The 115,343-nt window shown below is 59.1% G+C and carries 99 protein-coding genes (2 of these 99 cut by a window edge); 58 read left to right on the forward strand and 41 right to left on the reverse strand.

Annotated elements, in window-relative coordinates:
* On the forward strand, window positions 1–2 hold a 2-nt sliver of the coding sequence (gene hutC / locus ACQZ6D_RS20750; RefSeq protein WP_076845313.1) for a histidine utilization repressor. It extends 742 nt beyond the left edge of the window; a 2-nt sliver of its 744-nt coding sequence is all that appears in the window; the start codon falls outside the window, past its left edge; only part of the stop codon is in view: it crosses the left edge, with 2 bases visible at window positions 1–2.
* A 79-nt stretch (window positions 3–81) separates the two neighbouring features.
* Window positions 82–1,572 (forward strand): HAL/PAL/TAL family ammonia-lyase, encoded by a 1,491-nt coding sequence (locus ACQZ6D_RS20755; protein WP_065705719.1) that lies wholly within the window; start codon window positions 82–84, stop codon window positions 1,570–1,572.
* Window positions 1,573–1,595: 23 nt separating this feature from the next.
* Here ACQZ6D_RS20755 and ACQZ6D_RS20760 read toward each other — a convergent pair whose 3' ends face one another.
* On the reverse strand, window positions 1,596–2,342 hold the full coding sequence (locus ACQZ6D_RS20760) for a phosphate/phosphite/phosphonate ABC transporter substrate-binding protein (RefSeq protein ID WP_065705721.1): 747 nt from the start codon (window positions 2,340–2,342) through the stop codon (window positions 1,596–1,598).
* A gap of 20 nt (window positions 2,343–2,362) precedes the next feature.
* The gene (locus ACQZ6D_RS20765) at window positions 2,363–3,406 is read right to left on the reverse strand and encodes a fatty acid desaturase (RefSeq protein ID WP_112673747.1); all 1,044 of its coding nucleotides are present in this window, start codon (window positions 3,404–3,406) and stop codon (window positions 2,363–2,365) included.
* Between the two features lie 135 nt (window positions 3,407–3,541).
* Between ACQZ6D_RS20765 and ACQZ6D_RS20770 the strand changes: the two genes are divergently transcribed.
* Window positions 3,542–4,378 (forward strand): helix-turn-helix domain-containing protein, encoded by an 837-nt coding sequence (locus ACQZ6D_RS20770; RefSeq protein ID WP_448730110.1) that lies wholly within the window; start codon window positions 3,542–3,544, stop codon window positions 4,376–4,378.
* Window positions 4,379–4,550: 172 nt separating this feature from the next.
* On the opposite strand, the gene ACQZ6D_RS20775 is transcribed toward ACQZ6D_RS20770, so the two are convergent.
* From ACQZ6D_RS20775 to ACQZ6D_RS20790, 4 genes are read right to left on the reverse strand one after another with little or no spacing between them, the layout of a single operon-like run.
* Entirely contained in the window at window positions 4,551–6,161 is a 1,611-nt protein-coding gene (locus ACQZ6D_RS20775; RefSeq protein WP_038494790.1) for an ABC transporter ATP-binding protein, read from the reverse strand.
* A gap of 1 nt (window position 6,162) precedes the next feature.
* Complete coding sequence (locus ACQZ6D_RS20780) at window positions 6,163–7,293, reverse strand: ABC transporter permease (protein ID WP_003518322.1); 1,131 nt, start codon at window positions 7,291–7,293, stop codon at window positions 6,163–6,165.
* Window positions 7,286–8,209, reverse strand: a complete 924-nt coding sequence (gene oppB, locus ACQZ6D_RS20785; RefSeq protein WP_003518321.1) for an oligopeptide ABC transporter permease OppB — start codon at window positions 8,207–8,209, stop codon at window positions 7,286–7,288. Before oppB ends, ACQZ6D_RS20780 begins: the two co-directional genes overlap by 8 nt.
* Before the next feature lie 53 nt (window positions 8,210–8,262).
* Window positions 8,263–9,858, reverse strand: a complete 1,596-nt coding sequence (locus ACQZ6D_RS20790; protein ID WP_003518320.1) for a peptide ABC transporter substrate-binding protein — start codon at window positions 9,856–9,858, stop codon at window positions 8,263–8,265.
* 516 nt (window positions 9,859–10,374) lie between these two features.
* Between ACQZ6D_RS20790 and ACQZ6D_RS20795 the strand changes: the two genes are divergently transcribed.
* From ACQZ6D_RS20795 to ACQZ6D_RS20815, 5 genes are all read left to right on the forward strand, one after another.
* Window positions 10,375–12,318 (forward strand): methyl-accepting chemotaxis protein, encoded by a 1,944-nt coding sequence (locus ACQZ6D_RS20795; RefSeq protein ID WP_112391853.1) that lies wholly within the window; start codon window positions 10,375–10,377, stop codon window positions 12,316–12,318.
* A 308-nt stretch (window positions 12,319–12,626) separates the two neighbouring features.
* On the forward strand, window positions 12,627–13,307 hold the full coding sequence (locus ACQZ6D_RS20800) for a DUF2161 domain-containing phosphodiesterase (RefSeq protein WP_113473712.1): 681 nt from the start codon (window positions 12,627–12,629) through the stop codon (window positions 13,305–13,307).
* Window positions 13,308–13,465: 158 nt separating this feature from the next.
* On the forward strand, window positions 13,466–15,418 hold the full coding sequence (locus ACQZ6D_RS20805; RefSeq protein WP_162803703.1) for an EAL domain-containing protein: 1,953 nt from the start codon (window positions 13,466–13,468) through the stop codon (window positions 15,416–15,418).
* Window positions 15,419–16,025: 607 nt separating this feature from the next.
* Complete coding sequence (locus tag ACQZ6D_RS20810) at window positions 16,026–16,319, forward strand: hypothetical protein (RefSeq protein WP_025595135.1); 294 nt, start codon at window positions 16,026–16,028, stop codon at window positions 16,317–16,319.
* Window positions 16,316–16,585 carry a DUF1488 family protein gene (locus tag ACQZ6D_RS20815; protein ID WP_003518274.1) on the forward strand — a complete coding sequence of 90 codons (270 nt, stop codon included), beginning with the start codon at window positions 16,316–16,318 and terminating at the stop codon, window positions 16,583–16,585. The genes ACQZ6D_RS20810 and ACQZ6D_RS20815 overlap by 4 nt, the downstream gene beginning before the upstream one ends.
* Before the next feature lie 111 nt (window positions 16,586–16,696).
* On the opposite strand, the gene ACQZ6D_RS20820 is transcribed toward ACQZ6D_RS20815, so the two are convergent.
* Window positions 16,697–16,984 carry a hypothetical protein gene (locus ACQZ6D_RS20820; RefSeq protein ID WP_113473713.1) on the reverse strand — a complete coding sequence of 96 codons (288 nt, stop codon included), beginning with the start codon at window positions 16,982–16,984 and terminating at the stop codon, window positions 16,697–16,699.
* A gap of 527 nt (window positions 16,985–17,511) precedes the next feature.
* Here ACQZ6D_RS20820 and ACQZ6D_RS20825 point away from each other — a divergent pair.
* The 6 genes from ACQZ6D_RS20825 to ACQZ6D_RS20850 are packed head-to-tail and all read left to right on the forward strand — an operon-like array spanning window position 17,512 to window position 23,201.
* The gene (locus ACQZ6D_RS20825; protein ID WP_013762211.1) at window positions 17,512–18,537 is read left to right on the forward strand and encodes a LacI family DNA-binding transcriptional regulator; all 1,026 of its coding nucleotides are present in this window, start codon (window positions 17,512–17,514) and stop codon (window positions 18,535–18,537) included.
* Between the two features lie 35 nt (window positions 18,538–18,572).
* A complete protein-coding gene (locus tag ACQZ6D_RS20830) occupies window positions 18,573–19,526 on the forward strand; it encodes an ABC transporter substrate-binding protein (protein WP_019566852.1) in 954 nt (317 codons plus the stop codon).
* Window positions 19,523–20,332 (forward strand): ATP-binding cassette domain-containing protein, encoded by an 810-nt coding sequence (locus ACQZ6D_RS20835; protein ID WP_013762213.1) that lies wholly within the window; start codon window positions 19,523–19,525, stop codon window positions 20,330–20,332. Before ACQZ6D_RS20830 ends, ACQZ6D_RS20835 begins: the two co-directional genes overlap by 4 nt.
* A complete protein-coding gene (locus ACQZ6D_RS20840; protein ID WP_003518264.1) occupies window positions 20,329–21,333 on the forward strand; it encodes an ABC transporter permease in 1,005 nt (334 codons plus the stop codon). The genes ACQZ6D_RS20835 and ACQZ6D_RS20840 overlap by 4 nt, the downstream gene beginning before the upstream one ends.
* Window positions 21,334–21,337: 4 nt before the next feature.
* Complete coding sequence (locus ACQZ6D_RS20845) at window positions 21,338–22,405, forward strand: phosphotriesterase family protein (protein ID WP_019566853.1); 1,068 nt, start codon at window positions 21,338–21,340, stop codon at window positions 22,403–22,405.
* Between the two features lie 25 nt (window positions 22,406–22,430).
* Complete coding sequence (locus ACQZ6D_RS20850; RefSeq protein WP_026331026.1) at window positions 22,431–23,201, forward strand: glutamine amidotransferase; 771 nt, start codon at window positions 22,431–22,433, stop codon at window positions 23,199–23,201.
* Window positions 23,202–23,232: 31 nt separating this feature from the next.
* On the opposite strand, the gene ACQZ6D_RS20855 is transcribed toward ACQZ6D_RS20850, so the two are convergent.
* Entirely contained in the window at window positions 23,233–24,129 is an 897-nt protein-coding gene (locus ACQZ6D_RS20855; RefSeq protein WP_113090331.1) for a ribokinase, read from the reverse strand.
* 24 nt (window positions 24,130–24,153) lie between these two features.
* Here ACQZ6D_RS20855 and ACQZ6D_RS20860 point away from each other — a divergent pair, with 24 nt between their 5' ends.
* The 9 genes from ACQZ6D_RS20860 (at window position 24,154) to nadE (ending at window position 36,348) form a co-directional block, all read left to right on the forward strand.
* The gene (locus tag ACQZ6D_RS20860) at window positions 24,154–24,996 is read left to right on the forward strand and encodes a BtpA/SgcQ family protein (protein ID WP_448730109.1); all 843 of its coding nucleotides are present in this window, start codon (window positions 24,154–24,156) and stop codon (window positions 24,994–24,996) included.
* Between the two features lie 19 nt (window positions 24,997–25,015).
* Complete coding sequence (locus ACQZ6D_RS20865) at window positions 25,016–26,272, forward strand: Zn-dependent hydrolase (protein ID WP_448730108.1); 1,257 nt, start codon at window positions 25,016–25,018, stop codon at window positions 26,270–26,272.
* Between the two features lie 262 nt (window positions 26,273–26,534).
* A complete protein-coding gene (locus ACQZ6D_RS20870; protein ID WP_003518253.1) occupies window positions 26,535–27,092 on the forward strand; it encodes a fasciclin domain-containing protein in 558 nt (185 codons plus the stop codon).
* Between the two features lie 338 nt (window positions 27,093–27,430).
* On the forward strand, window positions 27,431–30,220 hold the full coding sequence (locus ACQZ6D_RS20875; RefSeq protein WP_065663420.1) for a bifunctional aconitate hydratase 2/2-methylisocitrate dehydratase: 2,790 nt from the start codon (window positions 27,431–27,433) through the stop codon (window positions 30,218–30,220).
* Window positions 30,221–30,465: 245 nt separating this feature from the next.
* On the forward strand, window positions 30,466–31,590 hold the full coding sequence (locus ACQZ6D_RS20880) for a hypothetical protein (RefSeq protein ID WP_448731727.1): 1,125 nt from the start codon (window positions 30,466–30,468) through the stop codon (window positions 31,588–31,590).
* Window positions 31,590–33,542, forward strand: coding sequence for an asparagine synthase (glutamine-hydrolyzing) (gene asnB / locus ACQZ6D_RS20885; RefSeq protein ID WP_448730107.1), 1,953 nt, complete (start codon window positions 31,590–31,592; stop codon window positions 33,540–33,542). Before ACQZ6D_RS20880 ends, asnB begins: the two co-directional genes overlap by 1 nt.
* Window positions 33,539–33,802, forward strand: coding sequence for an acyl carrier protein (locus tag ACQZ6D_RS20890; RefSeq protein ID WP_003518245.1), 264 nt, complete (start codon window positions 33,539–33,541; stop codon window positions 33,800–33,802). Before asnB ends, ACQZ6D_RS20890 begins: the two co-directional genes overlap by 4 nt.
* An 18-nt stretch (window positions 33,803–33,820) precedes the next feature.
* The gene (locus ACQZ6D_RS20895) at window positions 33,821–35,353 is read left to right on the forward strand and encodes a class I adenylate-forming enzyme family protein (protein ID WP_448730106.1); all 1,533 of its coding nucleotides are present in this window, start codon (window positions 33,821–33,823) and stop codon (window positions 35,351–35,353) included.
* On the forward strand, window positions 35,350–36,348 hold the full coding sequence (gene nadE / locus ACQZ6D_RS20900) for an NAD(+) synthase (RefSeq protein WP_038494818.1): 999 nt from the start codon (window positions 35,350–35,352) through the stop codon (window positions 36,346–36,348). Before ACQZ6D_RS20895 ends, nadE begins: the two co-directional genes overlap by 4 nt.
* 164 nt (window positions 36,349–36,512) lie before the next feature.
* Here the strand turns inward: nadE and ACQZ6D_RS20905 are convergent, their stop codons facing one another.
* The 6 genes from ACQZ6D_RS20905 to ACQZ6D_RS20930 all read right to left on the reverse strand — a co-directional run bounded on the left by ACQZ6D_RS20905 (window position 36,513) and on the right by ACQZ6D_RS20930 (window position 42,833).
* Window positions 36,513–37,031 carry a hypothetical protein gene (locus ACQZ6D_RS20905; protein ID WP_448730105.1) on the reverse strand — a complete coding sequence of 173 codons (519 nt, stop codon included), beginning with the start codon at window positions 37,029–37,031 and terminating at the stop codon, window positions 36,513–36,515.
* Between the two features lie 204 nt (window positions 37,032–37,235).
* Window positions 37,236–37,556, reverse strand: coding sequence for a hypothetical protein (locus ACQZ6D_RS20910; protein WP_448730104.1), 321 nt, complete (start codon window positions 37,554–37,556; stop codon window positions 37,236–37,238).
* Between the two features lie 236 nt (window positions 37,557–37,792).
* Complete coding sequence (locus tag ACQZ6D_RS20915) at window positions 37,793–38,368, reverse strand: sarcosine oxidase subunit gamma (RefSeq protein ID WP_112155623.1); 576 nt, start codon at window positions 38,366–38,368, stop codon at window positions 37,793–37,795.
* A complete protein-coding gene (locus ACQZ6D_RS20920) occupies window positions 38,361–41,285 on the reverse strand; it encodes a sarcosine oxidase subunit alpha family protein (protein ID WP_448730103.1) in 2,925 nt (974 codons plus the stop codon). Before ACQZ6D_RS20920 ends, ACQZ6D_RS20915 begins: the two co-directional genes overlap by 8 nt.
* Complete coding sequence (locus tag ACQZ6D_RS20925) at window positions 41,282–41,572, reverse strand: sarcosine oxidase subunit delta (RefSeq protein WP_112155625.1); 291 nt, start codon at window positions 41,570–41,572, stop codon at window positions 41,282–41,284. Before ACQZ6D_RS20925 ends, ACQZ6D_RS20920 begins: the two co-directional genes overlap by 4 nt.
* Window positions 41,573–41,582: 10 nt before the next feature.
* Entirely contained in the window at window positions 41,583–42,833 is a 1,251-nt protein-coding gene (locus ACQZ6D_RS20930) for a sarcosine oxidase subunit beta family protein (RefSeq protein ID WP_003518227.1), read from the reverse strand.
* Window positions 42,834–42,973: 140 nt separating this feature from the next.
* Between ACQZ6D_RS20930 and ACQZ6D_RS20935 the strand changes: the two genes are divergently transcribed.
* A complete protein-coding gene (locus ACQZ6D_RS20935) occupies window positions 42,974–43,960 on the forward strand; it encodes a GlxA family transcriptional regulator (RefSeq protein ID WP_448730102.1) in 987 nt (328 codons plus the stop codon).
* Between the two features lie 55 nt (window positions 43,961–44,015).
* On the opposite strand, the gene ACQZ6D_RS20940 is transcribed toward ACQZ6D_RS20935, so the two are convergent.
* The 4 genes from ACQZ6D_RS20940 to ACQZ6D_RS20955 all read right to left on the reverse strand — a co-directional run bounded on the left by ACQZ6D_RS20940 (window position 44,016) and on the right by ACQZ6D_RS20955 (window position 48,770).
* Window positions 44,016–45,557, reverse strand: a complete 1,542-nt coding sequence (locus ACQZ6D_RS20940; RefSeq protein ID WP_448730101.1) for a sugar ABC transporter ATP-binding protein — start codon at window positions 45,555–45,557, stop codon at window positions 44,016–44,018.
* A 4-nt stretch (window positions 45,558–45,561) separates the two neighbouring features.
* Window positions 45,562–46,539 carry an ABC transporter permease gene (locus ACQZ6D_RS20945; protein ID WP_035200079.1) on the reverse strand — a complete coding sequence of 326 codons (978 nt, stop codon included), beginning with the start codon at window positions 46,537–46,539 and terminating at the stop codon, window positions 45,562–45,564.
* A 10-nt stretch (window positions 46,540–46,549) separates the two neighbouring features.
* The gene (locus tag ACQZ6D_RS20950) at window positions 46,550–47,590 is read right to left on the reverse strand and encodes an ABC transporter permease (protein WP_112292323.1); all 1,041 of its coding nucleotides are present in this window, start codon (window positions 47,588–47,590) and stop codon (window positions 46,550–46,552) included.
* A gap of 139 nt (window positions 47,591–47,729) precedes the next feature.
* Window positions 47,730–48,770, reverse strand: coding sequence for a sugar ABC transporter substrate-binding protein (locus tag ACQZ6D_RS20955; protein ID WP_448730100.1), 1,041 nt, complete (start codon window positions 48,768–48,770; stop codon window positions 47,730–47,732).
* Window positions 48,771–48,921: 151 nt separating this feature from the next.
* On the opposite strand from ACQZ6D_RS20955, the gene ACQZ6D_RS20960 reads away from it, so the two are divergent.
* From ACQZ6D_RS20960 to ACQZ6D_RS20985, 6 genes are read left to right on the forward strand one after another with little or no spacing between them, the layout of a single operon-like run.
* Complete coding sequence (locus tag ACQZ6D_RS20960) at window positions 48,922–49,671, forward strand: GntR family transcriptional regulator (protein ID WP_003518215.1); 750 nt, start codon at window positions 48,922–48,924, stop codon at window positions 49,669–49,671.
* A gap of 22 nt (window positions 49,672–49,693) precedes the next feature.
* Window positions 49,694–50,434, forward strand: coding sequence for an SDR family NAD(P)-dependent oxidoreductase (locus ACQZ6D_RS20965; RefSeq protein ID WP_174050943.1), 741 nt, complete (start codon window positions 49,694–49,696; stop codon window positions 50,432–50,434).
* A 19-nt stretch (window positions 50,435–50,453) separates the two neighbouring features.
* Entirely contained in the window at window positions 50,454–51,926 is a 1,473-nt protein-coding gene (locus ACQZ6D_RS20970) for a mannitol dehydrogenase family protein (RefSeq protein ID WP_448730099.1), read from the forward strand.
* 3 nt (window positions 51,927–51,929) lie between these two features.
* On the forward strand, window positions 51,930–53,123 hold the full coding sequence (uxuA, locus tag ACQZ6D_RS20975) for a mannonate dehydratase (RefSeq protein ID WP_003518211.1): 1,194 nt from the start codon (window positions 51,930–51,932) through the stop codon (window positions 53,121–53,123).
* Window positions 53,120–54,109 (forward strand): aldo/keto reductase, encoded by a 990-nt coding sequence (locus ACQZ6D_RS20980; RefSeq protein WP_065705758.1) that lies wholly within the window; start codon window positions 53,120–53,122, stop codon window positions 54,107–54,109. Before uxuA ends, ACQZ6D_RS20980 begins: the two co-directional genes overlap by 4 nt.
* Before the next feature lie 25 nt (window positions 54,110–54,134).
* Window positions 54,135–54,977, forward strand: coding sequence for an amidohydrolase family protein (locus ACQZ6D_RS20985; protein ID WP_448730098.1), 843 nt, complete (start codon window positions 54,135–54,137; stop codon window positions 54,975–54,977).
* An 84-nt stretch (window positions 54,978–55,061) separates the two neighbouring features.
* Here ACQZ6D_RS20985 and ACQZ6D_RS20990 read toward each other — a convergent pair whose 3' ends face one another.
* Window positions 55,062–56,288: an MFS transporter gene (locus ACQZ6D_RS20990; protein ID WP_448730097.1), complete on the reverse strand. Its 1,227-nt coding sequence runs from the start codon at window positions 56,286–56,288 to the stop codon at window positions 55,062–55,064.
* 121 nt (window positions 56,289–56,409) lie between these two features.
* Between ACQZ6D_RS20990 and ACQZ6D_RS20995 the strand changes: the two genes are divergently transcribed.
* The 9 genes from ACQZ6D_RS20995 (at window position 56,410) to ACQZ6D_RS21035 (ending at window position 66,332) form a co-directional block, all read left to right on the forward strand.
* A complete protein-coding gene (locus ACQZ6D_RS20995) occupies window positions 56,410–57,000 on the forward strand; it encodes a TetR/AcrR family transcriptional regulator (RefSeq protein ID WP_003518207.1) in 591 nt (196 codons plus the stop codon).
* A 295-nt stretch (window positions 57,001–57,295) separates the two neighbouring features.
* Entirely contained in the window at window positions 57,296–58,333 is a 1,038-nt protein-coding gene (locus ACQZ6D_RS21000) for an NAD(P)-dependent alcohol dehydrogenase (protein WP_448730096.1), read from the forward strand.
* A 378-nt stretch (window positions 58,334–58,711) separates the two neighbouring features.
* A complete protein-coding gene (locus tag ACQZ6D_RS21005) occupies window positions 58,712–59,596 on the forward strand; it encodes an AraC family transcriptional regulator (protein ID WP_003518205.1) in 885 nt (294 codons plus the stop codon).
* Window positions 59,597–59,692: 96 nt separating this feature from the next.
* On the forward strand, window positions 59,693–60,604 hold the full coding sequence (locus ACQZ6D_RS21010) for an ABC transporter substrate-binding protein (RefSeq protein WP_013762239.1): 912 nt from the start codon (window positions 59,693–59,695) through the stop codon (window positions 60,602–60,604).
* A 71-nt stretch (window positions 60,605–60,675) separates the two neighbouring features.
* Window positions 60,676–62,178 (forward strand): sugar ABC transporter ATP-binding protein, encoded by a 1,503-nt coding sequence (locus ACQZ6D_RS21015; protein WP_013762240.1) that lies wholly within the window; start codon window positions 60,676–60,678, stop codon window positions 62,176–62,178.
* Window positions 62,168–63,145: an ABC transporter permease gene (locus ACQZ6D_RS21020; protein WP_003518202.1), complete on the forward strand. Its 978-nt coding sequence runs from the start codon at window positions 62,168–62,170 to the stop codon at window positions 63,143–63,145. The genes ACQZ6D_RS21015 and ACQZ6D_RS21020 overlap by 11 nt, the downstream gene beginning before the upstream one ends.
* A 38-nt stretch (window positions 63,146–63,183) precedes the next feature.
* Complete coding sequence (locus ACQZ6D_RS21025) at window positions 63,184–63,915, forward strand: SDR family oxidoreductase (protein ID WP_013762241.1); 732 nt, start codon at window positions 63,184–63,186, stop codon at window positions 63,913–63,915.
* 25 nt (window positions 63,916–63,940) lie between these two features.
* The gene (locus tag ACQZ6D_RS21030; protein ID WP_448730095.1) at window positions 63,941–65,551 is read left to right on the forward strand and encodes an FGGY-family carbohydrate kinase; all 1,611 of its coding nucleotides are present in this window, start codon (window positions 63,941–63,943) and stop codon (window positions 65,549–65,551) included.
* 55 nt (window positions 65,552–65,606) lie between these two features.
* The gene (locus tag ACQZ6D_RS21035; protein WP_112292319.1) at window positions 65,607–66,332 is read left to right on the forward strand and encodes an SDR family oxidoreductase; all 726 of its coding nucleotides are present in this window, start codon (window positions 65,607–65,609) and stop codon (window positions 66,330–66,332) included.
* A gap of 65 nt (window positions 66,333–66,397) precedes the next feature.
* Here the strand turns inward: ACQZ6D_RS21035 and proP are convergent, their stop codons facing one another.
* Both proP and ACQZ6D_RS21045 read right to left on the reverse strand, forming a co-directional pair.
* A complete protein-coding gene (gene proP, locus ACQZ6D_RS21040; RefSeq protein WP_162696607.1) occupies window positions 66,398–67,918 on the reverse strand; it encodes a glycine betaine/L-proline transporter ProP in 1,521 nt (506 codons plus the stop codon).
* Between the two features lie 185 nt (window positions 67,919–68,103).
* Window positions 68,104–68,400 carry a PRC-barrel domain-containing protein gene (locus tag ACQZ6D_RS21045; protein WP_003518197.1) on the reverse strand — a complete coding sequence of 99 codons (297 nt, stop codon included), beginning with the start codon at window positions 68,398–68,400 and terminating at the stop codon, window positions 68,104–68,106.
* Window positions 68,401–68,615: 215 nt separating this feature from the next.
* Here ACQZ6D_RS21045 and ACQZ6D_RS21050 point away from each other — a divergent pair, with 215 nt between their 5' ends.
* The 4 genes from ACQZ6D_RS21050 (at window position 68,616) to ACQZ6D_RS21065 (ending at window position 73,534) form a co-directional block, all read left to right on the forward strand.
* Entirely contained in the window at window positions 68,616–69,455 is an 840-nt protein-coding gene (locus tag ACQZ6D_RS21050; RefSeq protein WP_038494857.1) for an inositol monophosphatase family protein, read from the forward strand.
* Window positions 69,456–69,508: 53 nt separating this feature from the next.
* On the forward strand, window positions 69,509–70,117 hold the full coding sequence (locus tag ACQZ6D_RS21055; protein WP_038494860.1) for a dual specificity protein phosphatase family protein: 609 nt from the start codon (window positions 69,509–69,511) through the stop codon (window positions 70,115–70,117).
* Window positions 70,111–71,793 carry a metallophosphoesterase family protein gene (locus tag ACQZ6D_RS21060; protein ID WP_448730094.1) on the forward strand — a complete coding sequence of 561 codons (1,683 nt, stop codon included), beginning with the start codon at window positions 70,111–70,113 and terminating at the stop codon, window positions 71,791–71,793. Before ACQZ6D_RS21055 ends, ACQZ6D_RS21060 begins: the two co-directional genes overlap by 7 nt.
* Window positions 71,794–71,890: 97 nt before the next feature.
* Window positions 71,891–73,534, forward strand: a complete 1,644-nt coding sequence (locus tag ACQZ6D_RS21065) for a Na/Pi cotransporter family protein (RefSeq protein WP_448730093.1) — start codon at window positions 71,891–71,893, stop codon at window positions 73,532–73,534.
* A 48-nt stretch (window positions 73,535–73,582) separates the two neighbouring features.
* Here the strand turns inward: ACQZ6D_RS21065 and ACQZ6D_RS21070 are convergent, their stop codons facing one another.
* Window positions 73,583–74,569: a LacI family DNA-binding transcriptional regulator gene (locus ACQZ6D_RS21070; RefSeq protein WP_003518188.1), complete on the reverse strand. Its 987-nt coding sequence runs from the start codon at window positions 74,567–74,569 to the stop codon at window positions 73,583–73,585.
* Window positions 74,570–75,087: 518 nt separating this feature from the next.
* Between ACQZ6D_RS21070 and ACQZ6D_RS21075 the strand changes: the two genes are divergently transcribed.
* The 7 genes from ACQZ6D_RS21075 (at window position 75,088) to ACQZ6D_RS21105 (ending at window position 83,226) form a co-directional block, all read left to right on the forward strand.
* Window positions 75,088–76,941: an ABC transporter permease gene (locus ACQZ6D_RS21075; RefSeq protein WP_003518186.1), complete on the forward strand. Its 1,854-nt coding sequence runs from the start codon at window positions 75,088–75,090 to the stop codon at window positions 76,939–76,941.
* The gene (locus ACQZ6D_RS21080; RefSeq protein WP_003518184.1) at window positions 76,941–78,074 is read left to right on the forward strand and encodes an ABC transporter ATP-binding protein; all 1,134 of its coding nucleotides are present in this window, start codon (window positions 76,941–76,943) and stop codon (window positions 78,072–78,074) included. The genes ACQZ6D_RS21075 and ACQZ6D_RS21080 overlap by 1 nt, the downstream gene beginning before the upstream one ends.
* A gap of 44 nt (window positions 78,075–78,118) precedes the next feature.
* Entirely contained in the window at window positions 78,119–79,246 is a 1,128-nt protein-coding gene (locus ACQZ6D_RS21085; RefSeq protein ID WP_113048212.1) for an ABC transporter substrate-binding protein, read from the forward strand.
* A gap of 64 nt (window positions 79,247–79,310) precedes the next feature.
* A complete protein-coding gene (locus ACQZ6D_RS21090; RefSeq protein WP_035200113.1) occupies window positions 79,311–80,411 on the forward strand; it encodes an ABC transporter substrate-binding protein in 1,101 nt (366 codons plus the stop codon).
* Window positions 80,412–80,484: 73 nt separating this feature from the next.
* A complete protein-coding gene (locus ACQZ6D_RS21095; protein WP_112296035.1) occupies window positions 80,485–81,573 on the forward strand; it encodes an ABC transporter substrate-binding protein in 1,089 nt (362 codons plus the stop codon).
* A 59-nt stretch (window positions 81,574–81,632) separates the two neighbouring features.
* Window positions 81,633–82,550 carry an inositol monophosphatase family protein gene (locus ACQZ6D_RS21100; protein ID WP_448730092.1) on the forward strand — a complete coding sequence of 306 codons (918 nt, stop codon included), beginning with the start codon at window positions 81,633–81,635 and terminating at the stop codon, window positions 82,548–82,550.
* Between the two features lie 49 nt (window positions 82,551–82,599).
* Entirely contained in the window at window positions 82,600–83,226 is a 627-nt protein-coding gene (locus tag ACQZ6D_RS21105) for a dual specificity protein phosphatase family protein (RefSeq protein ID WP_013762253.1), read from the forward strand.
* Window positions 83,227–83,339: 113 nt separating this feature from the next.
* Here the strand turns inward: ACQZ6D_RS21105 and ACQZ6D_RS21110 are convergent, their stop codons facing one another.
* The gene (locus ACQZ6D_RS21110) at window positions 83,340–84,899 is read right to left on the reverse strand and encodes a TerC family protein (RefSeq protein WP_019566897.1); all 1,560 of its coding nucleotides are present in this window, start codon (window positions 84,897–84,899) and stop codon (window positions 83,340–83,342) included.
* 301 nt (window positions 84,900–85,200) lie between these two features.
* A complete protein-coding gene (locus ACQZ6D_RS21115; RefSeq protein ID WP_003518169.1) occupies window positions 85,201–86,217 on the reverse strand; it encodes a DUF1402 family protein in 1,017 nt (338 codons plus the stop codon).
* 258 nt (window positions 86,218–86,475) lie between these two features.
* Between ACQZ6D_RS21115 and ACQZ6D_RS21120 the strand changes: the two genes are divergently transcribed.
* Window positions 86,476–87,141, forward strand: coding sequence for a transglutaminase-like cysteine peptidase (locus ACQZ6D_RS21120; protein WP_065663440.1), 666 nt, complete (start codon window positions 86,476–86,478; stop codon window positions 87,139–87,141).
* 70 nt (window positions 87,142–87,211) lie between these two features.
* On the opposite strand, the gene ACQZ6D_RS21125 is transcribed toward ACQZ6D_RS21120, so the two are convergent.
* The 6 genes from ACQZ6D_RS21125 to ACQZ6D_RS21150 form a co-directional block, all read right to left on the reverse strand.
* Window positions 87,212–88,297, reverse strand: a complete 1,086-nt coding sequence (locus ACQZ6D_RS21125) for an ABC transporter ATP-binding protein (RefSeq protein WP_025595105.1) — start codon at window positions 88,295–88,297, stop codon at window positions 87,212–87,214.
* Entirely contained in the window at window positions 88,294–89,121 is an 828-nt protein-coding gene (locus ACQZ6D_RS21130; protein ID WP_003518166.1) for a carbohydrate ABC transporter permease, read from the reverse strand. Before ACQZ6D_RS21130 ends, ACQZ6D_RS21125 begins: the two co-directional genes overlap by 4 nt.
* Entirely contained in the window at window positions 89,118–90,020 is a 903-nt protein-coding gene (locus tag ACQZ6D_RS21135) for a carbohydrate ABC transporter permease (protein WP_448730091.1), read from the reverse strand. The genes ACQZ6D_RS21130 and ACQZ6D_RS21135 overlap by 4 nt, the downstream gene beginning before the upstream one ends.
* 114 nt (window positions 90,021–90,134) lie before the next feature.
* Complete coding sequence (locus ACQZ6D_RS21140; protein ID WP_019566902.1) at window positions 90,135–91,367, reverse strand: ABC transporter substrate-binding protein; 1,233 nt, start codon at window positions 91,365–91,367, stop codon at window positions 90,135–90,137.
* Between the two features lie 68 nt (window positions 91,368–91,435).
* Entirely contained in the window at window positions 91,436–92,338 is a 903-nt protein-coding gene (locus ACQZ6D_RS21145; protein ID WP_013762259.1) for a sugar phosphate isomerase/epimerase family protein, read from the reverse strand.
* Between the two features lie 12 nt (window positions 92,339–92,350).
* Window positions 92,351–93,385, reverse strand: a complete 1,035-nt coding sequence (locus ACQZ6D_RS21150; RefSeq protein ID WP_026331033.1) for a Gfo/Idh/MocA family protein — start codon at window positions 93,383–93,385, stop codon at window positions 92,351–92,353.
* Between the two features lie 139 nt (window positions 93,386–93,524).
* Between ACQZ6D_RS21150 and ACQZ6D_RS21155 the strand changes: the two genes are divergently transcribed.
* Complete coding sequence (locus tag ACQZ6D_RS21155) at window positions 93,525–94,562, forward strand: LacI family DNA-binding transcriptional regulator (protein ID WP_019566904.1); 1,038 nt, start codon at window positions 93,525–93,527, stop codon at window positions 94,560–94,562.
* Between the two features lie 8 nt (window positions 94,563–94,570).
* Here the strand turns inward: ACQZ6D_RS21155 and ACQZ6D_RS21160 are convergent, their stop codons facing one another.
* A complete protein-coding gene (locus tag ACQZ6D_RS21160; protein ID WP_448730090.1) occupies window positions 94,571–95,449 on the reverse strand; it encodes a hypothetical protein in 879 nt (292 codons plus the stop codon).
* Window positions 95,450–95,580: 131 nt separating this feature from the next.
* Window positions 95,581–96,612, reverse strand: a complete 1,032-nt coding sequence (locus ACQZ6D_RS21165; protein ID WP_019566906.1) for a GlxA family transcriptional regulator — start codon at window positions 96,610–96,612, stop codon at window positions 95,581–95,583.
* Between the two features lie 100 nt (window positions 96,613–96,712).
* Between ACQZ6D_RS21165 and ACQZ6D_RS21170 the strand changes: the two genes are divergently transcribed.
* The 6 genes from ACQZ6D_RS21170 to purU all read left to right on the forward strand — a co-directional run bounded on the left by ACQZ6D_RS21170 (window position 96,713) and on the right by purU (window position 104,114).
* Window positions 96,713–97,966, forward strand: coding sequence for a sarcosine oxidase subunit beta family protein (locus tag ACQZ6D_RS21170; RefSeq protein ID WP_448730089.1), 1,254 nt, complete (start codon window positions 96,713–96,715; stop codon window positions 97,964–97,966).
* An 11-nt stretch (window positions 97,967–97,977) separates the two neighbouring features.
* Window positions 97,978–98,298 carry a sarcosine oxidase subunit delta gene (locus tag ACQZ6D_RS21175; RefSeq protein ID WP_019566908.1) on the forward strand — a complete coding sequence of 107 codons (321 nt, stop codon included), beginning with the start codon at window positions 97,978–97,980 and terminating at the stop codon, window positions 98,296–98,298.
* A complete protein-coding gene (locus ACQZ6D_RS21180; protein WP_448730088.1) occupies window positions 98,295–101,285 on the forward strand; it encodes a sarcosine oxidase subunit alpha in 2,991 nt (996 codons plus the stop codon). Before ACQZ6D_RS21175 ends, ACQZ6D_RS21180 begins: the two co-directional genes overlap by 4 nt.
* A 13-nt stretch (window positions 101,286–101,298) precedes the next feature.
* Window positions 101,299–101,853, forward strand: a complete 555-nt coding sequence (gene soxG / locus ACQZ6D_RS21185) for a sarcosine oxidase subunit gamma family protein (protein ID WP_162633798.1) — start codon at window positions 101,299–101,301, stop codon at window positions 101,851–101,853.
* A gap of 17 nt (window positions 101,854–101,870) precedes the next feature.
* The gene (glyA, locus tag ACQZ6D_RS21190; protein WP_019566911.1) at window positions 101,871–103,139 is read left to right on the forward strand and encodes a serine hydroxymethyltransferase; all 1,269 of its coding nucleotides are present in this window, start codon (window positions 101,871–101,873) and stop codon (window positions 103,137–103,139) included.
* Between the two features lie 90 nt (window positions 103,140–103,229).
* On the forward strand, window positions 103,230–104,114 hold the full coding sequence (gene purU / locus ACQZ6D_RS21195) for a formyltetrahydrofolate deformylase (protein WP_065705836.1): 885 nt from the start codon (window positions 103,230–103,232) through the stop codon (window positions 104,112–104,114).
* 24 nt (window positions 104,115–104,138) lie between these two features.
* On the opposite strand, the gene ACQZ6D_RS21200 is transcribed toward purU, so the two are convergent.
* From ACQZ6D_RS21200 to ACQZ6D_RS21240, 9 genes are all read right to left on the reverse strand, one after another.
* The gene (locus ACQZ6D_RS21200) at window positions 104,139–106,232 is read right to left on the reverse strand and encodes a mechanosensitive ion channel domain-containing protein (protein ID WP_448730087.1); all 2,094 of its coding nucleotides are present in this window, start codon (window positions 106,230–106,232) and stop codon (window positions 104,139–104,141) included.
* Entirely contained in the window at window positions 106,229–106,846 is a 618-nt protein-coding gene (locus ACQZ6D_RS21205; protein ID WP_038494918.1) for a ParB-like protein, read from the reverse strand. The genes ACQZ6D_RS21200 and ACQZ6D_RS21205 overlap by 4 nt, the downstream gene beginning before the upstream one ends.
* Window positions 106,830–108,461: a SulP family inorganic anion transporter gene (locus ACQZ6D_RS21210; RefSeq protein ID WP_448730086.1), complete on the reverse strand. Its 1,632-nt coding sequence runs from the start codon at window positions 108,459–108,461 to the stop codon at window positions 106,830–106,832. The genes ACQZ6D_RS21205 and ACQZ6D_RS21210 overlap by 17 nt, the downstream gene beginning before the upstream one ends.
* Before the next feature lie 219 nt (window positions 108,462–108,680).
* The gene (locus tag ACQZ6D_RS21215) at window positions 108,681–109,076 is read right to left on the reverse strand and encodes a (R)-mandelonitrile lyase (protein WP_003518141.1); all 396 of its coding nucleotides are present in this window, start codon (window positions 109,074–109,076) and stop codon (window positions 108,681–108,683) included.
* 163 nt (window positions 109,077–109,239) lie between these two features.
* Window positions 109,240–111,153 carry a PhoX family protein gene (locus tag ACQZ6D_RS21220; RefSeq protein WP_121557414.1) on the reverse strand — a complete coding sequence of 638 codons (1,914 nt, stop codon included), beginning with the start codon at window positions 111,151–111,153 and terminating at the stop codon, window positions 109,240–109,242.
* A 129-nt stretch (window positions 111,154–111,282) separates the two neighbouring features.
* Window positions 111,283–111,996, reverse strand: a complete 714-nt coding sequence (locus ACQZ6D_RS21225) for a 4'-phosphopantetheinyl transferase family protein (RefSeq protein ID WP_174061239.1) — start codon at window positions 111,994–111,996, stop codon at window positions 111,283–111,285.
* Between the two features lie 30 nt (window positions 111,997–112,026).
* On the reverse strand, window positions 112,027–112,782 hold the full coding sequence (gene dhbA / locus ACQZ6D_RS21230) for a 2,3-dihydro-2,3-dihydroxybenzoate dehydrogenase (protein WP_013762274.1): 756 nt from the start codon (window positions 112,780–112,782) through the stop codon (window positions 112,027–112,029).
* 13 nt (window positions 112,783–112,795) lie between these two features.
* The gene (locus tag ACQZ6D_RS21235) at window positions 112,796–113,665 is read right to left on the reverse strand and encodes an isochorismatase (protein WP_013762275.1); all 870 of its coding nucleotides are present in this window, start codon (window positions 113,663–113,665) and stop codon (window positions 112,796–112,798) included.
* A 73-nt stretch (window positions 113,666–113,738) separates the two neighbouring features.
* Window positions 113,739–115,343 carry the 3' portion of a (2,3-dihydroxybenzoyl)adenylate synthase gene (locus ACQZ6D_RS21240; protein WP_448730085.1) on the reverse strand. Its footprint extends 15 nt past the window's final position, so the window shows 1,605 of its 1,620 coding nt (coding positions 16–1,620); its start codon lies off the right edge, out of view; it ends in the stop codon at window positions 113,739–113,741.

A 115,343-nucleotide genomic window follows, 5' to 3' on the forward strand; every position in this document is an offset into this window, starting at 1 on the left:
GAGACACGGGCCAACGCCGGCAGTATTCAAAATGGAAAATTCCCGCTCCTCGCAGCCGTTTCTGCATCATAGGAAAACGTCATGACTGTTCTACTGGATGATGGATTGAGTTGGCGCGATGTGGCCCATATCGGCAAGGGCGAGGCACTGCGTGTGTCAGACGCGGCCTATCTGCGGATTGACCGGGCGAGCCAGATCGTTGACAGCATCGTCGAAAGCGGTGTGCGTGCCTATGGCATCAATACCGGGGTCGGTGCACTGTCGGACACTGTGGTGGATCGCACCGCGCAGGGTCGGCTGTCGCGCTCCATTATTCTCAGCCATGCCTGCGGTGTCGGCCCGTTGTTGGATCCTCGCGAAGTTCGGGCAATCATGGCGGCGCAGATCGCCAATTTCGCCCATGGGCACTCCGGTGTCCGACGCGAGATCGTCTCGCATCTGTCGACGTTTCTGGAACAGGATTGTATTCCCGACGTGCCGTCCCGCGGATCGGCGGGCTATCTGGTGCACAACGCGCATGTTGCGCTTGTTCTGATCGGAGAGGGCCAGGCCCGGCTCGGCGGGCGCGTTATGAGTGGACGAGATGCCCTGGCGGCAATGGGACTTCAACCCATCGTGCTGGGTGCCAAGGAAGGGCTGAGCCTCGTCAATGGTACAGCCTGTGCGACCGGTCTTTCCTGCATGGCACTCGCGCGGGCCAATCACCTGCTAGATTGGGCCGATGCCATAGCGGCGCTGACGCTTGAAGCAGCAGGCTGCCAGATCGACGCTTTTGACGAGACGGTTCTCGCGCTGCGTCCCTCGACGGGAATCGCGGCCGTCGGGGCCGCTCTGCGATCCCGGCTTGAAGGCAGTGGGCTGGTTGCCGCCGCTCATGGCAGGCGGACACAGGACGCGCTAAGCCTGCGTGCCGTGCCGCATGCGCATGGTGCTGCACGCGACATCTTCGATGCCTGCGCCTCCATCGTTGACCGAGAGCTCGCCTCCGTCACCGACAATCCCGCGATCCTTGGCACGCCCGAGCAGCCCATCGTCTCGTCGGAGGCCCATGCCGTTGCCCCGGCATTGGGGCAGGCGGCAGACAGTCTCGCCATCGCCATTGCACAGATTGCGTCCATGAGCGAGCGCCGTATCGACAGGCTGGTCAATCCTCTGGTGAGTGGTCTGCCGCCATTTCTGGCGACCGATGCCGGAAGCCATTCAGGTTTCATGATCGCGCAATATACGGCCGTAGCCCTTGTCGGCGATAGCAGACGTCTTTCCGCGCCTGCCTCCACAGATGGAGGGCTGACATCGGGATTACAGGAGGATTTCCTCTCTCATCCCACGGCAGCCGCCAACAAGCTGCTCGCGGTTCTCGACAATGCAGAATATATTCTGGCCATCGAATGGATGGCCGGGGTGCAGGCCCATGATTTCCTGGAAAATGTTGCCGGGCGGGCAGCCGGAACAAATGCGGTCTACAATCTGCTTCGCGAGCACCTCCAGCCCTATTCGGATGACCGGCCCCTGTCTGCGGACATGGAAAAGGCAAGGCTGCTCCTGCGTGATTTCTCGCCACCGGATATGTGATTGAAAGCCGTAAGGCTCGTGCCTTACATGGTGAAAGGCAGATCGATACCCTTGGCGCGGATGAAGGGCAGGCCTTTGCGCCGTGCAGTCCAGCCGATAACGTGAAGGCTCCGGGCGGCCGGTTCATGCCGTTGCGCAAGCATCCAGGATTTGCAGTCGATCGCGGCAATGTCCGCCCGGCCCTCGGCCACTGCGATGACGGAAGCGCGGTGCGCACCGGTTTCGAGACAATTTTCAAACAGATCGAGGCCCGCGCCTTCTGCTTCCAGATCGCGTTTCAAGCTGAGATAGCCGGATAATGACTTGTGCTCGTTGAATGCCAGTATTTTCCCGCTAAGAAATCCTTTCGGCAAAGCGGCCTCACCGGTTTTCGAAGGTTCAGCACCCTCTCCACCGTCTGCTATGCGGGCAATGATGGCGCTGGAATAGAACTCGCCTGCACCACCCTTGATGCCATTATAATCGCTCTGTCCAATCACCTGCACATGATCCTGCAGGCCAAACTCCATTGGGCCCCAGCAGGTGCCGGATATCAGCAGAGCCGGATGCCGCCAGAGCACCGCAAGATCCAATGCATCGGGATCGAGCGTGGCAGGGTCTGCGGCAATGATGGCGCCGTCCTTTCCACGAATACCTCCCGGAACCGCCGGCATATCGCCGTTGCGTCTGGTGAGGCCTTTGGGAGCGTCGATACCCTCTGCTAAAAAACGGGTGCGCATATCGGCCCACAGCTTGTCCGTCTCATTGCGCAGTTCGGGCCAGTCATACATTGGTAGTGCCGCGATCCATGTCACGATGGAATTTCCAGTCTCACGTCTTGTTCCTGCATCGCATGGTCAGAAAAAATCAGAGCGGCAGGCACGACGGGTGACGCGATTAAAACTTGCTCGTCCCGTCTCAAGACAGGATGCGCCACCGGTTCCTTGGCCTTGAAGGCGAAAGCGCGGAACACCTCGAAATAATTGCTGAACACATATCCGTCATTCATCTTCTGCCACTCCGCCCGCCTCTCGCTGTAGAGGGAGGGCAACTTATACCAGGCGGCTGTCGGCATTTTGTGATGCACGAAATGCAGGTTGTTATAGAGAAACAGTGGAGCCAGGATGGAGTTTTCAACAATGATCGTTCTCCCATCCGGCTGTTCGGACCATTGATGTTCGCAGTAGGAGCGAATGGCAATGATGGATATGCCCAGATAGGCCGCCACACTGACGTAGAGCCAGATTGGAACGCCGAAAATCAGGGATATGACCAGCAGTGTCGGAACAAGTCCGGCCAGATGCAGGGTCCAGGCATAGATCACTCGCCGATCACCCTGCGCGATCTTGCGCCATTCGGATATCGTGAAACCAACAACCATCAGCGGAGGACCGATGACCAGACGCCCGATGAACGTATTGTTCCATCCCAGCAGGACCTTGAGGAACGACGGCATCTTTTGCCAGTCGCCCATAGCCCGGTAATAGCTTTCCGGATCGTCGAATGGGTCGGTCAGACGCTCGTCTGCATGGTGTTGCAGATGCGTGCGCTTGTAACTGCGATAGGGGTAGAAAATCCCGAGCGGCAGAAAGACCAAAGCTTCGTTCAGTCGTGCATTGCGCGTGGGGTGCCCATGCAGAACCTCGTGCTGGAGCGAGGAGTGCAGGGCAACTGCAATGCCCATGAGCACCAGAGAAACGATTGGAAACATCGGATACAGAAAATATCCCGCGAAAATCCAGAGACCGTAACAGACCGCCAACAGCGAGACTGTTGGCCATTCAATTCGGTCACGCGTTCTTCTGCGGCGCACGCCAGTCAGCCGCGCCGTCTTCTTTGCCAATATGTCTGTCATTTCATACTCTTGATGCCCCTGTCACCGTAGGGTCGCATCAGTCTCAGCCAGCCACAACGGGTTTATGGTGACCAACTGTTGATTTTGATAACAGTTTAAGGATTATGGTGATAATTATAAACAAACGGGTGAATTATGGACAAACGCGCGCTCGCAGAGTTGTTTCGTGCCCGCCTGATCCAGCTGGTGAACAGGTCAGAAGACAGCCAGGCGTCTTTTGCCGCCGCCATTGGCATTGATCGATCAGCACTTTCGCAATTGCTTTCCGGTGATTCGGCGCGGCTTCCGCGTGTGGAGACGCTGCTGAATATCGCCGAGCGACATTCCGTCTCGCTCGACTGGCTACTCGGTCTTTCCCATGATCAGGGGTTGATGGGGGAATTGCGGCCAAGTTTCGAGATCGAGGAGGGCGGTGCTGATTATACGGATACGCTGTTGATGAAGTGGCATGCGGAAGCTGCAGGCACCAAAATCCGTTATGTTCCGGCACGCATTCCCGATCTGCTTCGCACACCCGAGATCATCGCTTTCGAGGCCATGGGCGCGCATCAGAGTGTGATGGCGCAGGCCAGCGAAACGGCGTTTCGACTCGATTATAATCGCCAGCCTGGTACCGACATGGAAGTTTGCATGCCGCTCGAAACGCTGCAAGCTTTTGCGCAGGGGCGCGGTATGTGGAGCGGTTTGGACCGCGAGACACGTGCCGAACAACTCAAACATATGTCGGGACTTATCAGCGAGCTATACCCATCATTCCGGCTGTTTCTGTTCAATGAAAAAGAACGCTTTTCCGTGCCCTATACGATCTTCGGTTCGCAACGGGCAGCACTTTTCGTCGGCGCCATGTATCTTGTGCTCAACAACGCTGAAGCCATCCGTAAGATGCAACGTCACTTCGACGAGCTGATACGTTTTACCCGCATTCATGCCCATGAAACCGCGGATTTCGTTATGAATTTGGAAGTCGCTTAGTCCTGTGACGGGTACCAGCTTTCGCACATCATCGAACCTGCTTGCTACGTGGCGATATGGTCGGGATTGAACAGGAGAGGAAGGCCGCCATGGCCTCTAAATAACGACCTCCTCCACAAACCGGATCTTTTGTAACGGCGCCAGAAAAAGCCCGGCAGTGCCGGGCTGTAATCTATGATGTTACTTCGGCCGAAAACGCGGATTTGATCAGTGTTTTGGTATATTCAGCCGCCGGCCGCTCGAATATCGCGTCCGTTTCTCCCTCTTCGACAATCTTCCCGTTTCTCATCACGATGACATAATCCGAAATGGCCTTGATGACAGAGAGGTCGTGGCTGATGAAGATGTAGGAAAGGTTGTGCGTTTTCTGCAAATTACGCAAGAGGTCGATAACTTGTCCTTGAATGGATCGGTCCAGCGCCGATGTAGGTTCATCGAGAATGACGACATCTGGTTTGAGGATGATCGCGCGGGCAATTGCGATACGCTGACGTTGCCCGCCTGAAAACTCGTGCGGGTAGCGGTTGCGGGCGGCGGGATCGAGGCCGACTTCTTTCAGCGCTTCTATTGCTCGCTCGTCGCGCTGCGCGCGGCTGAGCTGTGGGTCGTGCACAAAGAGACCCTCAGTGATGATCTCTCCAACAGTCTGCCTTGGCGAAAGAGATCCATACGGATCCTGGAACACAAGCTGCAGCTGCCGCCGCAATGGCCTCATTGCCGTTCGGCCAAGTCCGGTGATTTCCGTCTTGCCGAAGAAAATGCGGCCCTCTGCAGTGACAAGGCGCAGAAGCGCGCGACCGAGCGTGGACTTGCCTGATCCGGATTCACCGACGATGCCGATGGTCTGCCCTTGATGAAGGCTGACATTAACGCCGTCCACGGCCCTGAAAGCCCGTGACTTCGACAGGAAGGCGCCCGGGATCACATAATCGATCGTGACGTTCTGGCCAGCGAGAACGACCGGCGCTTCTTTGCCGACCGGCGGCTTGTGGCCGCTGGGTTCGGCATCGAGAAGCATCCTCGTATAGTCCGCCTGCGGGCGCTCGAAGATCTCTTCCGTCGGACCGGTTTCAACGATCTCGCCTCGGCGCATAACCGCAACACGATCGGCAAAATGCCTGACGACACCGAGATCGTGCGTTATCAGCACCACGGCCATGCCGAAGCGCTGCTGCAACGACTTCAGAAGATCGAGGATCTGCGCCTGGATTGTCACGTCGAGCGCGGTGGTTGGCTCATCCGCGATCAGAATATCCGGCTCGTTTGCCAGCGCCATGGCGATCATGACGCGTTGGCGCTGGCCGCCTGAAAGCTCATGCGGGTAGCTGTCGATGCGCCGCTCCGGGTCCGGAATACCGACAAGTTTCAGGAGTTCGAGAACGCGTGCCCTCGCTTCCTTCTTGCTGCCGCCCCGGTGATGGACGATTGGCTCGGCGATCTGCGCGCCGATCCTGTAAAGCGGATCGAGCGAGGTCATCGGCTCCTGGAAAATCATGGTGATTTTCGCGCCACGGATTTTGTTCAGCTCGTTGACCGGCAAGCCTACCAACTCGCGTCCACGATATTGCGCCGAGCCTTGGATGACGCCGTTGGAAGACAAGAGGCCCATGATGCCCATCATGGTCTGGCTTTTGCCGGAGCCGGATTCCCCGACGACAGCGAGCGTTTCACCCTGCTTTACGTGGAGATCGACACCTTTGACGGCGTTGACGGTGCCGTCTGGCGTAGTGAAATCGACCTTGAGATTGCGGACGGTGAGAATGTTTTCAGATGTCGTATTCATGTCAACGATCCTTGGGATCGAGTGCATCACGCAATCCGTCGCCTACGAAGTTCAGCGAAAAAAGCGTCAGCACGAAGAAGATTGCCGGGAATATCAGCAGCCACGGGGCCGACTGAATATTGTTGGCGCCTTCGGAAATGAGCGCACCCCAACTCGTGAGTGGTGCCTGAACACCAAGCCCCAGGAAGGAGAGAAAGCTTTCAAGAAGTATGACCTTCGGGACAACGACCGTCACGAACACGACCACGGGACCGATGGTGTTGGGGATGATGTGACGGCGGATGATCTGCCAGTCGCTCAAACCCAAGGCCTGAGCTGCCGCCACAAATTCCCGCCGTTTCAAGGCAAGCGTCTGGCCACGCACGATACGCGCCATATCCAGCCACTCCACTGCGCCAATGACAAGGAAGATCAGGATGAAGCTACGCCCGAAGAAAACCACGAGAACCACGACCAGGAAGACGAAGGGCAGCGAATAGAGGATCTCGACGAAACGCATCATTACATTGTCGACCCGCCCGCCGATGTAACCCGCCGTAGCGCCGTAAAGCACGCCGATGCCGAGCGAAACGAGGCTGGCGAGAACGCCGACGGCAATGGAGATCTGGCCGCCCAGCATCACGCGAGCCAGCATGTCGCGACCGTTTGAATCTGTACCGAAGAAGAAGTATTCGCGATTGACATCGCCTTCCAACTTCAGCGTTCGACCATCATCTTCCGTAGCAACGACTTTCGTGTTTTCGAATTCGTTGGCGCGGTCGAAATAACGTGTCGTGCGCGGGTCAATCGGGCTGCTGGAGGTAACCGTTGCCGTGAAGGTCTGCCCTTCGACGGCAAACTCCTTCAGTTCGACGCGCGCACGGCCTGCCACACCTTCCATGACGCTCTGGAGGTTGTTCACGTCCGGGCGCGGCTCGAGGCTTGGCGCGACGGAGACGTAGGACGAAAACACCTGATCATAGGTGTGTGAAAGGAAATGCGGGCCGATAAACGAGAAAAGTGTGATCAGCACAAGCATGATGGAGCCAGCCATGGCGGCCTTGTTTCGTCTGAAACGCAGGGCTGCAAGCTGGAACAGGCTTCGGCTTTTCACCGATGGCTGAGGGGCGATATTGCCGGAGATATCAGTCATGTCTGACCCTCGGATCGAGCAGGCCGTAGAGAATATCGACCACGAGATTGAACAGGATGACGAAAATGGCGATGAGAACGACCGTTCCCATGACCAGCGTGTAGTCACGATTGATGGCGCCAAGAACGAAGTAGCGGCCGACACCGGGAATGGTGAAGATCGTCTCGATGACCGCCGAGCCCGTCAGCAGCGCTGCGGCGCAAGGCGCAAGATATGAAACGACCGGCAGCATCGCCGCGCGCATGGCGTGAATCACCACGACGCTGCGAGCCGGGAGGCCATAGGCCCTGGCGGTGCGGATATGGTCCATGCGCAGAGCCTCGATCATTGCACCGCGCGTCAGACGCGCGATGACCGCGAGCTGCGGCAAGGCGAGCGCGATCATCGGAAGAATGAGATAGCGTAGCGACCCATCACCCCAGCTACCTGCGGGCAGAAGCCCCAGCAACACGGCGAAGATAAGCGTGAGGACAGGTGCGACGACGAAGTTCGGCACGGTGATACCGATGGTCGAAATGGACATGATGGAGAAATCGAAGGTGCTATTCTGCCTGAGTGCGGCAAAGGTGCCGGCAAGAATACCGCCGACCAACGCCAGCAAAAGAGCATAGCAACCGAGCTCCAGCGAATAGGGCAGGCCTTTGCCGATCAACTGGGCGACGGTGTTGTCCTTGTAGATGTAGCTCGGACCGAAATCGCCGGTGGCGGCGTTGCCGAGATAGATGAGATACTGGCGCCACAATGGCTCATCCAGATGATAGGTTCTCATCAGGTTTTCCATGGTTTGCGGGGGCAGGGGCCGCTCGAGGTTGAACGGACCGCCCGGTGCGAAACGCATCAGGAAAAACGAAATCGTGACGACGATGAACAATGTCGGCACGGCGCTCGCCAAACGGCGCAGGATAAATGAAATCATGATTTTCAGGCTCCGACATGGCACGGTGGTTTCGGCCACCGTGCCAGCACTGCTTATTCGGAAACGCTCAGGAAGCGGCTGAGGTGTTCGTTAGCAGCATTGTCTTCCCAACCCTTCACGCGGTTGGAAACCAGCCACAGGTCCGCCTGTGTGAGAAGCGGAGCAACCGGCTGTTCCTTCATGAGGATGGTTTCTGCCTCGTGCAACAGTTTGGAGCGAGCAGCAGGATCCTTTTCGTCATAGGACTTCTGCATCAGCGCATCATATTCGGCATTATTGAACTTCGAGTAGTTGAAGGTCTTGTTGGAGGATACCGAAAGGGCGAGGAAGTTTTCCGCATCCGCATAGTCGGCAACCCAGCCTGCACGCGCAACGTTGTACTTGCCGCCTTCCTGCAGGTAGCCGTAATGCGAGGCGACGTCGAGGTTCACCAGTGACACTTTGGCGCCAAAGGTGTTTTTCCACATATCCGCAATAGCGGTGGCAACGCGCTCATGGTTCGGGTTTGTGTTGTAGCGAATTTCAACGGAAAGCGGCTTGCCACCCTCGCCGTAACCGGCTTCCTTCATGAGTTTGACGGCTTCGTCTTCACGATCGAGTTGCGACAGCGTCGCAAACTCTGCTTTCGCAGGCTCACCGTAGGAGTCCATGCCCGGAGGAACCATGGAGTAGGCGGGAACCTGCGAACCGCTGTAGATTTCCTTGGCGAGGAAATCGCGGTCGACTGCCATGGACAGGGCTTGACGGACGCGGACATCGTTATACGGCGCTTCACGCGTGTCGAAGGTATAGTAGTATGTCGCAAGCGTCGGCGAAACGTGAACCTGTTCGCCATAGGCCTTGCGCAGGCGGTCGATCTGGTCCGCGGAAAAGTTGTAGGCGAGGTCCATTTCCTTGGCTTCGAAACGACGAACGGATGCGGCCTGGTCGTCGATCGGGTAGAAGATGACCTTGTCGATCTTGGTGTTCGATGCGTCCCAGAAGTTGGTGTTCTTGACCACCGTCAAGCTGTCATTGGGAACATGCGCTTCAAGCTTGTAAGCACCGTTCGACACCATGACGCCCGGCTTTACGAAGTTGGTTCCGTTCTTGTCAAAGCTTGCCTTCGAGATCGGCAGAGCTGTCTGGTGGGCAAGGAGTTCAAGGAAGAACGGTGTTGAGCGCTCGAGTGTGATCTCAAGGGTCTTGTCATCCACGGCCTTGACGCCAAGCTGGTCAACCGAAGTTTCACCCTTGTTTATTTTCTCGGCGTTCTTGATCGGATAAAGAATATTCGCATATTTTGCTGCGGTCTTCGGGTCTTCGACGCGCTGATAGGAGAAAACAAAATCTCCAGCCGTTACCGGAGTGCCATCCGACCACTTCGCATCTGCACGCAGTTTGAACGTGTAGACGGTACCATCCTCAGACAGCGTCCAGCTTTCCGCCGTACCGGGAACGATCTTGCCGGCAGCATCGTAAATGGTGAGACCTTCATAAAGGTCTTTGAGGATAAAGGCTTCGATATTGATCGAGGTCTGTGCCTGATCGAGCGTCTGAGGCTCCCCGGAATTGCCGCGGTGAAGAACTGTTTCTGCAAGTGCGGAACTTGCGCCAATCAGAAGCGATCCTACCAGCAGCGTGGCGCGAGTTGTTGTTTTTATCGACATAATTTCCCTCCCGTGAAGAGTGTGAGTCTACAAACAAGGCCAAATTGCTCCGAAGGGCAACCACAATAAATTGTGAGTTTATGCATACACCGTGACTGCTGATCGAACAGAATAAGGGCAAAGCCATGGCCCGCACGCTGGACATTGCCTCGCGTGACGCGACCTCCGGACGGTTAAATCGATGCGGGAAGCCGTCGGCCCCATCGATATCCTCGTGAAAATACCGATGCCGCCAAAAGCCCGAGTAAGTTTACGGCATCATACATGTCGTCGTTTGCATATGCCGGGTAACACTTCATTTAGTAATTTTGTGAAATCTAAAATACGCAGGTTCCAAAGTTTCATCGGCGGGGCTGGTAGAACGAGTGGATCCAACGCGCCCAGCCTTTGGCGGCCCGGAGCGGATATCCGCTTGTCGCCCTATGAGGAGGGGCACAGCTACCCGCGATGTTCCATTGTTTGTTTCCCTGGCTTCCTGCGCGGACAGCTGGAGGAGCGCTTGCCCTGAGGCTATTCATGTCTTTCCTGAAGAATACCAAAATAAAAACAAAGGTCTTATTCGTCATATCAGTGATGAGTTTGATGTCGCTTTCCGGAATCAGCTACGTCAGCTTGCAGTATAAAAATACCGACAATGTTTACAGCGATTTCATCGCCAATGAGGCGCTTGCTGCGGTGCTGAACGCCCGAACCAGCGGCAATCTCAATGCACTCGGCATGCAGATGCTTCGCGCCAGCCTCAATGACTCGACCAGCAGTGATTTCGAGGCCGCTGTCAAAACATTCAAGGCCGACCGGAAGCAACTGGAAGAACGGCAGAATAAAATCATGCAGCTGGTGCCGGCCCGGACGGATGCCGCTCGTGATATCCTCAAGGGCGTTGCCGAGGTTGAGGAAATCGGCAATCAGGTCATCGCTCTCATGCAGGCGGGAAAAAATGCTGAAGCTCAGCAGATGGCGCTTAACGTCCTTCGAAAAATAACTGAAGTCTCACCGAAAATCAGTGCGGGCAACGAGCAACTGATCCAGGTGATGAACGATGGAAGAGAGCGCCTCACGGCCAGCACCAACACGACAATCTGGACAGCTCTGGTCAGCATAGCAATTGTTTCCCTGGCATTGATCGCGCTCGGCCTGCTTATTTCTTCGCGTGGCATTACCACTCCGATTGCGCGGCTTCGCGAGCGGATGGGGTCGTTGGCGGCAGGCGATACAGCCAGCGAAATCGAAGGTATGGACCGCAAGGATGAAGTCGGCCAGATGGCCGCTGCTGTTCAGGCATTTCGCGAGAACGCCATCGAGCGCCTCCGGCTTGAGAATGAAACGGAAAACCATCGGTCATCTTCAGAGCAGGACCGGATAGAGCGCGAGAAACAGAAGGCGAAAGAAGCTGCCGACGTGCAATTCGCCGTCGACAACCTTGCTGCTGCCCTTTCGAAGATCGCTCAGGGCGACGTTACTTACCGGATCGCTCAGCCGTTCGTGTCCAGCCTTGACGGTATTCGCGGCGACTTCAACAGGGCAGCGGAACAGCTGCAATCGACTCTGAACCAGGTGGCGCAGAACGCGCGCGGCATCGACTCCGGCGCGAACGAGATCAGGGCCGCAGCCGACGATCTGGCCAAGCGTACGGAACAGCAGGCAGCGGCCGTCGAGGAGACAGCTGCTGCACTGGAAGAGATCACCACGACGGTGAAAGACTCGACCAAACGGGCGCAAGAAGCGGGCCATTTTGTCAGTCGCGCAAAAGTCGGTGCGGAACAGTCGGGAGAAGTGGTGCAGAAAGCTGTCACGGCAATGGAGCAAATTGCTGCATCCGCTGATGAGATTTCCAACATTATCGGCGTGATCGACGAGATTGCTTTCCAGACCAACCTTCTGGCGCTGAATGCAGGCGTGGAAGCTGCCCGTGCCGGTGAGGCGGGCAAGGGATTTGCGGTTGTTGCCCAAGAGGTTCGCGAACTGGCCCAGCGTTCCGCCGGTGCCGCCAAGGAGATCAAGAATCTCATTACGACATCGAACAGTCAGGTTCAGCAGGGTGTGCAACTGGTTGGCGAAACGGGCAAGGCACTCGAACTCATCGTCACGGAAGTACAGGAAATCAACCGTCACGTGATGGCGATCGCGGAATCGGCACAGGAGCAATCCTCTGGTCTCCAGCAGATCAATACGGCTGTGAACCAGATGGACCAGGACACCCAGAAGAACGCTGCCATGGTGGAAGAAAGCACGGCGGCAAGCCACGGGCTTGCACGCGAGGCTTCGTCGCTCAACCAACTGCTCGCTCGGTTCAAGTTGTCAGAAGGTGGTTACAGCGAAATCTCCGCACCGGTTCGCGCAGCCTCGTCCGCCGACAGGCCTGCAGTTTCTCCTGCGCGTGCACTCGGCGGAAAGATTAAAGCTGCGTTCTCCGGCAATGCTGCCCTGAGCACATCGCCGGACAACTGGGAAGAGTTTTGATAAATGCGCGTCTTTCACGCCTGACGTCTGATGAGAGACTGAAAGCATTGTTTTAAACACTTGCACCGGCGATTGGACTCTGATCGCCGGTGTCTTGCCGATCGCACATCGAATCCGTGACGATTTTTGATCGTATCTCCCCCAAAAAGCGTCCGCTCTTGGGAGAAGTGCCAGTTGATCATTCCAGTACTATTGGCGATTGCCCGCATCACCGACACCTTGCAACCGTATTGGTGGTTATAGCGGTTGTTCTGCGCAGGCGGATCGATATATCTAGGGCCTGGTTCGTCACTTTAATCTGCGGGTACATGGAAACTTCGCTTTATCTGCCCGTCAAAAGTTTCCTCGAGGAAGCGGGCTACACTGTCAAAGGCGAGGTTGGCAGTTGCGACCTCGTGGGCTTGAGCGATAACGATCCGCCTGTTGTCGTCATCTGCGAGCTGAAACTGAGCTTCAATCTGGAGCTTATTTTGCAGGCGGTTGATCGCGCGGCTATGGCAGACGAGGTCTGGATTGCGGCACGGGTCTCAGCCAAGGGCAAGGGCCGCGAGGCTGATAAACGTTATCGCGACCTCTGCCGCAGGCTTGGGATCGGCATGCTCGGCATTTCCGATGTTGGCGACGTCAGCGTCATCGTCAGTTCCATATCACCGATGCCGCGAACCAATCCGAAACGGCGTTCGCGATTGATACGTGAACACAAGAGGCGACGCGGAGATCCGGCGGTGGGTGGAAGCACTCGCGCACCAATCATGACCGCGTACCGCCAACAGGCACTCGGCTGCGCTTTGGCGTTGGCATCAGGGCCGCTGCGCGTGCGTCAGGTCAGATCCGGCATACCGGATGCCGGGAAGATTTTGCTTGCAAACGTCTATGGTTGGTTTGAACGTCTGGATAGAGGCGTCTATGGCTTGACCCCTGCCGGACAGGAGGCGCTACAGCGATGGCCGCAACAAGAAACGCCGGCAACGATCGTCGGACCCAGCTGATTTCTATTCAGCAATAGAGCTTATTTGCGCAGATTATGTAAAAACATGACTACACACCTTGGAGTTGATTTCATTTCCTCTTGATTTACCTTGTGTATTTCCGATGATGTAATACGGACTTGATAAATAACCGACTCTGTACTCGATGAGTCGTGCAAATGAACATACTTAGCGCCAAACAGAAATTGCTGTATTTTATGTCTGTCCGGTCCGACAATCCGGACCTGCTGAAAGCACAATATCGCGCTTTCACCCGGCAGATGCCGATGATGTATTTCATACTGATTTCAAGTACATGGGCGCTGGCTACTACACATCTGCAACTGGCGCCGTTTTGGCTCACCATTGGAATTCCCGCTTTTTTCACACTCGGCTGCACCGTCAGGGTTGCATTCTGGTGGAGAACCCGCGGTATCGATCCCCCGCCGAAGGTGGCCCATGCAGCGCTTCAGCGCACAAATCGCCTGGCAGCCGGTATCGCCATTATATTCACGCTCTGGTCTTTTTTGCTGGTGCCTTATGGGGACGCCTATACGCAGTCCCATGTCGCCTTCTACATGGCGATTACCGTTATCTCCTGCATCTTCTGTCTGATGTATGTGCGTTCGGCCGCCTTCATGGTCACGGCCATCGTCAACGGCGCCTTCATCATCTTCTTTTTGGCCTCAAGGCAACCGACATTCATCGCCATTGCCATCAATGTCCTTCTGGTCTGCGCTGGCATGATGTCCATCCTGTTGACCAACTACCGCAATTTCGAGCGCATGATTGTTTCGCAGCAGCGTACGGAAGCGCTGAACAATGAGAACCTGCTGCTTGCCAATATCGACAGTCTGACGGAACTGCCCAACCGCCGCGCCTTTTTCGCCCATCTGGAAGCCGAAATCGAAAAAGCAAGGGTGGCGGGAACGCGACTGGCGCTTGGCGTTATCGATCTTGATGGGTTCAAGCCCGTCAACGACCTTTACGGCCATTCCGTGGGCGACAGGCTGCTCGTCAACGTCAGCAAACGTCTCACCGAAACTCTGACGACCAGCAAGGCATTCCGCCTTGGGGGAGATGAGTTTGCGATCGTTGCCCCAATCATACCCGATGATGCGCAACTCGTCGTAAATGCGAACGTGATCTCGGAACGGTTGAGGGCGCCCTATCATCTGCCCGAGGGAACGGTGCATGTCGCTGCTTCCATGGGGATAGCCGTATTTCCGTGCCTCGCTTTGACGCTTGAGCAACTTTTCGACCGTGCGGACTATGCGTTGTATCACGCCAAGAAAACCCGGCGCGGCGATGCCGTCCTCTTCGATGCGGAGCACGAAAAGCAGATCAATATCGAAGCCCGTATCGAACATCTGCTCAAGCAGAAAGAGATAGAAAACGAGCTTTCAGTCGTGTTCCAACCGATCGTCGACATACGCGATGGAAGAGCTGCGGGCTTTGAAGCACTGGCGCGCTGGCACAGCCCGGTCCTTGGGCATGTCCCGCCTGCCCAGTTCTTCGCCATTGCCGAGCGGGCCGGTATCGTCAGCTCGCTGACACGGCCTCTTCTTCGAACCGCTCTCGTTTCCGCATCGGCATGGGAGCCATCCCTTAGACTATCCTTCAACCTCTCGGCCCATGACCTCAATTCCTGCGAAGGCGTGCTGTCGTTGATCGGCATCATCGAAAACAGCGGCTTCGACGCAACACGTATTGACCTTGAAATTACCGAAACGGCCTTTGCGCATGATTTTGAACAGGTCAGGCAGTCGGTTGAAATGCTGCGGCGGCTCGGTTGCGGCATTTCGCTTGATGATTTCGGCACCGGTTATTCCAGCCTGACACGGCTGCACGCTCTGCCCCTCACCAAGATCAAGATTGACCGCAGCTTCGTCACGGATCTGCACGAAAAGCCAGCCAGCTACAAAATCGTTAAATCGCTGCTCACGCTCAGCCGCGACATGGGGTTGGAATGCGTGGTGGAAGGGGTCGAAACACGGGAGGAACTCGTGGCCCTTGAAGGTCTCGGTGCTACGCTGGTGCAGGGTTATATCTATGCGGCGCCACTACGAGAACAGGATGTCCGTGAGTTTCTTTCCGGACAGGAAAAAAAGCGCATGATCCTGTCAGCCTGAAGTGGCCTGGGTTTTTTGGGCCCGATTTTCCGGCTGCGATGCCTGCCTGCTGATGTTGATCCGGGGAAGGACAGGAAAACAGGGCTCGGCTACCTCTATCGTGGCGTAGAAATGCGTGCTTTGAATGGACGTGTTTGCTTTGTCTGCCCGGCAGGTTTTAGCGTCCGCCTTGTTTTCCGCGCAATCCAGGCGCAGTATAGGCTTCGTTGTGCTGGCAGCACGGCTCCCCGGTGTCAGAGAGGCACCGCCTCTTCTTCGTTGTCCTTTAGTGAATGTTTGCGCTGACGGTGCCGTATTTCTTTGCGGTAATCACCGAGATGTCACCTGTTGCGTCACGAGCATGCAGGTTGACGGGCGATTACGCTGCCATCAGTTGCACAACGCAAACCATCTGCATTTCTCCAGTGCCATTTCATGGTGTCTGGTCGTTTCGCTCCTGGATTTTCTTGGTACCGCCCGGACACGACACCGCATCTAGTCCTTAGGGATGTCTGGCTCAAGCACCACTCCGATCGATAGGGACTTTCGACCGAGAGACAGGAACGCAGCAGTTGCAATGTAGAATAAAACCAGCTCCACGCGGATCAAAGCCGCGCTGAAGCCTCGGATGAAAGGCAAGACCATGAATAGTTATAACGACCAAAGACGCCAGGCGCTCAGGATCGAAGTTTGGGAGAACGAAGGCGGGACTTCCGTCGCCGATACGGTTGACTCCCAATATGGAAGAAGAATCGAGAGGGACCAAACCTGGACCATATATCATGTATTCACCGGTGTGCCGGTACGGGTGGGTGGCCGCAGGCTGACTGAACTCAGCATATCGGAAGCAACCGATGGCATGCTTTCACTCAATCGTCGCAACGTTTTGCGAAGGGAAGAACGCAGCAGGTGTGAAGCATGACACTGGCTTTCCCCAACTCGGCCCGCAGTTTTGACGACGTGCGTAAAGCTGTGCGGTTTTTCGGCCATGACGGCATGTTCGAAATCCGGTTTTTTGTCGAAGCCGCTGCACTCGCCAAGGGCGGCGTGCATGCAACAGGCATGTCGGAAGCCCAATGCCTTTCGTCTTTTGACGCAATGCGCACGCCGATCTACGAGGCTGCCAAGAAGGTGTATGCCAAGTACCGGCGCAATCTGAACGTCCTGACGCCTTCCGACTTCGGCTAGAGCACATCCTGTTTAGACAAAATTGTCTGACGTGCTCTCGCTATTTGTTTTTACGCATTTTCCGGGCGTAAAACTGCTACGCACTTTAGGAAATGCGCGACCATTGCGGGATCATGGAATGGCGCGCGGGCCGGCGTCTGCGGTTGCGACGTCGCGAGCCAATGCATCATCGATTTCAGATGGGGACACCTGAAGGAACTGGCGGCGGTTCATGGCGACAGCGATCGCGGGAATCTCTAGATGGGTTCCCACGCGGCGATACGCCGTGAAGCTGAGGCCCTCTATCAATTCCTCGTCTATGACCAGGCGATAAGTGCCCGCTCCCAAGGGTTCCGAAAGGGCCTCCAGACGGAACGGATGCGTGAATGTGATTTCGGTCTCTGTGGTTCTTTCGATCATGTCCAACACCGCTTTCCGTTGCGTTAAAACCTGCACAGTTACAGCCGGTTATCGCAACTACGCGCCGATCAGGATGTAAACGATCAGCGCCACACTTGCCGCAGACAAGACGTAGCCAGCCAGCGTTGCGAGATTCTGTTTTGTCGGTTGGTGGAATATGGAAGACATGGCGTCCTCCTTTGTCGGGGCCAGGGTATTCAACCCTTAAACAGCAGCGCCCGTACTATAGCTGCTGGAACAAACACAGTGGACCCGTTTCACTCGTTTAGCAATGAAACAATCCTGATAATCAGAGGTGCTGATCGAAGACACCTCTATGTGAAGGCGAGGAGTGCCGTCACTCGTCTCGCGATTGCCTTTGTCCGTCGGAAGGCCGCAAAAGTCTCCGATATGCCAAAATTCGAATGCCTCACCAAATGATCTTGACAGGGGGCAAGTTTTGGATTTCCTTGTAAATCGGTTTAGTAAATCGCTTTACAAGCCTATCAAGAGGCCAAAGGCCCACGGGAACAGGAACGGGAAGAATGATGGCGCCAAATCGTGCGACCAGTCTGAAGGATGTTGCCCGCACCGCGGGTGTTTCCGTCGCCACGGTGTCGCGGCTGCTCAACGGCTCGCTGGAATTGCCTGCGGACACGAAGGCCCGCATCGAAGACGCAATTCGCCAGCTCAACTATGTTCCTAACCCGCATGCCCGGCGTCTGAGCCGTGGGCGCTCCGATACGATCGGTCTCGTCGTTCCCGATATCGGCAACCCGTTCTTCGGCATGCTGGTTGCAGCAGTGGAAGAGGAGGCAGACAGACGCGGTCTTGCCGTATCGCTTTTCGCAACGTTGAACCGGCCGGGACGCGAACTGTCCTATCTGCGGCTTCTTGCCCGCAACCATGTCGACGGGCTGGTCTTCGTTACCAACCACCCCGATACGGACGAGCTTGCCGAGCTTATCAGCGCCACCGGCAAAGTCGTTGTGGTCGATGAAGACGTCAGTGGGGCATCCGTGCCGAAGCTGTTCTGTGACAATGAACAGGGCGGCCGCTTGGCCGGCGAACACCTTGCTGGATATGGCCACGAACGCGTGCTTTATGTCGGCGGCCCGGCAGAGATGCTCAGCACGCAGCGGCGTTTCCTTGGGTTGGAGGCAGCGTTGCGGACACATTGCGGCTCCGAGCCGTCGATCATGCGTTATTGCGGCGACTATACTGCGGAGTTCGGTCGCGAGGCGGCCTTGCGTTTTCTTTCCGAAGGCCGTCCCGCCACGGCAATTTTCGCCAGCTCCGACGAAATCGCCATCGGGATGATTGAAGTCTTGCGGGCGCAGGGTGTGCGCATTCCGCAGGACGTATCGATGATCGGCTTCGACGATGTCGGCCCGCTGCATCTGTTCGATCCGCCGCTTACCGCCATTCGCCAGCCGGTCAGGGCCATTGGCCAGCGCGCCCTGTCGTTGCTCGCCGAAACCAATTGGGAACAGGAAACTCCGGCCCATCCGGAAGAGCTGCTTCCCGTAGAAATCGTCGTGCGGAGCTCCGTTGCGCCGCCGTCGAAACAATAATTGCGACGGACAAAACCAACAGAGGAAGAACGCAAATGACAATAATCAAACGCAGATATTTCTCCGCAGCCCTTGCCGCCACCGTTCTGGCCGGGGCGACGCTTTCCGCCGGCATTGCCGGTGCCGCGGAAAAGACGATAGCCCTCGTGCAGATCAACCAGCAGGCCATCTTTTTCAACGACATGAACAAGGGTGCGGAAAAGGCGGCAAAGGAAGCGGGCGTCAAGCTCGTCATCTTCAATGCCAATAACGATCCGGCAGCGCAAAACAGCGCCATCGAGACCTATATCCAGCAGAAGGTCGATGGGATTGCGGTCGTCGCCATCGATGTCAACGGCATCATGCCTGCGGTAAAGCAGGCCGCCGAAGCGAACATCCCAGTGGTCGCTATCGACGCAATATTGCCCGAAGGGCCTCAGAAGGCACAGATTGGCGTCGACAATGCCAAGGCTGGTGCCGACATGGGCAAGTTCTTCGTCGACTATGTGAAGTCAGACATGGGCGGCAAGGCCAAGATCGGCGTCGTCGGGGCCCTCAACTCTTTCATCCAGAATATCCGTCAGAAGGGCTTTGAGGACACGCTCAAGGATCAGCCCGGCATCACGGCGGCTGGCGTCGTTGACGGACAGAACGTGCAGGATACGGCTCTTTCCGCGGCGGAAAACCTCATAACTGGCAATCCGGATATGACCGCAATCTACGCAACGGGTGAACCGGCCCTTCTCGGCGCCGTCGCTGCCGTCGAAAGCCAGAGCAAGCAGAAGGACATCAAGGTCTTCGGCTGGGATCTGACCAAGCAGGCGATCGCTGGCATCGACGCCGGTTATGTCGCGGGTGTCATCCAGCAGGACCCGGCGGCCATGGGTGCTGCGGCCGTCAAGGCGCTGAAGACTGTTTCTGATGGTGGCAGTGTCGAAAAGACGATTGCCGTGCCCGTGACCATCGTTACCAAGGCCAATGTCGAGCCCTACCGGGCGGTCTTCAAATGATCGCCGGCGGACAGCACCCAACCGCTGTCACCGGCGCTGGGGGAGATATTCTCCCCCAGCATCTCTCCGGTGCGGCGCAAGAACCGCGCGTCTCGCTTCGCGGTATCGTAAAAACCTTCGGTTCACATCAGGCGCTGCGCGGCGTCGATCTCGACATCTATCCCGGTGAATGCCTGGGCCTTGTCGGTGACAACGCGGCTGGAAAATCGACGCTGACGAAGGTTATTTCCGGAACCTACATTCCAGATGAAGGATCCATTACGCTCGAAGGGGAAGAGGTCCGTTTCTCCGGTCCCGCCGATGCGCGCAATCGCAATATCGAGATGGTCTTTCAGGATTTGAGCCTCTGTGACCATATAGACGTGATCGGCAACCTGTTTCTTGGGCGCGAGATCACCAAGGGTCCGTTCCTCGACCGGCAGACGATGTTGGCCGAGGCCCGCAAGATGCTCGACGCGCTGGAAATCCGTATTCCAAGGTTGACGGCCAAGGTGGAAAAACTCTCCGGCGGACAGCGGCAGGCAATCGCAATCGCCCGTGCCGCGTCCTTCAATCCCAAGGTCCTGATCATGGACGAACCCACTTCGGCGCTTGCCGTGGCAGAGGTGGAGGCCGTTCTGGCGTTGATCAACCGGGTCAAGGCCAAGGGCGTGTCCGTCATCCTCATCACTCATCGTCTTCAGGATCTGTTCCGCGTGTGTGATCGCATCGCCGTCATGTACGAGGGAACGAAGGTCGCCGAACGGCAGATCAACGAAACCAGCCTCGAAGACCTCGTCAAACTGATCGTGGGAGGTCGCCATTGACCGTCTACACTGAACGCGCCAAGGGCTCACCCGTCGCCGATTTCATCGCCGAAAACGCGCAGGTCTTGTCCATAACGGCCTTTTTCATCGCCTGCATGCTGTTCTTTGCCGTAAGCACGGATACGTTCCTAACGGCAGGCAACCTGCTGAACGTCGTGCGTCAGGCCGCTCCCATCCTCATCGTTTCCGTCGCCATGACGCTTGTCATCATCACCGGCGGCATCGACCTGTCGGTCGGCTCCATGGTTGCGCTGATCAACGCCGTCGGTGCCATCCTCATGGCGGCGGGCTATCCCTGGCCTCTGGTGCTGGTCGCCATGCTCATGCTCGGAGCCGTGCTTGGTCTCTTGCAGGGCTGGTTCATTGCCTATCAGGGCATTCCGGCCTTCATCGTTACGCTCGCAGGCTTGTCCATCCTTCGAGGGGTCGCACTCTATATCACCCAAGGGTATTCGGTGCCTATTCCGGATGCGCCCGGCTTCTTTTTTCTCGGTCGCGGAGACCTGTTCGGTTTCCCGGTGCCGGCGCTGATCGGTATCCTCATCACTGTCGTGGCCTATGTGGTCATTTCGTCCACCCGCTACGGACGCCGGGTCGTGGCGGTAGGCTCCAATCTGGAGGCTGCGCGTCGTGTGGGTATGCCGGCAAAATGGATCCTTGCATCGGTCTATCTGGTGGCAGGCGTGGCATCCGCAATCGCTGGGCTGCTGATCGCGTCACGCCTCGGCTCGGGTTCCTCCAATGCTGCTGTCGGCTTTGAGCTGCAAGTCGTGGCAGCGGTTGTGCTTGGTGGTACATCGTTGATGGGCGGACGCGGAACCATTCTCGGCTCCGTGCTTGGCACCATGACCATTGCCGTGATCGGCAACGGGCTGATCCTGATGCATATTTCGCCCTTTTTCACACAGATTGTCACGGGCGCGATCATTCTTGCCGCTATCTGGCTCAACACACGCATCTTCACCACCAACTTCCGCTTGGGTTCCAGAAAAAAGGGTTGAGGCCATGGTGGATGAACTCTCGAAAGGCCATATTCGCTCCGGCAATTTCATGACGGTTGCCGGTCCCGTCCCGGTGGAAAAGCTCGGCGTGACGTTGATGCACGAGCATATTCTCAACGATTGCCGCTGCTGGTGGCACGCACCGAAAACGCCGGAGCGGCAATATCTGGCGGAGGGCTTGGTCTGCCAGGAAATCCTCGGCGAACTTCGCCAGGATCCCTTCGTCAACAAACACAACATCACGCTGGATGATGAGCCGCTTGCGATTAAAGAACTGCATGAATTCGCCGCCCAGGGCGGCCATACAGTGGTGGAGCCGACCTGCCAGGGTATCGGCAGAAATCCGCTTGCCCTCAGGCGGATATCCGAGGCGACCGGGCTCAACATCGTGATGGGGGCGGGTTATTATCTGGCCTCCTCCCATCCTGAGAAAGTGGCAGCGATCAGCATCGACGACATCGCCAATGAAATCGTTCACGAGGCGCTTCAGGGCGTCGATGGAACCGGCGTGAAAATCGGTCTGATCGGAGAGATCGGTGTGTCCTCGGACTTCACCCCCGATGAGCAAAAATCGCTGCGGGGTGCGGCGAGGGCGCAGGCCCGTACAGGTCTGCCCCTCATGGTGCATCTTCCGGGCTGGTTAAGGCTGGGTCACAGGGTTCTCGATGTAGTCGAGCAGGAAGGCGCGGATGTCAGTCACACCGTTCTGTGTCACATGAACCCGTCGCATGATGACCTTGGCTATCAGGGAGAACTTGCCGGCCGCGGTGCCTTCATCGAATACGACATGATCGGCATGGATTTCTTCTATGCCGATCAGCAGGTCCAATGCCCGAGTGACGACGAAGCGGCCAAAGCCATCGTCCAGCTGGTGGAGCGCGGATATCTGGACCGCATCCTGCTTTCCCACGATGTTTTCCTGAAGATGATGCTGACGCGGTATGGCGGCAATGGTTACGCCTATATCCTCAAGCATTTCCTGCCGCGATTGAAGCGGCATGGTCTGGATGACCTCACCTTGCAAATCCTCATGCGGGATAACCCGCGCTCGGTCTTCCAGGCGAAGACGTGACGAACCCATAGAAATGGAACGAAAAATGACAAAGAAAATACTTCTCGTGGGCGAAAGCTGGGTCAGCTCCGCCACTCACTACAAGGGCTTCGACCAGTTCGGCAGCGTCACCTTTCACTTGGGCGCGGAACCTCTGGTAAAGGCGCTCGAAGGTAGTGAATACGAGCTGACCTACCTGACGGCTCATGATGCTGTCGAGAAACTTCCCTTCGATATGGCGGGGCTGGATGCGTATGACGCGATCATCCTCTCTGACATCGGTGCCAACTCGCTGCTTTTGCCGCCTGCGGTTTGGCTGCACTCGAAAACCGTTCCAAACCGTCTGAAGCTTCTCAAGGCATGGGTCGAAAAGGGTGGCGGCCTGCTGATGGTTGGCGGATATTTCTCGTTCCAGGGTATCGATGGCAAGGCCCGGTGGCGTCGCACCCCCGTGGAAGATACGCTTCCCGTGACCTGCCTGCCATGGGATGACCGCGTTGAAATTCCGGAAGGATCGACGGCCGACATTCTGATGCCGGATCATCCCACCGTTGCAGGTCTTTCCGGCGAATGGCCGCTTCTCCTCGGTGTCAATGAGGTAGAGGTGCGCGAGCGTGCGGATGTGGACGTGGTCGCCCGCCTGCCTGCGGAGCAGGGCGGTCATCCGCTTCTGGTCACCGGCGTTTTTGGAAAGGGTCGGACAGCGGCGTGGACATCCGACATTGGTCCGCACTGGCTCTCTCCCGCCTTCTGCGAATGGCAGGGCTACGGCCGTTTGTGGAAAAACATTCTGGGCTGGCTGACAGAAGCTCGCTGAGCGCTGCGGCAGGTATCGGTGGAGAGGATCGTCAGTTGGACAAAATATCCGCGAGCTCAAGGATATCGGGAAAGGCTGAAAGCGTGCCCCGACGACTGACGGTCAGCGCAGATGCCTTTGCGCCATGCCTCAACGCCCGTTCATCCACACTGACGTTTCTCAACGCGGCGGAGGCCAGCGTGACGGCCATGAAGCAATCGCCAGCACCCGTCGTGTCGACAACGCCAGTTTTTTCGGCGGGCACGGTCAGGCATTGGTCTGTCGTGCCGAGCATCGAACCCTCGCCGCCAAGGGTGAGGATGACCTGGCGGACACCGGCTGAAATGAGCAGTTTTATCGCTGTCGAGCCGGTATCCCCGGTCAGGGCGGCCGCTTCGCCGCGGTTGAGGAAAGCGATGTCCGTGAGCGGCCAGAGACTTTCAAACCAGGGTTGGAGAGGTGACGGATTGAATGCGGTGATCATTCCCGTTGCCTTTGCCTGCGACAGTGCGAGACGGGTGGTTGTTTCGCCCAGATTGCCTTGCACGACGAGAAGGTCGCCGGGGCTGGCTGTACCAAGGGTTCCGGCCACGTCTTCCGGGCTCAGGGATTCTGCGCAGGCAGTGGTCGTGACGATGCTGTTTTCACCATCGGGCGTGTTGAAGATGATGGAGAGATCGCTGGTCTGCCCATCCATGCCAATGAGGTCGGCGGTCAGAGGTTCGGTTGCAAGGCGGGCGCGGATGGTCGCAGACCTGTCATCTGTACCTACAGCAGCAGTCAATGTGGTATCGAGCCCGCATCGGGCCATGACAATGGCTTGATTGCAGCCTTTTCCGCCAAGATCGCGGAAGGCCTGCCGGCCGAAAATCGAAGCCCCGGCTTCCGGCAGGGCGGAAACGGAATAGGTTTCGTCGAGCGCGATATTGCCGATGACGAAGGCACGCATGAAAAACTTTCGAGAGGACAAGGCATGCAGATCATATCCGACAATAGGGCGAACGCCATCCAGGAAATCTTTGGTCGTGACAAGGCCTTGATCGGCATGGTGCATTGCCCGCCGTTTCCCGGAGCACCAAGGTATCGTGGCGCGGCCATGGATGCCATCTACGACGTCTGCATGCGCGATGCCGAGGCTTTGATCGAAGGCGGTATGCATGGTCTTCTCATTGAAAACCATGGCGATATTCCCTTTTCCAAGCCGGAGGATATCGGTCATGAGACACCTGCCTTCATGAGCGTGGTGACTGACCGGGTCGCGCGGGCGACTGGCGTTCCGCTCGGTATCAACGTGCTTGCCAATGCGCCGATCCCGGCTTTCGCCATTGCCATGGCAGGCGGGGCGACATTCATCCGCGTCAACCAGTGGGCCAATGCCTATGTCGCCAACGAGGGTTTCATGGAAGGGCGTGCGGCGGAAGCGATGCGTTATCGATCCCTGCTCAGGGCCGAGCACATAAAGGTTTTCGCCGACAGCCACGTTAAGCATGGCGCGCATGCTATCACGGCTGATCGTAGCATCGATGAGCTGACCCGCGACCTTGCCTTTTTTGATGCGGATGCGGTGATCGCTACTGGCCAGCGAACCGGCAACAGCGCAACGATGGCGGAAATCGAAGAGATCGGGCAGGCCACACATCTTCCGCTTCTGGTCGGTTCTGGTGTTGGGGAAGCCAATATCGTTGAAATCCTGAAGCGCACCAGCGGTGTCATCGTCGCTTCGTCGCTAAAACAGGGCGGTGTCTGGTGGAACCCTGTCGAGCCTGCGCGTGTGCGATCGTTTGTTGAGGCGGCGCAGCCAGGGCTTTCGGGTTGAGGGCAAACGGGAAATGATGATGACGCAAACTCTTTCGATCAACGGGCAGCGACTTATCGATCGACTCGACCGGTTTGCGCAAATAGGCGCGACGGCAAAGGGTGGCGTCAACCGCCAGGCCTTGACCGGCCTCGACCGGCAGGCGCGGCAATTGCTGACGGAGTTGGCGCTGCAGCGGGGCTTCAAGGTCTTTCAGGACCCGATTGCCAATCTGTTCATTCGCCGCGAGGGGCGCAACCCGGATCTGTCGCCGCTGCTTATCGGCAGTCATCTCGACAGTCAGCCTGCAGGCGGTCGTTTTGACGGTGCGCTCGGCACGCTCGCAGCTTTTGAGGTTCTGGAAACACTCGAAGATTGCGGGGTGGAAACCGAGCGGCCGGTGGAGGTCGTGTCGTTCACGAATGAAGAGGGCTGCCGCTTCGCGCCGGGCTGCATGGGCTCCATGGCTTTTGCCGCCGGTTCAATTCCAAGCGCCTGGGAGACCATGCGCGCGACTGACGGTGCGCTTTTCGCAGATGAACTCTCCGCCACGCTGGAAAGTCTCCCGGTTGCCGTGATGCGGCCTCTGGGCACGCCGGTTTTCGCTTATCTCGAGGTCCATATCGAGCAAGGGCCTTCATTGGAAAAAGAGGGCTTACCGATCGGCATCGTCACCGGCATACAGGGAACGCGCTGGCTGGAGGTGATTATCGAAGGGCAGACCGCCCACGCTGGAACAACGGCGCTGCAATATCGGCATGACCCCATGCAAGCCACGGCCAACGCGCTTGCTGAACTCTATCGCGACATCATGCCAGCCGATCCGGCCGCGCGTTTCACGATTGGCCGAATGGCCCTTGAACCCGGCGCGGTGAATGCGATCCCGGCAACGGTGCGCTTCACGATCGATTTTAGACACCCTTCGCTGACAACAATCGGCGTCATGGAGCAGACAATCCGCATGGCTATCCAGCAGGCAGCGGCGGACACAGGCTGCTCGGCGACTATTTCGCAGATTTTCGACATGCCGCCGGCAAGTTTTCCGGATGAATTGCTTGCCGTATTGGATCAGGCCGCACAAGAGCGGGACTTTGCAACAAAGAGAATGCTCTCCGGCGCGTTCCACGATGCGCTTTTTATGAACCGCGTCGCGCCATCGGCCATGATTTTCGTACCCTGCCGGGATGGTCTCAGTCACAATGAGGCTGAATATGTGGAGCAGGAGCATAGTATTGCGGGTGGCAACATGCTCTTGGCTTCGCTTCTCCAGCTGCTAGCGCCGACGGGAGCGTTGTAAATCGAATGTTTGCGGGGAGCTTTCGCCCCTTGTTGGGGTTGCTCCGTTTGCAGATCACTGCGCGCTGGCCGATCGCGAGTATAGTTCGGTTGAGAAAAAGCCGAGATGAATCAGCGCTGTAGCAAGTGATCGTATGAAACTGCCTTTTGCTTGAAACTTTCCTCCTGTCGCTCTCGTCACTTGTGCTGTTCCCCGAGACGGGAACGATAGGCCTTCAGAGGCGCGCTTCCGCGCCGAGGCGATTAGGGAAGAGGAATATTCAATGTTCAAGTCCGCAATCCGTACGCTCGCCCTTGCGACGGCAATCTCGACTCTAGCTTCGGGTGCCTTTGCTGAAAATCCAAAGGTCGGCGGTGCAGCAATGTACGAAAACAAGAACATCATCGAGAATGCCGTCAACTCGAAGGATCACACCACGCTGGTCGCCGCCGTCAAGGCTGCCGGTCTCGTAGAAACCCTTCAGGGCAAGGGACCGTTCACGGTCTTTGCTCCGACCAATGAGGCCTTTGCCAAATTGCCGAAGGGTACAGTCGAAACTCTGCTGAAGCCGGAAAACAAGGCGCAGCTGACCAAGATCCTGACCTGTCATGTCGTGGCGGCCGATGCCATGTCCAGCGCCATCGAGAAGATGATCAAGGATGACAACGGCACCCATGATGTGAAGACGGTCGGCGGCTGCATCCTCAAGGCGAAGGAAAGCATGGGCAAAATCACCCTGACCGACGAAGCGGGTGGTGTTGCGCATGTGACGATCGCCGATGTCAAGCAGTCGAACGGCGTCATTCATGTCATCGACAAGGTTCTGCTTCCGAAGATGTGATTGCTCTTATCTTCTGCATGCCTGATCCGACCACCTCCTCGGTGGCCGGATTTTTTTGTGCTCGACGTTGCTTCTATCGGTGACGCAATGGTTTGCCGGCATCGCGTACGGCAGGCCGCGGGGAGGAATGCCGGGCGCATCCCTGAGGGCACGACGGCAGACGGCATGCCTGCCCGCATGTTCTCCTGTTCCGTTATCGAAAACAGAAACAGAGTGCGCTATCTTGCCTTCCGGCCCTGGTTGACGTACTCGAAATCGATAGGACCCTGGGCCGATTAACAATAGTGTTTCGTGGCGCTGCGTTTCGGCGCCATACACCTCATGACGTTGGGATTGCGATGAACCTTTACTTGGATTACCTGGCTGAGATCGAAAGCAGAAAAACTCAAGGGCTCGCTCCCAAGCCGATCGACGATGGCGGATTAACCGGCGAAATCATTGCCTTGATCAGGGATACCGGTAGCGAATATCGCGCGGATGCCCTCAAATTTTTCATTTACAACACCTTGCCAGGCACCACGAGCGCTGCCGGCGTCAAGGCCGCCTTTCTGAAGCAGATCATTCTGGGCGAAACTGTCGTTCCGGAGATCACGCCCACTTTCGCCCTCGAACTGCTGTCGCATATGAAGGGTGGCCCCTCCATCGAAGCGCTGCTCGACATCGCCCTTGGTGATGATGCCGGGCTTGCCCAGCAGGCAGGCGAAGTGCTGAAGACGCAGGTCTTCCTCTATGACGCAGACATGTTCCGGCTGCGCGATGCCTTCAAGGCGGGCAATACCGTCGCGAAGGGCGTTCTTGAGAGCTATGCCAAGGCTGAGTTCTTCACCAAGCTTCCCGATGTAGAGGATGAGATCAAGGTCGTGACTTTCATCGCCGCCGAAGGCGATATCTCTACCGATCTTCTGTCCCCTGGCAACCAGGCGCATTCGCGCTCCGACCGGCAGTTGCACGGCCAGTGTATGATCACGCCGGAAGCGCAGGCGGAAATCGTCGCGCTGCAGAAGCAGCATCCCGACAAGCGGGTGATGATGATCGCCGAAAAGGGCACGATGGGCGTCGGCTCGTCGCGCATGTCGGGCGTCAACAACGTGGCGCTGTGGACCGGCAAGCAGGCCAGCCCCTATGTGCCCTTCGTCAACTTCGCCCCGATCGTTGCTGGCACCAACGGCATTTCGCCGATCTTCGCCACCACTGTCGACGTCACGGGCGGCATCGGCATCAACCTCAAGAACTGGGTGAAGAAGCTCGGCGAAGACGGCAAGCCCATCCTCAACAATGACGGCAATCCGGTTCTGGAGCAGAAATATTCGGTTGAGACCGGCACCGTTTTGAAGATCGACGCCAAGAGCTACAAGCTTCGTGACGAGAACGGCACGGAACTGGTCGATCTCTCATCCTCCTTCACACCGCAGAAGATGGAATTCATGAAGGCGGGCAGCTCCTATGCCATCGTCTTCGGCAAGAAGCTCCAGACGTTTGCGGCGGAAACGCTTGGCGTCGAGGCCACCCCGGTCTTTGCGCCCAACAAGGAAATTTCCATCGAAGGCCAGGGCCTCACGGCCGTCGAGAAAATCTTCAACCGCAATGCCGTTGGCGTCACGCCCGGCAAGGTGCTGCATGCCGGCTCCGACGTGCGCGTGAAGGTCAACATCGTCGGCTCGCAGGACACGACCGGTCTGATGACGGCGCAGGAACTTGAGGCGATGGCGGCAACCGTCATTTCGCCGCTGGTGGATGGTGCGTACCAGTCGGGTTGCCACACGGCCTCCGTCTGGGACAAGAAGGCGCAGGCGAACATTCCGAAGCTCATGTCCTTCATGAACAACTTCGGCGTCATCACTGCCCGCGACCCCAAGGGCGTCTATCATTCGATGACGGACGTGATCCACAAGGTGCTGAACGACATCACCGTTGACGACTGGGCGATCATCATCGGCGGCGACAGCCACACCCGCATGTCCAAGGGCGTGGCCTTCGGTGCCGACTCGGGCACTGTGGCGCTGGCACTGGCGACGGGCGAGGCGACCATGCCGATTCCGCAATCCGTCAAGGTCACCTTCAAGGGCAAGATGCAGCCGCATATGGACTTCCGCGATGTTGTCCATGCGACGCAGGCGCAGATGCTGAAGCAGCATGGCGACAACGTTTTCCAGGGCCGCATCATTGAAGTCCATATCGGCACGCTGCTCGCTGACCAGGCCTTCACCTTTACCGACTGGACGGCCGAGATGAAGGCCAAGGCGTCGATCTGTATCTCTGAAGACGAGACGCTGATCGAGTCGCTGGAAATCGCCAAGTCGCGTATCCAGATCATGATCGACAAGGGCATGGATAATGCCGCCCAGACACTGAAGGGCCTGATCGCCAAGGCAGATCAGCGTATTGCCGAAATCCGCTCCGGCGAAAAGCCCGCTCTGACCCCTGACGACAATGCGAAATATTTCGCTGAAGTCGTCGTGGATCTGGACGTGATCGACGAACCGATGATCGCCGACCCCGACGTCAACAACACCGATGTTTCCCGGCGCTACACCCATGACACGATCCGTCCGGTGTCCTATTACGGCGGCACCAAGAAGGTCGATCTGGGCTTCGTCGGTTCGTGCATGGTGCATAAGGGCGACATAAAGATCGTCGCCCAGATGCTGAAGAACATCGAGAAGGCCGAAGGCAAGGTCGAGTTCAAGGCGCCGCTCGTGGTCGCGGCACCGACCTATAACATCATCGACGAGTTGAAGGCGGAAGGGGATTGGGAAATCCTGCAGAAGTATTCCGGCTTCGAGTTCGATGATCTCAAGCCGAAGACTGCCAACCGGACGGAATACGAGAACATCCTCTATCTGGAGCGCCCGGGCTGCAACCTTTGCATGGGCAACCAGGAGAAGGCGGAGAAGGGTGATACTGTTCTGGCAACCTCGACCCGTCTCTTCCAGGGCCGCGTTGTTGAGGACACTGCCGAGAAGAAGGGTGAATCGCTGCTGGCCTCGACCCCTGTCGTGGTGCTGTCGGCAATCCTTGGCCGCACACCGAGCGCTGAGGAATACAAGGCCGCCGTGGTAGGTATCGATCTGACCAAGTTCGCACCGCCGAAAGCCGCGCCAATCGATTCCCTGTCTGTCCAATACTAAAGTATTTCCGGGCGTAGGACTTTTACGTCCGGAAAAACGTTTGAAAACAAAGATATAGAGCGCGTCCACCGAATTCAGTTGAAACCGGACGCGCTCTAGGGTTGAAATTACCCGTCAAATTCTTGGCAAAACGCCACAATCACGCGAAAAAACGCCGGCACATAACTTCTGATTAATACGCCTGCGGCAGAATAGGAATGATAATTACTTTCGATTAAATATCTATCCGGCAAGAAGCGGCGAGTATGTCTGAAATACGCTCATTTATTGCGGACGATCTCGTGTCCGTGGCTGACATGTTTCACCGTTTTTTGCGGAAGAAAGATGGGGCCGCGACAGATGATCTGACGTCATATTTGCGCGCCGTCTTTCTCGAAAATTCAAACATAAATCCGGATATTCACTCCAAGGTCTATGTGCGTGACGATGGGCGCGTGTCTGGATTTCTGGGTGTGTTGCCCGTGGCAATGGAACTTAATGGCCGGAACATACAGGCCGCTGTCTGCTCTTCCTTTGTCGCTGAAGACCGTGAGACCGATCCCTTTGCCGGAGCGCGTTTGCTGCGCGAAGTTTTGGGTGGACCTCAGGAGCTGACATTCGGGGAGACGATCAACGACGTTTCCGCCGATATGTGGAAGACGATGCGCGGCCAGCTGCTCGCCTCCTACAGTCTCGATTGGCTGCGGATTTTACGCCCGGCTTCATTCGGGCTGGAAATAGCCGCTGATCGTTTCTCCAGCACTTTCCGCGCGCTGACGCCGTTCAGCAAGATCATCGACCGCACCATTTCGGCGCGTGGCCATGGGCGAGCATTATCCTATTACGCATCACATCCGGACAAGGTGGACAGCTTTACCGACGACGACGCGAGCGATACCGAATTCGCGCGTCTGGCACGGGAACTCGTCGGCCACTTTCCGCTCCATCCCGTTTGGACCGAGGAAAGCCTGTTGCACATGCTCCAACACGCCAAACGCAAACGTCTGCACGGCGAACCAGTCCAGCGGATTGTGAGGGCCCGCGGCGGCAGGGCGGTGGGGCTTTTTCTTTACCACGGCAATCCACCGGGCATCGGCCGGACGCTGCAGATTATGGCCGTGCCCGGGCAGGAGCAGATCGTGATCGATCGGCTGATCCGCAATGCCTATGATCGTGGTCTCGCGGCCATCAGAGGTCGCACCCAGCCGGCACTGCTCCGGGCGATGCTCGGCAAGAAATGCACGTTTCTGCATGCGTCATCCACCATCGTGCATTCGCGTAATGCGGACCTCCTCAAGGCAGCGACGGATGGGACGGCATTTTTCAACGGCTTTTGCGGTGAAAGCTGGACGCGCCTCATCGGTGACAGCTTTGGTCAGGCGGTCGAGTAATGTGCGGAATTGCCGGATTTTATCGACACGACATGCCGGCCGAGCGCGCAAACGAGCGCCTTGCGCTGATGGCGTCGCGTCTTAAGCATCGTGGTCCAGATGCGCATGGAGCTCTGCTGCGCGGCGATGTCGGCCTTGCCCACGCACGGCTGGCGATTGTGGGCATTGCCGATGGCGCGCAGCCGATGCGCACCGTCGAAGACGATCTTGCCATTTCCTTCAACGGCGAAATCTTCAATCACGTCGAACTGCGCGAAACGCTGTCCGCACGCGGCCACCATTTCCGCACCCACTCCGACACCGAAGTCATCCTGCATGACTATCGAGACAAGGGGCTGGATTGCCTCAACGAATTCAACGGCGATTTTGCCTTCGCCCTGCACGACGCCCGCAACGACACGCTGGTGCTTGCGCGTGACCGGATGGGTGTGCGGCCGCTTTATTATACGTGGCATGAAGGTACGTTTTATTTCGCATCCGAGATCGGGGCGCTTCTGGCGTTGCCGGGAATGACGGCCGAGATCGATCCGGTGGCGCTGGATCAGATATTCACCTTCTGGTTCCCGTTGCCGCCGCGCACCGCCTTTCGCGGCATTCACGAATTGCCGCCCGGTCATCTGATGATCCTGCGCGATGGCGCGTCCACGGTACGGCGCTGGTGGCAGCTTTCCTATCCTGACGGCAAGCACGCAGCACCGCCGGCAAGCCTTGGCGCGCAGGTGGAAGAGCTGACGGCGCTGCTGGCCGACGCAACGCGGATCAGGCTTCGCGCCGATGTGCCTGTCGGCTCCTATCTGTCCGGCGGGCTCGATTCCTCCCTCGTTTCTGCCCTGGCTGCGCAAAGCGTTAGCCGAGGCCTGCGCACATTTTCGCTGGCCTTCGAAAGTGCGGAGCACGACGAAAGTATCTGGCAGAAAACAATGAGCCAGCATCTTGGCGTCGCATCCGAAACCACGGAGTGCTCAACTGCGGACATAGCGCAATACATGCCTGAGGTCATGGAGCACGTGGAGACGCCCATTCTTCGCACAGCACCGGTGCCGCTTTACCTGCTTTCCCGGCATGTGCGCGAACGGGGCATGAAGGTGGTGCTGACCGGTGAAGGTGCTGATGAGCTGTTCGCTGGCTACGATATTTTCCGCGAAGCGCGGGTACGGCGCTTTTGCAGCCGCCAGCCGCAATCGGCTCGCCGGCCGAAACTGTTCCAGCGGCTTTATCCCTACCTTCCGGGGCTGAAACAGCAGACGCCGGATTATCTGGCACGCTTCTTCTCCTTCGGCGCAGAAGCCACCGACGAACCGCTGTTTTCCCATCGGCCGCGCTTGCGCTCTACGGCGGCGGCGAAAATCTTCTTTTCAGCGGAATTGAAAGCGCAGCTTGGCGACTACGACGCTGCGGCCGATCTTGCCGCGCAGTTGCCGGAGGATTTCCGCCGCTGGCATCCGCTTCATCAGGCGCAGTACCTCGAGACAGCATTTCTCTTGCCCGGCTATATTCTGTCCAGTCAGGGAGACCGGGTCATGATGGCAAATGGAGTGGAAGGCCGGTTTCCGTTCCTCGATCCCCGTGTGGTGGACTTTGCCGCAGCGCTCCATCCCGAGGCGAAACTGCGCGGTCTGAGGGAAAAGTATATCCTCAAACAGGCTGCAGCCGAACTGGTGCCCGATGCGATCTTAAACCGACCCAAGCAGCCCTATCGCGCGCCCGACGCAGAAGCCTTCGCGGATGCCGGCTATCTCGACACCGTACTCTCCACCGGTCAAGTAAGGACCACCGGCCTGTTCAATGCCCAGGCGGTGGAAAAGCTGACAACCAAGGTGCGGCAAAAACAGGCGACCGGCTTTCGCGACAACGCCGCCTTCGTCGGCATACTCTCGACCCAGCTTCTGCATGCTGCCACGACCCAGAATTCCACAATGTCATCGCAAAAAATCGAAGGAAGCTCCAAATGACCAATGAAAGCACCGGCATGAAAGCCGAAATTCGCGGTTTCATCATCGAAAACTTTCTGTTCGGTGACGAAAGCCGGCCGTTTGGCGATGATCTTTCGTTGATCGACAATGACATGGTCGATTCCACGGGAATTCTCGAATTGGTGAGCTTCATCGAGGAACGCTACGGCGTCCGCGTTGCCGACGGCGATATCGTACCGGCCAATCTCGATACGATCGACAACATCGCCGCCTTCATCGGTCGCAAGCAGACCGCCTGAAATTTCGGGAAGCGCCAATTGCGTATCGACCACTACCTGCATCGAAGTGCGGAGCGCCATGCCGGCAAGACGGCGCTGGTGGCCGGTGAGACGCGCCTGAGTTACGGCGAACTCAAGACGATGAGCGAGGCTTTCGCCACTGATCTGATAGCGCGAGGCGCAAGCCCGGGAGACCGTGTTGTCCTTGTGCTGGACAATGGCTGGCGCATGGCGGTTGCGGTTTTCGGTTGCTGGATGGCGGGCGCTGTTGCCTGCCCCATCAACCCATCGTCCAAGGCCGCACGCCTTTCGCAAATTCTGGACAGTTGTACGCCCTTTGCGGTGGTTGCCGAGGCTCGGCTGGAAAAGGTCGTTTCGGATGCGGCCGGTTCTTCTCCGTTGTTGCGCATCGTTTCCGGCGCGCCGAACCCAACGGCCGATGGTGTCGATTTTGACGCGATGCTCGAGGAACCGATAGGCGCGCTGCCGCAAAACCTGCTCGATACCGATCTGGCAGTAATCATCTATACATCTGGCTCCACCGGCGAGCCAAAGGGCGTGATGCTGGCGCATGATAACATGGATGCGGCCGTCCGTTCGATTACCTTTTATCTCGGCAATAGGCCGGAAGATATTCTGCTCGGCGTATTACCGCTTTCGTTCGGATATGGCCTGAACCAGCTGCTTTCCAGCGTTTTCGTCGGCGGCACGCTGGTGATCGAGAAATCCTTCGCCTATCCGCATCTGATTTTCGAGCGTATCCGCGACGAGCGGATAACGGGCTTCGCGCTGGTGCCGACCATGCTGTCCATCATGATGCAGACGCGCGATCTGTCGCCGGCGCTGTTTGAAAGCCTGCGCTACGTCACCGCTGCCGCTGCACCCCTGTCGCCCACCCATAGCGACTGGCTGCGGACCTTTCTGCCGCATGTGCACCTGTTTTGCATGTATGGCCAGACGGAGTGTACCCGTATCAGCTTTCTGCCGCCGGAAGACCTCGACAGGAAACGCGGTTCTGTCGGCATCGCCATTCCGGGCACTGCCATCGCGGTGGTGAACGAGGACGGAGACAGCCTGTTGCCCGCAGAGGTCGGCGAACTCGTGGTCAGCGGGCCGCACGTCATGCGTGGTTATTGGCGCAACGAGGCTGCCACAGCGCGCGCGCTGCGCGTTGATGCCGCAACGGGCCGGACGCGTCTTCACACCGGCGACCTGTTTACCTGCGATGCCGAGGGTTATCTCACCTTCGTTGCCCGCAAGGACGATATCATCAAGTCGCGTGGCGAAAAGGTTGCGCCGCAGGCGGTCGAGGCCGTTCTGCAAGCCATGCCGGGCGTCTCGGACGCATTGGTCGTCGGCGTTGCGCATGAGGTTTTCGGTCAGGCGGTGAAGGCGATCGTGATCGCATCCGACGAGGCGATCACCGCAAAAGACGTCATGCGCTACTGCGCTCTGCACCTCGAAACCCACATGGTGCCAACACTGGTTGAATTTCGCGATTTCCTGCCGACGACGGATACCGGCAAGGTCAGTCGCCGCCTCGCTGCTCAAGATACGGAGAACAATCGATGACGAACAATGCACAGAGCCTGCCTTTCTCGCCGCTTGAACTTGATGCGGCGGCGGAGGTAGAGCGTATCGCCGAAAAAATCCGCCAGTCGCTTCGTTTCAACCTGCGCAAGCGCGGGCTGGTGCTCGGCATTTCCGGCGGTATCGATTCCAGCGTCTGCGCCGCACTTGCCGTTCACGCGCTCGGGGCAGCAAATGTTATTGGCCTGTTCATGCCGGAAAACGATTCCGACCCGGAAAGCCTGCGCTTGGGGCAGGCTTTGGCGACGAAGCTGGGTATGGACTGCGTGCTGGAAGATATCGGCCCTTCGCTTGCCGCCATGGGTTGTTATGAAAGGCGCGATGGCTTCATCCGCGAGGTTGTGCCTGAATACGGGCCGGGCTGGGCCTCCAAGATCGTTTTCGACAACGCCATGAGCACCGGCGCCTATAATATTTCCTCGCTGGTCGTCCGTTCGCCATCGGGCGAAACGCGCAAGGTTCGCCTCTCCGCAAAAGCCTATCTCGGCATCGTTGCGGCGACGAATATGAAGCAGCGCACGCGCAAGCAGTTCGAATATTATCACGCCGACCGCCTGAACTTTGCGGTGCTCGGAACCCCGAACCGCCTGGAGTACGACCAGGGCTTCTTTGTCAAGAACGGCGACGGCGCTGCCGACATCAAGCCGATCGCCCATCTTTACAAATCACAGGTCTATCAACTCGCGGCCCATCTCGGCGTCCCGCAGGAAATCCGCTCCCGCCCGCCGACAACGGATACCTATTCCATGCCGCAGACGCAGGAAGAGTTCTATTTCGCGCTTCCTTACGACAAGATGGATATCTGCCTCTACGGATTGGAACACGGCATGCCTGCAACCGAGATCGCCACGGCGACCGGGTTGACGGAGGACAATGTCCGGTTCGTCTGGACCGATATCGCCGCCAAGCGAAAGGTTGCGCACTATCTGCACCACGCCCCTATCCATTTCCATGAGGGCGCTCAGGCGAAATCCTGAGATTGTTCCAAGCGGCGCCGGCCTGGGCGATCAGGCTGGCGTATGAAACAAACCTCGATATGAATATGTAGCCGCCCGCCAGCAGAAGAGCTGTGAAAGCGGTATGCGGGCGGCAATTACATTTGTTAGTCAAGGCGTTAGTATTGGCAGTGCTTCGCCACCATTCAGTCCGCTGCGAATTCGCACGCCAACAGGGTCTTGTCGCCAAGTGCCGCACCTTCGCGCGCCACAATGGAGACTTTTCCCGGTCCAGCCAGACCTTCAGACGGCTGCTGGTCCTGCGGAAGCTGCCGGGCATAGCCCTTGCTCGATGTACCCATCAGGTCTGAGGTTTCCGGTTTCAAATCATATTTCGCGGCCAGAGCATCGGCACGCTGGCCCTTGATCAAAACACCGACTGCACCATTGGCGAAGAAGACTTCGTCACTCTCAAACCCATCGCGGCCGATCTGGTTCGGAAGCTTATAGATAGCCGCACCCAAAGACGATGTGTCGGCCTTTGCAAGTTTTTCGGCGGCATCATAAATTTCGGTCGCCGATGTCATCGAATAGGGCGGATTGCACAGGGCCGCATCATAGAATGCGGGATCGATTTCGGCAGCCAAAGCGCTACCGGCATGAAGCGCAGTAATGGCTACGGACATTACGACGGTGCCGCGAAGGAAAGGTGTGAATGCAAACATTGGCGTCCCTTGGAATTTGCCTGTCGTCCGTTTGAAGAGATTGCGTCAGGCTTTGCCATTCCTTGGAGCACCATAATTCACGCCCTGTCGATATACGCAAAGCGTTTTCCCCAGCTCGCCAGAACAAAACTCGTCATCCGACCGCAAGGAAAGCGTGGCGAAAGACGGCATTTCCATAGTGGGGATGAAAATGCTCTGTTGTTGCTAGCCCGGCCGATTCAATACAGTTTGGCCGGCTTCGTGTTTGACAATCCGCAGCATGGGCTGCCCGCCCATCTCGGCGGATTCAAACCGGGCAAGAAGGTCGAATGAGGTTACGGCTTCGCCCGCCTTGAAGCGTTTTCCGTGGACGGCGAGATGTCCAAGCCCAAATACGGCAAGAAGAGCCTCCGTCGGGTTATCCGACGACGTGTCGAAGAGCAAATTCGCTTGGCCGAAATGCTCGAGACCGGTAGTCCAGGCTCTGGTCGCGCCGTCGTCAAAATAGAGTGTTGCCGAAAAATATTGAACATTGTCGCTTGTCACTACGATAACCTCATATTTCCGCTGCACTAGTCCGGCCGGTTTCACAGGCGGCGATAGCCCATCTAGTCGATTTTTGCGACAATATGATTTGCGCCGTCGTCAGAGCGATTATTCACTGATGGCTCAGAACGGTAACCGTTCGAGATGATCCCGATGCGCCCATGTCAACACGACACAGTTCGCCCGTACACGTCGACGATTGGCAAAAAACGGTCTGGTGGCTTTGCAGTCCCGCTTTATGCGGCAGCGCCAAGAAGTTCCGCCTGACGACGGATCGCAGTCTCGATCACATGCCACAGTGTTTCCGCAGCGGAGCGCATGCCGAGGATGGCAAGGCGGTCCGGCGCGCGCCGGATCACGAAAACGCTCATATGTTCCATGCCTGTGCGCGTGGCAGTCCCTTGCCCGAATGCCGAGGGATCGAGGTTCACCAGCTTCTGCATGAGCGCGACAATCGGCGCCTCGCCTGCGTCGCTCTCGATTTCGAAGGCGACGAAGCCATCGGTCTGTTCCGTCACGGAACAGGAAGGGCAAAGGCTCGCGAGTTCTGCGGCGAAATCCGTTTCGGCCCGGTCTGCGGCCTCAATCAGCCATTGGCCCGGCCCCGTCCAAAAAGCTGAAACCGGGCCTTGCTGGACCCATTTTCCGGGACCCGGCAAGGTGAGGTCAAAGGGCACCGGTTCTTTGACGTTGCGGCGCAGGCTGAGCGATGCGAGGGCAAGCCCTGAATTTTCCTCAAGTCGCAGCGTGCCATGGCGGGCGCGCCGCGAAGTTTGCGCGCCGAGTGCGGTTGTCGGCTTCAAATCAGGCACGGAGTCTCTCTCCCTCAGGGTCGATGAAATGGGGCGAGACCACACGCAATTCGACCGACTGTCCCTGCAAGGGGTTGGCCGCGACGATGATCTCTCCGATACGGTTTGCACCATCGGCAAGGAAACCAAGACCGATGCTGAAACCGAGGTTGGGCGAATAGCAGGCGGATGTGATCCAGCCTTGATCGGTCTCGGTATTCTGGCTGGCGCCGCGGGTAAACAGATGTGAACCTGACACCACAGGGTCCCTTGCCGCAAGCGGCTGCAGGCCGACGAGCACCCGGCTTTCGCCGACAAGCCCTTCGCGGCGAGTCATGACGGTACCAATCGCGTCTTTCTTGGCCGAAACCATCCTGCCCATGCCCAGCATCTGCGCCGTCGTCTGGCCGTTCAGCTCGTTTCCGGCAGCATGGCCTTTTTCGATACGCATGACACCAAGCGCTTCCGTCCCGTAGGCGGTGGCTCCAAGATCCGCACCGATCTCCATCAGCCGGGACATCAGGGCATTACCGTAGCGGGCGGGGACTGCAATCTCGTAAGCAAGTTCCCCTGAAAACGAGATCCGGAACAGCCGTGCTCGCAATCCCCCGCAAACCGTCAGTTCGGCGCAGGCCATGAAGGGAAAGGCTGCGTTGGAAAGGTCGAAACCATCGACAATGCGTTCGATAAGGCGGCGGGCGTTCGGACCGGCGACTGCGAGCTGTGCCCAGGCATCCGTTGCCGAGATCAATTGCACATCCAATTCCGGCCACAGGCATTGGCGGGCGAATTCCATGTGACGATAGACCGGGCCGGCCTGGGCCGTGGTCGTGGTGACGATATAATGATCCTCACCCAGACGGGCACAGGTGCCGTCATCATAGGCGTGGCCGTCTTCCCGCAGCATCAGGCCGTAACGGACCATGCCGACCTTGAGGCTCTTCATTGCATTGCAGTAGAGACGGTCGAGAAATTCAGCCGCATCGGCGCCCTGAACATCCACCTTGCCAAGCGTCGTCACATCGCAGATGCCGACGCCCTTTCGGGTGGCCAGAACCTCGCGGTCGACGGATTGCCGCCAATGGGTCTCCCCGGCTTGAGGGAAATATTGGGCACGCATCCATTGACCGACTTCGACGAAAACGGCGCCATGCGCTTCAGCCCAGGCATGGCTGGGTGTGAGGCGGCGCGGACGGAAATGTGCGCCGGTGTCGCCGCCGCCGAGTACCGCCATCGAAACCGGCGTATAGGGAGGGCGAAAAATCGTCGTACCCGTATCCGGTATCGATTTACCCGTCAGTTCGGACATGATTGCCAAAGCGGTGGCATTCGATGTCTTGCCCTGGTCAGTTGCCATACCAAGCGTGGTCCAGCGCTTGAGATGCTCGATGGGCCGCATGTTTTCCTGATGGGCGAGCTTGATGTCCTTGACCGTGACGTCGTTCTGAAAATCGACCCAGGCGCGCCCTTTCCCAGGCACATGCCACAGGGGCTTGATGCCGATTTGCGTATCCTCGGCCTCCGGCAGGGCTGGCCTGGATGCGGCGATCCCCATTTGCTCCAGAGCCGTTATGGCAGCGGATGCACCGGAGATCAGCGCCGCCCCCGTGCTGCCTTTGCCGGCCGCCGCCCCTGCAACGAGCATATGCGAGGGTACGTCGCCGGGCAGGAATGCCTGTAGCCCGTCATCCCATAACGGGCGACCGCGCTGGTGCGATGTAAGATGAACATTGGGGTTCCAGCCCCCGGAGATACCAAGCGCACCGCAATCGATGGTTTCGTCATAGCCATCCTTGCGGACATCGATGGAAACCAACCCCAGCCTGCCTTTGCTGTCGGTAACTGTCGCCCCCGCAATCAGGCGGTATTCCGCAAGCGCCCGCGCATCCGGGCGCGGATCGATGACTGCGGCGATCTCGACACCTTTCGCAGCCAGGTCGACAGCGGTCCGATGGCCGTCATCGTTATTGGTGAAGATTGAGACCCTGCCTGCCGGACTGACTGCCCAGCGATTGGCATAGGCACGCAGCGAACCGGCAAGCATGATCCCCGGCCGGTCGTTATTTTTAAAGGGGATATGCCTCTCTGTCGCCCCGGCGGCAAGCACCGTGCGCTTTGCAGTGATGCGCCAGAGGGACTGGCGTACGCCCTTTGGTGCGGCAAGATGGTCGGAAACCCGCTCGACCGCACCGAATATCCCATGGTCGAATGAGCCGAAAACCGTGGTGCGGCGCATGACGCGCAGGTTCGGCAGGGTTGAAAACTCCGCCTCGAGCGTTCCGATCCAGTCGGTTGCAGGGGCGCCGTCGAGCAGGTGGCTCTCTGCAAGCAGGCGACCTCCGAGGCGATTGTCCTCGTCCGCCAGAATAACCTTGGCACCGGCACGCGCCGCGGTCAGGGCAGCAGCCAGACCGGCCGCTCCGGCGCCGATGACCAGCAGATCGCAGTGAAGGAACCCCTTGTCGTAACTGTCGGGGTCCGGTTTCATCGACAGGCTTCCAAGTCCCGCAGCCTTGCGAATGGCGGGCTCATAGAGCTTTTCCCAGAACGCCTTCGGCCACATGAACGTTTTGTAGTAAAAGCCTGCGGTCAGGAAATCGGCAAACAGATCATTGATCGCAAGGGCATCGAAAGACAGGGACGGCCAGCGGTTCTGGCTTTTCGCCTCCAGCCCGTCGAACAGTTCGACCGTCGTGGCGCGGGTATTAGGCTCCAGCCGCGATCCCGTGCGCAATTCGACCAGCGCATTCGGCTCTTCTGAGCCGGCAGAGATCACGCCTCTGGGGCGATGATATTTGAAGCTGCGCCCCATCAGGCGGACATCGTTTGCCAGAAGTGCCGAGGCGAGCGTGTCGCCGGGATGCCCCTGATAATTCTTTCCATCGAAGGTGAAATGCAGCACCTTGCTGCGGTCGATCAAGCCGTCCTTCAGTCTCATGCTTCATCTGCCTTCTGACGGAGCGCTACCTCGTTTGCGAGTTCCGCTCCGAGGATTTCATGGGTGACGGTGTTTCGCGTGACCACGAGCCAGCTGCGATCACCCTGTTCGTGAAACCACAGTTCCCGATGCAGGCCGGCGGGATTGTCACGCAGATAGACATAATCGTTGAAGTCTTTCGCAGCGCTCTCGGCCATTCCGTCCGGGCGATGCAACAAGGCGGCATCGCCGAGATAGGTGAATTCCTGAGCGTCGCGCGGCCCGAGCAGTGGGTGAGGGATCAGCATTGTTCAAGCCTCAGTGAAGGTTCGGTTGGGCGCCGGCGCCCTTTTCGTCGATGACATAGCCCTTTTCGAACCGGTCGAGCCGGTAGGCCTTGGCCGTGTCATGCGGGGTATCGGTGGCCAGCAGATGCGCGAATGCATAGCCGCTGGCCGGCGTCGCCTTGAAGCCGCCGTAACACCAGCCGGCATTGAGATAGAGGCCCTTCACAGGCGTGTGGTCGATGATCGGTGAACCGTCCATCGACATGTCCATGATGCCGCCCCATATGCGCAGCAGGCGCGCCCGGCCGATCATCGGCATCAGCGCCATGCCGCCCTCGGCGACATCTTCGATGACGGGCAGATTGCCGCGCTGGGCATAGGAATTATAGCCGTCGATATCGCCACCGAAGACCAGGCCACCCTTGTCGGACTGGCTGACGTAGAAATGGCCTGCTCCGAAGGTTATGACGCCCGGTATGGTCGGCTTCAGCCCTTCCGAAACGAAGGCTTGCAGCACATGGCTTTCAATAGGCAGACGCATGCCCGCCATGGCCATGACGCGGCCGGTCGATCCCGCTACGGCGACGCCGACCTTTCCGGCACCGATGTAGCCACGGCTGGTTTCCACGCCTTTGATCGTTCCATCCTCGATGCGAAATCCCTGGACTTCGCAGTTCTGGATAAGATCGACCCCTGCCAGATCGGCGCCACGCGCGTAACCCCACGCAACGCCATCGTGGCGGGCAGTTCCAGCGCGGCGCTGGTAAAGGCCGCCCTTGATTGGAAAGCGTGCGTTGTCGAAATTGAGAAACGGGATCATGGCGCGGAGATCGTCTTGTGCCAGCAGTTGCGCATCCGCACCGGCCAGCAGCATGGCGTTGCCGCGACGGCGGTAGGCATCGCGCTGCGCGTCGGTGTGGAACAGGTTCACAATTCCGCGCTGGCTTACCATCGCATTGAAATTGAATTCCTGTTCAAGCCCTTCCCAGAGTTTCATCGAAAACTCATAGAATGGCTCGTTTCCGGGCAGCAGATAGTTTGAGCGGATGATCGTGGTGTTGCGCCCAATGTTTCCCGATCCCAGCCAGCCTTTTTCCAAAACGGCGATCCGCGACTTGGAAAAGGTTTTGGCTAGATAATAGGCCGTTGCAAGTCCATGACCGCCACCGCCAACAATGATGAAATCGTAATGAGGTTGCGGATCGGGGTTCCGCCACAGTGGGCGCCAGCCCTTGTGGCCAGTCAGGGCCTGTTTGAAAACCTGGAGAGCCGAATAGCGCAAATCTGTGTTCCTCGAAAACAGGGCGGTTGTCCAAGTTTATAGCGCGATACCGCACGATTTTTTTATCCGTGACGGACGCATTATTGTCCATTTTGGCCAAGTCGGCTAAGCTTGCCCTGGGGATTGTCTTGGAGCAGGTCATGCACGCCGAAGGGTCGATGTCGATCGGGTTCATACTCATTGAGGGTTATGCGCTGATGTCGTTGGCTGCGGCGGTTGAGCCGATGCGCGCGGCCAATCACCTTGCCGGCAAAACGCTCTACCATTGCCGGTTTTACTCCGCGAATGGCGGGTTTGGCGCATCCACGTCAGGCGGAGGTTTCGATACCGCGCCCGTTTCGCGGGCTTTGTCTGAGAAGCTGGATCTGGTCTTCATCGTCGCGGGCGGAAATCCCATGCTCTATGAAGATCCGGCACTTGTGCGCAACCTGCGCACGCTCAACCAGCGGGGTGTCAAGCTCGGAGGCATTTCCGGCGGCGCGGCGATCCTTGCCAAATCCGGTCTGATGACGGGCAGACGTTTTACCGTTCACTGGACCCACATCGATCCGCTTAGTGAATATGCCAGCGATCTCCTGATCGAGCGTGCGCTCTACGTCATCGATCGCGATCGCTACACTTGCGCGGGCGGCGTTGCCGCCATTGACATGATGGGGGCTTTTATTGCGAAAGACCATGGTTCTGCCTTCGCGCGCGATGTCAGCGAATGGTTCATACATCCGCGTTTGAGAACGGCCGATGAGCCTCAGTTGGGCCGCGCCGGCCAACGTTTCAACGTCCATCACCCGGTACTCGAAGCTGCCATTGAACTCATGACGACCCATGTTGCGGATCCCCTGTCGCCGGAGCAGCTGGGCCAATTGTGCGGCAGCAGTATTCGCCAGCTCCACCGCCTGTTTTCCAGCCATTTCGACCAGTCCATGATGTCCTTTTACCGTGGTCTTCGGCTGGCAAAGGCGGATGAGCTGCTGCAGCAGACCTCGCTTTCGATCGTTGACGTGGCCTTGCTGACGGGGTTCTCGACCGCTGCCCATTTCACCCGTTGCTACACCCAGAAATACGCCGCTCCGCCCAGCAGAAGGCGTCGTGCCGGGAGAGATTTCGAGCAGCCGTCCGATGGTACCTGACGCCCTACCGGAACAGCGTGCGGTTTTTGCGGTGACACTTTGGCAAGGCCGTGCGTCATGCCTGATGTGAAAGGGCCGTTTCGCGCTCCGCATCATGGATCAAGCCCATGATACCCTCGCTCATATCGGCATAGACGCCATTGTTTTCGACCACGCCTTTAACCCGATAGCGGTCCATGACAACAATGCGGTCGGCCAGTGCCATCATCTCCGGCATGTCACTGGTAATGACGAGAATGGCGGTGCCGCCGTCTGCAAGCTCGCGCAGCAGATCGTGCAGATAGGCCTTGGTCTTGATGTCGATGCCAACAGAAGGTTCGTCTACGATCAGCAGCTTCACGTCGGCGGCAAGCCACTTGGCGACGCTGATCTTCTGCTGGTTGCCGCCGGAAAGATTACCCACGGTCTGGCTCAGGCTCGGCGTCTTCACCTCAAGTTTCTGCAGGAAAGGGGTGACCGCCGCACGGATGCGGCTGTCGGAAAGCACGCCGAATGCGTTTGAGAGCTTGCGCCAGATGGGAACGCCCGCATTGGCAAGAACGGAATGCTGGAGAATGAGGCCGTCACCCTTGCGGTCCTCGCTGACATAACCGACGCCGTATTCGTGGATGGCTTCGGCAACGGAGCGGATGCGGGCCGGGCGATCTTCGATCCGGACTTCGCCTTCCGTGACGGCGAATTTGCCCATGATCGATTTTGCCAATTCGGTGCGCCCAGCGCCCACCAGCCCGTAAAGGCCGACGATTTCACCCTTGCGCACGGAAAGACTGACATCGCGATGGCCGATTGCGGTAGAAACACCTTTGAGTTCAAGCACCAGCGGATTGTGCTCGACCGCGCGTTTGCGCCAGCCACCGCCGCCTTCGGCACGGCCAATCATCAGGCGCACCAGGTCCTGGCGTCCGAGACCTTCCATAGACCGGCTTTCGCAGGCGTTTTCGCCATCTCGCAGAACCGTTACCCGGTCGCAAATGTCGAGAACCTCTTCCAGCTTGTGGCTGACGAAGACAAGGCTTGCGCCATCATCGCGCAGGCGGCGCAGAATGCGGAAGAGGTTGTCCGTTTCGCTCGGGGTCAGCGATGTCGTGGGTTCGTCGAGCAAAAGAACCCGGCTTTGCAGGGAAAGCGCCTTGGCAATTTCCACGAGCTGCATTTGCGCAACGGAAAGCTCGGATACCGGCATCGCCGGATCGACTTCCAGATTGAGAGCCTGCAGCCAGCGGCGTGCGTCGCGGTTCAGCGCGGCGTAGTCGATGGGTTTGAGATAGTGCGCCCCAAGCTTTTCCATGTGGATATTCTCGGCAATCGAGAAGCGCGGGATGAGGTTGCGTTCCTGATGGACGACACCGATGCCGCGGGCAATGGCCTCGCGCGGGTTGCCGAAGCGTACTTCCTGCCCATCGACAAGGATTTGGCCACTGCTCTGATGGTGGACGCCGGTAATGACCTTGATCAACGTCGATTTGCCGGCGCCGTTCTCACCCAGCAACGCGTGGATCGATCCCGGCTCCAGCGAAAGATTGACGCCCTTGAGCGCCCGAACGCCGGGAAACACTTTTTCGATGTTACGCGCCTGAAAAACAGGTTGCTTGTCCATGATGTCAGGCCTTTCCTGTCTTTTTGCCGAGATGCGTTTCGCGCAGGCGGTTGATGCCAACGGCGGCGAGGATCATTGCGCCGAGCACCACCTGCACGAGGAACGGATCGATGGAGAACAGCACGAGTGCCTGCGTGATGATGGCAACGATGACGACGCCGAGCAGGGTCGCCCCCACGCTGACATGCCCGCCAGCCAGTACGGCACCGCCGATAACGGGTGCGGCAAAGGACAGGATGAGCCAGTCATCGCCAATGGACGGCTGGCCGATCTGCAGGCGGGATACGAGCAGAATGCCGGCGACCGACGCCAGGAGGCCGGAAATGCCGTGCGCCACAATCATTGTCGTGCGGATCGAAATGCCGGAAAGCTCTGCCGCATGGCTGTTGCCGCCAATGGCAAGGATGAAGCGGCCTATCGGCTGGCGGCGCAGCATGAACCACAGCGCGAATGCAATGATGATGGTGGGTGCGGCGAGCCACGGAACCGGGCCAACGAGCAGTGCCGAGCCGAAGGCTTTCACCGATTCCGGCACGCCGTAGAACGGCTCCGCCCGGGTGATGCCGAGGTTGATACCCTTGTAGATCGACAGGGTCGCCAGTGTGATGACGAAGGCGGAAATGCCTGTGATGGCGATCAGCAGACCGTTGAGCATGCCGCAGACAACACCGATCAGTACCGCAGCAATGGCGGCCACCGGTGCCGGAAGCCCCCAGACCTGCATCAGTCCCGCAAAGGATATTGCCGCCAGTCCGCCGATTGCGCCCACGGACAGGTTCATCTGGCCAATGGCAATGATGATCATCTGGGAAAAGGCGATGAGCGCATTGACCGCGATTGCAAGAAGGAGAATCTGGATGTTGAAGGAAGAGAGGAAGTTGGGGCTGAAGCCGCGGATAAGCGCGATTGCCAGCACCGTGACCAATAGGGGGCCGAACCAGTCGGTTCTGGCAAGGCGTAGAAGGGTGTTGTCGGTCTTCATCGTCCAGTCCTTAAGCCAGGTTGCGTCGGGCGAGATAGCTTCGCCGCGCCTTGTCCATCAAAACCGCGAGCAACAGCAGCAGGCCGAGAAATGTCTGGACCCAGAATTCACCGAGCTGAAGCAGCAGCAGGCCGCTGGTGAGCATGGTGACCAAAAGCGCGCCAAGACAGGTGCCGAGCACCGAAACCTTGCCGCCCTGCAAAAGCGTGCCACCGAGAACCGGGCCGAGAAAAGCTGGCAGAAGCCAGTCCTGCCCAAGCTGGCCTGCCATGGAAGGAATGGCGGCCCCCGTGCGCGTCACCAGCATCAGGGCGGCAAGTGCCGCAAGCAGGCCCGACAGCATGTGACAGGCAATGAAGATACGGTCGACCCGAATGCCGGAAAGTTCCGCCGCTTCCGGGCGTGCGCCTGCCGCCAGCATTTCGCGGCCAAGAACGGTGCGTCGGTAGAGAAAGGACAGGGCAAGCGCCGTTGCGAGCGTGACGAGAAGCAGCGGCGAGAAATAGGTCGTGAGCTTCATTTTTCCGAAGGCTGCGAAGATCGGCGGTAGGCCACGGTAGGCCTCGGCGCGCGTCAGGAAGATCATCACGCCGAAAAAGATGCTCATGGTGGCAAGCGTGATGATGAAGCTGTGCAGCCCCGTGCGGATGACGGTCCAGCCATTGACGAAACCGAGCGCCGCGCCGGTGACGAGACCGCCAATGAGGGCGAGCGGCCACGGCACGCCAAGCACCTCGATCAGATAACCACAGGCCATGGCCGCCGAGACGCCGATCGCTCCAACGGCAAGATTGAGGCCGCCAGTCACGATCACCGCCATCATCGACAGGCCGATCATGATGTTGATCGCGGCACTGCGACCAAGCGTGAACAGATTGAAAGGCGAAAGGAAGCCGCTGGCCGCGACGCCAAAAATGACGGCGAAGACGACGATCAGCAGAATGAGGCCAAATTCATTGGTCAGAAAAAAGCGGCCTTGCGAAAGGCTGGACCCCATTCGTCTGTCGCCCTCCTGCGAGCCCTTTGTGAGCAAAGTATCGTTCACGGTCATGAAACTGTCCCGGTATTGGTTCGCCCGAAGCGCCTGCGCGGGTCGCCTGGTCATTGCGCTGCCGCCTGAAAGAATATTTTCTGGCGGGGCAGATTGCCGGGCGCGGTCGTTTGCCGCCCGGCAATTGCTCAAGGCATGATTAGTTGCAGCTCAGATAGGTCGTATCGAAGTTGGTGAGCAGCTTTTTGGTCTCGGAGCGCATGGCATCGATGTAGTTGTCCACCTTGGCGGCATCGACATAGGCGGTGCCGGAATCGATGAACTTGGTCGTCAGCGCATTGGATTTGAACGGCGCATCTTCCTTCACCTTGCAGCCGGCCTGAAGTTTGCTCAGTGCAAACGCGCCGATATAACCCTGGCCATAGGGGTTCTGAAGCATCGTGCCGTCGACGAAACCGTCCTTGATCGCTTTCAGCACGACTTCGTCGTGGTCGATGCCGACCATGTGGATGCGCTTGTCGCCGATCTTGCGCAGTGCGTTGGAGGCAACGACCGCAGGAACCCAGGCTGTGGTAACGATACCATCCACTTCGGAAGCGTGGGCGGCCAGGTAGGCGCTGATCTTTTCTTCCGCCGGTTCCGGTGCGTCGATATCGGCGATGACCTGAACGACTTCGGCGCCGGCTTCGTCAGCTGCCTTTTTCACGGCATCGATACGAAGCTGGGTGTTGGGGTCCACAAGGAAGCCGGTGAAATGGGCGATGCGTTTTTTGCCCGTTCCCATCGCCTTGATCAGCTCCTTGGTGCCGAGATAAGCGGAATTACCGGTGTCGGTACCAAGGCAGAAGGCGGCGGGCGAGGGGTCCTTGAAGCAGCCGGCGCCAGCAATCACATTCGCGCCGTTGCCGGTCAGTTCCTCTGCTGTCGAGACCGCGCCGACGGGATCGCCGGGGAAAATCAGGAAGCCGTTATAACCCTGGCTCAGAAGGCTTTCGAGAAGCTGGTTCTGCTGTGCCAGTTCCCACTTTTGCGGCACCTTATAGTCGGCGCCAGCCAGGCCGAAGTCCTTGGCCGCGTCCTTGCCGGCCTGTTCCCAGGCGGCGAAATAAGGGTGGGGACCGCCCGGAACGAGGGCGATCTTGCTGGCGTCCGCCGCCTGCGCGACACAGCACGCTCCCGCGCCGATGATTGCGGCAGCGACGAGGCTGCGCATGAAATACGTCATGTTTTTCTCCTCCATGAAACGGCCTGCTCCTTAAAAAAAGCGACTGGAACCTCCCTTAATCGCTCTTTCTCCCAACAGCCGACTTGCGTAAGCACCATGGACACTAGTATACTTGTATCCAAGTAGCAATGAGATTTTCACGACCGCCTTTTGAAGGGGAGCGTTCATGACGAAAAACACCACTGCCGGTTTCACTGGGCGCGGCGCTCATCAAGAGGCCCCCGGCTCCGGAATCGAAAGCGTGGAGCTTGTGGTCAATCGTTATGGCTCGGTTGCCGATCAGGTTCATGCGGCGTTGCGTCAGGCGATCGTCGAGGTCCGCCTAGCGCCCGGTGCGCCGATCAGTGAAAACTCGATCTGCCGTCAGTTTTCGGTGTCGCGCACCCCGGTGCGTGCCGCGATCCAGCGCCTGTCGGAAGAGGGTCTTGTGGACGTCTATCCGCAACTCGGCAGCTTTGTTGCGCCGATCAGGCTTGGCGAAATTCAGGACAGCCATTTTATCCGCCGTTCACTTGAAGTGGCTTTGCTGCGCGAAGTCGCGCCGAAGTGGACGAAAGAAATGAGCCGTACGATGCGCGACGTCATCGCCGAGCAGGAAAGAGTGATTGCCGCCAACGACGCATCCGGTTTCTTTCATGCCGACGAGGCGTTTCATCGCCTGCTCGGCACGTTTTCCGGTCGCGAAGGTGTCTGGCAGGCGATCCTTGCTGCCAAGGTGACCCTGTCGCGGTTCCATCGTTATTGGGCAAAGCCGGAACGATTGCCCGCCGTCATCGAAGAGCATCTGGCAGTCGTGGATGCTCTCGACCGTGGCGATGCCGAAGGTGCGGAAAAGGCGCTGGTGACGCATCTGGATATGGTTTTCGTGATCTACGAACAGTTGCCTGAAGAAGAGCGGAAGCATTTGTCCATTTGATAGTGGACGTGGAGGAGACAGAATGGAACTGAAACACAAGACGGCGCTCGTGACAGGCGCTTGTGGCGGCATCGGCCGTGCCGTGGTTGCGGCGCTGGTCGCGCAAGGGGCGAGGGTAATCGCCTTCGATCGCGACGTCGAAGCTGTTGCGGCGCTCGCGGAGGGGTTTGGCGGTGCTTGTGATCCCGTCGCCGTCGATCTCGGCGATGCGACGGCGCTGCAGGCCGTCATGAAAGATGTCGCCAACCGTTTCGAGGTCATAGACATTCTCGTCAACAATGCCGGTGTGCTGTCGCCGCACAAGCTGGGAGCGACCACGCTTGATGACTGGCACAGGCTGATGGCCGTCAATCTCGATGCCGCCCTGCTGCTGACGCAGGCCGTCGTTCCCGCCATGAAGGAAAACCGCTGGGGGCGGCTGATCAACATCTCGTCCTATGCCTGGAAGTCCGGTGGCCTGACGGCGGGCACGGCCTATTCGGTCTCGAAATCGGCGCTGGTGGGCCTCACTTACTCGTCCGCTCGCGAACTTGCCCCTTTTGGCGTCACCGCCAATGCAGTCGCGCCGGCCTATGTGGTTTCGCCGATGATCATGGAGCAACTGTCAGAGGAAGACCGCCAGCGCCAGCTTGCGGCCATTCCCGTCGGGCGGTTCTGCCAGCCGGAAGAGGTGGCTCATGCCGTAGGTTTTCTCGCCTCGCCGCTGTCCGGCTTCATGACCGGCACTGTCGTTGACATGAATGGCGGCCTGCAATTCGGCTGAGATACGGAGATAAATGACCATGACAGAACGCCTCTCGTCCCTTGCGTTGCCGCATCTGCCAAAAGACGTCCTTTTGCCCGCCTATGACCGCAAAGCGGTGACACCGGGCATCGTGCATCTCGGCGTTGGCGCTTTTCACCGCGCCCATCAGGCGGTCTTCATCGATGATTGCCTGGCGCGTGGCGAAACCGGCTGGGGCATTGTCGCTGCCTCGCTGCGCAGCCCCGATACTCGCGATGCCATCGCGCCGCAGGACAATCTCTATACATTCTGCCTGCGTGACGGTGAAAACGAAACGCTGCGGATTGTCGGTTCAATCCTCGAGACCATCGTCGCTCCTGAGGATCCGGAGCGGCTGCTGCAAGCCATGACTGATCCGCGGGTCAGAATCGTCACTTTGACGGTCACGGAAAAGGGTTACCTCGCCGATTTGTCGGCGGGCACGCTTCTTCGTGACCATCCCGATGTCGTTCATGATCTGGCGCATCCGCAAAAGCCGCGCTCCGCGCTCGGTTTTCTGCTGGAAGCGACAAGACGCCGGCGGGCCGCCGGGGCTGTGCCGCTGACTTTGCTCTCCTGCGACAATCTTCCGTCCAACGGTCGCATCCTGCACCGTCTTCTGGTGGAGATGGCTGGTCTCACCGATAATGATCTCGCTGCCTTCATCGCGGAAAATCTCTCCTGCCCCTGCGTCATGGTGGACCGCATCGTGCCCGCCACCACCGCAACCGACCGCGAGCGCGTGACCGCGCGTCTCGGCTGCGAGGATGCCTGGCCGGTAATTGCGGAACCCTACTTCCGCTGGGTAATCGAGGATCGCTTTCCGCACGGTCGCCCCGGCATCGAGCTGTCAGGTGCCGAAATCGTTGATGAGGTCGAGCCGTATGAGCATATGAAGCTCAGGATGCTGAATGGCGCTCACACCGCCATGGCCGCAATCGGTCAATGCAGCGGGCTTGAGACGATCGCCGATATCTATGCCGATGCGCGTGTACGCGGTTACGTCGACCGTTACTGGCGGGAGGTTGGTTCGACATTGAGCCCGGCCGTCAGTGGTCCGGATTACGTTGCCGGTCTGCGCCAGCGTTTCGCCAACCCCGCCCTTCGTCATCGCGCCGCCCAGATCGCCTCTGACGCTTCACAGAAAGTGCCGCAACGCATTCTGGCGCCGCTTGCGGAGCTGCGTGCCGCAGGCGCGCCGAATACGGCCGCTCTTTTTGCGGTTGCGATGTGGATACGGTCCTGCGCAGCGCTGAACGAGCGGGGAGAGGCAATTGTCATGGCCGATCCGGCATTTTCCGAATGGAGTGCACCCACCGGCAACGGCGAGGAGCAGGACGCGGTCATCGACCGGTTTTTAACATTCCGTCGCGTCTTCGGGCCTGAATGGCAGGCGGATGAGGCATTCGTAACGGCGCTTCGGGCGGCCTATCGCGACATCGTCCAATACGGCGCGCTCGGCGCCATCGAACGGCATTTTTCGGAGGAGTAGAATATGAAGGAAACCTGGCGCTGGTTCGGTGAATCGGACCCCATCACCTTGCAGCATGTGCGGCAGACCGGCGCCAGCGGCGTTGTAACGGCGCTGCACCAGATCCCCGACGGCACGGCGTGGCCGGCCGAAGAGATCGCCAAACGCAAGGCGATGATCGAGGCGGCCGGTCTGGAATGGAGTGTCTGCGAATCCATTCCGATGGAACAGTCCATCAAGCGCGGCGATGCCGATGCGCCGAAGGCGATTGCGCGCTGGAAAGATACACTCTCCCGTCTCGGTCGCGCGGGTGTTCCCGTCGTCTGCTACAATTTCATGCCGGTGGTGGACTGGACACGCACGAACCTGCGCTGGCAGGCACGCAATACCGGATTGGCGCTGCGCTTCGAAATGGCGGATTTCGTCGCCTATGACGTCTTCATCCTGAAGCGTGTTCGTGCTGCTGAAAATTACGATCCTGCGCTCGTGGCGCGAGCCGAAAAGCGTTTTGCGCAAATGAGCGAAGATGACCAGTCGCTTCTCGAGCGTAACATCATCGCCGGCCTGCCGGGCGGCGCCCTGGTGCAGACGCGCGAATCCATCGCCGCTCTGATTGCTTCGTTCGATGGCGTCGACAGCGCGACCATGCAGGGCAATCTTCTGGCCTTTCTGAGAGAGGTCGTGCCGGTGGCGGAAGAGGTGGGCGTGCATCTCGGCATCCACCCTGATGATCCACCGTTCTCCCTGTTCGGCCTGCCGCGCGTTGTGTCGACACCTGCAGATATTCGCGCCATTCTCTCGGCCGTTGAAAGCCCGAACAATGGCATCACCCTTTGTACCGGCTCCTACGGCGCCCGCAGCGACAATGATCTTGTGGCGATGGCACGGGAGTTCGCGTCTCGCATCAATTTCGCCCATCTTCGGAATGTGACCGTTGAGCCGGATGGTTCCTTCTTTGAGGACGATCATCTGGATGGCGGAACGGACATGATTGGAGTCATCGAGGCATTGTTGCGCGAGGAGCGGGCCGCCGCCAAGGCTGGCCGCCGCACCAATATTCCAATGCGGCCTGACCACGGCCATCTGCTGGGTGATGACATCACCAAAAAGACCAATCCCGGATATTCCTACATTGGCCGCATGAAGGGGCTCGGCGAACTCCGCGGCGTCATCCGCACCATTGAGCGCCAGCTTCGCCGCGAGGAGGGTGCCGCATGAAAACCCGCAAACTTGGTCGCACGGCGCTGTCGCTGAGCGAACTTTCCTTCGGCGCGGCCGGTATCGGTAATCTCTATCGCAGCGTCAGCCGCGAAGATGCGATGGAGACGCTGCAAGCCGCCTGGGACGCCGGCATCCGCTATTTCGATACCGCACCCTATTACGGGCAGGGCCTTTCCGAACGCCGCCTCGGGGATTTTCTTCAGGGGAAACCACGCGACGAATTCGTGCTGTCCACCAAGGTCGGGCGGATTCTGAAACCGGCTGAAGCGGGCGTGACACCGGATTACGGTTTTGTCGATGCACTGCCTTTCGTGGTGGAATACGACTACAGCTATGATGGCATCATGCGCTCGCATGAGCAAAGCCTCGCCCGGCTTGGTCTCGGTTCAGTGGATATTCTCTATGTCCACGATCTGGAGGAGACCACGCTTGGGGAAGAGGCCTATCGCCATCATTTCAGGATATTCACCGAAAGCGGCATCGAGGCCCTGCACGAGTTGAAGGCGACAGGCCGGATCGGCGCGTTCGGTCTTGGCGTGAATGAGGTTCCGGCTTGTCTGAACCTCATGGAGATAGACGAGATCGACTGCATTCTTCTGGCGGGTCGTTACACGCTGCTCGACCGGTCGGCTGCAGCAAAGCTGCTGGGGCGTTGTGCGGAAACCGGCACCTCGCTCGTCATCGGCGGCGTCTTCAACTCTGGCATTCTTGCGACGGGTGCAAGGCCGGGTGCGACTTTCAACTATAGTGAAGCAGCAGCAGATGTCATGGAGCGGGTGCGCGCCATGGAGCTCCATGCTGCCGGGCACGGGGTTGCACTTGCGGCCGCTGCCCTGCATTTTCCGCTGCAAAATGCCGATGTCGCAAGTGTCCTGATCGGCACCGCAAAACCGGACAGCCTTTTGCGCAACCTGTCTATTTTCGAAACGGCCGTGCCGGACGCCGCCTGGGCGGGTTTCGACGCGCTCGCCCTCGAAAATTGACCGCAACGACAGGGAGGAGGACGCCATGGATCTGATCGATACTCACCAGCATCTGATCTTGCGAGGCAAGCTCGGTTATGCCTGGACACGAGGGGAGCCCAGCCTTGCGGGAAGCTTCACCCGGGCTGATTACGCAGCGCTTGTCGAGGGGTGTGGCGTAGTCGGCACGATCTTCATGGAAAGCGGGGTGGATGACGGCGACTATCAGGCCGAGGCTCGCCTCATCGCCAGCATGATCGGCGAGGGTGCCTTGCCGATGTTCGGCCAGATCGCCAGTTGCCGACCGGAAACGGATAATGGTTTCGAAGCCTGGCTGGAGGAGTGCCGCCACCTCAACGTGGTCGGTTTCCGGCGCATTCTCCACGTCATGCCCGACGATCTCAGCCGCGAGGAAAATTACCGACGAAACGTGCGCACGATTGGAAAGGCCGGATGGCCGGTCGATCTGTGTTTTCATTCCCGCCAGCTTGCTATTGCCGCCGAACTTGTCGGGGCCTGCCCCGATGTGCGCTTCATGCTCGACCATTGCGGCACGCCGGACATTGCCGGAAACGATTTTCGGGAGTGGAGCGGGCGTATGGCCGACTTGGCGACGCTGCCCAATCTCTTCGTCAAACTCTCCGGCATCACCGCCTATTGTGCACCGGGATGCGCGACGCTGGAAAGCGTGACAACCTATGTGGAAACCGTGCTCAACCTGTTCGGACCTGAGAGAATGGTCTGGGGCGGCGACTGGCCGGTGGTCGATCTCGGCTCGGGTCTACCGGAATGGATCGGTATGACGAGTGAGCTTCTTTCGACGCTCTCGCCCGACGAGCAGGCATCGATCGGCCACCGCAATGCCAGACTGTTTTATTTGGCGACATAGCGTGCAGCTTTTCATGCCGATTGTGCATTGCGTCGGCCGGCTATGCCAAGAAGCGCGCCGGCGCGCGCTTCATACGTCTGTGCTTTACTCGGCTGGCTGCGCTGCGGTTGTCGTCGCAGAGCGGTTGGCCTCTCCAGAAAGGCTGCGCTGACCGAGGCTGATAATGGTGACTGTCGACAGGGTGGCGGCAATCGATACCCAGAAGCCGTTGCTCGGGCCGAAATTATCTATCACCCAGCCGGAAATGAAGGCGCCGAGCGCCATGCCGATACCGATGCCGGTCATCACCCAGGTCACGCCTTCCGTCAGCATCGATTCCGGCACGCGGCGCTCGATCAGGCCAAATGCTGTGATGAAGATGGGAGAGATTGCAACGCCGCTGAGGAATACGGCGAAGGCAAGCAGGGAAACTGTCGTGCTTGCAAAGAGGAGCGGCAGCGCGGTGAGCGCAAGGACGCTGACGGCGATCAGCAATTGCCGTTGCAGCGGCATTTTGGGGTTGATCGCGCCCAGAAGCAGGCCGACGACAAACGAACCGATGGCATAGACGCCGATGACGAGGCTGGCAGCTTCCGGTTGACCGAGTTCTTTGGTGATGGCAACGGCACTTACCTCGGCTGTGGCGAAAGTGGACCCTACGAAGATCAGGGCGACCGTGATGATCTGGACCGAACGCAGCCGGATAGCCGAATGTTGCCTGCTGCCACTTTCAAAACTGCGTACCTTGGGTTCGGTCGATCGTTGCAGCAGAAAGGCAAAGGTACCGAGTGCCAGCGAGGCGGTGCTGATCATCATACCTGCTTCCGGAAAGAGTGAGACCGCGAGACCGACGGAGAGCGAGGCGCCGGCGATGTAGACAAGTTCGTCGGCGGCGGATTCAAATGCAAAAGCAGTGTTCAGCTCAGGCCGGTCACGGAAGATTTCCGTCCAGCGGGCGCGCATCATCGCGGGAATACTCGGCATGGCCGCGGCGAGGAAGGCCGAAAGAAAGAGCGTCCAGGCAGGCCATCTCTGGTTGGTCGCGATAATCAGGATAGCAAAGGCGATGACCGATATGATGGTGGCCGGGACAAGGACGCTGCTCTGGCCCTTGCGGTCCACCAATCGGGAAATCTGCGGAGCGACCGCGGCATTGGTCAGCGCGAAGGTTGCCGAGACCGCACCGGCAAGCCAATATTCACCATGGGTCTGGGAAAGCATGGCGACGATGCCGATCGGTGCCATCGCAATCGGAAGACGGGCAAAGAAGCCTGCGGCGGAAAAGCCTTTGGCGCCCGGAGCCCGGAAAATTTCTCTATATGGATTAGACATCGGGATGCACCTTGTTTAGGGAGTACCCACCACAAACATACGTGGCGTATGCAAATGAAATAATTGCATACGTCGCGCATGTCAACTAGTATACGCGACGTATGTAGAATTCGGAGAAAAAATGCGCAAACCTCGCAGTGAAATGATTGCCGAGACGCGGGCGAAGCTTCTGGTCGCTGGCCGCAAGGCATTTGGCAGCATCGGCTATGCCGAAGCTTCGATGGACGACTTCACTGCCGAAGCAGGGCTGACCCGCGGCGCGCTCTATCACCATTTTGGCGACAAGAAAGGCCTGCTGCTGGCGGTTGTGGGTGAGATCGACGCCGAGATGACGAAAAGGCTCTGTGACATCTCGTCTAGGGCCGCGACGCGTTGGGAGGGTTTTGTCGAGGAAAATGTCGGTTACATTCTCATGGCTCTGGAGCCGGAAATCCAGCGGATCATGTTCCGTGATGGACCGGCCGTTCTCGGCGACCCTTCACGCTGGCCAAATGCCAATGGTTGTATCTCGGCCGTTGCGCGAAGTCTCGATGCGCTGAAGCAGGAAGGGACGATCGTCGACATTGATCCGGAGGCCTGTGCGCGTTTCATCAATGCGGCGAGCAGCAGTGCAGCCCAGTGGATCGCGAATTCCGACGACCCCGAAACGACCTCGAAACGCGCCGTCGACAGTTTCCGCACCTTTCTGGAAGGGCTGAGGATCACACGCTGATCCGCTTGTCGCCGGTTCTGCGTACACATCAGTGTCAATCTCGTTCCGGCTGAGTGGGTAACCCTGAGCCGGCGATATTCCCCGAAGCGCGCTGAGCGAATCGTGCTGTCTCTCTCCCCCGTAGACTCGTTGGCGCGCCAGGGATGATAAGAAATTGCGGGCTCATCGATACAGTTTTTCCTCCTTGAAGAAAAACCGGCCGATCCGGCTGATTTCTGTTTACTTTTGTCGAAATTGCATCGCATCACGCTGTTTGAATTCGCTGTAAGGCCTTTCGCAAACTACGGAGGATGAGATGAAAGCACTGGTGCTGGAAGAAAAAGGAAAGCTCTCGCTCAGGGAGTTCGACATTCCCGGCAAGCTCGGACCCAAGGATGTGCGCATCCGTACCCATACCGTCGGGATTTGCGGCTCGGACGTCCATTATTATACCCATGGCAAAATCGGCCATTTCGTTGTGCATGCGCCGATGGTGCTGGGCCATGAAGCTTCCGGAACGGTAATCGAGACCGGTGCCGAGGTTGCGCATCTGAAGGCGGGTGATCGAGTCTGCATGGAGCCGGGCATTCCCGATCCGACCTCGCGCGCTTCCAAGCTTGGCATTTACAATGTTGATCCGGCGGTCAGCTTCTGGGCAACGCCACCCGTTCACGGTTGCCTGACACCGGAAGTCATTCATCCCGCCGCCTTTACATACAAGTTGCCCGACAACGTTTCCTTTGCCGAAGGCGCCATGGTGGAACCCTTCGCCATCGGCATGCAGGCAGCGCTCAGGGCGCGTATTCAGCCCGGCGATGTTGCCATCGTGACGGGTGCCGGTCCGATCGGCATGATGGTTGCGCTGGCGGCGCTCGCCGGCGGTTGCGCAAAGGTGATCGTTGCCGATCTTGCCCAGCCGAAGCTGGATATCATCGCAGCCTATGACGGCATCGAGACCGTCAACATCCGCGAACGTGACCTGTCGCAGGCCGTGGCTGATGCGACGGATGGCTGGGGTTGCGATGTCGTTTTCGAATGCTCTGGCGCTGCACCCGCCGTGCTCGGTATGGCGAAACTCGCACGTCCCGGCGGCGCCATCGTCCTCGTCGGTATGCCGGTCGATCCGGTGCCGGTCGATATCGTCGGCTTGCAGGCAAAAGAGCTGCGGGTAGAGACGGTTTTCCGCTACGCCAATGTGTATGACCGTGCGGTCGCTCTCATCGCGTCCGGCAAGGTCGATCTGAAGCCGCTGATCTCCGCGACCATTGCCTTCGAAGACAGCATTGCCGGTTTTGACCGTGCGGTGGAGGCAAGGGAAACGGACGTGAAGCTGCAAATTCTGATGCCGCAATAATCGCTTCCGGCAAGCCGCCTGCCGATGCAGGGGCGTCAAAAATCCTTCGGAAAAGTATAAGCTCGACCTGCCGGTGATCGGCGGGTCGAGCTTTAAAAAATCATCACTTCGATCTTTAAGATGCGCATTTTCTGGGCGTATGGCGTGCAACTGCGCGAAAAAATGGGCGCAACCGCTGGCTTAGTTGTCGGCGGATGCACGGCACTCTTCAATTTCTGACAAAAAACAGTCAAAAAAGTATCGGTAATTTCCCCGGTATGATGTGGAAGTAAATGTGCCGCAGGCCATATGCTCCCCATCAACGCCTGGGACGAGCCATAAAGAGGAATGGCTTTGCTCCGCGAATACGGCGGACGTGACCGATGGGAGGAAACATCGATGCAGCCCGATCTGGAACTGGTACATATCCGCAAGGGCGAATCCTTCGCCGCCTGGCGGCATGGCTATCCGTTCCGCACCGTGCGCTGGCATTACCATCCCGAATATGAAATTCATCTGGTCGTGGCGACGTCAGGCACGTTCTACATCGGCGATTTCGTCGGTCGCTTCGGCCCGGGCCAGCTAATCATGACTGGCCCAAATCTCCCCCAAAACTGGATCAGCGAGATCGAGCCGGACGAGATCGTTCCAACGCGCTCTCTCGTCATCCAGTTTCCGGAAGCTTTTATCGAGGATGCCTGCGCTTCCATGTCCGAGATGGAGGTAGTTCGCGCCCTTCTGGACCGCAGCCGCCGCGGCATTCTGTTCGACGATGAGACCAGCGATCGCGTTCGCCCGCTGATACTGCGTTTGATCGAGGCGCAGGGATTGAAGCGTCTTGCGATTTTTTGGGAAATTCTCGATCTGCTGGTCAATGCGCCGGCGCCCGAGGTGCTGGCGAGCCTGAGCTACGAGCTGGACCTGACGGGCATCGGCGATAGCGGCATCAACCGCGCCTTGTCGCATCTGCGCCAGCACCTGACCGAACAGGTCGAGGAAATCGATCTGGCCGACATGGTTGGCCAGAGCCAGAGTGCCTTTTCCCGTGCCTTCAAGCGACATACGGGAACGACTTTGGTGCGCTATCGCAATCAGCTGCGTATCGATCTGGCCTGCCAGATGCTTCTGGTGGATCAGGACGTGAAGGTGGCGGAAGTCTGCTACGACGTGGGCTTTTCAAACCTTTCGAATTTCAACAGGCATTTCCTGAAGCTGAAGGGAATGTCGCCATCGAGGTTTCGTACGGTATTCGCGGCCCAGAAGGCAGCGGTCATGGCGGATTAAACCAAGATACATCGCGGATTTTTCACCAATTCGGGCAGAGGACTGTCCGGAAACGGGCTCTTATTGCCCAGATTTTCCAAACGGGAGGAAGTTACTATGAGAATGAAATCCAAGTTCCTGATGGCATCGGCCGCACTTGCAATGATGGCCGCTCCGGCGCTAGCACAGGACAAGCTGAAAATCGGCATGACGTTCCAGGAACTGAACAACCCCTATTTCGTGTCCATGCAGGAAGCGCTGAAGGAAGCCGCGGCAAGCATCGGCGCTGATGTTGTCGTCACCGACGCCGGCCACGATGTGGCAAAGCAGATTTCCGACGTGGAAGACATGCTGCAGCAGAAGATCGACATCCTGCTCCTGAACCCGACCGACAGCGCCGGCATCGAAGCCGCCGTGCACGCTGCCAAAGCTGCCGGCGTGATTGTCGTTGCTGTCGACGCCAACGCAAACGGCCCGGTCGACACCTTCGTCGGCTCGAAGAACCGTGACGCAGGCTACAAGTCTTGCAAGCATCTCGGTGATGCGCTCGGCGGCAAGGGTGAAGTCGCAATCCTCGACGGTATCCCGGTCGTGCCGATCCTGCAGCGCGTCGAAGGCTGCAAGGCAGCGCTTGCCGAATTTGCCGATATCAAGCTTGTCGACACGCAGAATGGTCGTCAGGACCGCTCCGTTGCGCTCGGCGTCGTTGAAAACATGATCCAGTCCCGTCCGAACCTCGCCGGTATCTTCTCGGTGAATGATGGCGGCGCAATGGGTGCACTCGCTGCGATCCAGGGCTCCGGCAAGGACATCAAGCTGACCTCGGTTGATGGTGCTCCCGAAGCTGTGAAGGCAATTGCCGACGGCGGTCCTTTCATCGAAACGACCGCGCAGTTCCCGCGTGACCAGGTGCGCGTTGGCCTTGCCATGGCGCTTGCCCAGAAGTGGGGCGCCCGCGTCGTTCCGAAGGAAGTACCGATCGACGTCATGGTCGTTGACAGCAAGAACGCCGGCGACTTCAGCTGGTAAGAATTCCTCCCCAGGTCCCGTCCCCGCCTCGTGTGGGGGCGGGACATGTCCCGACCATCGAGGAGGGTAAAATGCTGGAACTGAATGGAATAAGAAAAAGCTTCGGCAAGATCGAGGTCCTGCGCGGCGTTGACCTGCAGGCGCGCGCCGGCGAGGTGCATGCGCTTCTGGGAGAGAACGGCGCTGGCAAGTCGACATTGATGAAAATCCTGTGCGGCATTTTGCAGCCCTCGGAGGGCACGATCCGCATTGACGGAAAGGACCGCCGCTTCGCCAATTACGACGAGGCGATTGCCGCCGGTATCGGCATCGTGTTTCAGGAATTCAGCCTGATCCCCTATCTCGATGCGGTTGAAAACATGTTTCTGGCACGCGAAATCCGCGGACCGCTGCGCCTGCTGAACAAGCGCGCGATGCGTAAACGTGCCGCCGAAATCATGAGCCGTCTGGCCGTGGACGTTCCGCTCGATGTGCCGGTGCACCGCCTTTCCGTTGCCCAGCAGCAATTCGTGGAAATTGCCAAGGCGCTTTCACTCGATGCCCGTATTCTCGTTCTCGATGAGCCGACTGCGACGCTTACCCCGTCCGAGACCGAGCATCTCTTCAAGGTCATGCGCGAGCTGCGGCGTCAGGGTGTCGCTATCATCTTCATTTCCCATCATCTCGAGGAAATATTCGAGATCTGCGACCGCATCACCGTCCTGCGTGATGGCGAACTCATCGGCTCCTGCCTCACCTCTGACGTCGATAATGACCGTCTGGTGGAGATGATGGTCGGCCGGCGCATCGAGGCCAATTTTCCGCCCAAACCGAAGATCGATACAGCTGCGCGCAACGTGATCGAGGTCGAAGAGCTTCAACTGAAAAAAGGCGGGCCGGTCTCGCGCTTTACCCTGCGGCAGGGTGAGATACTCGGTTTTGCCGGGCTTGTCGGTTCCGGGCGCACGGAAACGGTGCTGGCCATGCTTGGCGCGCATTCCGCTTCGCGCCGCAAGATCAAGGTCGATGGCGTCGAGACCCGCTTTTCCGGCCCGGATGAGGCGCTGATGCGCGGCATTGGCCTGCTGCCGGAAAGCCGCAAGGAAGAGGGTCTGATCACCAGTTTCTCCATCCTGCAGAACATCTCCCTCAACAACTATCGCAAGTACCAGAAGGCTCACTGGTTTATCGACCTGAAAAAAGAGCTGGAGCACACGAAAAAGGCGATGGCGCAGGTTCAGGTCAAGGCACAGGGACCCTATGCCCGCGTGGACACGCTGTCCGGTGGAAACCAGCAGAAGATCGTTATCGCCCGCTGGCTGAACCATGACATGCGCGTCCTGATCTTCGACGAACCGACGCGCGGCATCGATGTCGGCGCGAAGGCGGAAATCTATGCGCTGATGCGCGAATTCGCAGCCAAGGGCTATTCGATCATCATGATCTCTTCGGAGCTGCCGGAAGTGATCGGCATGTCGGACCGCGTCTGCGTGTTCCGCTCCGGGGGCATCGTCGCCACCGTCGAGGGCGCAGACATCAATTCAGAAACAATAATGACAAACGCCACCACCGGGAGGGTTGAACATGTCGCTTGATGCAAATACCGGCATTGCCGAAAAGACGAGCGGTTTCGGCCTTGGCAGCATGCTGCGCTCGCCACTCGCCCTGCCTCTGGCGGGCCTGATTGTCGTATCGATCCTGATGGGTCTTGCGAGCGACAATTTCTTCAGCGTGAACAACATCATGAACGTGCTGCGACAGGTTTCAGTTGTCGGCATTCTGGCCGTGGGCATGACATTCGTCATCCTCACAGGCGGCATCGACCTGTCGGTCGGCGCGGTCATGGCGCTGGTCGGCACGTTGTCTGCCGGCCTGATGGTGAATACCGGCCTGCCTGCGTCGCTCGCCTTGCCGGCCGGGCTGTTCATCGGACTTGGCATCGGTATCTTCAACGGAGCACTTGTCGCCTGGGGCAAGATGCCGGCCATCATCGTCACGCTTGCGACGATGGGAATGGCGCGCGGTCTCGGCCTCATCTACTCCGGCGGTTATCCCGTCAGCGGCATTCCGAGCTGGATTTCCTGGTTTGGCGTCGGTCGCGTTGGCGTCGTGCCGGTGCCTGTTATCATCATGGTGGTGATTTACGCCGTGGCCTGGGTGCTTTTGCAGCGTACGGCTTTCGGTCGTCATGTCTATGCACTCGGCGGCAACGAGTTGGCCGCGCGCCTCTCCGGCGTCAAGACCCGGCGCGTCAAGCTTGCCGTCTATGGTATCTCAGGCGTGACGGCAGCGCTTGCAGCTCTCATTCTGACCGGCCGGCTTATGAGCGGACAGCCCAATGCGGGTGTCGGTTTCGAGCTGGATGCCATTGCGGCCGTGGTTCTCGGCGGCACGGCGATTGCCGGCGGACGCGGGCTCATTCTTGGTACCCTTATCGGCGCGGTGCTGCTCGGCATCCTGAATAACGGCCTCAATCTCATGGGTATCAACCCTTATCTGCAGGATGTCATCAAGGGCGGCATCATTCTGCTCGCCATCTATATCGGGCGCGACTGGCGTTGAGCCCACACGTCATATTTCAAAAGAAGCAGGAGAATTAAATGTCTGAATTGCTGCAAGGCAAGATCGCGGTCATCACCGGCGCCGCGTCCGGTATTGGCCTAGCCACCACCGAGGCACTGCTGGAAAACGGTGCAACCGTCGTCATGGTCGACTGGAACGAGAAAGCCCTGAATGAACTTGTCGGTAAACTCGGCAAGCGCGCCATCGCGCAAGTCACGAACCTTCTGGATGCAGACAGCTGCAATGCCATGATCCCGGAAATCCTTGAGAAGGTCGATCACATCGACATTCTCTACTGCAACGCAGGCACTTATATCGGTGGCGATCTCACCGAAACCACGCCGGAAGCCATCGACAAGATGTTGAACCTCAACGTCAATGCCGTGATGAAGAATGTACAGGCCGTCGTGCCGCACATGTCGGAGCGCAAGACCGGCGACATCATCGTCACTTGCTCGATCGCCGGACATTTCCCGACCTATTGGGAGCCGGTCTATTCGGGTTCGAAATGGGCGATCACCAGCTTCGTGCAGGGCATGCGTCGCCAGATGATCCCGCATGGTGTGCGCGTCGCGCAGGTCTCTCCCGGCCCGGTCGTCTCGGCCCTTCTGGCAGACTGGCCGGAAGAAAATCTTCGCAAGGCCAAGGAATCGGGTAGCCTCATCGACGCGAGTGAAGTGGCCGATGCGGTTGTTTACATGCTGACCCGCAAGCGCACCGTCACCATCCGCGACATGCTGGTGCTGCCCACCAACTTCGACCGCGTTTAAACTACACTCCCAAGGAGTATCGCAAATGGCTTCCTACCTGATTGGCGTCGATGTCGGTACCGGCTCTGCCCGTGCCGGTGTCTTTGATGTGGCGGGCAGGCTTCTGGCCACCGCCAAGCGCCCGATCACGATGCATCGTGAAGACGGCGGCATAGCCGAACAATCGAGTGGTGAGGTTTGGAAAGCCGTTTGCGACAGCGTGCGGGAAAGTGTCTCGCGCGCCGGCATAGATCCCGCAGCCGTGGTTGGCATTGGTTTTGATGCCACCTGCTCGCTCGTGGTGCGCGGGCCTGAGGATGAGACCCTTCCGGTCGGCGCGCCGGATCATCCAGAGCGCGATATCATCGTCTGGATGGATCACCGCGCCGTCGAACAGGCGGAGCGGATCAATGCGGGCGAACATGCCGTTCTGAAATATGTCGGTGGCCGGATTTCCCCGGAAATGCAGACGCCCAAGCTGCTCTGGCTTCGCGAAAACAGGCCGGATATCTATGCGCGCGCCGAGCACTTCTTTGACCTGACGGACTTCCTGACCTGGAAAGCCTCAGGCGCGCTCGATCGTTCCGCGTGCACGGTTACCTGCAAGTGGACTTATCTCGCCCATGAGGAACGTTGGGATGCGGAATATTTCACCCGCATCGGGCTTGGCGATCTGGCGGAGCAGGGATTCCGCCGTATCGGTGAAAGCGTCGTTCATCCAGGCACGGCGCTGGGTAATGGTTTGACCGATGAGGCCGCAACAGCCATGGGGCTGGTTACTGGAACTGCCGTTGCCGCCGGTCTGATCGATGCGCATGCCGGGGGTGTCGGCACGGTGGCTGCGGGCGGCGACGCTTCGCGGTGCCTCGGTTACGTCTTCGGTACCTCTTCCTGTACCATGACAACCACCTCGGAGCCGGCTTTCGTGCCGGGTGTTTGGGGTCCCTATTATTCCGCCATGGTTCCCGGCGCATGGCTCAATGAAGGCGGCCAATCCGCCGCCGGTGCGGCCATTGATTATCTGGTGCAATTGCACCCGGCATTTTCAGAGGCAAAGGCGCTTTCCGAAAAAGAAGGCAATTCATTACCTGCATGGCTTGCCGACCGTGCATTGGCTTTGGCCACGTCTGCTTCCGCTGCCGTAAAGATTGCCGAGAATTTTCACGTGGTGCCGGAGTTCCTCGGCAACCGCGCGCCCTTCGCCGATCCTCATGCCCGTGCCGTCATTGCCGGTTACGGCACCGAGACGGGGGTGGATTCGCTTGTCGCGCTTTACGTGGCGGGGCTTCTCGGCCTCGGTTACGGGCTTCGCCAGATCATCGAGACGCAGGCGCGTCATGGCGCTCCCGTGGAAACGATCAGTGTCAGCGGCGGCGCGGGCGCGCATCCGCTTGCCAGACAATTGCTGGCGGATGCGACGGGGCTTCCGGTTGAACTCACTGAATGCGAGGAGCCGGTGCTTCTGGGATCGGCAATGCTTGGTGCAGTTGCTGCCAAGGCCTATCCCGACCTGATTTCCGCAAAGCCCGCCATGTCGCGTATTGCCAAATATTCGGCACCGGACGCTGCATTCAGCCAAGTGCACCAGTCACGCTACGACGCGTTTCTGGCACTGCAAAATGCGGCGCGCGCCATTCGTTCCGCAAACCATTCCTGAAGCGCCACACGCTTCCATCGTCCGGCCGTCTTGGCCGCAAAATAAAGAGGATTCCATGCAGTTTTCCGGAAAATCCGTCATCATCACCGGCGCAGGCAAGGGCATCGGCCGTGCCTGCGCTATCCTGATGGCCGCGCGCGGTGCTGAGGTCGTGGCAATCAGCCGGACCCAGTCTGATCTCGACAGCCTGAAAAGCGAAATCGGCGGACGCTCGATCCGTGTCGATCTCGCAGATGTGGCGTCGACGCGGGCCGCGATGGTCGAGGCGGGTCCATGCGATTTTCTCATCAACAGCGCCGGCATCAACGTGCTCGAAAGCGTGCTTGATATGAGCGACGAAGGTTATGAGGCTGTGCTGGGCATCAATCTGCGTGCCGCGCTCGTCACCTGCCAGGAATTCGCCCGTGCCCGCATCGCAAAGGGCGGCGGTGGCGCAATCGTCAACATCACGTCAATTGCCGGTCATCGCGGTTTTCAGGATCATCTCTGCTACGCGGCCTCGAAAGCGGGGCTTGAAGGCGCGACCCGCGTTCTTGCCAAGGAACTCGGGCCGCACGGCATCCGTGTCAACGCCGTGGCGCCGACCATCACGCTGACTGAACTGGCTGCCGAAGCATGGAACGATCCGGCCAAGAGCGCACCGATGATGGTTCGCCATCCGCTGCAGCGCTTTGCCGAGGCCGAAGACGTGGCACAGAGCATCGCACTGCTTCTGTCAGATGATAGCAGCATGATTTCCGGCGCGGTGTTGCCCATCGATGGCGGGTTCCTCGCCGTCTGACGTTTAAGGGATGCGCGGGCTGCAAATGCATCGCCGCGCATCCTATTCCAGGACTGGATATCCGCTCAGGTCAGATCCGGATGTCTGCCAACCAGCTGGTTGCGTTTTGCCTGAAGAATTTCCTTCTGTTCTTCAAGTTTGAGCAATTCGTCGTCTATCTCATCGACGCTTTTCTCGATGTGCAGATATTGCTCTGCAAGAAGCGACTTCGCTTCCTTTCGGCTAGATGCATTCGGCGTGTCGCCATAAAGCGGCCGGTTGGCGGTTTCCTTGAGGAAAAATGTCGTCACAATGCCGAAGATGGCCGCGACCATGAGATAGTAGGCCGGCATATAGATATTTTCCGTTACCTCCACCAACCATGCAGTGAGTGTCGGCGTGAGCCCGGCAACGATGATCGAAATATTAAACGCGATAGCCAGCGCGCTGTAGCGGATGCGGGCCGGGAAAAGGGCCGGGAGGGTGGATGCCATGATCCCGATCAGGCAGTTAAGTGCGACCGCCAGGATAAGCAGGCCGAAGAAAATCTGAACAACCTGTCCGCTGGCGATGAGATGAAATGCCGGCAGTGAAAGAAACAGGATCGCCGTGCTGCCAACCGCCAGAAACGGCCTGCGTCCGATCCGGTCGCTCAAAAGCCCGATGGCGGGCTGGACGAACAGCATGCCAACCATAACCGCGATGATGATGAGGACGCCATGGTCCTCGCTGTAATTCAGCGTCTTCGACAGATATGTCGGCATGTAGGTAAGCAGCATGTAATAGGTGATATTGGTCACGAGGACCATGCCTATGCATATTGCCAGCGAGCGGGAATGTTGGCTCACGATCTCGGCGATGGGAACCATGGGGCGCTCTTTCAGCGACTGCCGGTCTTCTTCTTCGGAGCGCTGCAGGCGTTCGGTGAAGGCTGGTGTTTCTTCTGCCGCGTGGCGCAGATAAAGCCCGATCAGCCCGAGGGGTGCCGCCAGAAAGAACGGAATGCGCCAGCCCCAGTCGAGGAACTTGGCTTCACCCATCGCGGTGCTGAGCAGCACGACGAGCCCCGCGCCAAGCACAAAGCCGGCGATGGAGCCGAAGTCGAGCCAGCTTCCAAGGTAACCGCGCTTCCGGTCAGGTGCGTATTCCGCCACGAAAATGGCCGCACCGGTATATTCGCCGCCAACGGAAAACCCCTGGGCAAGCTTGCATAACAGCAACAGAATGGGTGCCCATATGCCGATGGTGGCATAACCGGGGATGAGGCCGATACAGAAGGTGCTCGCGGCCATGATGATGATTGTCAGTGAGAGGACTTTTTGACGCCCGAATTTGTCGCCCATGGCGCCGAAAAATACGCCCCCCAATGGGCGGATGAGAAAGGGGACGGAGAAGGTTGCGAGCGCCGCCACCGTTTGAACGGCGGGTGACGCGTCAGGGAAGAAGACCTTGCCGACGGCATAGGCGACGAAGCCGTATACGCCGAAGTCGAACCACTCCATCGCGTTACCGAGAGCGGCTGCCGTAACTGCTTTTTTGACCTTCTCGTCATCGATGACGGTGACGTCGTCGATGCTCAGCGGAGTGGCCTGTATCTGGTTGTTCAATCACTGTCCCCCTGAACTGCATTGCGCCCGAATTTTTTGAGCGCCATGAAAATGCTCGATACGCTTAAGCGTTCCATCGGTCGGCAGAACAATCGGGCCTTAGCTCATCTTATGGGGAGTATGGGCGGGGTCGCCCGACAGGAGAAAAAAGAACGCCCGGCTGGTAGCCGGGCGTTTTTCAAAGATTAGTGGTGATGCTCAGGCATTTCCTTGAGCTGATCCTTGGTCCACGAGGTAATCGCGTGGACATCGCCGTCTTCATCGCGCATGAAATCGAGATCGCTGAGCGGTACGGCGACGGGCTTTGCGCCGATGCCGAGAAAGCCGCCGACGTCGATGATCGCGGTGCTTGCCGCGCCGACGCCATGGACATGATCGACCTTGCCGACCTTGTGGTCATCTGCGCCATAAACTGTTGCACCTTCCAGAACCGACGGGGTCAGTTCGGTTTCAACGAGGCGTACGTGATTGGCGTGATCCATTTTTCTTCCTCCTGCTTGGGTTGCGATATGGAAACTCCCGCAGTGCAAAACCGTTCCATCGCGTCTGGGGGATTTTGGGCTAAACCGGTTGTCTGAATGCTTAGGGGACTGGTATGAACTCCAGCGGACCGCCCGCCACAAAATCACGCTTGAAAAGATTGAACACGTGTGCAATATGAACGCGTGTTCAATCTTTTGAGGGATGGTTATTCCGCATGGACCTGATGCCTTATCCGGATACGTTGGCAGCCCGTGCCGAACTGTGCCGCAGCGTTATTCTTTCCGCCGGGGAACTGGTGCTGAAAGGCTTTCAGGGCGAGGCGACACGCAGCTTCTCGATGAAGGGCCCGCAGGACTTTCTGACGGTGACGGATGCAGCCTCCGAAGCGCATATTCGCGGCGCGATCTCTGCCTGCTTTCCTAAGGACAGTTTTTTCGGCGAGGAGGGCGGCGGTGTGATCGGTGATCGCGTCTGGGTCGTTGATCCCGTGGACGGCACCGCAAATTTCGCCCGCGGCATTCCGCACTTCTGCATCTCCATCGCCTATGTCGAAAACGGGCAAACCGAAATCGGCGCTATCTATAATCCGGCTCTGAATGAACTTTATTTCGCCCGACGCGGCGAGGGGGCAACGCGTAACGGGCAGCCGATCCAGGTTGCGCAGACGGAACGTTTCGATGCGGCCTCAATCGAAATGGGCTGGTCGACCCGTATCGAGAATGCCACCTATCTTGATGTCGTCAAGAACCTGCTCGATATGGGCACCAACGTGCGCCGCGCCGGTTCCGGTGCGCTGGCGCTTGCCTATGTGGCCGATGGCCGCTCCGATGCCTATCTCGAATTGCACATGAATTCATGGGATTGTCTTGCGGGACTGCTACTCGTCAGCGAAGCTGGCGGCGACGTCTGCCCTTTCCTGGAGATCGGTAGTCTTGAAAATGGCGGGCCGGTGCTGGCCGCAGCCAGCGGTGTTGCAAGCGGCGTCAGCCGGGCATCGAAGATACCTTTGGCAGAGCGGCAGCCTTCGGATCGGCAGCGGGCCGTATCGGCCTGAGTTTAGACGAGCGCCCGTCCGTGAAGGGTGCTTGGTGCATGTGGAGGAATGAGATGGATGGACCCGTTTATGCCCGGCCTGCGATCAGCCTGATTGCGGAAGGGCTCGGCCCGCGTAACGTTGCGCTCTATATCGGCGGCAGCGATGGTGCGAGCGACCTTGGGCTCCTTCACCGGCACGGCATTACCACCGTCGTCAACTGCGCCGTCAATCTGGATATCAATCTCGTGCAGGCGTTGGCGGAAGATGGCGACAGGTGCGCGGTGGGGTATGGCGACATCCGTTATTATAAGCTCGGTCTTATCGACGGCGAAGGCAGTCCGGACACGATGATGCTGGGGGCCTATTATATTCTCGACGGCGCATTGCGGCAGACCATGCCGAAGCGCGAAACCTATCCGTTCCCCGATGGCGGCAATGTGCTCGTCAATTGCCGCAGCGGCCGCAGCCGCTCGGTATCGCTGGTCGCGCTTTTCCTGCACAAGCAGCAGCCGCATCTTTACCCTAACCTCGACGATGCACTGGCTGTGATCCGCACGAAGCGGGAATTGCGGCCGGACGAATGGTTCGAGACACCGAAACCGATGCTTTATGCTGCTGCCCGCCGCGCTTCCGACTGGATCGATATGGTCGAAGGCAGAAAGACTGTCCAACCATGCTGAAACGCACGCTTCCTTCCGTCGCCGTCATTGCCGACGCCCATTTCCATGACACGGCGGCCGATTTCGGTTTTCCCGGCATAGAGGTCGATGGAGAACGCATCACCATGCGCAGCTGGTCGGATACACGCGAATCCACCCGTGTTTTCAACGAAAGCGCCGATGCGCTGCATGCTGCACTCGAAGAAGTGCGGCAGCGGGGCATTCGCCATGTGGTGCTGCTTGGCGACTATACCGACGACGGCCAGCGCGCGACATCCGAAACGCTGAAGGGTATTCTGGAGCGTCATCGTGATACCCATGGCACTGCCTTTTATGCGCTGCCCGGCAACCACGATATTTTCGGCCCGCGTGGCCGACATCATACCAAGGAGTTTCTGACGGAGAACGGCAAATGCCTTTCCGTTTCAAGCGATGCGCGGCGGGCCGGTGATCGGGTGGTGATCAGCGACCGGATGTATTGCGAAGGCTACCCCGTTGGCCTTGGCTCGATGGCGGCTTTCGGATATTTCCGCCAGCCGAACTATCTGCATTGGGAAACACCGTTCGGGCTTTCCGATGCGACGGAAGATCGTCTCTACGAGGTGCTTTCCCCCGATGGCACCAATATCTACCGGCTGATGGACGCATCTTATCTGGTTGAGCCGGAGCCGGGCCTCTGGCTGCTCATGATCGACGCCAATATTTTCGAACCGCTTGACGGCACTTTCGAGACGGGTGAGGAAGCGGCTTTCACCGACAGTACCTCTGGCGGCTGGAATGCGCTTTTGCGCTGCAAGCCCTTCATCATCGACTGGATTGCCGATGTGCGCGAAAGAGCGCAGGCGCTCGGCAAGACTTTGCTCGGCTTTTCGCACTATCCGGCGCTCGATCCCTTCGATGGCGCAAGCGGTGCCGAAAGTGCGCTGTTCGGCGAAACCAACGTGGTGCGTCGCACGCCGCGCAAGGCGGTTGAGGATGCGCTGGTTGAGGCGGGGCTCCAAGTCCATTTCAGCGGACATCTGCATGTGGAAGGCGTAACCCGGCGTGGGGAAGGGGAAACCTCGCTCACCAATATCGCTGTGCCGTCTCTGGTTGCCTTTCCACCCGCCTTCAAGGTCGTTCATCCCCAGCAGCACGAGATTTCCGTCGAGACGGTGGAAATGGCCGCGCTGCCGATAAACCGCCGCATTTGCCGGGGGTATGCGCAGGAAATGGCACTTGCGGGCGAGGATGAGGACCGCGCATTTGCGGCCGGCAATTATGGTGATTTCCTGCTTGGCCACAAACGCGCGCTTATCAGGCATCGTTATTTCACCAAGGAGTGGCCAGCCGGGATCGTGGCGGCTATTGCGGATAAAACCATATCCGAGGTTATCGGCCTGCTTGGTGAAAAAAGCCTTGCTTCGCATGATGCCGGGCTTTCCTCCGATCTGCCGATGTTCGAGCTTATTGCTGACTGGTATTGCCTGCGTCAGGGCGCGGGGCTGGCGCTTGTCCATATCGCGCCTCAACGGCTTTCCCTTTACCGGATGCTGGCGGAGCGGTTCGGCCGTGAGCCCGATCACCATGACGGTTCGGTTAAGAGTTTTATCGAAATCTTCTTCGGTGCCCTTGGGCTGTTTCTCGACCGTGCCGAAGGCGGTTTGCGGCATCTGGAGCTCCGTCTCACACCGCAACTCCAATCCGTTGCGGTGTGATCCGTAGGTTTTTTCGACGCAATCCGCGATGTGAACGGGGCAGATCAACGTCCCCTCGGGAAAGAGTGGCGGCAAGCAGGACAGGCGAGGTGATCTAGTGGAATCGGTCGTTGTCAGCATCAATCTGTTCGGCGCGGTGGCGCTGCTGCTTTTCGGCCTTGGGCAGATCAAGGACGGAATGTCGCGTGCCTTCGGCGCCAAGCTTCGCATCGGGCTTGCCGCCGGTACACGGGGTGGGTTTCGCTCCTTCGTCGCCGGTCTTGTGGCGACGATCGCCCTGCAGAGTTCGACAGCCACGGCGCTGATGGTTGCCTCCTTCGTTGAAAAAGACTTGATCGCACCGGCGATGGCGCAAATCGTGCTGCTCGGCGCGAATGTGGGTACTGCGACGACCGCGTGGATTGTCGCACTCGGTCTTGGCTGGCTGTCGCCGATGCTGATCCTTGCCGGTGTCATTCTATTGCGTGGAAAGTCGGTGCAGCGGCAGGGTGCGGGTGCTGCCCTTGCCGGTGTCGGCCTGATGCTGCTTTCCCTGCATCTTCTTTCCGCGGCGACGGATCCGATCCGGCAGTCGCCGGCGCTTAACCTCTTCATTTCCATGCTCGGCAATGCCTGGCCGGTCGCGTTGATCTTTTCCGCGGTGCTGGCCGTGCTGGCATCATCGAGCCTTGCCATCGTCGTCCTCATACTCTCGCTTGCGGCAAGCGGCGGCATTGAAACAAGCCTCGTTATCGTGCTGGTACTCGGCGCCAATCTCGGCGGCGCGGTTCCGCCGGTGCTGGCGACGTTGAAGGCGCCGGTCGCGGCGCGCCGGGTGGCGCTTGGCAACCTCATCGTCCGGACCACCGGCTGTGTCGCAGCCCTGCCTCTTGCCGGGTACGGCGCGGCACTGCTCGACATGTCGCCTTTCTCGCACGCCAATCTAGCGGTCGATGCGCATCTCCTTTTCAATCTTGCTGTTGCCGCGATCGCATGGCCGCTATCGCCGTTGTTGCTGCGGATGACGACCGCGCTGCTGCCGGAAAAAGAGGGAACCGAAAGCCGCCGCAGCTATCTCGACAGTCATGATCTGGGTCAACCGGTTGCGGCGCTTGCCGGTGCAAGCCGCGAGGTCATGCTGGTTGGTGACCTGATCGAGCGCATGCTGCGTCAGGCGAATGACGCCATGCGCGACAGCGATCTTTCCAAGCTCAATGATATCAGTACGCTGGAAGGCCGGGTCGACAGTATCCAGCATGCCATCAAGGTCTATGTCTCAAAGGTGGGCCAGGACGGTTTGTGCCAGAAGGATCAGCGACGTGCGATGGATATCGTTGAATATGCCATCAATCTCGAACATATCGGCGATATCATCGAGAAGGGCATCCGCCCGGAAATCGCCAAGAAGATCAATCTTGGTCTCAGGTTTTCCGATGATGGCAAAAGCGAGCTGGAACGTCTATTCTCCATCACGCTCGACAATATCCGCATGGCGCAATCCGTTTTCGCCACCCGCAATGCCGACCTTGCCCGTCGGCTGGTGGAGGTGAAGGAAGACGTGCGCCGGCTGGAAAAACAGTCATCGGAGCGACATCTCCAGCGCCTGCGCGACGGCCTGACCGACAGCATCCAGACAAGCTCAGTGCATCTCGACATGTTGCGCGATCTGAAGCGCATCAACGCCCATATCGCCGCCGTCGCACATCCGATCCTCGATGAAAGCGGTCTCCTGATCGAAAGCCGGATCAAGCAGGCGGGTTGAAGCCATGCCAGTAAAACGGCGCTGTGGTTTTTGCCCAGGAGTGCTCTTCTAGCGCGCGGTGATCCTTTCGACCATCTCAACGGGCACGACCTGAAGCCGGGTCTCGGGCTCGTCGCTGTCGAGGGCGGTCAGGACCTTCTCGGTCAGCGCGTCAAAGGATTGGGCAACGGTCGTCAGCTGATAGCTTTTCCAGCCCGCCTGCGGAATATCGTCGAAACCGACAATCGACAGGTCTTCAGGAATTCGGCGGCCCATCTCTAGCCTTGCTGCATCCATGAAGCCAAGTGCCAGCAGATCAGTCACGCAGAAGGCGCCGTCTATTGTCTTGTCCGTCAGCAACTCGCAGCCTGCCTGATAGCCGCTGTCATAACTCGTCGGACCGCCCGACCATGGAACGACCTCGATACCCTCGATGCTCATGCGCTGGGTGAAAGCGCCGGCGCGGCGCAGCTGTGCCGGTGTCTGGCTGCCGCTGGAAACGACCGCGACCTTCCGGCATTTTGCCGCCACAAGCCGCATGGCGGCGAGATCGGCGCCGTGGGAATCGTCGCTCAGCACCATGTTCGTATCGGTCCGGTCGAGGCGCTGGTTGATGAGGATGAGGCGCACGCCATTGGCAATGCATTCGTCTACGATAGAGGCTGGCGGCTCGCCGGAGAGTACGACGATGGCCTGCGCGCGAAACTCGAAAAGCAGTTCGATCAGCGGCGCGATATCCTTGCGTGCATCGGCCGCATTCAGCAGCAGGCATTGCAAGCCGCGACGCAGAAGGCCGATGCTGAGGAGGTCGAGCTGTTTTGAAATAAACGGCGAGCTGAGATTGGCACCGACCACCCCAATGAGATTGGATCGGTCATTATTGAGGCCCTGGGCCAGACGGTTGACGCGGTAGCCAAGCTCATGCGCGGCTTTCAGCACCTTGCGCCGGACGGCCTTCGATACGCTGCCGCCGGGGGTGAATGTGCGCGAGACGGCGGAGCGCGAGACACCAGCCTTTTTCGCCACCTCTTCGGCCGTCACGAACCCTCTCGCCATTCAACTTCCCCGTTGCAAAACCACATGTCTGATATCACAGGCCATAAGGGCCGACTATTCCAATCGAAATATTTCAGGTGCGAAGCGCTCTTGCTGATGGAAGGCGGTTCTCGCTTTCGCCGGCAAATATATCGTCCTTTCCATTTTCATTCTGCGAGAAAAAATGACTGCGTGTGCGTCGATAAGAAAATTTGCAAAACACGTTCAATAAAACCTTTTAAAAACAATGGCATATATCAATGATCACGTGTGCATTTTTTCGTTGACAAAATGCCGTTTAGGATGGATCATGCATTCCAAGGTTAAGCGCTATATGGAATATTTATTCCACGTTTTGCTTGCCGGCGATGTTTCCGGGAGGAGCTGGATCATCGTTGCTCGCGGGCCTGATGTGCCCGCTGCTGAAGCATTGACGCATTGCTCATGTTCGACGCACGCGCCGCCTGTTCCGCAGGTTGCGCGCAGGCAGATTCTTGCCGGCGTGTCGGAGCAATGTTGCGGCCATATGGGGAGGAATAATGGCTCTTTTAAGCGAATCAACGAAGGCGGAGGCACTGGGGCGTCCCCCGGCGACCGCGCCTTCGGCATGGCAGGCCTGGCGATATCGCCTCAAGGTCGCGCTCAGGGAGCCGACGACGCTCATCGGCGTGCTGACGGCGTTACTTTTCACCTATCTGATCGTCGTTCCGATCATCTCTATCGTTCTGGATGCCGTCCGTGTCCAGTTCGGCCACGAACGGCGTCTTGGCAAGGATGTCGGTGACCTCACGCTCTATTATCTCGACAGGGCGTTCTTCTCGCCCGTCGCAACGGATCTTTTCTGGCATCCGCTCTTCAACACGCTCACCGTCGCTTTGGGGGCGATTGCGCTTTCGCTTGTTATCGGCACGGTGCTTGCCTGGCTTATCAGCCGCACGGACATGTTCGGTCGCCGCTGGTTCGCGACCGCGCTGATCGTGCCCTACATGCTGCCCGCATGGACCTTCGCTCTCGCCTGGACGACGCTGTTCAAGAACCGCACCGTTGGCGGCCAACCCGGCTGGTTCGAGGCGATGGGCCTGACACCGCCGGACTGGGTGGCCTATGGGCGCTTCCCGATCACCATCATCCTTGCCCTGCATTATACACCTTTCGTTATCCTGCTGTTCGGCTCGGCGCTGCGCCGCTTCGACTCGCAGCTGGAGGATTCGGCCCGCATTCTCGGCGCCCATCGTTATCAGGTGGCTTTGCAGGTCATCCTGCCCTTGATGCGCCCGGCGCTGCTCTCTTCCATGGTGCTGATCTTTGCAAAGTGCCTCGGCGAATTCGGCGTACCCTACGTTCTCGGGCTTCCCGTTAAGTTCGAAGTCCTCTCGACATCGCTGTTCCGCAGCATCGCCTCGCGCCAGACCGGTGTTGCCGGTGTCGTTGCGGCCTCGATCATGCTCATCGGCATCATCACGCTGATGATCGATGCCCGCCTGGTTCGCGAAGCCCGCCGTTTCGTGACGATCGGCTCGAAGGGGTCGATGAACCGGCAAAGCCGCCTCGGCAAAATGCGTCTTCCGGCAACGGGCTTTGCGGCCGCTGTCTTCATTCTCAGCGTCGGCCTGCCTTTGCTCACCCTCGCTCTCTCGACCGTCATGAAGATGCCGGCCAAATTCACGTTCGACAATTTCACGCTCGATTACTGGATCGGCAGCAATCTCAACACGGTGGCCTTGCAGACCGGCGTTCTTTTAAGCCCCGATCTATGGGCAGCCGCGAAGAACACCATGATGATTGTTGGTCTTGCCTCGCTCACATCTGGCGTCCTCGGTCTTCTGGTCGGGTATGTCGTCATCCGCACGCCGGTGCGCGCCCTGTCGGTCTATCTGCGTCAGGTCACGTTCCTGCCCTATCTCGTGCCCGGCATCGCCTTTGCCGCCGCCTATCTCTCGCTCTTTGCGGTTCCGCGCGGGCCGATGCCGGCGCTCTACGGCACGGTGACGATCCTTATCCTCGCACTGATTGCCGACCAGATGCCCTATGCCTCGCGCGCCGGTATCTCGGCCATGACACAGCTTGGAAAGGACCCGGAAGAGGCAGCACAGATCGCCGGTGCCGGTTGGTTCCGCCGCATGGTCTCGATCGTCATCCCGATCCAGAAGGGATCGCTGGTGACGGGGGTTCTCCTGCCCTTCATCTCGGGCATCAAGGGCTTGAGCCTGTTCGTGATCCTCGCGGTGCCGAGCACGGATGTTCTGACCACCTATTCGCTGCGGCTGGTCGACTACCACTATACGCAGGCCGCAAACGCCGTGGTGCTGATCATCGCCGGCATTGCCTATTTCGGTACCCTGTTGGCCCAGAAGCTGACCCGCACAAATCTTGCAGAAGGACTTGGAAGCTGATGCCTACCATCAACCTGCGCGGGGCGCAGAAGAACTACGGCGTGAATTCCGCAAACGCGGTTTCCGATCTCGATCTCGAAATCCGCGACGGCGAATTCATGTGCCTGCTTGGCCCTTCCGGCTGCGGCAAGACCACGACGCTGCGCATGATCGCGGGTCTTGAAAACCTCTCCGGCGGTGAAATCCGTGTCGGCGACAGGGTGATAGATTCCGTCAATGACGGCATATTCGTGCCGCCGGAAAAGCGCGAAATGGGGCTCGTCTTCCAGAGCTACGCGCTCTGGCCACATCTGACCATCGAGCGCAACACCGATTTCGGCCTGCGCCTGCGCAAGCTGCCGAAAGCCGAGCGGGAGGCACGCGTCGAGCGCGTCATGCAGGCGCTCGACATTGCCAAGTACCGCGACCGTTATCCGTCACAGCTTTCCGGTGGGCAGCAGCAGCGTGTGGCGCTGGCCCGCATGCTTGCCGTCAATCCCGGTGTGCTGCTTCTGGATGAGCCGCTGTCCAACCTCGATGCCCGGCTGCGGCTGGAAATGCGCGCCGAGCTGAAGCGGCTGCACAAGGAGTTCAAGACCACCATCGTCTTCGTGACGCATGACCAGTGGGAGGCAATGACACTTGCAACGACAATCGCCGTCATGAACGAGGGCACGCTCCAGCAGATGGGTACGCCGAACGATATCTACGACCGTCCGGCCAACCGCTTCGTCGCCGAATTCGTCGGCAGTCCGCCGATCAATATCCTGACCTTCGGCCAGCCCGGCGTGTCTGATATCGCCGACAATGCGGAGGCTTATTTCGCAACGCGCTATCCGCAGTTGCGCGGCATCGCCTCGGTCGGCATGCGGCCAGAGGCGATGGGTTACACGGCAAGGTCTGAGGATGTACCGCAGGGCAGCCTCTTCGGTGAAATGACGGTGACCGGCGTGCTTCCGACGGGCGGCAGCTGGATTCTCGAATTGAGGAGCGAGAACCACACGCTGTTCCTGACCACCCATGCCCTGCCGCGCGTCGATAGTGGCGACCGTGTGTTTTTCCACGTGCCTCCCGACGCCCTGCATGTGTTCGACGCAAAAGGGCAACGGATTACCGAAGCGGACGCCGTGCTGAGGAGCAGTAGCTACAACTGACAACGACGAAAAGACTGACAATCGCTTGCTGAAGGAGGAGCAGTATGAAGCGGAAAATGACGGGCGGCCTTAGCCGTCTCCTGTGTGCAACGGCAATTCTGGCAACGTTTGGCGGCGTGGCGAAGGCGGGGGAGCCTTTCGACCTCAACGCCCTGATCGAGGCTGCCAAAAAGGAAAAGCCGATCACCGTCTATGACAGCACGGGCAAGATCGTGGAAATGGCGAAGAATTTCGCCAAGAAGTATGGCGTGGGCGCGGAGGGTGCGAAGGTAAAGGCAACAGCGCAGCTGGAGATGGTCATCCGCGAGGCGCGGGCCAACAATATTCAGGGTGACGTCTCGATCATCAGCGATGCCCCGGCGGCGATGGCACAGCTTATTCCAATGGGCTTTGTTGAAAGCTGGTTGCCGCCGGATCTCGCTGGCAATATTCCGCCGGAATATCAGGATCCGCTGACCGTCGTCACCAGCGCCAATGTCTGGGCCTACAATACCGAGCTTTTCGACAAATGCCCCGTTTCCAATATCTGGGAACTGACCGACCCGAAGTGGAAGGGCAAGGTGGCGATGCAGGATCCGCTCGGCAAGGCATCCTATGTCGACTGGTTCAACCAGATGGCTAAGCATGGCGATGGGGAGGTGAAGGCGGCCTATAAGGCGCTTTACGGCAAGGACCTCGAGACCGCAGAGTCAAGCGCGACAGCGGCCTGGGTCAAGGCACTTGCCGCCAACGCGCCGCTGCTGACCGATGCCGATGCAGCGGCGGCGGAAGCCGTTGGCACGCCTGGCCAGAAGCAGCCCTTCATGGGCCTCATCAGCTCGGCGAAGTTTCGCGATAATGCCGACAAGGGCATGAAACTCGGCCTCTGCAAGGAGCTGAAGCCGTGGATCGGCTGGCTTTATCCAGGTGTCGGCCTGATCACCACGGGCACGGATAGCCCCAATGCTGCAAAGCTCTTCATTCACTACGTCATGACTGCTGAAGGCATCGCGCCGCAGGCGATCGACGGCAAGATGTCCACCAACAAAGACGTAAAACTGCCCGCCGACGAACCTTCGGGTATCGGCGCCGTGCTCGACCGCGTTCTGCCCTACAGCATGGCCACCAGCCTGGAAGACTGGGATGCGCGCGAAACCTGGCAGGACTTCTGGCGCGTGAATTACAAGAAATAATGGGGGGACCGACACAGTGAATATCATGACCAAGAACCGATGTGGTGGCGAGCGGCGGCGGCGGATGGCGGCTTCAGCCCTTTCCCTTATCTTCTCGCTGGCGCTTGGCGGTGCTGCCCACGCGCAGGACGCCTTTAATCTCGATGCGCTCATCGACGCCGCGAAGAAGGAAAAACCGATCACCGTTTATGCGGTGACCGGCAAGATCGTCGACACCGCACAGGCCTTCACCGCCAAATATGGCGTGCAGGCAAGCGGCAAGAAAGTGAACGAGGCAACTCAGGTCGAGTTGATGATCCGCGAACATCGCGCCGGCAATGTCGTCGGCGATGTCAGCGTCGCAACGGATGTCGCCTCCGCCATGGGGGAACTTCTGCCGGAAGGCATTGCCACCAGCTGGTCGCCACCGGATATGGAAAGCGATATTCCGCAAAAGCTGCGCGATCCGCTCGTGGTCGTTTCGGATCCGCATGTGTGGACCTACAATACCGAGAAATACGACAAATGCCCGGTCACCAACATCTGGCAGCTGACGGAGCCGCGTTGGAAGGGCAAGCTTGCCATGCTCGATCTCTTCGACAAGCCGCTTTATGCCGACTGGTTCAACCAGATCGAAACCCATCATGATGCCGATGTCGCCAAGGCCTATGAGGAGCTCTACGGCAAGAAGCTGGAAACGGGCGAAAAAAGCGCGACGGCTGCCTGGGTGAAGGCCTTTGCCGAGAACGCTCCCCTGCTGACGGACTCGAGCACGGTTGCCGATGCGGCGGGCGCTCCGGGACAGACCGATCCCTTTTTCGTCATCACCTCGGCGGCGAAATACCGCGATAATGAGGCCAAGGGGCTGAAGCTCGGTCTTTGCAGTGGCGTCAAACCGTTTTCCGGGTTCCTCTATCCCGGCTTCGGCCTGATTGCCGGGCAGACCAAAAGCCCGAATGCTGCAAAGCTCTTCCTTCACTATCTGATGACGGAAGAGGGCATCGCGCCGCAGACGGTCGATGGCAAAATCTCCGGCAACACGAAAATCGGTCTGCCGGCGGACGAACCATCGCGGGTAGCCGATCATCTCGACGAGTTGATGGCCTTTGATGCCGCAACAGCAGCCGACGACCTCGACAAGCGCGAAGGCTGGCAGGATTTCTGGCGTGTGAACTACAAAAAATAACGGCAGGGCAGGCGCGAGCCTGCCTTGCCTTTTCCTTGGGAGGGGAACGATGAGAAGAAGCAGATTTTTACCGATGACGGCGATATCCATCGCCGTTGCAGGCATATCCGCAATGGGGGCTGCAGCCGAAGAAACCTTCGATCTCGATGCGATCTTGGCGGCGGCGAAGCAGGAGAAGCCGATCAATATCTACGACAGCACCGGCAAGATCGTGGAGATGGCCGACAAGTTCAGCGCCAAATACGGGTTAAAGGCGACAGGCGTGAAGGTTTCCGCCAACAGCCAGCTGGAAATGATCATCCGCGAAAGCCAGTCCGGCAATGTGCAGGGCGACGTGGTGCTGATCACCGATGCGCCATCGGCGCTCGCGCAGCTTCTGCCGGCGGGTTTTGTCGAGAATTACCTGCCGGGCGACATGGTTGCGAAAATCCCGGCGCAGTTCCAGAACCCGCTGGCAATCTCCACCAACGCCAATGTCTGGGCTTACAATACGGAAGCCTATGATAAATGCCCGGTGACCAACATCTGGGAACTGACCGAGCCGAAATGGAAAGGCAAGGTCGCCATGGTCGATCCCTTGAGCAAGAGCACCTATACGGACTGGTTCAACCAGCTCGAAGCCCACGGCAACGAGAAGGTGGCGGCCGCCTACAAGGCCCATTTTGGCAAGGATATCGAAAAGGATGCGGCCGCAGCCTGGATCAAGGCGCTGGCGCAGAACGGCCCGCTTGCCACTGATGGCGATGACCCGGTGGCAGAGGCCGTCGGCGCACCCGGCCAGAAGCAGCCCTTCTTCGGCCTGCTCAGCTCTGCCAAGTTCCGCGACAATGCCGACAAGGGCTACAAGCTCGGCCTCTGCACTGGTCTCGATCCCTGGGTCGGCTGGACCTACATCAAGCTTGGGCTCATCGCCTCCAAGACCAAAAGTCCGAACATGGCGAAACTCTTCGTCCACTACATACTGACGGAAGAGGGCATCGCACCGCAGATGAAGGACGGCAAGCTGCCGACCAATATCGACATCAAGATGCCGGCTGACGAGCCGTCGGGGCTGATGAAGGTTGCCGACAGGCTGATGGGTTACGAGTCCGCCACCGGCCTCAACGATTTCGATCGTCGCGAGGAATGGCAGGATGTCTGGCGCGTCAACTACAGGAAATAATCCAGGCTGGCGCGGTCCTGCCGCGCCGGTCCCTCCTTTGCGAAAAAAATAGACTGGATATGCCGATGCAAAGCCCTTCTTCGACTGAAAACAAATCTGGAAATGAGGAGGCGCTTTCCCGCTCGGTGCGGCTGATGAAAATCGCCGAAGCGGCGGCGCGTGCCGTGCGCGATCCGCTGCTGGTGGCATTCCGCTCTGATATGGCGGTGGATTACAAGGTCGATCTCCACGACATCGTCACCATTCACGACAAACGCGCCGAAGCCGCGATCCGCGCCGTCATTCTCGAACGGGAGCCGAATTCGGCGATCATGGGCGAAGAGGGTGGCCAGATCGGCAACGGCGAGGTGCAATGGTATGTCGATCCGATTGACGGCACGGCGAATTTTGCCCGTGGCCTTGCCTTCTGGTGCGTATCGATTGCCGCCGTCATCGGTGGGGAAGCCGTTGCCGGCGTGGTGTACGACCCCGTGACTGACCAGATGTTTTCCGCCGACCTCGAGGCTTCTTATCTCAACGGCGACAGGCTGCGCTCCCGCAGCGTCGCAGATGAAACCCGGGCGACGCTTATCACGGGCTATCCGGTCTCGCGCGATTTCCGGCTGGATGGGCGGGATGCGGCGCTTTCCAATTTCGGTGCGCTTGTCGAGACCTTTTCGACGCTGCGCCGGCCCGGCAGCGCTGCACTCAGCATCGCGCATGTGGCGGCTGGCTGGACAGATGCTGCTGCGGGCTTCGGCGTCAACGCCTGGGATGTGGCAGCAGCCATCCTCATTCTCAAGAATGCCGGGGGAACATACGAGCCGCTGACCTTGGGGAAGGTGGCGGAGGGGTCGGCCGATTTTCTCTGCCCCGGCTATATCGCTACGGGCAAGGGGGCGAATTACCAGACATTGCAGCGGGTGGCGCGATCCATATCCGCAAGCCGCATAGCCAGGGCAGCGATCTCGCCAAGCCAGACGGCTGCAAACGCCTGAACAAGCAAGGACATGACGGCCGCCACATCGGCGCCGATGGAGACAAGACATGCCGCAACCGGAAAAGACCCTATCCCGCGAACAGGAAACCGGCGAATTGCCGAAGCTCAGCCGCATCTATGAGCGGCATCCTCTTTATGGCGTCGATCTCTTCATTTCAGGTAAGGAAGGCGCCAGCGATCTGAAGCTTCTGCGTGAAAACGGCATCACCACCGTCGTCAATTGCGCCGTCAATCTCGACTTCAACTTCGTGGAGCAGCCGCAGATCGTTTCCGATCATGAAGGCAGCGTCTATGGACCCGGCGAAATACGTTATTACAAGATCGGCCTGATCGACGGCGATGGAAATCCCGATACCCAGATGGTTGCGGCCCATTACATCCTGCGGGCGGCGCTCGAACAGATACTGCCCGACAAGCCGTCCTATCCCCGGCGCGAGCGCGGCAGCGTGCTGATCAATTGCCGCGGTGGCCGCTCGCGTTCCGTCGCCGTTGTTGCGCTCTTTCTGCATATGACGTTGCCGGTGGAATTCCCGACGCTCGACGATGCCATCAGCTTCGTACGCGTGAAGCGTGAGCTGCCTGAAAACGAATGGTACAAGGCGCCGAAACCGGTGCTTGCGGAAGCAGCCCGCCGCGCCGCCGGCTGGATTACCACGATCGATGCCGCCCACTAGAGCGGAGGACGGTTTTCACCGGTCGGCCGCTTGCTTGGTGACGCAAATGTGGAGACGGGCCGTGGCTTGCACGTCACGTCGCCATTTCGAAACGGGTTCGGGATTTTTCCAGCTCACGCCTCGGGAAGCGTGGTGTTCCAGACCCGGACCTTTTCAATGTTTCTGTCCGAGCAGGAAACGATCTCGAACTCGAACCCGTCGCCGGAAACACGTTCGCCGATCTCGGGAAGGCGATTGAGGCGCCAGAGGATGTAGCCGGCGACGGTGGAGTAACGATCGTCCTCGTCCACCAGATCGATATCCAGCAGATAGGATACCCGTCTCACGTCGACAGCGCCGTCCAGCAGCCAGGAACCGTCCTCTGCCCGTTCCGAAATCTGCGATTCCTCGCCCTCATCCGGAAATTCGCCGGCGATAGCCTCGAGAATGTCGGTAGGCGTCGTTATTCCCTGAAGCGTGCCGTATTCGTCGACGATGACGGCCATCTGGAGCGGGGATTTGCGCAGCTGCTCCATGACCTGCAACGCGGTGGCGCTTTCATGCACGACGAGGGGTTGGCGCAGCGAGCGCTCTAGGTTCAATTTGCCGTCATGCAGAAGATCGCGCAGCAAGTCCCTTGTTGCGGCGACACCGAGGAACGAATCCAGCTTGCCCTGCGCGAGCATCAGGCGGGAATGGTCGAGTTCCAGCAGGCGGTTCCTTAGCGTATCGTGGTCGGCGTCGACATCGAGCCAGTCGATTTCCGTCCGTGGCGTCATGATTGATACTACCGGGCGCTCGGCAAGCGTAAGGACACCGCGGATCATGTCCTTTTCCTCGGATTTGAACAGGTCGCTTCGTGCCGCCTGTGCCGCGATGACGTCGGCTGTCTCGCCAAGGGACTGTTCTTCGCCGACACGGCCGCCCAGAAGCCGCAGAATGGCATCGGACGTCCGCTCACGCATATCACCGGCGGTGATACGTCTTTCGCGATTGCGCCTGCCAATCTGGTTTGCCGCCTCGATGAGCACGGAAAAGCCGATTGCGGCATAGAGGTAACCCTTGGGAAGGTGGAAGCCGAAGCCTTCGACGATCAGGCTGAAGCCGATCATCAACAAGAAGCCGAGGCAGAGAATGACCACGGTGGGGTGTTTCGACACGAAGCTCATCAGCGGCTTCGATGCTGCCATCATCACGGCCATGGCCACGCAGACGGCGGTAATCATCACCCAGAGATTGTTGACCATGCCGACGGCGGTGATGACGCTGTCGAGCGAGAACACGGCATCAAGCACGACGATCTGCACGATCACCTGCCAGAAGACGGCATGGACGACCTTGCCCTGTTTTGGCTTATGCGCGCCCTCCAGCCGTTCGTGCAGTTCCATCGTTCCCTTGGCGAGCAGGAACGCACCACCGAGAATGAGGATGAGGTCGCGCCCGGAGAAGGAGAAGTCCGCGACCTGAAATAGCGGCCGCGTCAACGTCACGATCCATGAAATCGAAAACAGCAGCAGAATGCGCATGACAAGCGCCAGCGACAGACCGACGATCCGCGCCTTGTGGCGTTGATGCGGCGGCAGCTTGTCGGCGAGGATCGCGATGAAAACGAGGTTGTCGATACCGAGGACGACTTCGAGGACGATAAGGGTAACGAGGCCGATCCAGATATTTGGATCTGCGAGGAATTCCATGGTCAGGGGCCTTTATGGGAACGGGCGCGAACGCAAAAAGCCCCGGACTGAACATCCGAGGTTGAAACCCGTTTCGTTGAAGAAAACAAGAAAGGACGAGGCTGGCTTCGCTTTACGCAAGCCAGCCTCGTTCGGTGTCGACTATCGTCGGTACTGTCGCCTTCGTCAGGCATATCGCGGAATTATCCCACTATCAGTCAATTCATGTGCACGTGGCAGTAGCAGATTCCGGGCGGTCGGGGAAGCGTTTTGCGTGCATCATCCTTTGCGAGGCAGATTTGCAATCCTCCCTGCAAGGGCATTATCGCGTTTTTTCACCGATATCCGAGGTGGTTCGCTTGTCGATGGCCTTGCCATCGAGGATGCCTCTCAGAACGTCGAGGCGCTCGTTGATAAGCCATCCATAGTAGTTTTCAACCGGCAGCAGGTTCTTTGCGCCTGCATCCACGGCCGTCCGCAGGCGTTCGGCGCGACGCCGGGGTTGGCCGACATTGTAGAGAGTGGCGGTGATGCCGGGATTGCCGGAAATGTCGAAGCCTTTTTCCCTGTAGGCGTCGATGGAATCTCGAAGGATAGCGGCGATGTAGATGATGCTCCGGTCAGGATCCATGACGTCACGGTAGATCTCTTTCGGCCTGTCGGCGGAGAGTTTCGGCAGACCACTGGTTCTGTTTACGAGATCGGTAACCTGCAGCGCCGTCAACGGGCTGATCTGGCCAAGACCAAAGGTCTGTCCGGCATAGAAGGGCTGGAAGAAGGCCCGCTGGAACGAAATCGCTTCATAGCTCACGCCATCGACGACCTTGCCGCGGAAACTTGCATCCCAAACGATATCGCGGCAGCTCCATTGCTCGGATGTCGTGGCAAGCGTCGCGCAGGAGCGGAATTCCGGACGCTCGAGAAACGTCTTCAGGGCAACGCCCTGATAGCTGAATTTTATATCGAGTTCCGCATAGGAAATGGCCTTGACGTAATATGTCTGAAGGCGGTCCACGGCGGTGACGTTGAAAGTGTGTTCGCCAACGATGGCGCCGACGATGTGGATAGGATCGATGCCATAGGCCGCTCCCGCCTTCCTGATCTTGCCGAGTAGACCGGGTTCGCTGTTTAGAAGATCGACCGTCTTGCGGAATTTTTCCTCATAGGTCGTGGAAAACGCCCTGGTCCTGATCGCCGAGGCCTGAGGTATTTCCGGCTGTTGGGCGGAGCGGTTTCCGGGAGGTACGACGACCATCTGCTGCGCTGCGGCATTTGAGGGCAGGCAGGCCAGTGCCAGAATGACAGCGGCCGCGCGGGTGGTCTTCGCAAACAGGCTCATGCAGCGTTCTCTAATATGTGGATTACTATTGCGTGACGGCCTCTTCATAGGCAGGCCGCCCCGGCGTGGCAAGTTCCCGCTGCTCACTTTACCGTTGCTGGCCGTTCAGATGCCGTGGCTACCCCGGCGTTATCCCAGTCAACGCGGCTCCTTGTCGGGACCATCGGAAGCGGAATTATCGGGTTCGTTAAAAGTCGAGCATTTTGTTTCATGTGAACTCAAATCGCCACCGGTAGGTCATGTCGTCAGGAGACGAACATGACCCATCTCATCAAATTGCTGCAAGCATGTTTCATTCTGGCCGTCGCGGGTTTCGCTGCGCCGGTGCAGGCGTCTCCTTCGATGCAGACTGGCAAGTTCACGTCGCAGCCCATCGGGCATTACGATTTCTGCAAGCGGCATACGGATGAATGTCAGCCGGTCAGGGAAATGCCGCCGCTCAGTCTTACGCCTGATGTCTGGGCTACCCTTGTTTCGATCAACAGCGCAGTCAATATCGAAATCGACCAGCGTTCCGACATGGAAGTGTGGGGTTACGAGGACTATTGGGAGTATCCCTATAACGGCGCGGGAGACTGCGAGGACCTCACGCTGGAGAAACGGAAACGGCTTATGGATGCCGGTTTCCCGGTTTCCGATCTGCTGATCACCGTTGTCCGGGACGAAAAAGGCGATGGCCATGCCATCCTCACGGTAAGAACGGACCGCGGAGATTTCATTCTCGACAATATGAAATCGAAGATCTTTCGCTGGGACGAAACGCCCTATACCTATCTCAAGCGTCAATCCACGGAACATGCCGGTCGGTGGGTGGATATTGAAGGCTCCGGTTCGCCCGCCATCGCCGCCCGCGAGGTTGGCCGGGCCACCGCCACCTCCGCAACCGCGCGCCGCAACATCCTCGACATCATCATGGGGCGCTGAAGCTTTCACCTCGTTGCGGATCGGAAAGCCCCGAAGGGCCGCCCGGTCCGGATATGCCCCATGGTTCGTTTCACCGGCCTCCGAGGCCGGCTCCGGTTTCTTCATCAAATAAATGCAGGTCGGTCGGGTTGATGTCGAGGCCGACGACTTCGCCGCTCCTGACCTCACTGCGTCCCTGTATAGCGATGACCACTTCGGTCGATGTGCCAAGGGTGAGGAAGGTGGCCGAACCTGTGGTTTCCACGGCCGAAACAGGTAACGTCAGCGCCGCGCCGGTTGCGGTTCGAGGTCGGATGTGTTCCGGCCTGATACCAACGATGACACGCTTGCCGGGCGATAAGGGAGCCGGGTTTTTGATGGACTGCTGCGGCTCGCCTTCACTGAAACGAAGCTGAAGCGCCGCGCCGTCCGGGCTGACCGTTGCCGGAATGAAATTCATTGCCGGTGAACCGATGAAGCCGGCGACAAAACGATTGACCGGGCGGTCGTATAATTCCAGTGGCGTGCCCTGCTGTTCGATCACGCCGTCGCGCATGACGACGACGTGATCCGCCATCGTCATAGCCTCTATCTGGTCATGGGTGACATAGACCGAGGTGGCGTGCAAGCGGTCGTGCAACGCTCGGATTTCCTTGCGCATGTGCACACGCAGGGCCGCGTCTAGATTGGAGAGCGGTTCGTCGAACAGGAATGCCTGCGGGTTGCGGATGATCGCGCGGCTCATCGCCACACGCTGGCGCTGCCCGCCGGAAAGTTCGCGCGGATAGCGCTTCATCAGCTTTGACAGGCCTGTGGTGGCTGCAACCTCCTCTGCCGCCTTGCGGGCCTCTGATTTTGCCACGCCGCGCATGCGCAGCGAGTAGGTCAGGTTCTCCTCCACCGTCATGTGCGGGTAGAGCGCATAGGACTGGAACACCATCGCCACATCGCGCTTGCGCGGCGGCACACCGTTCATCAAAGTGCCTGCAATACGCATGTCGCCGCTCGATATGGTTTCCAGCCCCGCCAGCGAACGCAGCAAGGTGGACTTTCCGCAACCGGACGGGCCGACGAGGGCGACGAAGGTGCCCTTCTTGATGGAAAGATGGATGTTCTTCAGCGCGTGGAAGGCGCCGTAATATTTGTTTACGCCGGAAAGTTCGATCTGAAGGGTCATTTTAACGCTCCCGATGTCAGGCCGGAAACGATGCGGCGCTGCAAGAGAATGAACAGGGCAAGAATGGGCGTCACATACATGGTCGCATAGGCCATGATGTTGTTCCATTCGCTGGTGTTGGGGCCCATGAAGGAATTGAGGCCGACACTGGCAGGCTGCAATTCAGCCGCCTGGATCATCGATTTCGAATAGACGAATTCCCCGAATGCCTGCATGAAAATGAGAATGGCGCTGACGAGAATGCCGTTTCTGGCAAGCGGCAGCACGATGTTGAAGAAGGCGCCGACGCGGGAATTGCCGTCCACAAGCGCTGCCTCTTCCAGCTCCTGCGGCACCGCCATGAAGGTTGCGCGCACCAGCACCACGAAGAAGGGCATGCTTTTCGCCGCAATGGCGAGAATGACCGACAGGCGGGGATAATCCAGCAGACCCACTTGCGAGAAACCGACAAAGATCGGCGTAATCATCAGGGATGCCGGCAGAACCTGCAGCATGAGGATGAGGAAGAGGCCGATATCAACCCAGACGTTGCGATAGCGCGCCAGCACATAGGCGCAGCCAACGCCAAGCACGGTGATGAGCGCCACGGCACTTGAAGCGATCAGCACCGAATTCCACAGATAACGGCCCATATTGCGGCTTTCCCAGACATAGGCATAGGTCTGCCATTGCGGATCGGCCGGCCAGAAGCCCGGCGGGTTCGCAAACATCTCCGAGCCGCTTTTCAGCGAGGTCAGATACATCCAGTAGAGCGGAAAGAGATAGATGACGGCAAGCACGATGGCGATTGCCAGCATCAACCGGTTGCGGGTCGTGATACTCATCCGCGCACCTCATGCCGTGTCGAGCGCACATAAACGACGGAAGCCAGCATGACGAAAACGATCATGATGACGGAGATCGTCGCGCCCTTGCCGAAATCATATTGCCGGAACGAAAGATCCCAGGCCCAATATTGCGCCACGTTGGAACTGTTGTTGGGCCCGCCATCGGTGATGGCGGCGAAAAGATCGAACTGCTGAAGCGTGAAGATCAGGCCGAGCGAGATGATCGCGCCGATGGTGGAACGCATCATCGGCAGGGTGATGGTGTAAAAACGCTGCCAGGCGTTCGCGCCATCCAGCTCCGCCGCTTCGTAGAGATCGCCGGGGATCGAGGCGAGGCCGACAGAAAGAAGGATCATGTTGAACGAGGTGCCGAGCCAGATATTGGCGATGACCACGGCCCAGAGCGAAAAATTCGCGTCCGATCGCCAGAAGATATTGCCTGAGATCATGCCGCTTTCCCGCAGGAAGAAATTCAGCACGCCGAAATCGCCTGACAATATCCAGTTCCAGATCGCGCCGACGACGAGGCCGGGCATGACCCAGGAAACGAGGAACAGCCCGCGCAGCCAGGTGGCGCCGGGAAAGTTAACCCAGAAGAACAGCGCCAGACCGAAGCCGATGGCAAATTGCCCGGCAATCGAGGTGGCGACAAAGGTGACGGTGTTGAAAAGGATCGGCAATGTTTCCGGTTGCCGGAACAGGTCGATATAATTCTTGAAGCCGACGAAGGGGCGCACGAAGGTGCCCAGGCTGAACATGTCGACTTCCTGAAAGCTCATGACGATGTTGTAGATGAGCGGCAGCCCCGCCATGACGAACAGGAAGCCCAAAGGAAAAGCGACAAGGATGAGGTCGAAACCACGACCGTCGCTGACGCTGGAAAACAGTTTTTTCATGAAACATCCTCACAAGCTCCGATCGGGGCCGCCGCTGCATCAAGCAGCAGGCAGCCCCACCGGGAGGAACCCCTTGGATGGGGCCGGGTGAACCCGGCCGCCCGCCCAGACAGATCAGCCTTCGATCAGCTTTATCTTTTCAGCGGCCTGATCGAGCGCGGCCTTCGGCGTCATCTGACCCGACAGGGCGCCCTGGATAGCGTCCTGGATCGCCTTGGAAATCTTCGGCCATTCAGGCGAGGGACCACGCGGCTGCGCATATTTGAGTTGCTCGATAAAGGTCTTGAGCGCTTCGTCCTTCAGCGCGTTGCCGGTGGGCGGAACGGGAATATCGGAACGCGCCGGCAATTGCCCGAAGTTCTTGAACATGTCCTTGTCCTGCGAGGCGAAAAATTCGATGGCCTTGAAGGCTTCGGCGGGATGTTTGCTCTTGGAGAAGATCGCCCAGTTATAGTCGCCCATGGCCGAAGACCGCGGCGCGTCCGGCGTCGGAACCGGCAGTAGCGTCACGCCCCAGTCGAACTTGGCGTCCTTGAGCATGCGGTCGATTTCCCAAGGACCGGAGATCGCCATGGCCGCGTTGCCGGCGTTGAAGGTGGCGGTGGAATCCCACTGGCTGCGCGTCAGCGTATCCGGCGAGGCCAGCTTTTCATTGAGAAGGGTCTTCCATGTTTCAAGCGCCTTCACCGCGCCATCGGTATTGATGTTTTTGTAGGTGGCACCGGCCATCTGCGCCCATGGCAGAAACTGGAAGGTGCCTTCCTCGTTGGCCTTGGCGCTGAAGCTGATGCCGTAAACATTCTTGGCGGGGTTGGTCAGCTTGCGGGCAGCTTCCACAAGCTCGTCCCAGGTCTGCGGCGGTTTTGCCGCATCGAGACCGGCTGCCTTGAACAGGTCCTTGTTGTAATAGAGTGCGATCGTATTCGTCGCCTTCGGGACGCCGAAATATTTGCCGTCCCAGGTTACGGATTTCAGCGGGCCCGGAAAATAGTTTGCCGTCTTGATGACGTCCGACTTCGCAATCATATCCGTCACGTCAAGAAACGCGCCACGTGCGGCGAACATGGCGTGGTTTGGGTTGTCGATGGCGATGATATCGGGCGCGTTGCCGGTCGAGTAGGCGCGCATGGATTCGCTCACCACATCATCGAACTGCAATTGCCGGTATTCGATCTTGATGCCGTTATTGAGCTTGTTGAACTCGTTTACGAGGTTGGGTGCCGGCTGGATGTCCCTGTCCAGCGACCACAGGGTCAAGGTGACATCTTCCGCATGCGCCACCATCGCACCGGCGGATACGCCTGCCAGAACAAGCGCACCGGCGATCATGCATTTCGCGATACCCATAATAATCTCCTCCTCTTGGTTATCGTCTCTGCAATTACTGGAAGCCTTCTCCCAAAGGCTTCCATTCCTCAGGTGGGATCGACGACAAAATCGCCGCCCCGGCAATGTTTCAGATAGTTCAGACCGTGTACCTGTCCCGTCATTTCCAGCGCGTCGCGATAGACGGGGTCATGCCAGCCTTCGATGTCGATCGAGCCGGACCAGCCGGCCAGGCGCAGTTCCGAAATAATGTCCGTCCAGTTGCTGTCGCCGAAGCCCGGCGTGCGCATGAAGACGAATTTTTCCTTGCCGAAAATCCCATGCTCACGAATGACATCCCAACGAATGGTCGCATCCTTGCCGTGCACGTGGAAAATCTTGTCCGCCCATTTGCGGATCTGCGGCAGCGGATCGATGAGATAAACCATCTGGTGGCAGGGTTCCCATTCGATGCCGATATTCTCGTCCGGCGTTTCGTTGAACATGAGTTCCCACGCATCCGGATTATGGGCGATGTTCCAGTCGCCGGTTTGCCAGTTGCCGTCCATGGCGCAATTTTCAAAGGCGATTTTCACGCCCTTGTCCGCTGCGCGTTTGGCAAGCTCGCTCCAGATTTCCTTGTAACGGGGCAGGCTCTCGGGCAGCGGCTTTCCGCGCAGGCGGCCGGTGAAACCGGCAACGCAGGTGGCACCGAAGTGATGAGCATTGTCGATGCAGTCTTTCCAGCCCTGCAAGGTCTGAAGGTCGATTTCCGTTTCCTCCAGCGGATTGCCGAACATGCCGAGCGTGCCGATGGTGATGTCGCGGTCACCGATCGCGTCAAGTGAACGCTTGCCAAGCTCGGCAAGGTCCTGGCCGTTGGTCGTCTGCCAGAAGAACGGTTCGAAGCTTTCGAAACCAAGATCGGCTATCTGCCCGATGCGTTCAGCTGCCTGTCCCTTGGTGGCGCTGACCATGGTGCCGATGCGGATGGATTTTGCCGGATTGCTCACGTCTGTCGGTCCTTATGCTGCGATGGAAACGCGCTGGCCGATGCGGGCGCTTTCAATCGCGCCGATCACCATTGCCAGGCTGTTGATGTTGTCGAAGGAGGCCGTTTCCGGCATCTGGCCGGTATGGATGGATTGAAGAAACGAGAGTATGACGCTGGCGTGGCCGTGCGTATCCTTCTCGGAAATACTGTCGGAAACGTTTACGGTCTTGAATCCGCGTAGAAGACCCGGCTCTTCGCCGGCGACGGATGCGGAGAAATTGTCTTCGCCATCCCAGAGGATCATGCCCTTGGAGCCAATCAGCCGCCAGCGGGCTTCCCAGCTGGTTCTTTCGCCTTCCGCGCACCAGGAGCCGCGATAGGTAAAGACCACATCGTTGGAGAATTCGAATATGGCATTGGCGCTTGCCCCGTGGGCGTACCAGGAGCCTGCCGGATTTTTCTCCACGCAAAACACGGAGAGCGGCTTTTCATCGGCGACGAAACGCGCCGCATCGAAAGTGTGGATCGCCATGTCGAGAAGAAGAACGTTCTTCATCTCCTCGCGGAAACCGCCGAAATGGGGTCCGAGGAAAAAGTCGCAGTGAATGGCCGTCAAATCACCGATAATGCCGTCTTCCACGGCCCGGCGCAGCCGCCGGATGCCGGAGATAAAGCGCCGGTTTTGCACCACAGCATGAATTTTTCCGGCCTTTTCCGCCAGTTCCACCAGCTTTTCGGCTTCTTCCATCGAGGCCGCAAGCGGCTTTTCGCTGAGCACATGACACCCGGCTGCAAGACCGGTTGCAACCACGGCATACCGTGCCTGCGGGATGACGACATCGAACAGGATGTCGGCTTTGGTCCGTGCGAGAACATCGCGGAGATCGACGCCGATGATGACGTCGGTGAGGGAGAATTCTTCGGCAAGCGCGCGTGCCGTGTCTTCGTTCAGATCGACGAACCCGACTATCTTGATCGCGCCGAGAATGTCCGGCGTCGATTGAATGGCGCGCAGCCAGCCTTTGGCCATAGCTCCGCACCCGCATAAAACGGCATTATATGTCATCTTCTCTCCCCGGTCTCTGGGCAAACTCCTCTTTGCGCAGAGCGTCGTAAACGTTTACGACACTAGGATGATCATGTTAGATATGTCAATACCGTTATTGGGGACGCATATTTCGTACCCGGCTCAGGAGGGGGAGTGCATGAAAGGAATTCGTCAGCTTGCCGATTATCTGGAGATATCGATAGGCACCGTTTCCCGTGCCTTGAACGGCAAGCCCGACGTTAACGAGGAGACGCGGCGGCGTGTTCTGGAGGCGGCGGAAAAACTTGGCTATGTCGCAAACCAGTCAGGCCGCAGCCTCAGGCAGGGGACGACTAACGTCATCGGCCTGATGACCGGCAGCGACGCGCAGACGGTGGAGAACTCCGACAACTTCTTCATGGGAGTGACGGATGGTTTGCAAAGCGTGTTTTCCGCTCACAATCTCGATCTTATCGTTCTGCCGTGTCCCGGTGAGGAAGACCCGGACGAATATCTCAAGCGCATGGTGGCGCGCCGCATGGTGGATGCGATGATCATTTCCTCGACCCGCCGTGTCGATAAGCGTGTCGATTTTTTAAAGCAGACCCGCTTGCCTTTCGTAACGCTCGGCCGCACCTCTTCCAGCGCCGATCATGCGTGGATCGATCTCGATTTCGAGGAGGTTGCGCGCAGTGCCGTCAACCGGCTCGCCGCTGCCGGTCATCGCACCATTGCGGTTGCCGCACCCGATAGCGACGTCAATCTCGGTTACGTTTTCATGGACGGGTACCGGCGCGGACTGGAGGAGAACGGCATTGCTTACGATCCCTCTCTGGTCATCCGGGCGAAATCGAGCGAGCAGGGCGGATATCACGCCGCCAGCGAGTGGCTACAGATGCGGCCGCGGCCAACCGCGCTTGTGCTGATCTATGAGTTGATGGCCCTTGGCCTTTATCGCCGTCTGGCGGAAGTGGGTCTGAAACCGGGACGGGATCTTGCGGTCATCGGTTTTCGTGATGGTCCACGCGGCCAGTTTCTCGAACCGCGATTGACCAGTTTCCGCATGTCCCTGCACGATCTCGGCGTAATGGTCGCGCAGACGCTTCTGTCTACCATGCCGGCCTATGCGCCGTTTTACCCAAATCAGGCGCGTTACTGCGTCTGGCCGATGCAGCTTGTCGCCGGAGAGAGCGACCCAGGCCCCCCATCATTATAGGCGTGGCGTCAAAACTTGTGGTCTCGAATGGTCGCAACGCCGAACGGATTGAATTTATATTCGTCCTCCTCATACCGCGTGTCATCGGACAGGTCGGCACGACGTTCCTTCACGGCCGCTTCAACGCCGTCGCGGGTCATTTGATCGGCAATATCGTCAATCAGCGCGGCGATCTTCAGTTGCTCGCTATTGGTTGAGGGCTGCTGCTGGTCTTTTCGGGTGAAGTGTATCTCCACGTCAGGCAATCCGACCAGATGAAAGCCGACGCTCCCCATTCCGTCGGCATCGCCGCCGATGGGCCGGCGCGCGAAGGCTAGACGGCAGGTTCTGGCGAATGCCAGGGCGTCGTTTGCGGCCGCGTTACGGCGCGACTGTTCAAAGAGTTCCTTCCACCGCTGCACGCCATGGGCAACGCCGGCGCTTTCACCCTTTACGGCAACTGCGCCACTATCGAGCATGTGGTGCACGAACATCAGGGCTTTACCGCAGGTCGCCACGGCTGTTTCCGCGGCCATTGACGGGCCGAGCACATAAAGAACCGAGCCGTGGCCTGCAACTGCCTCCTCGTCACTCTCCTGATAGGCATCCGGCTCGACACGATCCCAGCAGACATTGAAGGAGCGTTCCATCCTGTCGTCCGGTTCATCCTGCGAATAATCCTCATCGAGACTGAAATCGCCGGCAAATTTATCGATAGCGGCGCGAGCGCTCTGCCGCAGCGCTGCCAGACCATTTTCCGGGCCGAGAAAACAAAGGACATGGCGGGGTTTGTATTCGGAGCGGGATTGGGCAACTGCCGCAACGTTGCTCGCGGCCTTGCCGACAGACGGTCTTCCCAGCACAAGGCCACCTAAAAGCGCGAGAACGCCACGACGCTCTGAATTCATCCCATGCCTCCCCCACGGCTCCCCTAAACAGGATCGAGGACTTTTATACCGGTACGGGCAAGTCTCACCATATCAAATACGTTGATCTATTTTTTGCAGGGCCCGACTTTTGGCAGGTGAACAGCAAAGCCTCAAGGTTGCGGCAACAACACGCCGACGGCGAATTCTTCGTCCGTTGTCGTGTGGCCAATCTGCGTCTTGCGATATTCGCTGGGGCTGAAGCCGCGCTCGGCCCGAAGTGTGCGGGAAAGGTGTGGGGCATCGCAAAACCCGGTGGCGAGCGCAATCTGGGTGATCGGGTCACGCGTGGTGCGCAGGAGGGAAAGGGCGCGGTCGAGCCGCAGCTCAAGATAGACCTTGGAGGGCGTTGCTTTCAGGTCTCCAAGGAAACGCCGTTCGAGGCTGCGTCGGCCAAGGCCGAGATCGCGCGCGAGTTCCAGCACGGTTCTCGGAACCTCGATGTTCTGCTGCATGCGCAGGATCGCCTTTCTGACCAGGGGATCGGTTGCCGTTCTGGTGCTCTGCTGGCCGGGCTGGGGTTTTTCGCCGCTGAGCGCACTGTCGATCATCATGATATTGAGGCTTTTGATGGCGGCCGACTGGCCGACATGGCGCTCCACAAGGAACGCCGCCAGATGCGCAGCACCATGGCCGCCCGAACAGGTCAGGCGGTTACGATCTATGACGAAGAGCTGGTCGGAGACCATCTGCTCGGCGTCGAACCGGTCGAGAAAATCCTGATGATGGAACCAGCTCACGCAGCAGCGATAACCATCCAGCAGGCCGGCTTCATGTAGAATGAAAACGCCGGTGCAGAGCCCGATAAGGGGAGTGCCCGCTGCCGCACGGTCTTTCAGGAACCGCAATGCCTCCGGCGGCAGGGCGCTGTGGTCGCTGATCAATCCGCCGACAACAACGATATAGTCGTAATGCACCGCGTCGATGAGCCGCGTATCCGGTTGCACCTTCACACCACAGCTCGATTGCACATTGCCAAGGGTCGCCGACAGCACGGACCATTCGCACAGGATCGGCCGGGAACGGTCAGCCTCATCGGCAGCAAGACGCAGCACATCGACGAAATTGGCGAAGGCCGACAGCGTGAACCGGTCGGCGAGCAGGAAGGCGACGCTGAGGCGTTTCTTGGCGCGATGAGAGCTCATGGCGCAAATATTCACGCAAACAGACGCGATTGTCCAGCCCGGCCGCTGTAAATCTCCGTAGGCTTTTGAATACCGAGAGTTCCAACCAGCAGGCCCGCTCATGACGCGTTTTAATGCCTTCAATCTCCTGCGGAATGCCCTGACCGGCCACAAGAACTGGGACGAGCAATGGCCCGATAGCCAGCCAAAAGCCGAATATGACGTGGTCATCGTCGGCGCCGGGGGGCACGGTCTGGGTGCGGCCTATTATCTGGCCAGCCAGCACGGTATCACCAATGTCGCTGTCATCGACAAGGGCTGGCTCGGCGGCGGCAATACCGGCCGCAACACGACCATCATCCGCTCCAACTATCTCTACGACGAAAGCGCGCGTCTTTACGATCACGCCGTCGATTTGTGGGAGAACTTGAGCCAGGAACTGAACTACAACGTCATGTATTCGCGGCGCGGGGTGCTAATGCTCGCCCATAATGTCCACGATGTGCAGAGCTTCAAGCGCCACATCCATTCCAACCGTTTGAACGGTGTCGACAATCGCTGGCTTACCCCGGAAGAATGCAAGGAATATTGTCCGCCGCTGAGCATATCGCCAAACGCCCGCTACCCGGTGATGGGCGGTGCGCTTCAGGAACGTGCCGGCACGGCGCGCCACGATGCGGTTGCCTGGGGTTATGCGCGCGGTGCTGCCGCCCGTGGCGTCGATATCATCCAGAATTGCCCGGTCACCGCCATTCGCCGCAATGCCGACGGGTCCGTCGCGGGTGTCGAGACGGCGCGAGGTTTCATCAAGGCGAAGAAGGTGGCGGTTTCCGCCGCTGGCCATACGTCCGTTGTCATGGATACCGCAGGCGTGCGCCTGCCGCTCGAAAGCTATCCGCTGCAGGCTTTGGTATCCGAGCCGATCAAGCCGATCTTCCCCTGCGTGGTCATGTCGAATGCGGTTCACGCCTATATCAGCCAGTCCGACAAGGGTGAGCTGGTGATCGGTTCGGGTACGGACCAGTATACCTCTTATTCGCAGCGCGGCGGCCTGCCGCTGATCGAACATACGATCGCCGCCATCGTCGAAATCTTCCCGATCTTCAACCGCATGCGGATGCTGCGCAAATGGGGCGGCATTGTTGATGTCACGCCGGATCGCTCGGCCATTCTCGGCAAGACGCCGGTCGACGGGCTTTATGTCAATTGCGGCTGGGGCACGGGTGGTTTCAAGGCCACGCCGGGCGCTGCCCACACCTTCGCCTGGACCATCGCGAAAAACGAACCGCACCCGATCAACACGCCTTTCACGCTGGAGCGTTTCCGCTCCGGCCGCCTGATCGACGAGGCCGCCGCCGCTGCCGTGGCGCACTGAGGAGCTAACCCATGCTGCTGATCCGTTGCCCCTATTGCCATGAAACGCTGCCCGAAGCGGAATTCACCTATGCCGGGCAGGCCCATGTCGTGCGCGCGGCCGACCCCTCGTCTCAGAGTGATGAACAGTGGGAAGAATTCCTGTTCATCCGCGAAAACGCCAGGGGTCCGCATTTCGAGCGCTGGCGGCACCTGCATGGCTGCGGTCGCTTCTTCAATGCGGTGCGCGACACGGTGAGCGACCGTTTCCTGACAACCTATCGCGCAGGCGAGCCGCGTCCTGATCTCTCCTCCCTATCCAGCGCACCAGCCAGCTCCGAGGTGTCGAAATGAACTCCTATCGCGTTTCCGGCCGTGGCCGGGTGGATGCCGCCCGCTCGGTAAGCTTCACCTTCGATGGGAAGACCTATCGCGGCGTAAAGGGGGATACGGTCGCCTCCGCGCTTCTCGCCAATGGCGTACATCTCATGGGCCGCTCGTTCAAATACCACCGCCCGCGCGGCCCTGTAGCGGCGGGTTCCGAGGAGCCGAATGCGCTGATCGGCACCCGCCGCGGCTCCGGCCGGTTCGAGCCAAATACCCGCGCCACGGTGCAGGAAATCTGGAGCGGGCTGGAAACCACCTCTCAGAACAAATATCCCAGCCTGAAATTCGATATCGGCGCAGTCAACGACATGGCCTATATGCTGTTTTCGGCGGGCTTTTACTACAAGACCTTCATGTGGCCGAAGAGCTTCTGGAACAAGGTCTATGAGCCCTTCATCCGCGCGGCGGCCGGTCTCGGCGTCTCGCCCACGGAAGAAGACCCCGATACCTATGCCTCGCGCAACCTGCATTGCGACGTGCTGATCGTCGGCGCCGGTCCTGCGGGTCTGGCTGCGGCGCGCGCAGCGGCGGTCGATGGTCTCAAGGTCGTGCTGGTGGACGAAAATGCCGAAGCCGGCGGGACGCTGCTGTCCGAGCCGCAGGCGCAGATCGACGGCCAGCCAGCATGGAACTGGCTGGCGGACGAGTTGAAGGCGCTGAAGGAGCGCGGCGTCAGGGTCATGACCCGCACGACGGCGATTGCCTACTACCACCAGAACATGATCGGCCTTTGCGAAAAGCTGACCGACCATCTCGAAACCGTGACCAAGGACATGCCGCGTGAACGCCTGTGGCGGGTGCGGGCGCGCCATGTGGTGCTGGCGCAGGGGGCTCTCGAGAAACCGCTGGTCTTCCATGGCAATGATCGGCCGGGCGTGATGCTTGCGGGCTCCGCCCAGACCTATCTGAACCGCTATGGCGTCAAGGTCGGCAACAGGCCGGTGGTGGTGACGAGCCATGACAGCGCCTGGTATGCCGCCTTCGATCTTCATGGCGCAGGCGCGCCGGTGCAGGCCATCGTCGATACCCGTGCGAAGGTGCGCGAGGAACTGGTGAACGAGGCGCGCGCGCTCGGCATTCCGGTGCGGCTGTCGCATACCGTGACGGCGACTTCGGGCCGGTTGCGTGTGAAATCAGTCCGCGTCAATCCGGTGAATGGCTCAACGGTCGGCGCGGGGCAGGAAATCGCCTGTGATGCGTTGCTGATGTCCGGCGGCTGGACGCCGTCGCTGCATCTGTTTTCCCATACGCAGGGCAAGATTGCCTGGGACGACCAGCGGACCACCTTCCTGCCGGCCATGACCAATGAGGATTGTGCAATTGCCGGCGCCGGGCGCGGGCTTTGGGGCATTGAAGCGGTGCTGAAGGATGGCGCCGAGCAGGGCCGGAAGATCGCTGCAGCCCTGGGCAAGACGGGCGATACCCGCGACTATGCGGTGGAGCACGACCGCACCGGCAGCGGCGTATCGCTGACGGAATTGCCGAGTGATCGCGATGCCGGCAAGGCCAAGGCCTTCGTCGATTACCAGAACGACGTGACCGCCAAGGATCTGCGGCTGGCCGTGCGCGAGGGCATGCGCTCCATCGAGCACGTCAAGCGCTACACCACCAACGGCATGGCGACCGATCAGGGCAAGATGTCCAATATCAACGGCCTCAACATCGCGGCAGAAGCGCTCGGCAAACGCCAGCCGGAAGTAGGCCTGACGACCTTCCGCCCACCCTATACGCCGACGACCTTCGGCGCTTTCGCCGGTTATCATCGTGGCCAGCATTTCGAGGTGACGCGCAAGACGCAGATCGACAGCTGGGCTGAGGAAAATGGCGCGGTTTACGAACCGGTCGGCCAATGGCGGCGCGCCTGGTACTTCCCCAAACCAGGTGAAGACATGGATGCGGCAGTCGGCCGCGAATGCCGGGCGGTGCGGCAAAGCCTCGGCATGTTCGACGCCTCGACGCTCGGCAAGATCGAGGTCGTCGGGCCGGATGCGGTCGAGTTCATGAACCGCATGTACACCAACCCGTGGTCGAAGCTCGCGCCCGGCCGCTGCCGTTACGGCCTGCTTCTGGGTGATGACGGCTTCATTCGTGACGACGGCGTCATCGGCCGCATGACCGAGGATCGCTTCCACGTCACCACCACCACCGGCGGTGCGGCAAGGGTGATGAACATGATGGAGGATTACCTCCAGACCGAATGGCCGGATCTCAACGTCTGGCTGACTTCCACCACCGAGCAATGGTCTACCATTGCGCTGAACGGCCCGAATGCGGCAAAGCTGCTCGCTCCGCTGGTCGAGGGCGTCGAGCTGACGGAAGAGGCTTTCCCGCATATGTCCTGCGCGGAATGCACGGTGGCCGGCATGCCGGCGCGGCTGTTCCGGGTGTCGTTCACCGGCGAGATCGGCTTCGAAGTCAACGTGCCCGCGCCGTTTGGCCGCAAGCTCTGGGAAATCCTGTGGGAGGCCGGCCAGCAATACGGCATCACCGCCTATGGCACGGAAACCATGCATGTGCTGCGTGCCGAAAAGGGTTACATCATCGTCGGCCAGGATACCGACGGCACGGTCACGCCCTATGATGCCGCGATGGGCTGGGCCGTGGGCAAGACCAAACCGGATTTCGTCGGCAAGCGTGGCCTCGCGCGCCCCGATCTCGTCGCCAAGGGCCGTCGTCACCTCGTCGGTCTTCTGACCGAAGACCGCTCGAAGCTGGAAGAGGGCGCGCAGATTGTCTTCGATCCGAAGCAGCCTATCCCGATGAAAATGGTCGGTCATGTCACCTCATCCTATCATTCGGATGCGGTTGGCCAGCCGATTGCGCTGGCGCTGGTCGAGGGCGGCCATGAGCGGATGGGAGAGACCGTCTATATTCCGATGCCCGAACGCACGATTGCCGCAAAAATCACCGGGATGGTCTTTGTCGATCCCGAAAACACCCGCCTGAAGATCTGACCCGGAGATGACAATGAATATGCGCGTTTCCTCCCCCGTTCCCGGCACGCTGGCCGAGAGCAAAGCAGCCCGGGTCAGCATATTGGCCGCGCAGGGGCGGCTGTCGCTGCGTGCGCGCGGCGATCTGGTCCCGCTCAATACAGCCCTTGGCCTGACCTTGCCCGACCGGATCGGCGCTCGCACTGCTGCAGGCGAAATCGAGGCCGTGCGCCTTGGCCCCGACGAATGGACGATCCTTGCTCCCGTTGGCGCGGTCGACGGGGTGATTGCGGCCTGCGCAGGCATTTATGCCGGCCATCCGCATAGTCTCGTCGACATTTCCGGAAGGGAAGTGACGCTCGCGATCAAGGGGCCGCTCGCCGCCGAGCTTTTGACACTCGGCTGTGCCCGCGACATCGACACCATTCCGGTTGGCGAGGCCCGCAGAACGATTTTCGATGGCGTGACCGTGGTGCTGTGGCGCGATGCGCCGGATGGTTTCCGTATGGATATCTGGAACAGTTTCGCGCCGCATCTCGGCCATTTGCTTGAAACCGGCTGCAAGGAACTCGCCGCCGAAATCGCCTGATCCTTGAGGAGGAAACAATGCTCAACCGTCTGTCCCATAATGCCGTTTCGGATACGGTGATTGCCGACGCCATCGCCGAGGAACTCGATCGCCAGAAAACCCAGATTGAACTGATCGCTTCGGAGAATATCGTGTCCGCCGACGTTCTGGCGGCGCAAGGCTCGGTGCTGACCAACAAATATGCCGAAGGTTATCCCGGCAAACGCTATTATGGCGGCTGCGAATTCGTCGACAAGGTCGAGCAGGTCGCCATCGACCGGCTGAAGCAACTTTTCGGCGCGGAGTTTGCGAACGTTCAGCCGCATTCCGGCGCGCAGGCCAATCAGGCGGTGTTTCTGGCACTTCTTCAGCCGGGCGACCGGATCATGGGGCTTTCGCTGGCCCATGGCGGCCACCTGACCCACGGTTCGCCGGTCACCATGTCGGGCAAGTGGTTCGATGTCGTCTCCTATGAGGTGGATGCAGAGACGCATCTGATCGATATGGAAAAGGTTCGGGCAAAGGCGCTGGAAACCAGGCCGAAGCTGATCGTCGCAGGCGCCTCGGCCTATCCGCGCCAGATCGATTTCGAAGGCTTCCGCAAGATCGCCGACGAGGTTGGCGCATGGCTGATGGTCGACATGGCCCATTATGCCGGCCTGATCGCCGGCGGCAAATATCCAAATCCGGTGCCGCACGCCCATGTCGTCACCTCCACCACCCACAAGACCCTGCGCGGCCCTCGCGGCGGCGTCATTTTGACCAACGATGCCGATCTGGCAAAGAAGCTGAATTCGGCCGTCTTCCCCGGCAATCAGGGCGGCCCGCTGATGCATGTCATCGCTGCCAAGGCCGTTGCCTTCGGCGAGGCGCTGCGGCCGGACTTTGCCGACTACGCCGGTCAGGTCATAGCCAATGCTCAGGCTCTGGCGCGAGTGCTGACGGATGGCGGTCTGGGGATCGTGTCTGGTGGAACCGACAGCCACATGGTTCTGGTCGATCTGCGTCCGAAGGGCGTTACCGGCAAGGTTGCCGAAATCGCTCTTGAGCGGGCAGGTCTCACCTGCAACAAGAACTCCATTCCCAACGACCCGGAAAAGCCCTTCGTCACCTCGGGCATCCGGCTCGGCAGCTCGGCCGGTACCACGCGCGGCTTCGGCGTGGCCGAATTCGAGCGGATCGGCGTGCTGATCCTGCGCGTCATCGACGCGCTGGCTGTCAGTGCCGAAGGCAATGCTGAGATTGAGGCGAACGTGCGGGCCGAGGTTGCAGCGCTGTGTGAGGACTTCCCGATCTACGGCGCGTAACACGCTATTATCGGTCTCGTTAGCCATGATCGGGCAGGGCGGCATCACCGCCAATGTGCCCGATCGCTGATCCATCAAGGGGAGCAGGATTTGACCAGCTATGTCATGAAAGTCTCGTGCCCGGCACGCAGCGGCATCGTTGCTGCCGTGTCCGGATATCTCGCGCGGTCCGGCTGCAACATCAACGACAGTTCGCAATTCACCGACCTGGAAACGGGCCGCTTTTTCATGCGGCTGAGCTTCGTTTCGGAGGAAGGGATGGAACCCGCTGCTCTCGTCGCAGGGTTCGCTTCCGTCGCCGCCGATTTCGACATGGAATACGATGTCCATGATCTCTCGCGGAAAACGAAAGTCGTGATCATGGTTTCACGCTTCGGCCATTGCCTGAACGATCTGCTCTACCGTTCCCACATTGGTGCATTGCCTGTGGAGATTGTCGCTGTCATCTCCAATCACCTCGAATACCAGAAGCAGGTGGTGAACGAGGATATTCCCTTTCACCACATTCGCGTCACGCCGGAGACGAAACCGGAAGCCGAGGCGGCCATACTGCAGGTGGTGCGCGATGCAGGCGCCGAACTCGTCGTGCTGGCGCGCTACATGCAGGTTCTGTCGGAACGGCTGTGCCAGGAAATGTCTGGCCGCATCATCAACATCCACCATTCCTTCCTGCCTTCCTTCAAGGGCGCAAACCCTTACAAGCAGGCCTATGAGCGCGGCGTGCGACTGATCGGCGCGACGGCCCACTACGTCACCGCTGATCTCGATGAAGGCCCGATCATCGAACAGGACACGATCCGCGTCACCCATGCCCAGAGCGGCATGGATTATGTGAGCCTCGGGAGGGACGTGGAAAGCCAGGTTCTGGCGCGCGCCATTCATGCCCATATCCATCACCGTGTCTTCCTCAACGGCAACAAGACCGTGGTGTTTCCAGCTTCGCCGGGCGAATATATGTCCGAACGAATGGGCTAAGGTTGGGGCGCGGTTGCCGGAGGCCTATTCTTCCACCGGCCCCGTCCCGTCGCTTGCTTCGGGCTCCTGTGGCCGCGCGCTTCGTGTAGATGTGGGATAGGCGCCCGCCATGCTGGCGAACTGGATGTCGTTTTGCGCAAAGGCATCCTTCAGCATCGAATAGGCCTTGCGGCGCACCATGGAGGATTGCCCGCCGGCGCGCAGCATCATGCCGAAACCAAGCGTCATGCCATATTCGCCGAATTGCTCGACGCCCTTCAGCTTGACGGTTTCGATCAGGAACTGTCCGAATTCCGGGTCTTCCTTCAGCGCCTTACCGATCTCCTTGGTAATGGCCCGGACCTTGGCAATGTCAGTATCGAAGGCGACCGTGACGAGGAATTTGTCGATCGACCAGTCGCGGCTCATATTTTCGACGGCGCCGAGCGATCCGAACGGGACGGTGAAAATCGGGCCGCGATGGTGCCGCAGTTTGACCGAGCGGATGCTGAAGGATTCCACCGTGCCGCGATAGGAACCGCTCTGGATGTATTCGCCGACGCGGAAGGCGTCGTCGATCATGTAGAACACGCCGCTGATGATGTCCTTGACCAGCGTCTGCGAACCGAAACCGATGGCGATGCCGAAGATGCCGGCGCTCGCCAGCAGCGGCCCGATATTGACGCCGAGTTCCGAAAGTGCCGTCATGACCGCAACCGCGGCGATGATGATGCCGAGCATGTTGCGAAGGATCGGCAGAATGGTCAAAAGCCGGTCATCTTGCGGCTGGCCCACACCCGGTTGGCCGCTCATCGGGTTGCCGGCGGGTGTACTCAACTCCAGCCGCCGTGCGATCATCGACTTGATGGCGATCCAGACGAGATCGGCGAGAAGCAGGATCAGCGCCCCGTGCAGGACGCCGACGACGATCGACGTCAGCAATGCGCCATCGGGCAGGGAATTCGGATGCGCGCGCACGAGGAAGATCAGCCACAGGATGGCAGTCCCGACGATTGCAAGCCGCACGCCTCGCTCGACCAGAACCGGGCGAAGATCGCTTTGCCCATAGGTGCCGATGTCGGTTGCCAGCTTTCGCGCCGCGATGCCAAGCGTCGAGGCAAGGCCGGGCAGAACCAGCGCATAAAGCCCGATCCAGAACAGGACCCCGGCGCCGGCGAGCCGCAACCCGAAGAGGATGATGAGGCCGAAGATCAGCGCGACATCGATTGACCTAGCCCGCTCCGAGCGGCGATCGCCGACCGGACGACGCCAGATCCAGATGCATGCGAGCAGGAACAGCAGGCCGACCATGGCGGAGGACAAAAGCCCAAGCGTGTCACGCGGGACATCGAGATTCTCGAGCGTCCTGAGTAATGCCCAGAAGACGCCGGCAAGGGTCAGGAGCCATGTCCAGCGGACGATCCAGAAATCGCGCCGGGCATTGGCCTCGCGGCCAACGACCCGCCGCAGCAGGCCCGTGAAGGCAAAAAGCAGCGGCAACACGATGCTGGTTGCAAGCCAGGGCAGGAGAACGGCGCTCAGCAAAGGTGACCACTGGATGGCAAGGAACATGGCGGTGGCAGCAATGCCGTAGCCGAAGACGGGCAAAAGCCTCCGCGATACGACAGACGAGGCCTCCTTGCCGATATCCGCGCCGTTCCTGCGGGAGGCCTGCATCGCTATGATCCGGTTCGTGGTAATGCCGCCGGCAAGGCCCGCACCGAACAGGATGGATACGTGCAGCAAAAAGACGGCTGCACCGTAGTTGCTGATCTCGTCGCAAAGCCTTCCCAGCGCCGCGATGATCTGCGTGGACATGCCGGGCAGGTCCCTTGCGAGGCGGCCTAGGTGTTCGCGCCGCTTGCTTGCCCATTGGTCGAGATCGCTCAACTGGCTCTGCGGCGTCAGTTCTGGCGGCTGCTCTGTGCCGGCCGCCGCAAGCTTCTGTGTGAGAAGGGCACGAACATCGTCCTGTCCCAGAAGCTGTAGCAACTGGTCGACTTTCTGCTCTGTCGTCTGTTCCGTAGGGGCCGGTCTCGCTGGCGGCGGTAGTTCCTGCGCAGCTAGGCTCGCCGCGCCAAGTACGAAAACTGCGATGGCAGCCGCCATCACTCGGAAAAGGGAGGGAAGGGTGGTCATCGGTCCGCTCCACACCATCCAGGCAGATGCCGCGCATCGCGCGAGCGTGCCAGTTGCATTGCTTCCTCAACCGCGTCCTCGAAGGAATGTCGCAGCTTCTTGCCACCCACCCGGCGGCGCAGGAAATCCGCCCAGAGGAATTCACTGAAGGGAGCGTCTATTTTGGCAAAACCGCCAGCGTCGCGAATCGCGCCGGCCAGCGCGCGGAAGGGATCGTCCTTGAGATCGACGATCCGTTTGGGAAGATGTTCGATAGGATGGCGCACGCCATCCACGTCGAAAGGATAGACGAAGTTGCGATGGTCCATCACCGACCAGAATTCCTGCCGGTCGAGATGGGAAAGATCGGCAACGATACTGGTTAGTACATGTTTCACGCCTTCCTCATGCAAGGCTAAAGCGAGGTGGTGGTGGTCCACCAGATAAAGACGTTGTTTGTGACCAAGGACGACGGGTACCATATGGTGTCCGAGGAAGTCGGCTCCCTTTTCCTCACGGATGGCGGCCCATTGCCGCCGCTTGTCCTCCACCTCGCGCAGACCGACTGTCATCTGCGTTGGTTTGAGTGAGGTGATTTCAACCGGGGTCAGATGCGGTTCAAGATTGTGTGGCACGGCTGTCCTCCCGATGCATGGCCGCCGTCACGGCATCATCGACACTGAAATTGCTGCGCGCCACCATGTCGGATCCGCCGCCAGCAAGCAGCAGATCCTTCACATGGTCGTGCATGCGCGCATAATAGACCACGATGCTGCTGCGCTGCATCGCTGCATCGAACTCCAGCAACGCATCAAGCGCGGTGGAATCCAGTTCGAATGTTTCCTCAAGGCTGACAATTGCGATGTGCAGTTCCGGCCGCGCAACGATGTATTTGGTAACGGCGGCAAGGATCGGTTCCGCATTGCCGAAGAAAAGCGGCTGTGCGGGCCGGAGAATAATCATGCCTGACACATCCTTCGCATCCGGGTGGCGTTCCATGTCGACAAAGTCGTGGCTATCGCCCAGCCGGCCAAGATGCATGACATGCGGTAGGGAAAGCCGGCGAACGAAGACGGCGAAGGAAAGGGCGACGGCGACAAGCATGCCGTTTAGCACACCGAAGGCAAGTACGCTGGCTGCGGCGGCAAGTGCCAGATAGGCGTCGTTGCCGAGCCGCCATAAACGGATGATCGGCGCGGGGTTGAGCGCATGCAGCAGCGCCACGGCGATCACGGCGGCAAGGACTGCTTCCGGGATGAAAGCGAACCAGCTGGCGGCGAGCAGGCTGAAGACCGCCAGGCCGATTGCGGCGATGGCAGAGGCAAGCCGGCTTTGCGGCCCAACCGCCTCGCTTGCTGCGCCTGCGGAAAAACCCGCACCAACCGGCATGCCCTGCATGGCGGCGCTGGCGATATTGGCAAGCCCGAATGCTCTGAGTTCGCGATTGGAATCGACAATTTCGCCATGGCGAAGCGAAAAGCTTCGGATGGTGCCCCATGATTCCGCAAAGAGGATGAGGACGAGTGGCGGCGCGAAGCGGGCAACATGCGCGACATCATCGAGCGACACCGAAAACGGGCCGGCCCATATGCCGGCAAGATCGATCTGGCCGACGACGGCGACGCCCCGACTTTGAAGGTTGAGCAGGATCGAGATGGCAATTCCTGCCACGATGACGACGAGGCTGCCGGGAATGGCGGGGCTCCTGCGCAGGAGAAGTAGCACGGCGAGTGCCACAACGCCGACGGCGATGCTTTCAAGGCTCCAGTCCTGTGGGCGGGAGAGGATTTGCAGGAGAATGGAAAGCGGCTCGCCCGACTGCGCCTTTATCCCGAAGAGGCTCGGCAATTGCTTTATGGTGATCAGAATGGCGAGGCCGAATGCAAAACCGCGCAGCACCGGGCGCGAGATCACACTCGACAGGGCGCCGAGCCGCGTGGCAGCCGCAAGCAGAAACAGCAGGCCCACCAGAGCGACCGTAATGGCAACGAGCAGCATCTTTTGCGCTGGTGTGACCGAGAGCGTCGCAAGCATTGCCGCCAGGATTGCGGCGGAGGAGGATGTGGGCGAGACGACCGCAAAACGGCTCTGGCCAAAAATGGCATAGACGATGCAGCCCATGATGGCGGCAAGGATGGCGTGCTGGGCCGGAACGCCGGCAATCCCCGAATAGGCGATCGCTTCCGGTAACATCAGGCCGGCAATCGACAACCCCGCCACCACATCGCGCCGGTTGAGTGTCATGGGCATGGAATTGCAACCGCATTGGCGGTGATAAGGGCAAGGACAATTCCACCGGTTAAGATCACGATTCTCCACCATGTTCCCGCGACGCGATGAAGGTTCACCCAATGCGCATACGAGTCAAAGTTTAAATCGCGCCCCCGAAATATTTCGGCTCTTCCGGATGTTGCTTAACGCTGGAGATCGTCCGGCAGGCAGGACGAGCGCCATTTCGGCCAGGCCGCTTCAGCCACCATACTGATCGTCCGTGACGTGCTCCATCCAGTCCACGACCTTGCCGTCTTTCACTTCCTGAAGCGCGATATGCGTCATGGCGACATCGGGTGCCGCCCCGTGCCAGTGCCTTTCGCCCGGTGCGAACCACACGGTATCGCCGGGGCGGATTTCTTCCACGGGGCCACCCTCGCGCTGCACCCTTCCAAACCCTGAAACCACGATCAGGGTCTGTCCGAGCGGGTGCGTGTGCCATGCGGTTCGCGCGCCTGGTTCGAAGGTGACCTGAGCGCCCTGCACCCGCTCTGCATCGAACGGGTTGAACAGAGGATCGATACGGACCGTGCCGGTAAACCATGCCTCGGGGCCTTTGGTTGAGGCCCGTGTTCCCGCGCGCAATATTTCCATGGTCATTCTCCTGACTGGTATCGTGTGGGGGGATTTGAAGCGGTAATGCCTCTCTTGTCCACTGGCGAGTGAAAATTCAGTCAGGCCGCATCGACCCTTGGTCACGGGTGACAGGAACCGGATCTCCGCTATGCCAAGACCCGGTTCCGCCTAAGCCAAAGCGTCAGCCGATCTGCGCGTTGTCGTCACGCTTGATGGCGATAACGGTGGAGCGCGGCAGCTTGCCTTCGCCATCCGGGAAGGGGGCGTCGGGGTGCTGGATGCCGACGAAGTGGGTACGCTTGTCGCCGGACCATGTCTGGCCGGTAACTTCGGAACCCTTCGGCGCGGTCAGGAAACGCTCGATACGGCCGGTGGCCGGATCGCCTGCCAGCATCTGGTTATTGCCCTGGCCGGCGAAGTTGCCCTCGTTGCTGTCCTCTCCGTCGGTCTGGATCCAGAGGAGACCGGTCGAGTCAAACATCATGCCATCGGGCGAGTTGAACATGTTGCCTTCGTTGATGTTCGAAGAGCCGGCATAGGCATCCTTGTGAACGGTGGGGTTGCCGGCCATGCAGAACAGGTCCCATTTGAATCTGCCGTCCGCGTGATCGTCATTTTCTGGGTACCAGCGCACGATCTGGCCGTATTCGTTCTTTTCGCGCGGGTTGGCAGCATTGATCGCCATGGCGTCACCGCCAGCATTGGCGCGCAACTTGCCGTCTTTCATTTCGCCGCGACGGCTGTTGTTGGTAAGGGCGCAATAGGCTTCGATGGCGACCGGGTTGATGGCGACCCATTCCGGGCGGTCCATCGTTGTCGCGCCCACCTTGGAAGCGGCCTGACGCGTGAAGACGCAGATTTCATCGATCTTCATGCCTGTCGTCTCAGGCGTGAGAGCCAACCATTCACCAGCGCCGTCGTCCGAGAACCTGGCGACGTAGAGCGTGCCTTCGTCTAGCAGTTTCGAGGTGTCGCCACCGGGCACGTAAATGCCGTTGGAGACGAATTTGTAGAGGAATTCGCCACGCTCGTCATCGCCCATGTAAACCACCACGCGGCCGTCACGGGCAATCACCACGGCGGCGTTTTCGTGCTTGATGCGGCCGAGGGCGGTGCGCTTGATCGGGGTGGAGGAGGCGTCCGAAGGATCGATCTCAACCACGTAACCGGCGCGGCGCGGCTCGTTCGGGTTCTTGGCGACGTCGAAACGCGCGTCGAACTTCTCATAGGCGTAACGGGTCTCGGCAACGATGCCGTAGCGCTTGTAGTCATCCGGCAGCTTGAAGGCGGCATCAGTGGTGCCGAAATAGCCGTTGAAGTTTTCCTCGCAGGTGAGGTAGGTGCCCCAGGGCGTGCGGCCGGCGCCGCAATTGTTGAATGTCCCCAGACAGTCGACACCCTTCGGATCTGCGGCGGTCTTGACGAGGTCCGAGCCTGCGGCCGGGCCGGAAAGCTTCATCGGGGTGTTGTGGTGAATACGGCGGTTGAACGGGCTGTCGAGAACGATTTCCCAGCCTCCGGTGCCTTCCGCAACTTCCATGACGGTGACGCCCTGCATGTTCTGCAGGATCTTGACGTCGTCGGCCGTTTTCGGGTTGCCCTTTTCGGCATGCGGCAGGTTGGTTTCGGGGTTTACATATTCATGGTTGACGGCGATCAGCTGGTGATTGCCAACCATGAACAGTTCCATGCCGTCAGTATTTTCGCCGAAGACCTTGTCGGAGTTTTCAACGCTGACACCCTTGGCAGGGTCGAGGTCGGGCACGTTGGAGAACAGCGGCTGGCCCCACTTGGCGACCGGCTTCCAGCTGTAGCCTTCCGGCACGTGAATGGTGTGGTCGGTCGCGGCAGCCACCGGCTTGAAGGGGAAACGGCCGGCCGCCGCTTCCTGCGCTTCCGCCGAGGTGCTGGTCATCAGGTTGCCGAGCGTGCCCATGGCTGCTGCGGCCGAACCGAAGGCAAGCACGCCACCGAGAAAGCCGCGGCGGGAAATCGCGGTTTCGACCACGCGGTCGAAATCGGTTTCGGCCGGCGGCGGGTTTTGCAGCTCGTCCCACGCATCCCAGGAAAGCTTGCTCGTATCGATGTCGGTCATATCGTTTCTCCACCGTTGCATGTTTGGAATCATTCCAACACGGTGCGTACCGTTTCAGTGTTTCACACAAATGACGGGAATAACGACTTTAAATATGATCTTCGCAGGAAAGGATTCTGTATTTTTCCCTTAATGCGGGAGAAGGATACGGGTGAGCAAAAAGCCTTCGAAGCGGCAGAAGTGGAAAGCAATGTCCGTTCCCTTGCGCCACTCGCCGCTGATGTCGGTCGTCAGCCGAAGGAATGCTGAACCGCACTCTTCATAGCCGGATAACTCCGCCGCCTCGAAAAAGAACGAACGCCTGACGGTCGGATAAAGCGCTTTGAACAGGCTTTCCTTGGCCGAAAAGATCAGCCCGGTCATGAAGGGATCGATGTCGTTTCCAAGACTGAGGCGTTCGTTTGCGGTCAGTACCTGCGGGGCAATATCGCAAGCTTCCTCCTCGTTCAGAAGCCTTTCGATATCGATGCCAATGCCGCAGAACCGCTCGGAAGAGCCGGCAAGCGCAATTGCCCGCTCGTGGCTGTGGGAAATCGCGCCGACCACGCCTTCGGGCCAGATAGGGGCGCGATCCTCTCCCATGCCGGGAAAGGAGGCGCGGCCGGTCAGACGGCGTATGGCTTCGGCAGCACATCTGCGCCCGGCGATAAATTCCGCCTTGCGTCTGGGCGCAGCGCGCAAAAGCTGCGGCGGCAAGGGAGGGACCCTGCCGCCGCGCCCTTCTTCGGCGCTGTAATGAAGGGTGACGCAATGACAATCGCATCTGTCGTCCGGCCAAGGCCAGATGGCCTCGGGTGGATCGCCGGAAACAGCTTCGCCGTGAAACGCCGGCGCGTTGGCCATATCTGTCATCCTCATCACGCGGACCGATGCTCAGGCGGCAAGCGTGGCGCCGCCATCGACCACGATCTGCTGCATCGTCACATGGCCTGCCTGATCGGAGGCGAGGAACAGCACCGTGTCGGCGATGTCGTCCGGCCGCGCGATCTTGCCGAGCGGAATGCCGAGCTTGAACTGCTCGGGAAGACCGGCGACCAGTCGCTGTTTGCCGCTGGGATCGTTCAGCATGCCGGCCAGCATCGGCGTATCGGTGGAGCCGGGTGACACCACATTGCAGCGCACGCCATAGGGCGCGAGTTCAAGTGCTGCACAATGGCTGAGGCTGACGAGTGCGGCCTTGGAAGCACAATAGGCGAGCATGCCGATGCGCGGCACAACGGCGGCGTTGGAGGCGATGTTGACGATTGCCCCGCGCCGCTGCCGCTTGAAGACGCCGCTCCATTGCCGCAGCAGGTAGAACGGCCCCGCAGCATTGACATCCATGCAGGCGTTCCAGTCCTGCGGCGTCAGGCTTTCGCTGTCGCCGAGCCGGAGGATGCCGGCGGCGTTGACGAGAATGTCTAGCCCGCCCCATTCCTTCTCGATCGCCTTGCTCGCCGCCTCCACTGCCGCCGCGTCCGTGATGTCGAGCGTGATCTGGCGGAAGGTTGCATCGGTTGCATCGGCAATGAGATCAAGGCCGATGACCTCGGCCCCTTCCTCGGTGAAACGCTCGGCGATGCGGCGGCCGATGCCCTGCGCGGCACCCGTCACCAGCACGCGCCGCCCGTTAAATCTGTTCTGCATCATCTTGTCCGTCCGCTCAGGCCGCGAGCCGCTTTTCTTCGATCAGCGCCCACCAGGCAGAAAGCGTCGGTACGCGGGCAAGCTCTTCGAAGCCCACGATGACGCCGCGTTCCTTCAGTTCGCCGGCAAGCTTCATCACCTGCAGCGAATCCAGCCCATAGAAGATCAGGTTCTCATCCGGGTCGATGTCGCTCTCGTCCTCCACCATTTGCAGGACGCGGGCCTTCAGCCATTCGCTGATATCGGTGGTCTCTCCCGCGCCGGCAAGGCTTTCAGTGTCGATCACCACGCCGCAGCGTGTTGCCACATATTGCAGCGCCATGCGGTGTTCGGCTTCGGAAAAATCGGCGACGGCATCACCCAGCATGAAGGGCTGAATATCCTTCATGAAGGCTTCAACAGCCGTCATCATGCAGCCGATATGGGCATAGACGCCGCCGATGATGATCTGGTCGCGGCCCCACCCCTTCATGCGCTCGGCAAGGTCTGAACGCTGGAAGGCGCTGTAGCGCCATTTGGTCAGCACCACATCGTCGGGCGTCGGCGCAAGCTTGTCCACGACCTTCTGCAACTCCGGGTCGACCACGGTCAGGCCCGGTCCCCACATGTCGTTCAGAAGCGCGCGGTCGGCGGCAGGCTGATCGTGCGGCTGGGCGGTGTAGATGACCGGCACGCCGTTCTGAACCGCCCATGCCTTTACCTTTGCAAGATTGTCGATGAGGGTTGTCATCAACCTGCCGTCGGCCTCGTAGAACCGCAGGAAATAACGCTGCATGTCGTGGATGAGCAGCACGGCGCGCTTGGCGTCCGGCTGCCATTTGGTCTTGTTGGCCGGAAAGCTTGCTGCGACCGGCATCGGATAATCGGAAATGGTGGGGATCGTCATATTGACCTCGATAGTTTGGCGCATCGGCATGGGCGACACGCAATTTTCAAATGGTTGGGGCCTGCACGCTCCGTTACGCCGGGATTGGCGCTGCGAGCATGTCGCGCAGACGTTTCTTGTCGATCTTGCCGACGGCAGTAAGCGGCATGGTGTCGATGAAACGCACCCGGTCCGGCAGCTTGTAATCCGCAACACCCAGACCAGAGAGATGCTGGCGGATGGCCGGTGCCTTGAGAGCGGGATTGCGGGAAACGACGAAGACGCAGCTTTTTTCACCGAGGAGTTCGTCCTGCATCGCCACCAGTGCGGCATGCGTTACATCCGGATGCTGCAGGATCAGGTTTTCCACCTCTTCCGATGCGACCTTCTCGCCGCCGCGATTGATCTGGTCTTTCACCCGGCCAACCACCCGCAGGTAACCTTCGGGCGTGCGCTGAACGACATCGCCGGAATAATAAAAACCCTGGTTGTCGAAGACGCGCGCGCTGTGCTCGGCGGCGCGGTAATATCCGCGAAACGTATAGGGGCCGCGCGTCGCCAGCATGCCGGCTTCGCCTTCTGGAACGTCGTTGCCGTCCTCGTCAACGATGCGGATCTCGTCATCCGGGCTGATCGGCCGCCCTTGCGTGGTGAAGACAATATGGTCGGGATCACCGGCGCGGGTATAGTTCACCAGACCTTCCGCCATGCCGAAGACCTGCTGGAGGGCGCAACCCAGCACCTGCGGCACCTGACGGGCTAAAGCTTCAGCAAAGCTTGCGCCGCCGACCTGCAGCAGCTTGAGGGATTTCAGCCGTTCGCGATGGGCGGGCGCCACCTGCAACCACAGCGCCACGGCCGGCGGCACCAGAGGCACAATGTCGATGCCATGTTTTTCGATGAGGTCGAAGCAGGCAAGCGGCTCGGGATTGGCCGCCATTACCACGGTGCCGCCAGCGTGGAACACGCCAAGCGCACCCGGCGAACTCATGGGGTAATTATGCGCCACCGGAATGGCGCAGAGGAAACGGGTCTGCGGCGTCAGCTCGCAGATTTCCGCACTGGCCCGGGCGCTGTAGTCATAGTCGTTATGCGTGCGGGGGATCAGTTTCGGTGTTCCGGTGCTGCCGCCGGAAAGCTGGAACAACGCTACCTCATCAGCTGCCGAAGGGCCGTAATGCGGCGCATTTTCGGCGGGTGATGAGAGCCATTGTTCGAGGCTGCGCTGCGGTTCCGTCTCACCAAGCAGCAGCGTTACGGCAAGCTGCGGAGAGGTAAGCTTCAGCGCATCCAGAAACGTGTCATTGGCAAAAAGCTCGTGCGAACGCGAGCCGATCACCAGCTTTGGCGTAATCTGTTCCGCATAGGAGGTCATTTCCAGCCGGCGATGGCTGAAAAGCGCATTGACGGGTGCAGCGCCGATTTTCATCAGAGCGAAAAAGACGAGATAGAACTCCGCGATATTTGGTAATTGCACCAGTGCCGTATCGCCCCTGCCGATCCCGGCGGCAGCCAGATGCCCGGCAAGATTGGAAGATTGCCGGTCGAGATCGGCATAGGTGAAGCGGCGGTCGCCGCAGATCAGCGCGGTCGCGTCCGGCCGAAGTTCCACCTGCTGGGTGAGGATGTCGCTGAGCGGTCTGTCGATCCAGTAGCCGCGGTCGCGGTATCGGCGCGCCAGATCTTCGGGCCAGCGTTC

It is taken from the genome of Agrobacterium sp. 22-3639C2 (assembly GCF_053522105.1).

Coding starts and splice junctions, on each gene's coding strand:
- ACQZ6D_RS20755 (WP_065705719.1), top strand. CDS start 82: ATGACTGTTCTACTGGATGATGGATTGAGTTGGCGCGATGTGGCCCAT.
- ACQZ6D_RS20760 (WP_065705721.1), bottom strand. CDS start 2,342: ATGTATGACTGGCCCGAACTGCGCAATGAGACGGACAAGCTGTGGGCC.
- ACQZ6D_RS20765 (WP_112673747.1), bottom strand. CDS start 3,406: ATGACAGACATATTGGCAAAGAAGACGGCGCGGCTGACTGGCGTGCGC.
- ACQZ6D_RS20770 (WP_448730110.1), top strand. CDS start 3,542: ATGGACAAACGCGCGCTCGCAGAGTTGTTTCGTGCCCGCCTGATCCAG.
- ACQZ6D_RS20775 (WP_038494790.1), bottom strand. CDS start 6,161: ATGAATACGACATCTGAAAACATTCTCACCGTCCGCAATCTCAAGGTC.
- ACQZ6D_RS20780 (WP_003518322.1), bottom strand. CDS start 7,293: ATGACTGATATCTCCGGCAATATCGCCCCTCAGCCATCGGTGAAAAGC.
- oppB (WP_003518321.1), bottom strand. CDS start 8,209: ATGATTTCATTTATCCTGCGCCGTTTGGCGAGCGCCGTGCCGACATTG.
- ACQZ6D_RS20790 (WP_003518320.1), bottom strand. CDS start 9,858: ATGTCGATAAAAACAACAACTCGCGCCACGCTGCTGGTAGGATCGCTT.
- ACQZ6D_RS20795 (WP_112391853.1), top strand. CDS start 10,375: ATGTCTTTCCTGAAGAATACCAAAATAAAAACAAAGGTCTTATTCGTC.
- ACQZ6D_RS20800 (WP_113473712.1), top strand. CDS start 12,627: ATGGAAACTTCGCTTTATCTGCCCGTCAAAAGTTTCCTCGAGGAAGCG.
- ACQZ6D_RS20805 (WP_162803703.1), top strand. CDS start 13,466: ATGAACATACTTAGCGCCAAACAGAAATTGCTGTATTTTATGTCTGTC.
- ACQZ6D_RS20810 (WP_025595135.1), top strand. CDS start 16,026: ATGAAAGGCAAGACCATGAATAGTTATAACGACCAAAGACGCCAGGCG.
- ACQZ6D_RS20815 (WP_003518274.1), top strand. CDS start 16,316: ATGACACTGGCTTTCCCCAACTCGGCCCGCAGTTTTGACGACGTGCGT.
- ACQZ6D_RS20820 (WP_113473713.1), bottom strand. CDS start 16,984: ATGATCGAAAGAACCACAGAGACCGAAATCACATTCACGCATCCGTTC.
- ACQZ6D_RS20825 (WP_013762211.1), top strand. CDS start 17,512: ATGGCGCCAAATCGTGCGACCAGTCTGAAGGATGTTGCCCGCACCGCG.
- ACQZ6D_RS20830 (WP_019566852.1), top strand. CDS start 18,573: ATGACAATAATCAAACGCAGATATTTCTCCGCAGCCCTTGCCGCCACC.
- ACQZ6D_RS20835 (WP_013762213.1), top strand. CDS start 19,523: ATGATCGCCGGCGGACAGCACCCAACCGCTGTCACCGGCGCTGGGGGA.
- ACQZ6D_RS20845 (WP_019566853.1), top strand. CDS start 21,338: ATGGTGGATGAACTCTCGAAAGGCCATATTCGCTCCGGCAATTTCATG.
- ACQZ6D_RS20850 (WP_026331026.1), top strand. CDS start 22,431: ATGACAAAGAAAATACTTCTCGTGGGCGAAAGCTGGGTCAGCTCCGCC.
- ACQZ6D_RS20855 (WP_113090331.1), bottom strand. CDS start 24,129: ATGCGTGCCTTCGTCATCGGCAATATCGCGCTCGACGAAACCTATTCC.
- ACQZ6D_RS20860 (WP_448730109.1), top strand. CDS start 24,154: ATGCAGATCATATCCGACAATAGGGCGAACGCCATCCAGGAAATCTTT.
- ACQZ6D_RS20865 (WP_448730108.1), top strand. CDS start 25,016: ATGACGCAAACTCTTTCGATCAACGGGCAGCGACTTATCGATCGACTC.
- ACQZ6D_RS20870 (WP_003518253.1), top strand. CDS start 26,535: ATGTTCAAGTCCGCAATCCGTACGCTCGCCCTTGCGACGGCAATCTCG.
- ACQZ6D_RS20875 (WP_065663420.1), top strand. CDS start 27,431: ATGAACCTTTACTTGGATTACCTGGCTGAGATCGAAAGCAGAAAAACT.
- ACQZ6D_RS20880 (WP_448731727.1), top strand. CDS start 30,466: ATGTCTGAAATACGCTCATTTATTGCGGACGATCTCGTGTCCGTGGCT.
- asnB (WP_448730107.1), top strand. CDS start 31,590: ATGTGCGGAATTGCCGGATTTTATCGACACGACATGCCGGCCGAGCGC.
- ACQZ6D_RS20890 (WP_003518245.1), top strand. CDS start 33,539: ATGACCAATGAAAGCACCGGCATGAAAGCCGAAATTCGCGGTTTCATC.
- nadE (WP_038494818.1), top strand. CDS start 35,350: ATGACGAACAATGCACAGAGCCTGCCTTTCTCGCCGCTTGAACTTGAT.
- ACQZ6D_RS20905 (WP_448730105.1), bottom strand. CDS start 37,031: ATGTTTGCATTCACACCTTTCCTTCGCGGCACCGTCGTAATGTCCGTA.
- ACQZ6D_RS20920 (WP_448730103.1), bottom strand. CDS start 41,285: ATGAGACTGAAGGACGGCTTGATCGACCGCAGCAAGGTGCTGCATTTC.
- ACQZ6D_RS20925 (WP_112155625.1), bottom strand. CDS start 41,572: ATGCTGATCCCTCACCCACTGCTCGGGCCGCGCGACGCTCAGGAATTC.
- ACQZ6D_RS20935 (WP_448730102.1), top strand. CDS start 42,974: ATGCACGCCGAAGGGTCGATGTCGATCGGGTTCATACTCATTGAGGGT.
- ACQZ6D_RS20940 (WP_448730101.1), bottom strand. CDS start 45,557: ATGGACAAGCAACCTGTTTTTCAGGCGCGTAACATCGAAAAAGTGTTT.
- ACQZ6D_RS20945 (WP_035200079.1), bottom strand. CDS start 46,539: ATGAAGACCGACAACACCCTTCTACGCCTTGCCAGAACCGACTGGTTC.
- ACQZ6D_RS20950 (WP_112292323.1), bottom strand. CDS start 47,590: ATGACCGTGAACGATACTTTGCTCACAAAGGGCTCGCAGGAGGGCGAC.
- ACQZ6D_RS20955 (WP_448730100.1), bottom strand. CDS start 48,770: ATGGAGGAGAAAAACATGACGTATTTCATGCGCAGCCTCGTCGCTGCC.
- ACQZ6D_RS20960 (WP_003518215.1), top strand. CDS start 48,922: ATGACGAAAAACACCACTGCCGGTTTCACTGGGCGCGGCGCTCATCAA.
- ACQZ6D_RS20965 (WP_174050943.1), top strand. CDS start 49,694: ATGGAACTGAAACACAAGACGGCGCTCGTGACAGGCGCTTGTGGCGGC.
- ACQZ6D_RS20970 (WP_448730099.1), top strand. CDS start 50,454: ATGACAGAACGCCTCTCGTCCCTTGCGTTGCCGCATCTGCCAAAAGAC.
- uxuA (WP_003518211.1), top strand. CDS start 51,930: ATGAAGGAAACCTGGCGCTGGTTCGGTGAATCGGACCCCATCACCTTG.
- ACQZ6D_RS20980 (WP_065705758.1), top strand. CDS start 53,120: ATGAAAACCCGCAAACTTGGTCGCACGGCGCTGTCGCTGAGCGAACTT.
- ACQZ6D_RS20985 (WP_448730098.1), top strand. CDS start 54,135: ATGGATCTGATCGATACTCACCAGCATCTGATCTTGCGAGGCAAGCTC.
- ACQZ6D_RS20990 (WP_448730097.1), bottom strand. CDS start 56,288: ATGTCTAATCCATATAGAGAAATTTTCCGGGCTCCGGGCGCCAAAGGC.
- ACQZ6D_RS20995 (WP_003518207.1), top strand. CDS start 56,410: ATGCGCAAACCTCGCAGTGAAATGATTGCCGAGACGCGGGCGAAGCTT.
- ACQZ6D_RS21000 (WP_448730096.1), top strand. CDS start 57,296: ATGAAAGCACTGGTGCTGGAAGAAAAAGGAAAGCTCTCGCTCAGGGAG.
- ACQZ6D_RS21005 (WP_003518205.1), top strand. CDS start 58,712: ATGCAGCCCGATCTGGAACTGGTACATATCCGCAAGGGCGAATCCTTC.
- ACQZ6D_RS21010 (WP_013762239.1), top strand. CDS start 59,693: ATGAGAATGAAATCCAAGTTCCTGATGGCATCGGCCGCACTTGCAATG.
- ACQZ6D_RS21015 (WP_013762240.1), top strand. CDS start 60,676: ATGCTGGAACTGAATGGAATAAGAAAAAGCTTCGGCAAGATCGAGGTC.
- ACQZ6D_RS21020 (WP_003518202.1), top strand. CDS start 62,168: ATGTCGCTTGATGCAAATACCGGCATTGCCGAAAAGACGAGCGGTTTC.
- ACQZ6D_RS21025 (WP_013762241.1), top strand. CDS start 63,184: ATGTCTGAATTGCTGCAAGGCAAGATCGCGGTCATCACCGGCGCCGCG.
- ACQZ6D_RS21030 (WP_448730095.1), top strand. CDS start 63,941: ATGGCTTCCTACCTGATTGGCGTCGATGTCGGTACCGGCTCTGCCCGT.
- ACQZ6D_RS21035 (WP_112292319.1), top strand. CDS start 65,607: ATGCAGTTTTCCGGAAAATCCGTCATCATCACCGGCGCAGGCAAGGGC.
- ACQZ6D_RS21045 (WP_003518197.1), bottom strand. CDS start 68,400: ATGGATCACGCCAATCACGTACGCCTCGTTGAAACCGAACTGACCCCG.
- ACQZ6D_RS21050 (WP_038494857.1), top strand. CDS start 68,616: ATGGACCTGATGCCTTATCCGGATACGTTGGCAGCCCGTGCCGAACTG.
- ACQZ6D_RS21055 (WP_038494860.1), top strand. CDS start 69,509: ATGGATGGACCCGTTTATGCCCGGCCTGCGATCAGCCTGATTGCGGAA.
- ACQZ6D_RS21060 (WP_448730094.1), top strand. CDS start 70,111: ATGCTGAAACGCACGCTTCCTTCCGTCGCCGTCATTGCCGACGCCCAT.
- ACQZ6D_RS21070 (WP_003518188.1), bottom strand. CDS start 74,569: ATGGCGAGAGGGTTCGTGACGGCCGAAGAGGTGGCGAAAAAGGCTGGT.
- ACQZ6D_RS21075 (WP_003518186.1), top strand. CDS start 75,088: ATGGCTCTTTTAAGCGAATCAACGAAGGCGGAGGCACTGGGGCGTCCC.
- ACQZ6D_RS21080 (WP_003518184.1), top strand. CDS start 76,941: ATGCCTACCATCAACCTGCGCGGGGCGCAGAAGAACTACGGCGTGAAT.
- ACQZ6D_RS21085 (WP_113048212.1), top strand. CDS start 78,119: ATGAAGCGGAAAATGACGGGCGGCCTTAGCCGTCTCCTGTGTGCAACG.
- ACQZ6D_RS21090 (WP_035200113.1), top strand. CDS start 79,311: ATGGCGGCTTCAGCCCTTTCCCTTATCTTCTCGCTGGCGCTTGGCGGT.
- ACQZ6D_RS21095 (WP_112296035.1), top strand. CDS start 80,485: ATGACGGCGATATCCATCGCCGTTGCAGGCATATCCGCAATGGGGGCT.
- ACQZ6D_RS21100 (WP_448730092.1), top strand. CDS start 81,633: ATGCCGATGCAAAGCCCTTCTTCGACTGAAAACAAATCTGGAAATGAG.
- ACQZ6D_RS21105 (WP_013762253.1), top strand. CDS start 82,600: ATGCCGCAACCGGAAAAGACCCTATCCCGCGAACAGGAAACCGGCGAA.
- ACQZ6D_RS21110 (WP_019566897.1), bottom strand. CDS start 84,899: ATGGAATTCCTCGCAGATCCAAATATCTGGATCGGCCTCGTTACCCTT.
- ACQZ6D_RS21115 (WP_003518169.1), bottom strand. CDS start 86,217: ATGAGCCTGTTTGCGAAGACCACCCGCGCGGCCGCTGTCATTCTGGCA.
- ACQZ6D_RS21120 (WP_065663440.1), top strand. CDS start 86,476: ATGACCCATCTCATCAAATTGCTGCAAGCATGTTTCATTCTGGCCGTC.
- ACQZ6D_RS21125 (WP_025595105.1), bottom strand. CDS start 88,297: ATGACCCTTCAGATCGAACTTTCCGGCGTAAACAAATATTACGGCGCC.
- ACQZ6D_RS21130 (WP_003518166.1), bottom strand. CDS start 89,121: ATGAGTATCACGACCCGCAACCGGTTGATGCTGGCAATCGCCATCGTG.
- ACQZ6D_RS21135 (WP_448730091.1), bottom strand. CDS start 90,020: ATGAAAAAACTGTTTTCCAGCGTCAGCGACGGTCGTGGTTTCGACCTC.
- ACQZ6D_RS21140 (WP_019566902.1), bottom strand. CDS start 91,367: ATGGGTATCGCGAAATGCATGATCGCCGGTGCGCTTGTTCTGGCAGGC.
- ACQZ6D_RS21150 (WP_026331033.1), bottom strand. CDS start 93,385: ATGACATATAATGCCGTTTTATGCGGGTGCGGAGCTATGGCCAAAGGC.
- ACQZ6D_RS21155 (WP_019566904.1), top strand. CDS start 93,525: ATGAAAGGAATTCGTCAGCTTGCCGATTATCTGGAGATATCGATAGGC.
- ACQZ6D_RS21160 (WP_448730090.1), bottom strand. CDS start 95,449: ATGAATTCAGAGCGTCGTGGCGTTCTCGCGCTTTTAGGTGGCCTTGTG.
- ACQZ6D_RS21165 (WP_019566906.1), bottom strand. CDS start 96,612: ATGAGCTCTCATCGCGCCAAGAAACGCCTCAGCGTCGCCTTCCTGCTC.
- ACQZ6D_RS21170 (WP_448730089.1), top strand. CDS start 96,713: ATGACGCGTTTTAATGCCTTCAATCTCCTGCGGAATGCCCTGACCGGC.
- ACQZ6D_RS21175 (WP_019566908.1), top strand. CDS start 97,978: ATGCTGCTGATCCGTTGCCCCTATTGCCATGAAACGCTGCCCGAAGCG.
- ACQZ6D_RS21180 (WP_448730088.1), top strand. CDS start 98,295: ATGAACTCCTATCGCGTTTCCGGCCGTGGCCGGGTGGATGCCGCCCGC.
- soxG (WP_162633798.1), top strand. CDS start 101,299: ATGAATATGCGCGTTTCCTCCCCCGTTCCCGGCACGCTGGCCGAGAGC.
- glyA (WP_019566911.1), top strand. CDS start 101,871: ATGCTCAACCGTCTGTCCCATAATGCCGTTTCGGATACGGTGATTGCC.
- ACQZ6D_RS21200 (WP_448730087.1), bottom strand. CDS start 106,232: ATGACCACCCTTCCCTCCCTTTTCCGAGTGATGGCGGCTGCCATCGCA.
- ACQZ6D_RS21210 (WP_448730086.1), bottom strand. CDS start 108,461: ATGCCCATGACACTCAACCGGCGCGATGTGGTGGCGGGGTTGTCGATT.
- ACQZ6D_RS21215 (WP_003518141.1), bottom strand. CDS start 109,076: ATGGAAATATTGCGCGCGGGAACACGGGCCTCAACCAAAGGCCCCGAG.
- ACQZ6D_RS21220 (WP_121557414.1), bottom strand. CDS start 111,153: ATGACCGACATCGATACGAGCAAGCTTTCCTGGGATGCGTGGGACGAG.
- ACQZ6D_RS21225 (WP_174061239.1), bottom strand. CDS start 111,996: ATGGCCAACGCGCCGGCGTTTCACGGCGAAGCTGTTTCCGGCGATCCA.
- dhbA (WP_013762274.1), bottom strand. CDS start 112,782: ATGATGCAGAACAGATTTAACGGGCGGCGCGTGCTGGTGACGGGTGCC.
- ACQZ6D_RS21235 (WP_013762275.1), bottom strand. CDS start 113,665: ATGACGATCCCCACCATTTCCGATTATCCGATGCCGGTCGCAGCAAGC.